The sequence below is a fragment of the Hydrotalea sp. GW822-HT8A01 genome (assembly GCF_058798575.1).
The window spans coordinates 807,400-922,742 of record NZ_CM179506.1; the positions used below are offsets into that span (position 1 = coordinate 807,400).

The following is a 115,343-nucleotide window of genomic DNA, read 5'->3' on the forward strand; positions in this document are numbered from 1 at the left end:
CATAACCTGTAACAACACAGCGTTTATAAAAGTATAGGTAACTTTGCAAAAATTTTTTCAATGACTAAATAATTTTACAAATGAGTACATCCGTTTCTATAACCGCAGCCGATATTAATAAATTGCGCCAGGCAACCGGCGCTGGTATGATGGACTGCCGTAAAGCTTTAACCGAAACCAATGGCGATTTTGAAGCAGCTATTGACTGGTTGCGCAAACAAGGTCAGAAAGTTGCTGCTAAACGTAGCGATCGTGAAGCAAAAGAAGGTGTTATTATTGCAAAAACCACTGCCAATAATACAACCGGCTTCATTGTATGCATTAGTTGCGAAACTGACTTCGTTTCAAAAAATGCCGATTTTGTTGCTTTTGCACAATCTATTGCTGATGCAGCAGTGGCCAACAATGTAAAAAGTGCTGAAGAATTAAACGAAGTAATCGTAAACGGTGCCAAAGTATCCGATTTAATTAATGATAAATTAGCTGCTATCGGCGAAAAAATAGGCATTCAGAAATTTGAAAGAATTGAAGCACCTTATGTTGCCTCATACATTCATGGTGCCAACCGTATGGGTGTGTTGGTTGGTTTAAATAAAGCCGCTGCTGAAGCAGGTAAAGATCTGGCCATGCAAATTGCAGCTATGAACCCTGTAGCAATTGATGCCGACTCTGTTCCTGCAGATGTAGTAGAAAGAGAAAGAGCCATTGTTACTGAACAAATTGCCGCCGATCCTAAAATGGCCGGTAAACCTGCAGAAATGATTGCTAAAATTGCAGATGGCAAATTAAATGCCTTCTTTAAAGAGCAAACATTACTGGCGCAGGCATTTGTAAAAGATGGTAGCAAAAGCGTAGGCGATTACCTGAAATCGGTAGATGCTGATTTAAAAGTAGTTTCTTTTAAGCGTATTGCATTGGGATAATATAATTTATTATGACTATATTTTAAAGGGAACCCACAAGGTTCCCTTTATTCATTTTGAAACTTCTGCAAAAAATCAGGTTATTTGCAGTATAATCAATTCTTTTAATTATGCTGCCTAAATACAAACGCATTTTACTGAAGCTATCCGGAGAAGCCCTTGTTGGTGATGTAAAAAATGGTGATCCCTTCGATCCAAAAATCATTGAACAATATGCACAAGACATTAAATTAGTAACCAACCTTGGTGTTCAGGTAGCCATTGTAATTGGAGGCGGCAATATTTACAGAGGCATGAATGAAGCTGAAAGTGGTATTGAAAGGGCACACGGCGATTATATGGGCATGCTGGCAACTGTAATCAATGCAATGGCCATGCAGGCAATGCTGGAAAAAATTGGCGTATATACCCGTTTACAAAGCGCTATTAATATGGAGCAGGTGGCCGAACCCTATATCCGCAGAAAAGCATTGCGTCATTTAGAAAAAGGTAGGGTAGTTATTTTTGGTGCCGGCACAGGCAACCCTTATTTCACTACAGATACTGCCGGTTCATTAAGAGCCATTGAAATGAAAGCAGATGTTATTTTGAAAGGTACAAGGGTAGATGGTATTTACAACGCCGATCCCGAAAAAGAACCCAATGCCAAAAGATTTGAAAATATCAGCTTTCAGGAATGTATTAACCAAAACCTGAAAGTAATGGACATGACAGCTTTTACACTCTGCATGGAAAATAAATTACCCATTATTGTTTTTGATATGAATAAACCGGGTAACCTGCTTAAAGTAGTAGAAGGAATGAATGTAGGAACACTGGTACAGTAACCCTTCATCCGCTCATAAAATTTATTTGATACAACATAGCTCCATAGCTAATTTCATGGTTTATGAGAAAAGCAATTTTATCAGGTGCTGTTATGCTCTGCTGCATGCTGCAAGCAGCAGCCCAACGCTCAATTTCTGTAAACGAGGCTGTGAACCTTGCACTTCAACATAATTTTAATATTCAAATTGCCAAAAGCAATATTCAAATTGCCAAAATAAACAACAATATAGGTGTGGCTGGGGGCTTACCAACCATAACAGGTACTGCTACCAATCAGGAAAGTATTGTCAACATCAATCAAAAAATCAACAGTGTAACCGGCGATAGAGATTTAACCCGCAATGGCGCCACCAGTAATAATTTAAATGCCGGCATTGCAGGTACTATGGTGTTGTATAATGGTTACAGAGTAATTACTACAAAAAAACAATTAGAAATGATTCAGGCACAAAGCGAATCTTTTTTTAATTCGCAGGTACAAAATACGATTGCGGCAGTAATGACGAAATATTTTGATGTAGTTCGGCAACGCAGCTATATGAAAACTTTGGAACAAAGTATTGAAGTATCCAAAAAACAATTGGAAATTATAGCAGTGAAACGCAAAATTGGCTTTGCCAATGATGCTGATTACTTTCAGGCTGAAATTGATTTACATAGTAAAGAGCAGGACCTTCAATCACAAAAAATTATTCTGGAACAAGGAAAAGCTGATTTGTTTAATCTACTCAGTATGCCCGCAGATTCTTCTGCAATGTTTACTGATTCTATTGCTATTGAAAACAATATAAAATTAGAAGATGTTCTAAATAAATTTAACCAGAATCCGGATATTGTAGCGGCTGATCAGCAAATTACCATTAACACACTCGCCGAAAAACAAACTGCTGCACAACGGTATCCAACCTTGCGTGTTAATAGCGGATTGAATTACGGAAGAAATTCCAGCAATGGCGGGCAAATTTTATTAAACCAGTCGTATGGCCCTTATGTTGGGCTTGGTTTATCCGTACCCATTTATAATGGAAGCATTTTAAAACGGCAACAACAAGCTGCTGCCATCAATACACACATTGCAAGAGTGCAAAAAGATGCCACCATTTTAAATTACCAAACCGATCTCACAAAAACATATCAAATGTATATCCATACATTAGATTTGATCGCCACCCAATACGCCATTAACCGGTTAACCGAACAATTGGTGAATTTAACCCTGCAGCGTTTTAGTTTATCGCAGGCTACTATTTTGGAAGTAAGAGCCGCACAACAAAGTTTTGAAGAAGCAGGTTATAAATTGGTGAATTTAAATTATGCCGCAAAAGCTGCAGAAATTGAATTAAAAAGGGTGGCTGGCATTTTGGCACCTTAAGTTTACTATCTTCCCATTTTATAAAAAAGGGCTATGCACATTGTATCAAAATTACCGCAGGTAGGTACTACCATTTTCACTATAATGAGCCAGTTGGCACAACAGCATCACGCCATTAATCTTGGGCAGGGATTTCCTGATTTTATGATGGATGAGGCCTTAATTGATTTGATACAAAAAGCCATGACAGATGGTTGCAATCAGTATACGCATACCAATGGTTTACCTGCTCTACGGAATGCCCTTGCCGAAAAGGTAAAAAAATTGTACAACACCTCCATCCATCCTGAAACACAAATTACCATTACCCCGGGCGGCACCTACGCCATTTACACCGCACTCACTTCGTTTTTATATTCCGGCGATGAAGTGATTGTTTTTGAACCGGCATACGACAGCTATGTTCCCAATATTGTTTTAAATGGCGCTAAACCGGTTTTTATTGCATTACAATATCCCGATTATTCAATTCCCTGGCATGAAGTAGCGCAGAAAATCAATTCCAAAACAAAAGCCATTATCATCAACTCACCCCATAACCCAACAGGTGCTGTATTAAGCGAGCAGGATATTATGACTTTGAGAACACTGGTAGCCAAGACCAAGATAATGATAGTGAGTGATGAGGTATATGAACATTTAATATTTGATGCTATCCCGCACCAAAGCCTGCTACGCTATCCAGATTTGATAGAAAGAAGTTTTATCATTTTTTCGTTTGGAAAAACCTATCATTGTACAGGCTGGAAGTTGGGTTACTGCATAGCAGCAGCACCATTAATGCAGGAATTTAGAAAAGTACACCAGTTTAATTGCTTTAGTTGCGATACCCCCAAACAATATGCTTTGGCAACTTATTTACAGGAAGAGGATAAATATGTACAATTGGGTGCGCAAATACAAAAAAAACGCGATTTTTTTAGAACATTAATGCAGCAAACGGGTTTTGTTTGTATTCCTTCACACGGAAGCTATTTTGAATGTTACAGTTATGCTGCATTATCTAATAAGTCCGATACAGAATTTGCAGTTGAATTGGTACAAAAAGCCGGTGTAGCCACCATTCCGGTTTCTGCATTTTATCATCATAAAACCGATGAAAAGGTACTTCGCTTTTGCTTTGCCAAAAAGGAAGAAACACTTCTGGAAGCAGCAGAACGATTTAAACACTTATAAATCAAAAAAATTTGTGTGAATTAACAGCAATTGTATGTTTTATTTCCATTCTTTTCATACGTTTGTTTAATGCATACTTCCTCCGAAAAGGAATTAATTTTATCCACCAAACCGTTTGCCAAAGAAATTCGCTGGAAGAGCTGGTATTATACACTTTCTACTACAGTTTTATTAATTGCAAGTTTAACAGGTTCTTTTTTACTACCGGGCATCCTAATTAAATTGGCTTTTAGCATTTTCAGTGCTTTACTGCTTTCCCGCATGTTCATTATTTTTCATGATTTTCAGCATCATACTATTTTAAACAAATCGTTTGCTGCCAATATTTTATTTACCATTTTTGGTGCTTACATGATAACACCGCCAAGTATCTGGAAACGTTCGCATGATCACCACCACAACAACAATGCTAAATTGTACAGCGCCAGTATTGGTTCCTATCCGATTATGACCAAACAAAAGTTTTATGCTGCGAATAAAAAAGAGCAAAGTATTTATCTGGCTATCCGGCATCCACTCAATATGTTCTTTTCTTATTTTACTATGTTTATGTTTGGCATGTGTGTTCGGTCGTTTCTCAGTTCAAAGAAAAGACATTGGGATTCTGCCATCGTTTTGCTGATACACGTTGGCATCGCCATTGTTTTATGGGTTCATTTTGGATGGCAAATTTGGTTTTTTGTATTCTTTCTGCCTTTCTTCTTATCACACATGCTGGGTGCATATTTATTTTATGCGCAACATAATTTTCCCGGTGCTACTTACCGTTGCAATACAGAATGGAGTTATGCTGCTGCTGCATTAGAATCTTCCAGCTATATGAAAATGAGTACCTTATGGCAATGGTTTACTGCAAATATTGGCTACCATCATATTCATCACCTCAATTGCAAAATTCCTTTTTACCGCTTACCCGAAGCAATGGCACATATACCTGCCCTACAGCAAGCAACGGTAACCAGTTTGCGTCCTAAAGATATTATTGCCTGCCTTCGTTTAAAAGTTTGGGACCCCGATCTGAATAAAATGGTTCCTTTAGATAGTTAGTGCAAATTGGCTTTAAAAATTAATGCATTCAATTAATCAGTTAGCTTTTTTTCAAGTATAGTTACCCGTTGTGCCAACTGATCTAAATTACGAAAATGAATATAAGCCTTTCTGTATTTATTGGCATCAAAGGCTGGTGAACCCATATAAACTTCTCCCGGCTTTGTAATGCTTTTGGATATGCCTGATTGTGCTGTAATAATTGTATTATCGGCTATTTGCAAATGACCCACAATACCAACCTGTCCGCTAAACATACAATTTTTACCCACTTTTGTTGATCCCGCAATCACTCCATGTGCTGCGATGTAAGTATTTTCGCCCACTTCTACATTATGGGCAATATGTATTAAATTATCAAACTTTACGCCTTTTCTTAAAATAGTTGAACCCAATGTTGCACGGTCAATAGCACAATTGGCGCCAATTTCAACATCATCTTCTATTACAACATTACCAATCTGTGCAATTTTTTTATTGCCTTCATTTTGCGGATCAAATCTAAAACCATCACTCCCAATAACAGTACCGGAGTGAATAATACAATTTTTTCCAATGTGTGTTTCTGAATAAATTTTAACACCCGCAAACAAGGTGGTATTATCGCCAATTACACAATTATCGCCAATATATACCTGCGGATATATTTTAACACCATTGCCTATTCTCGTATTTTCACCAACATAAGCAAATGCACCGGCATAAATTTGCTCACCAATTATTGCCGATGGCTCAATATGTGCATTGGGTGCAATACCGGTTTTATTCAGCTTTATCTGATTGTATAGTTCTAATAATTTTGCAAAAGCAGTTTGTGCATTTTCTACCCTTATTAATGTTGCCGTTACCGATTCTTTTGCTTCAAAATCTTTATTCACAATTACAATAGAAGCCTTTGTGGTATACAGGTATTGCGTATACAAAGGATTGGCTAAAAAAGATAACGAACCCGTTACGCCTTCTTCTATTCTGGATAAAGTAGATACTGTTACTGTGGCATTACCTTCTATTGTACCCTGAAGCATGTCTGCTATTTGTTGTGCCGAAAATTGCATAATTTATTTTTAATATATTTTAAATGAAATTTGCAGAATAATTTTAAAGGTAACAGAATTTTGTACGCCTGTTGCAATGAAATGCTAAAGTTTGGAACCCATAAAAAAAGGCAACTAAAAACGCTGCCTTTTATTTGTGCAACAGGTTGGAGTTGAATTGCACTTTTGGTTGTTATAGGGGCTGTAATTTATTGCATACTCAATTCATTAATAGCCTGCTTTGGTACCAGCAAATGGGTTACATGCTCTGTAATCATTTGTCGTGGCAATTGAAAAGTGGCTGTTTGTAGAATGTTTTCGGACGAATTGCCTATTTTAATGGTATAAGTACCCGCATCGGCAATCCATGCAGATTGCGTGGTTTGAAAAGATGCAATATCGGCAGGTGAAATGATAAATGTTAAGGTTTGCGATTCGCCGGGTTGTAATAGTTTTGTTTTGACAAAGGCTTTTAACTCTTCAGAAGGCTTATCAATATCACTTTTTGGTGCCGTTATATATACCTGAATTACTTCCTTTCCGGCTCTTTTGCCTTTATTAGTAATTGTTACAGAAGCAGTAATATTTTTTTTCATTTCAGTAGTACTGAGGTGAATAGGCTTTGTTGAGAAATGAGTATACGATAATCCATAACCGAAAGGATAAGCCGGTTGTACATGAAATGTATTAAAATAACGGTAACCAACATAAATGCCTTCTTCATACACCACTTCAGCCGGATTACCCATTAAAGAGAACCCTTTGTGCCGGGCAGGTTGCAACTCTTTTCCCGGGAAATTTTTTGCAGAAGGCTCATCCTGATAATTCATGGGAAAAGTAACTGCTAATTTTCCGGAAGGATTTACTTTACCACTAATGATATCTGCAATAGCATTTCCTGCCTCTAAACCAGGTTGCCAGGCCAATATAATAGCATCCGGCATATTACGCCAACTGGCTGTTTCTATTACACCGCCAATATTTAATACTACAATTACTTTTTTATTTTTTGCATGAAAGGCATCGCAAACCTGGCGAATCATATTTTTTTCGGCATCTGATAAAGTAAAATCATTGTCTACTTTTCTGTCGGCACCTTCTCCTGCATTTCTACCAATGGTAATAATTGCAGCCGCTGCTTTATCGGCTTCAGTTTGCAACAAAGGCAATTCTAAATCCATTTCTTTTACACGAGGTACCAACTCAAAAAAGAAACGGGGCTTGGGTTGTTTGGCTTTTTCGGTTGTAATGTAAGCAGTATAAACATCTATTAAATTTTTATCAATGGTAAAACCGGCATTTAATAATCCCTGTTCTAATGATATAGTGTAGGCTTTATTTACATCACCACTTCCGGTTCCTCCGGCAATAATATCATAGGATGTATTGCCAAACAAAGCCACTTGTTTTTGAGTGGTATTCGTCAATGGTAATGCGTTATTATTGTTTTGTAACAGCACCATACCTTCAGCAGCCGCTTTTCTGGATAGTGCCGCATCTGCTTTTAAATTGGGCTGATCGGTATAAGCATATTTTTTATGAGTAGGCGATTCTAAAATTAAATCAACCACCCTTGCGGCATTTCGGTCAATAATTTTTTCATCTAAAGTCCCGTCTTTTACTGCTTTTAGAATGGCATTGTATTGCAAAATAGTGCCCGGCATCAGTAAGTCATTGCCTGCTTTCATTTGTGCAACAGCATCTTTTCCACCAAACCAATCGGTCATCACCAAACCTTTAAAGCCCCATTCATCGCGTAAAATTCCGGTCAGTAAATCCTTGCTTTCTGAGGCATACGTTCCATTAATTAAATTGTAGGATGACATCACTGCCCATGGTTTGGCTTCTTTCACGGCAATTTCAAAACCTTTTAAATAAATTTCACGTAATGCCCTTTCACTCACAATGGTATTTACGCTGTTTCTATTTGTTTCCTGATTATTGGCAACAAAATGTTTAATAGAGGTGCCTACTCCGTTTTGTTGAATTCCGTTTACAAATGCTGCCGCAATATGTCCTGAAACAAATGGGTCTTCAGAATAATATTCAAAATTTCTACCGCCCAATGGATTGCGTTGTATATTCATGGCAGGTGCCAGTAACACATCAATACCGTATTCTTTCACTTCCTTCCCAAAAGCCCTGCCCACTTGTTGTACCAATGCTGTATCCCAAGATGAGGCCAGCAAAATTCCCACCGGCCATGCGGTGGCATAATAAGTTTTGTTAGGATGATTGGATCTGAATGGATTGATGCGTACGCCGGCCGGACCATCCGACAGGGTTAATGAAGGCAACTCAAGACTTTCAATGGCATGTGTTCTGCCCGCAGCACCCGGAACTTTTTCGGGAATGGAAGCATCTTTTGGTAGCGATGGTGGTAATTGAAATCCGGCAATTTCATGTTTTCCGGTATCGGTTTTTTTATCTGATGCAGCAGTTGGGCCGGGCAATCGCATACCCATTCCTACTACTAATTCAACTTTTTGTTCCAAGGTCATCCGTGCTATTAAATCATTGGCTTTACCCGATTGGGCATATAGCGTGGGTGTGCTGCATAGTATAGCAAGGGCAGGCAATAGTGTAGAAAGTTTCATGATTATATATTAATGAAACATAAAGTTCATACCAATGTGAACACCTTTCATTGATAATTATCAAAAAACTAACGATGCGCCCTAATACGGCTCAGTGTTTCCTGCGTAATACCTAAGAATGAAGCGATATAAGATAATGGTACCCGCTGCAAAATAGTAGGATGCTCATCGGCCAAACGCCGGTAACGATGTAAGGCGGTTTCAAATTGTATGGCATCCATTCTTTGCTGAGAAGAAATCAATGAGCGGGTTAACAATTTACGCAGCCAGCGTTCCACATCATGGTATTCATCGCACAAACGCATCAAATCATCATGATGTATACCCATGATAACAGATGGCTCAATGGTATGGATATTCAGTTTGCTGGGTGTACGTTTAAAAAAACTGGTAATAGAAAGAAAAAAAGTACCATCCATGGCCAGCCATTCGGTAATTTCTTTCCCATGTTTAAAATAATAAATACGGGCCAGGCCGGATGATACGAAATAAATATAATCGGAAACAATACCCTCTTTGAGCAGCATGTAATCTTTCGGTAATTTCCACTGTTGCCAATGTTGTAAAAAAGCCTGCAAACTATCGTTAGAAAAATAACCTGATCCTGCAATTTTTTGGGTAAGTTTATCCATAATGCATAGCAACTTTGCTGTTACGAATTTACTGCTTAGTTAATTAATTCCGGCAACAATTATTTCAACATATGATAAGGTGTTTGCCATAGCGAGATATTGCATAAACAATTATTTTAATGCATCATAAAAACCCAAATCGGTACTGGTTATTTGCTTTGTAATAAAAGCTATTTGCCCGGTATGGTATGATAAATGCTCTGTAACATGAATAAGGATGGCAACCCCGCTCATATGGTAAATTTGCACCGCATAATGCTGAAGCCATTTATCAGTAATACAGGATTTAGTAATTTTTTCTGCTTCCAGTAACACATTGTTTAATTGATGTAACAAGATTGCTTTAGGTACATGTTGTTGTTGCTGAAATTCAGCATCTCTATTTCTTTGATATACCTGCCCACCCAAAGTAGCCAATATGTACTGACTAATGTTGCCACAAAGATGCACTATTAAATTACCAATACTATTGGTAACGGGGTTGGATTGCTGCCAAACTTGTTCTTCGGATAGTAGCGACAAGCAATATGTTATTTTATGTAAATTTTCATGCCAATAATGCAAACATGTTTGCACTAATTGTTCTTGAATTGCCTGCTCCATATTATTTTAATTTTACCATCCATCACCATCTAATAAATTACCTAATCCGCCCAACACACTTCCTTCTTCACGCTTTTTAAAAGTAGCATATTGCAAGATGCGGCTTGCCAAACGACTAATAGGCAGGGTTTGAATCCAAACTGTTCCGGGCCCACGTAAAGTTGCAAAAAACACACCTTCACCACCAAAAATGGTATTTTTTATACCGCCAATAAACTGAATATCATATTGCACCGAAGCGGTAAAACCTACTATACAACCCGTGTCAATTTTAAGTAATTCACCCGGTTGCAATTCTTTTTGTTCTACATGGCCACAAGCATGCACAAACGCCATTCCGTCACCTTCTAATTTTTCCATAATAAAACCTTCACCACCAAATAACCCTGTACCTAATTTGCGTTGAAATTCAATACCAATGCTAACCCCTTTTGCAGCACATAAAAAAGCATCCTTTTGGCAAATTACTTTGTAACCAAGCCTATATAAATCTAATGGAATAATTTTACCGGGATAAGGCGCCGCAAAGCTTACATGCTTTTTACCCACTCCTGTATTGGTAAAAGCTGTCATAAACAAATTTTCCCCTACCAACATGCGTTTTCCGGCTGAAAACAGTTTCCCTAATAATCCATTGTTTTGATTACTACCATCACCGAAAATAGTTTGCATACTAATGCCATCGTCCATCATCATAAATGCACCCGGCTCAGCAACAGCGGTTTCATTGGGATCTAACTCAATTTCAACATATTGCATTTCTTCGCCTATAATTCGGTAATCAATTTCATGGTTTTGCAGCATACTTATTTTTTTAGTGAAAATACAAAAGCTAATTATTTCAAAATAGGAAAAATAAAAAACCGCTACAAAATCATAGCGGTTTTTGTTTTTTGATGGAAGTTTAGAACCAACTTCCTATAAATGCATCATTAACATTTTGCAATTGCATGCGTTTCCTTTTTTGAACATGCCTTCTGTGATTAATTAGTGTTATTATGATTAATAGCAGGAAGATGATTGTAAATGGCGGTATAGCCAAAAAGCTAATCCATTTACCACCAAACATGCGGCGCATAGGTTTGCGTAAACGCTCTGCTATCAAGTACATAGAAGGTACAATAATCAATGTCATGAAGAAGGCAAAAGCCAAACCAAAAATAATGGTCCATGACAAAGGCTTCCAGAACACCACATTATCACCGCCAAAATAAATGTGCGGATTTAATTCTGAGAAAAGCGTTATGAAATTAATATTAAAACCAACTGCAATAGGTATAAATGCTAATATAGCAGCTAAAGCAGTTAATAATACCGGAATAATACGTGTTTTACCTGCAGCAATTACAGCTTCACGAGTTTTCATTCCACGCCCACGTAGTTCATCGGCAAACTCAATTACTAAAATTCCATTTTTAACTACAATACCTGCAAGACCAACAATACCTAAGCCGGTCATTACCACCGATACTTGCAAACCGGAAATAGCAAAACCCAACAACACGCCAATTACACTGAAAATAATTTCTGTTAAGATAATAATAGGCTTACTAACGCTATTGAATTGCAGTACTAAAATAATTAAAATTAAACCCAATGCTATTAGTAAGGCTTTACCTAAAAACGCACCAGTTTCAGCTTGTTGTTCACCCTCACCGGTTTGTTTAATAGTAACACCTGCAGGTACTTTTGGCTTAAACTGATCAATATATTTCTTCAGTACCTGATTTACGCCTGTTGCATCATAACCCTGGTTGGTTAATACATTTGAACGCAGTGTAATTAAGCGTTTTTGGTCTTTTCTTTTTACACTTCCCAAGGTGTTTGTTGGCTCAACTTTTACTAATGCACTAATGGGTATATTTTTAATTGCACCACCGGAAGCTATATCGCGGAAAGAAATACGCATATTCAACAAGTCGTTTAAATTTTGACGCTGATAATCCTGACTGCGTAATTGAATTTTATATTCATCTTTTCCTTCTTTAATTTTTGAAACTTCGCGACCAAATAAAGAAGTTCTAATTTGTTGACCTATTTGTGCAGTAGAAATGCCTTCCGTTAAAGCCCTATCGCGATTAATGGTTAAAGTAAGTTCCGGATTTTTTAAATCAACGTCCATCTTTAATTCTTCAACTCCGGGCACTTGTATAGAATCTAAATAATTTTTCAACGATGTAGCAGTACCAATTAAATTATCAAAATTCTCGCTGGCAATTTCAATATTAATTGGGGGATCGGTTGGTGGCCCGGAGCTTTCCTGATCAACAGTAATTTCTGCACCGGGTATACCCTTCATTACGGCTCTAATTTCATCTAAATATGGCGCCGTAGAAATGCCATGACGCTTTTCATACTCTACAAATGAAACCTGTATTCTACCTAATTCACTACGTGTACTTCTATCACCACTCATGGGATCTGCAGCACCAACAGCAACGTTACTAATTACGCTTTCTACAATAGGATTGGTTTTGCCTTTGGCTTCATCAATACCCAAAACTTTATTTACACGACCTTCCAACACACGTGTAATAGAATCTGTATACAACACGTTGGTACCAACCGGTAACTTCAAATAAACATAAATTTGGTTGGGATCGCCTTTCGGGAAGAAAGTTATACCTACGTGGTTTGTACTAATAGCAACAACAAAGCCAATAAGTGCAACAAAAAACAAGGCAATAGTTGCTAACAATAATTTTACCGGACGCCATCCGTATAATGCCCACCGCAACAGGTTTTCATAGTGATTCATTATCCATGGAAGGCCATGATTTTGGAAATAATGAATAGCATCATCTAACACAAACCGATTAAATACTACCAGAATCATGAAGAACAGTAGCAGGTTGCCAAAGAAAGTTAATCCAATTACATCTAACAAAATACCAATGATAATAGCAACCCAAAAAGAAGCTTTTTTGAATAGTTCTTTTTTGGCAGGCTTCTCTTCCCCTTCAGGATGATTCATAAAATCAACCGCAAAAACAGGGTTCATAATAAATGCTACCACTAATGATGCTGCTAAAGTAAAAATGAGCATGGTTGGCAGATAAATCATGAACTTACCAATAATACCCGGCCAAAATAATAAAGGAAAGAAGGGAGCTAATGTAGTAAGCGTACCGGCCAATACAGGCACAAACACTTCACCTGCAGCCATTCTGGCTGATATTTGTATAGGTATTTTCCCTTTACCTTGAGAAAAAATTCGATGCGTATTTTCAATTACTACAATTGCATCATCCACAATAATTCCTAAACCAAACAGCAATGCAAACAACACTATAAAGTTTAAGGTAACGTGTGAACCTACAATTAAGTCTGCTCCGGGTAAAAATACAAATGCCACAAACATACTTAGCGGAACAGATAAGGCAACGAAGAATGCATTTACGACGCCCATGAAGAACATGAGCACAATTAAAACTAGCACAAAGCCAATTACGATAGAGTTCACTAAATCATTGAATGAACTTCTTGTTTTAATACTTTGATCGCCGGTGATAACAGCCTTTAAATCTTTTGGAAGTGATGATGCTTTCATTTTTTCAACCACTGCTTTCACAGCATCACTTGTTTCAATTAGGTTTTCACCTGAACGCTTAATTATGTTTAAGGTAATTACATTTTTACCATCCAATCGGGCAAAGCTTTCGCTTTCTTTCGTAGTATCTTTAATGTGCGCAATATCTTTTAAGTAAACAGGGGCGCCCATTTGGTTGCGCAAAATTATTTTAGATATGTCTGCAGCAGTTTTTAACTGACCTTTAATTTGCAGGTTGCGCTTCATATTTCCTACATCTAATAAACCACCGGAAATATCAAGGTTTTCACGCTGTACAGCATTCGTAATATCATCAAACGTAATACCGGCTGCCTCCATTCTAAAATTATCAACATTAATTTGAAATTCACGATCGGGTGCACCCACTTCATCTACCCGATTAATTTGCGGAATGTTTTCCAATTCATCTTTTACATCATCTGCATATTTTTTTAGTTGTTGCAAATCATAATCGCCACTAATGTTTACATACATTATGGGTTGATCACTAAAACTAACTTCTAATACTGTTGGCTCTTGTGTTAAGTCAGTAGGCAAATCTTGCTTGGCTTTATCAACTGCATCTTTTACCTTTTGTAAGGCCACTTCAGTCTTCACATCTGTTTCAAATTCAACAGTAATAGCTGAATAATCTTGTTGTGAAGTACTAGTAAACTTTTTAATTTTTGCACCAGTAATACCTTTAATTTGTTTTTCAATTGGCCTGGTAACTAAGTTTTCAATGTCTTTAGGCGAGTTACCTACATAAATAGTTTGTACATAAATAGTGGGAATAACAATATCCGGAAATTGCTCTTTAGGCAATGTAACAAATTGAAAAATTCCACCAATGCTTACAAAGAGCATGATTAAATACATGGCCGTTTTGTTTTTAATACTCCATGTAGTTGGTGCAAACTCTTTGAACTTGCTGTTTATATCTTCTAATAAACTCATAAACTTATTTTAAAGCTGCATGTATAAGGTTAACTATAAAAAATAACGGTACTACAATTGTGTAGTAACCAATTGACCATCATATAAGCTTTGATAGCCATCAGTAATGATTTGATCACCGGGTTGCAAACCGCTTAAAACTTCTACATTATAACTATTCATCATACCAATTTTTACAGGACGTTTTTTGGCTACCAAACGCCCACCCTCTTTTACAGCTACCAAAACATATTTCCCATTTTCATCATTCTGTATAGTATTAATGGGAGCGATGATTGCATTGTTAGCTTTGTAATCTTGAATGGCTACAACAGCTACTTGATTAGGATAATATTCCTTTCCGGAAGGCAGTTTAGCTTCAGCAAAAAAGCTCCTATTATTAGCATCAATTAAATTTCCAATAACGCTAATATTGGCATCAATTGTTTTATTAATATCAGGCAAGGTTATTTTAACAGGCGAACCTACCATTACTTTACCCAAATAATTTTCCGGTACTTGTGTAGTAACTTTTAAATTACTAGTATTAACAATTTTAATTTGTGGAGATGTTCCGGAGAAGCCCGTAAACAATTCACCAATACGAACATTTACATCGTCAGCAACTCCATCAATATCCGCATAAACCTTAGTATACTCTAATTGTTGCTTGGTAATATCTAATTGTTTTTGCAAAGTAGCCAATTGACTTTCTAAATTTGCCACATTGTTTTTTGCAGTAATTAGTTGTACTTCCGTACCAATATTTTGATCCCATAGGTTCTTTTGTTTTTGATACAAGGTTTTGGCAAAATCAAGTTGCGTTTGAACAGTAGCCATATTCTGTTGTGCTGCATTTAAACTTTGTTTAGCTATGGCGTCATCTAATTGCAATAGTAACTGCCCTTTATGAATTTTATCACCTTTCTTCACATATAAAGCTTTTACAACACCACCCGCACCCTTGGGAGCTACATAAGCAATATTAACAGCATCAACGCGTCCTTGTAAATTGATATAATGGATAAATGTTTGTGGCGCAACAGTTGATAAAACAACCAACTTCGCTTTTTCAGTATTGGCAAAACTGGTGTCTTGCTGTGCTAGCTTTTTTTCTAAATCGCTAATTTGTTGATTTATTTTTTGCTGTTGTTTTTTTAAATCTGCCAATTGCTGCTTTTCATTTTGCACTTCAGAAGAAGATGACTTTGCCGAACAGGCAGCCATTGTAATAGCAGTTGTAGCAATTATAGTGTATTGAAATATTTTTTGCATATAATAAATTTATTTTTTTGAATGAATTATAATTTTCCGGTTGCTTTTAAATAATCAACCCTGGCAATTACAGCATCGTACAATGCATTAACATAATTGGTTTGGGCTGTTTTTAGGTCTGTTTCTGCAGAAGTTATTTCTGTGTTACTTCCTGTTCCAACCTCGTATTTCTTTTTTGTTTGGTTGTACACGGTTTCAGCTAACTGCATATTTTTCTTTTGAAAATCGAGTGTTTCTAAAGCAGTTGCAAAGTTTAGTTGAGCAGTTTTTACATCGTTATCAATAGAAAGTTTCAAGGCATCTAAAGAATTATCGGTTTGTTTCACAGCTAAACGTGATTGCTTAATATTCGCATCCTTTGCAAAACCATCAAACAAGGGCACACTAATATTTAAACCAATTGCAGAAGCGGTAAACCAGTCACCCTTTTTATCAAAAAAGTTAAACTGGCTACGAAAAGCCTGTTTCGCAAATGAACCCGATAAGGTTACAGTTGGCAAATAACTCATTTGATAACGCTTTACATTGTATTGATTTAATTTTTTTACCAATTGTAGATATTGAAAATCTTTCCGATTCATGTATTGATAAGCTGTATCATTTAAAATATTATCTTTTATCGCATCTTCATTAATGTTATCGGTAAGAAGTAATGAATCTTTAATGGGCATGCCAAGCAAAATTTTAAGACCCAAATAACCAACAGCAATACTGTTTAATGTTTTTTGTTTTTCTGTTTGCAGGTTGGCTAATTGAACAGAAGTTTTATCTACATCTAATTTTTCTGCAAATCCATTTTTATACATTTCTTGAGTATCATGTAACAACTTTTGAAAGCGTTCAATATTAGCATCCAGCAATGCTACCTGTGTTTTACTTACTACTAACTGATAGTATACTTTATAAATATTAGCCTTAATATTTTCTTCGGTTACTTCAACATTTTTTTGTTGATATTGCATGGATGTAGCACGTGCTTGTAAACCAACAAACACCTGACCATCAAACAAAATTTGTGAAAGGGCTACACTTGCAGTAGCATTATAGGGCGTACCGAATTGTGCCTGCACATACCCAAAATCTGATGGAGCAACGATTGGATTTCCAGCTCCATTTTTTACTCCTTCCTGTACTAATACACCATAAGTAGCTGCAGCAATAAAGTTGGGGAAACTTTGCACAGCAACATTTGGATAATAATTGGTACTAATACCACCATTTAATTGCGGCAATGCGGCTGACGTTACCCCACGGTTTACTTGCTGCTGCATTTGAACATTTAATAACGCATTTTTAATTTGAGCATTGTTTTTATGTGCATATTCAATACATTGTTGCAATGAAAATGCATGTGTTCCCTCACCGGTTTGGGCCCTTAACACAATACTACTGCCAATGGTAACAAATAGCAGTATCATTAATTTTTGTTTCATACCCTTCATTTATTAGTTTACGTTTTAGATATTTTAGTTTATATGCGATTAAATTCCTTTTGGAGATACTTCGTAATTATCTTTTGGCCTTTTGTGGTTGCAATTCCATATAAAAAATGCTGCGTAATGGCTTCAGCCAATTCTGCCAAACTGTATTTACCAATAGATTGATTGAATGCAGGATTAAATATTAAGAAAATTGACTCGATTCGGTAAGCAGCCATAATATCAATTTTTATATCAGAACGATACAACTCTTCCTCAATACCTCGTTTCAAATTGCGAGTAATCTCCTGATATAAAAACTTGTTTTTATGCTCGTAAAATTGTCGAAAAGCTTTGGGATGATATTTTTCCAATTCATACAACAATAGCGGATTCATGTTTTTCAGCATGTCTTCTACCATTTCAATAGCCAAGAAAACCTCGTGTATAGCATTTTCGCTTTGTTGACATTGAAAAGTGCAGCGCTCTGCATTTCTTTTAATTTCATCTTGTATTACCTGTTCTACCAAATTATCCTTATCAGTAAAATATTGGTATAAGGTTTTTTTACTCATGCCTAACTGCGAGGCAATTTCGTCCATACTTATACTACGTACGCCGTAGCGCATAAATAGCTCATGGGCTTTTGTAATAATTCGCATTTCATTTTCCATAACGGGCGCAAAACTATGGAAACTTTTAACGTAGCCAAAGTTTCTATGCTGTTTTTTAATATTATTTTTACATGAATGGTATAGGGGAAGGATGAATGAACAAATAAACGTTCGGTTATCAGTTTTTTGAATTGAGAATAAGTTTGTAAAGGTTGTTGGGTAAAATAAATTTTAAACATGTAAACAGGCCATTTTTTGTTGAATACAATTTTTTTCAATGACTGACCGGCAAAGTGAATATGCCAGCATTAAACAATTTTTTTATATTTGTATGATGCGCATGATACAAATAGCTAAGCAACAGATAATAATAATGGTTGTTTGTAAATATCCATTGTTTAATGCCACATGATTTCTCTTACTTCAACCGTATTGCCTTCTCCCTGTAATACCGGCGCACCTTTTGCAAATTGGGCTGCTTCTTCAGCCGATTCGGCCCTGATGAGAATAAATCCGCCAAGGATTTCTTTAATATCTCCTAATGGCCCGTTGGTAACCATTTTGTTATGGTGTACTACTTTTGCGTCTTCAAACAATAAACCGGTACCACTCATAAACTTGTTTTGGGCAGCAATACTGTTTACCCATTCCATTTGTTACTGCATCCAAATTTGCATTTGTTCGGGAGAAACTTTTCCTGTAGCGTTTTCGTGTCTGAAAATTAGTAAAAACTCTTCCATGGCTTTTTAATTTTAATGAATGATGAATAGTTGCAGTGTATCTATTTATAACAATTGATACGGCTAAAAAGGGACATGCCGCTTCCATCAATTATTTGAATTTACTAAATTGATGCATTGTTATTATCCGTTTTTGGCAATAAAAAAAGTAAAATGGCATCCTGCATTTTTATATGCATATTTATTGTAAACTTGTGGTATGAAAAAGGAACGATTTTCCTTGATATTTCAACTCTTTCTCCGAAATATTTTTAAATATTTCTTACAAGGGCTTGCCGTACTTGCCCCCATTGGTATTACCATTTGGCTGGTTATTAGTTTGTTTAATTTTATTGATGGCATTCTTCCCAATATTATTCACGCCATTTTTCCGAGTTTAATAAAGGTAGATTCCGATGGCAGTCTGAAACGTATACCCGGTGTTGGTTTTATAGTAGTGCTCACTTTGGTTTTATTAGTGGGTCGTATTTCTTCCTCATTTATTTTCTCTAAAATTGTAGAAGCTTTTGATTCTATTTTGGAACATACCCCTGGTGTAAAATTTATTTATTCATCGGTAAAAGATTTTTTTGAAGCATTTTCGGGCAACAAAAAGAAATTTGATAAGCCGGTAATGGTGAATGTAGATGCTACTGATGTTTGGAGAATGGGGTTTATTACCAATAAAGATGCTGCCGGCTTAAACCTGCCCGACCATATTGTAGTATATGTGCCACATTCTTACGCCATTAGCGGCATAACCTATATTGTTCCAAAAGATCGGGTACGTATTATTCGCAATTTAAATGCTGCAGATGCCATGAAATTTATCATTAGCGGCGGCATTACCGAACACGATTAAACCCAATACTCTTTTAATGCATATTTATTAACGGCCTGCTTTGCTGCTATTTGATTAAATTGCAGCACTTTTTTTAGCAACCATGAAAAAACATAATTTTAATTCCGGCCCCTCTATTTTGCCGGCTACGGTAATAGAACAGGCTGCTGCGGCCTTACACGATTTTAATGGCATTGGCTTATCTATCCTTGAAATTGGGCATCGTACCGATTGGTTTGTAGCAGTATTAGAAGAAGCAAAAATGTTGGTAAAACAACTGATGCAGTTGAATGATGATTATGAAGTTTTGTTTTTACACGGCGGAGCCACCACGCAATTCATGCAAATTCCCATGAATTTTTTATCGCCCGGCGAAACTGCCGCTTATTGCGATAACGGCATTTGGGGCAGTAAGGCTATACAGGAGGCGGGTTATTTTGGGAATGTTCATATTGCAGCTTCTTCTAAAGATAAAAATCATACGTATATTCCTAAAAATTTATCGCTGCCTGAAAAAGCCAATTACCTGCATATTACCACCAACAATACGGTTGAAGGAACACAGTGGCATCAAATACCACCCACAAATTTGCCATTAGTAGCCGATATGAGCAGCGATATTTTTAGCCGACCCATGCCCTTTAATCAATTTTCATTCATTTATGCGGGTGCACAAAAAAACATGGGTGCCGCAGGGGTAACATTGGTGGTCATCAAAAAAGAATGGGCAGCTTCGGTACAAAAGCCGGTGCCTCCCATTATGCACTATCAAAAACACATTGAAGCAAAATCGCTCATGAATACTCCGCCGGTTTTTGCTATTTATGTAGCATTATTAACCCTTAGATGGATTGTTGCAGAAGGTGGATTGGCTGCTATGAAAACAAGAAGCCGCCAAAAAGCTGACCTGTTATACCAAACGATTGACAGTTTACCCATTTTTACAACGGCCATTGCAAAAGAAGACAGAAGCTTAATGAATGCAGTATTTTTTATGAAAGAGGAAGCATTATTGCAGCCTTTTTTAAAAACCTGCACCGAAAATGGAATAATTGGTGTAAAAGGATACAGAACTGTAGGTGGCTTAAGGGTAAGCATGTATAATGCCTTACCGTTAGAAAGTGTTCAGGCATTTTGCCAACTGGCGAAGGATTTTGCACAAAAACACGGTTAAATTATTTTAAATCATTTAAACAAGTACGATAGCATGGCGATTATTCAACCTTTTAAAGCTTTAAGACCACAACCACAGTTTGCAAAACAAGTGGCCAGTAAACCTTACGATGTATTAAGCAGTGCCGAAGCAAAAATTGAAGCACAAGGCAATCCCGCTTCCTTTCTGCACATTACTAAAAGTGAAATTGATTTGCCCGAACAAATAGATGTTCATGCACCAGAAGTATATCTGCAAGCCAAACAAAATTTAGATGCATTTTTGAAAAGAGAAATACTGTTTTATGAATCAAAACCCTGTTATTATATTTATCGTTTAATTATGGATGGCAAAAGCCAAACCGGCTTGGTTTGTACCAGTGCAGTAGATGATTATGATAACAACATCATCAAAAAACATGAATTTACGCGGCCCGATAAAGAACAGGACCGTATTAATCACATAACCGTTACAGGTGCCCAAACAGGCAATGTATTTCTTGCTTACCGAAATGTTGATGCCATTGATGCTTTTATTACACAATGGACCACCGCTAAAACACCCGGGTACGATTTTGTGGCCGATGATGCCGTGCAACACAGCATTTGGGTAATTAACGATGGTGATGCTATTGAAACCATTACTAACCTGTTCGCAAAACATGTGCCGGTAACTTATATTGCCGATGGCCACCACCGGGCTGCTTCTGCTGCCAAAGTAAGGCAATCGTTCAATGGTAAAATACCTGAAGCCGCCAATTATTTTCTAACCACTTTATTCCCGGCTAATCAGTTATCGATAATGGATTATAACAGGGTAATATCAGACTTAAATGGGCATACACAGGAAAGTTTATTAGCAGCATTATCAAAAAAATTTACAGTTCATCTCGTCGGAGAAAAAGCATTGAAACCTGCTGCTTCGCACGAAATGGGTATGTACCTTAATGGCAACTGGTATCAATTAACCGCTAAACCCGGCAGCTTCAATACTGACCCCATTGGTATTTTAGATATTAGCATTTTGCAAAAAAATATTTTAGAACCCATATTTAATATTGTAGACCAGCGCACAGATAAAAGAATTGATTTTGTGGGTGGCATTAGAGGTATGGCAGCATTGGAAAGCCGCGTAAACAGCGGTGAAATGAAAGTGGCGTTCAGTTTATTTCCTGTTAGCATGGAACAATTATTCACCATTGCAGATACCAATAATGTAATGCCTCCTAAAAGCACCTGGTTTGAACCTAAATTACGCGATGGTTTATTAACACATTTAATTTATGAATAAGTGTATTTTCGCCAAAGCCTGAAATGTATTTTTATGAAACATGTTGTTTTTCTATGTTTTTTTGGTTTATTGGTAATAATGGCAAAGGCGCAAACCCAGGATGCTGCCCAGTTGTATAAAGATGGCAAACAATTAATGCAACAGGGCGATTACGATAATGCAGTAATGGTGCTGAACAATGCATTACAGCAAGATCCGAACAACTTAGACATACAAAAAGATTTGGCCTTCGCTAATTTTTTGAACAGAGATTATACCAGCGCCATTAATGTCAGCAAAAAAATTATTGCCCAACCTGGCGCCGATGAACAAGCCTATCAAATATTGGGCATGTGCTATAAAGCCATTGCAGAATACAAAGAGGCTGGCGATTTATATGAAAAAGGTTTAAAAAAATTCCCCAATAGTGGTGTATTATACAATGAATATGGCGAAATGTTGGCCATGAATAAAACATTAGACAAAGCCATTCAATATTGGGAAAAAGGCATTGAGGCAGACCCAAATTACAGCAGCAACTATTTCAATGCAGCCATGTATTATGCACAAAACAATGATAACCTGTTGTGGGTAATGTACTATGGCGAAATATTCATTAATTTGGAAAGTTACACTACCCGCACTGCCAGCATGAAAAGCACCATTTTAGATGCTTATAAAAAACTATATACCCAATACAAACCCGAACAATGGGGCAGCGGTTATAAAAAAACACCTTTTGCATTGGCCTTTTTTCAGGTGTTAAAAAATAGTATTTATCAAATTGCCACGGGTGTAACACCCGATAATTTAATGGCTGTAAGAACCCGTTTTATTTTGGATTGGTATAATAGCGGCCTAAACCAGCAATTTCCCTCCCGCCTTTTTGATCAGTGGCAATACTTTTTAAGAGATGGTATGTTTGAGGCCTATAACCAATGGATATTTGGTGCTGCTGCCAGTCCTGTTAATTATCAAAATTGGGTGCAAACACATACTGCACAGGCCGATGCTTTTAAACAATATCAGGCCAGTCGTATTTTTAAAATTCCTTTAGGCCAGTATTATCATCAATAATACACTTACTTAATATTAAAATGCCAGCATTGATTTAAGAAAATAGATTTTCTTATTCACCCCCTATCATTCCTGTTTTTTTAATTAACGATGTTTACTTAATTTGTATCGTGTTCAATATTAAAAACACCGTTACCGCAATATTTTAGTTTATAACGATTGCCAATATGATAACACCCAAAAGATTATTTGAAGTAACAGACCATCAATTGCAACATTTTCCAAAAGAAACCATGCTGGCAGCAAAAGAAAATGGGCAATGGCACAGCTACAGTACGCAGGATGTGCAGCAAACCGCCTTGCAATTAAGTGCCGGTCTTTTATCACTCGGTTTAAGTGGAAATGATTTTACGCCCGAAGGCAGCGATAAAGTAGCCATTATTAGTAATAACCGCCCTGAGTGGATTATTACCGATTTGGCTGTTCAGCAAACAGGAGCCATTTTGGTACCGCTTTATCCCACAACCAATCCGTTAGAAATTGAATTTATTTTAAACGATTCAAAAGTGACTACCCTTTTCATCAGTAGTGTTGATTTATTGGAAAAAATAAAATTTATTCAACCCAATGTTCCTACATTAAAAAATATTTTCACTTTTAACAAAATAGAAGGTGCCAGACATTGGAGTGAGTTATTGATAAAAGATGATGCAGCCCTGCAAAGGGTACAAACAATTCGGGCACAAATACCGGCTACACACTTGGCTACCATCATTTATACTTCCGGAACTACAGGTACCCCAAAGGGTGTAATGCTGAGCCATACCAATATTTACAGCAATGTAATGTTTAGTAAAGAAAGTTTCCCTTTTGAAGATGCACCACACACAAAAGTATTAAGCTTTTTACCACTCAATCACATATTTGAAAAAACGGTTACTTATATTTACCTGTATAGTGGTATATCTATTTATTACGCCGAAAGTTTAGAAACTATTGGCGATAATTTAAAAGAAGTACAACCCGATGGTTTTACAACGGTACCCCGTTTGTTAGAGAAAGTTTTTGAAAAAATTATGCATACCGGTAACCAGTTAACCGGTATAAAACGTTGGTTGTTTTTTTGGGCTGTATCATTGGGTACACAATACGATAATAGAATCAATAAAGGATTTTGGTACAATACACAACTGGCAATAGCCAATCGTCTTATTTTTAATAAGTGGCGTGCTGCTTTGGGAGGCAATGTGCAATATATTGTAACAGGTGGTGCCGCCTGTCAGGTTAAATTATTACGCATTTTTAATGCTGCCAAAATTCCCGTGTATGAGGGCTATGGACCTACCGAAAACAGTCCGGTAATTTGTGTAAACAGGAAAGCTGCAGGTGGAATGAAATTTGGCACAGTAGGCCCACCCATTAATGGTATTGAAGTGAAACTGGCAGATGATGGTGAAATTTTAGTAACCGGCCCTTGTGTAATGGTTGGTTATTATAAACGCCCCGATTTAACTGCCGAAGCTGTAATTGATGGATGGCTACATACCGGAGATATTGGTGTATGGGAAGATGGAACTTTTTTAAAAATTACCGACCGCAAAAAAGAATTGTTTAAAACCAGTGGAGGCAAATATGTAGCACCGCAACCCATTGAAAATAAATTAAAAGAAAATGCTTTCATTGAACAGGTATTGGTGGTAGGCCCCGAAAGAAAATTTGTTGGAGCACTTATTGTTCCCAGTTTCAGTACATTACAATCATGGATGAAAGAAAATAATATACCTTTTACAACAAATCAACAGGCTATTGAAAACCCCAAAGTATTGGAACATTACAATAAAATAATTGATAAATACAACCAGTTATTCAACCACGTGGAACAAATAAAAAAATTTAGATTATTGCCTGTTGAATGGAGCATTGAAACCGGTGAAATGACACCAAAAATGAGCCTGCGCAGAAAAATTATTATGGAAAAATATGCAGCAGATATTGAAAAAATTTATGCTGAAAATAATAACTAACCTAAATTGCAGCAACGCCTTTATTTTTCAATTTAAAACATATATGTATGCTTCGTAACATTGGATTAATAACTATAATGGGTATTTTTTTGGCAGCTTGTTCTACTAATAACACTAAAAAAATAATGATTGTAGCTACCGGTAATATAGATGTTAATATGGATGCCAAAACCATTACCCTTAGTGGGGGAGCCGGCTCAAATGACAAAACAGTTGACTTTAATGTTGCAGGACCATTAACGCTTACTCTTAAGGATGAAGACGGTAAAAGCTCTGCCATTTCGGTAAATGATAATGGCTATTATATTTTGAATGCAAGAAAGGATACCATTGCAGGGGCTTATCAAAATTATAGTGCACCTAAAACTAAAGTAGATACCATTAAACAGGAAACCATTGAAAGAGGAATTGACTCATTGAGCCAACTGATTGAAGGTAAAAATGTAAGTGCAACCAATCGCAATTTTTTTGTTACGCCAAGTAATATTGTAAAAATTACAGCGAATATGGATGCTTTTGTAGTGCCCCCTTTTCACAGAATGACCTCGATTGAAAAAGTAGGCGATAAAGAACCGGAAGTATACCGTTTTTACACATCAAATGAAATAAGGGAAAAGCTTGCAAAATTAAAAGCCTTAACGGCACCACCAACGGTAAAATAAATTTAAGGTACTGGATCATGGCCATGGCCACCCCAGGGATGGCATGAACTGATACGTTTAATAGAAAGCCAACCACCTTTAAAAATGCCATATTTTTTTAATGCCTCAATGGCATATTGTGAGCAGGTGGGCGTATACCGGCATTTAGGGCCAATATTGGGCGATATGACGTATTGATAAAATTTTATCAACCCAATCAAAGGCCAACTAAGTATTTTTAGTATCCATTTCATGCAAAATCTGGTACAATTGAACCAGTAATTTATGTGATGCCGAATGTAGTTTTTGCTGATTGGGCATTTCCTTTCCAACATAAATAATAAACAAATACAGTTGGTGTGGCTTTTCAGTCAATAATTGCTGCAGTTTAACTTTATTTAACCGGTATGCTTCACGCATTAATCTTTTAATCCGATTGCGTTGTACCGCCTTTTTGAAATGTCGGCTGCTAACCGTTACCCCTGCTTTTAACACCGCATCATCACCCGTTCGTGGTGCTATTTGATATAAAATTTTAAAAGGATAACTGTACAGTTGCATACCTTTCACAAACAAAACCTCAATTTGCTTGCGGCTTTTTAATTTTTCGTGTTTGGAATATGAAAAAAGGCCAGACATATTTAAAAAATTATACATGAAAAAAGCCTCATCCCGAAGGTGAGGCTTTTAAAGATATGAATAGAATTGAAATTGACTATTTTAATCCTTTCTCGCTGGATACGGTTAATTTTTTGCGACCCTTCCTTCTGCGACTGGCTAATACCTTTCTTCCATTAGCAGTTTGCATACGTTTGCGAAAACCGTGAACCGATTTACGGCGACGCTTATGTGGTTGGAATGTACGTTTCATAATAATTTTATTTTTCTAACCCAATAATAATTTTTCAACTTCAACAGTGGCCACCATACCACTCTTTTGTGAAAGGATGGCAAAGGTAAGGGCACAGACTGAAAATTTGAACTTTTGCCCTAATTTTTTTTAACTCAGCCTATTTCTGCTCATTCAAATGCAAAAAAACATGAAGCGGAATGCAAATATTATTGAAAAAGAGGTATACAAAAGCAGTTTTAACCTATTTCTACCTGCATGGCCTGAATGGGTAGTTCATAAAATAACCCGGCCTGTTGCTCAAAATTTTTTGAATCATCCGTAGTAAAAAAAGATTTACTGCCATTTTTGGTGCATTTTTCATCCATTTCAGGATGTCGCATTAAGTAGTTCTGCAAACTTTTGGCTACAATTCCACCTTGCACAATTACCTGAATATGTGGCGGTAATGCGGCTTTAATTTTATTGAACAATAGCGGATAATGCGTGCAGGCTAGTAAAACCGTATCAATAGCTGCACTTTGCGCCAATAATTGTTGCGTGTATTTAGTAACAAAATAATCGGCGCCGGCATTAAGGTGTTCGTTATTTTCGATCAGTGGTACCCACATAGGACAGGCCTGTTGCCAAATCTTTACTTCGGGAAAAAACTTTTTAATTTCGAGTGGATAAGATTGTGATGATACCGTTCCCTGGGTACCCATTATACCGATATGCCCAGTTTTGGAAAATGACCCAATAACTTCGGCTGAAGGCCTGATGACACCCAACACACGTTTATGAGCCCCAATAACCGGTAGATTTTTTTGCTGAATGGTACGCAATGCCTTAGCAGATGCTGTATTACATGCTACAATCACCAACGAACAACCCCGGGCAAAAAACCATTCTACACATTGCAGGGTATAATGATAAACCGTTTCAAAACTGCGTGAACCATACGGAGTTCTGGCATTATCACCCAAATAGATATAATCATATTGCGGCAATAAAGCAGTTACTTCTTTTAAAACAGTTAACCCGCCATAACCACTGTCGAATACGCCAATTGGACCCTTCTGTGTTAGCATAGCTCAAAAATAAGAAAGCATCCGACCTTTTCATGCTGCGGATACTTCTTTATTGATGTTTAAAATATTTTTAGTGTTTCACAGGTGCTTTAGAGGGTGTTGTTCCACCTGAAGTACTAATACCCAACGCTTTTATTTGGTCTTCCAGTTCTTTGGGTAAAGGAATTTTCATTTTAGCCAGTACACGTAATGTTAATTCCTCCGATTTTTCAGCATACAACAGTGCATCGGGTTTAAATACATAATTATATTTTTGCTCTGCCATTACAGTCTGAAAAGCCTTTCCAATTATATCATAATATGGCTGCAATAATTGCTGTTGTTTTTGTTGCATCATTTGGTTTTGGTATTGCTGCCAGTTTTGGAGTTTGGCAAACTGATCAGCCAAATCTTTCTGCATAATTGATTTCATACTGGAATTCATACGGGCAGAATCTGCTTTGTAAATACTGTCTTTTCTTTTAAACTCGCTAATGGCATAATCTCTTTGTACATTCAGCGAATCGGTCATGTATTGATTCAAAAGCGTATCTACTTTTTGAATACCGGGCATTAATGCCAAAACATTTTGTTCATCGAAAATACCAATTTTAATGTTTTGGGCCATTGTAGTGCCCACCATTACCATACTCAAACCAAGGGCGGCAAATAATACTATTGCTTTCTTCATTTTTTTTGTTTTATAGATTGTTTTTTGTTTGTGTTATTTTAAGGTTTTATACCCAGTTCGCGCAGTACATCATCACTCTTATCTAATTTTGGGTCGACAAATATAACAGTAATTCCTTCACTTTTATCCAGAACAAAATCATAAGCTTTTTCAACAGCAATTTTTTGAATGGCATTGTATACTTTGTCTTGAATTGGCTTTATCAATCGTTGGCGTTCTTTAAACACATCTCCATCATAACCGAACCTTTTTTTCTGCAAATCACGTACCTCTTTTTCTTTATTAAACAATTCTGCTTCGCGTTTATTTTTTAGTTCATCGCTTAACATTACCTGTTCAGCGGCATAATTTTTATACATCTGATCCAGTGCAGCCTGTTTATCATCTATTTCTTTTTGCCACTGCTCACTAATCAGTTGAATTTGTTTATTTGCCTGAACATATTCGGGCATTTTGTTTAAAATATACTTGGTATCTATTACGGCATAACGTTGCGCCTGCACTGCACCCAGACTGAGCAGGATACAGCCAATCAGTAAAAATGATAATTTTTTCATACCTGTATTTTTCAATTTATGAACATCCTCCTGCTTGGTTGCAGTGGCTGTATTTAACCATACAAATTAAGCAAATTTAATACAATCCTATTCCGGTTCAAATCCTAACATAAAGGTAAATCTGGAAATATCTTTTAAGCTGGCACCGGGAGTATACCTATCTAACCCTATTCCATAATCAAATCCCAGCAATCCGAACATGGGCAAAAAGAAGCGCATACCCACACCCACTGAACGCCTTAATTGGAAAGGGTTGTAATCTTTTAAATCATACCATCCATTGGCTGCTTCAAAAAAGGATTCTGCATAAATAGTACTACTCGGGTTTAAACTTAATGGATATCTTAATTCTGCCGTATACTTATTAAACATGGTGAAGTACTGACTGGCGCCGGTTTGATCAGGGTTGATTCTTGGATTAGAAGTTTCATACACTGGATAACCTCTTTGCGAAATGATATCATATCCAATTAAAGCATACTGGTTACTTAAACCGGCATCACCCAACTGAAAACGCTCGAACGGCGAAATTTGCAATTGCGGATTATACCTTCCCAGAAAACCAAACTTAGCAGCTAATTTCAATACAAACATTTTATTGTGATCTTCACCGGTGCCTTTGCTTAAAGGCACATACCATTCACCATTAAAGCGCCATTTGTGGTATTCAATAAAATTGTACGGATCGTTTTGTGTAACCACACCCGGATTAAATGCTGAGTATGGCGGTGTTACTGCTAAACTGGCCAAAAATGTAGAACCCGAAGTTGGGAATAAAGGCTGGTTAACAGAAGATCGTTGCAATGCAACTTTAAAGTTGAAGTTATTGGAAATACCATTGTTAAATAAGGTTCCATCCCTCAATTTCAACTGTTGGCTGATGGCATAATTCACCAATTGATAACGCGTATAGTTTACAGAGAATGAAAGGGAAAAATAATCATCGGGCCAGGTTAACTGTTTGCTATAAGATACCGAAGCACCGGTTGTTTTTAGGAATGAACGACCTGCTGCTGCTGCAGTATAGGTACCGGTAAGCGGGTCGTAGGCATTGGCAAATTTGGTATCGTAAATAGAAAAAGTTAATGCATTTCTTTTTTTACCCCCTACCCAGGGTTCAGTGAAAGAGAAATTATAGGAACGAAATGCCCGCCCGTTACTTTGTACACGGAAACTCAATTTTTGTCCATCGCCCATTGGTAATGGGTCCCAGGCTTTTTTACTGAATATATTTTTGATGGAGAAGTTATTGAAGGAAACACCCACTGTTCCGGTTAATCCAATAGCACCACCCCAGCCGGCACTCAGCTCCAGCTGATCGCTTGATTTTTCTTCCAATGTATAGTTAATATCTACTGTTCCATCATCAGGGTTAGGAATAGGATTAATGCCAATTTTTTCCTGATTAAAATAATTTAACTGCGCAATTTCACGCTGAGAGCGAATTAGATCGGTTCTACTAAATTTCTCACCCGGAATGGTGCGTAATTCGCGTCGGATAACATATTCTTTTGTTTTATCATTGCCTGAAATCCGTACATTTTTAATAGTAGCTTGTGGACCTTCTACCATCCTGATTTCATAATCGATGGTATCATTGTATACTGCAGTTTCAACCGGATCAGCTCTGAAGAAAAGGTAACCATTATCTAAATACAAGCTGCTGATATCGGCACTACCATCGGGAGCACCGCCACCTTTACCCAGGCGCTTGTTCAATATTTCCATATTGTACGTATCGCCTTTTTTAATGCCGAGTATTACAGTTAAAATAGAATCAGAATAAATGGTATTTCCCCTCCAGCTAATGTTTCCAAAATAATATTTATGGCCTTCACTTATTGCAATATCAATATCTAAATTTCCTTTTGAATTTTTAAATACCTGGTCTTTTACAATTTGAGCATCGCGGTAACCAATGGAGTTATAAAAATCAATAATCGATTCTTTGTCTTCGTTATATTTCTTCTCATTATATTTGGCAGAAACAAAGGGTTTTATGCGGATATATGGAGCTACTACTTTACGTGTATCTGTAAAGTTTAAAAAGCCTTTATCACGCATGTATTGTTGAAAAGTATAGGGTTGTGGTTTAATAAACCCGCTGGAATCAATCGATGGGAATAAGGTTAAATGGCCTTTTTCTTTGGTTCCCTTCATTTGTTTTTTTAGTTTGGCGGCATCTACAGTATTGCCGGCAAAATAAATATCGCTGATTTTAATTTTTCCGCCCCTGTCTACCACAAATACCAAATCCATTGAATTAGAACGGGTAGAATCTTTTATTTCCTGAATGGTTACATGGGCATTTTGATAGCCTTTATCGAAGAAATATTTACGAATGGCTTCTGAAGCAGTACGTTTCATGTTTTCGGTAACTACCCTTCCCGGCACTAGTCCGGTTTTGGAATTTAAATCGTCGGTAGCTCCTTTCCCAATGCCTTTAAAATAAAATTTTGAGAGGCGTGGCCTTTCGGTAACATTTATTTCAATGTCAATATTAGTACCTACTAATTTGGTAATATAAATTTCAACATTCGAGAAGTAATTCTGACTCCATAATTTATTAATGGCTCTTGAAAAATTATCGCCGCCCGGAATCACCACTTCATCACCCACATTTAATCCGGAGATCGAAATCAGCAGGTTTTCATCAAAATATTTGTTGCCGGTTACTTTAATGGATTCAATTTTATATTTTTTAGGTGTTTTTTGATTGAAGATGTTAATCAGATCTGCATCTATAGAGGTAATGGTTGTATCGGCTTTTTGTTGGGCATATACACACAGGTGAAAGGAACTAAGAAATAAAGCAAGAGTCAAAAGCTTAAGCGTTTTCTGCATCCGAATAGGGTTTTTTGGTATGGTTGCCGTTCTATTGTACCATAAAAAAGTAGCATTAGACAGTTGTTTCAGCATATATTAACTGGAGCAAATTAAAGGGAATAATTAAAAGTGTTTGTTAAATCGGCCGTTAAATTCATCACAATAGCATATTAAATTTTTATTTGTGTATTTCCTTCGCTTTAATTTGCCTGCTAATTTTTCCAAAACGCCGCTCCCGCATTTGAAAGTCGATAATGGCTTCATAAAGGTTTTCTTTTCTAAAGTCGGGCCAGCGTGTATTGGTAAAATACAATTCGGCATACGCCAATTGGTATAATAAAAAATTACTGATTCTATACTCTCCACTGGTTCTAATCATCAATTCTGGATCGGGCAGGTTACTGGTGCTCAGGTATTTTTGCAAGGTATCCTGATTAATGCTATCGGGTTCAATTTTACCGGCCTTTACATCTTTTGCAATGTTTTTTACGGCATTTACCAACTCCCATCGGCTACTGTAACTTAATGCCATTACCAGATTTAAACCTGTATTGGCGGCAGTAAGCTCCAGAGCTTCGTTTAAAGCTGTTCTGGCAAAATCGGGTAACATACGCAACTCTCCAATTACGTGTAACCGAATGTTGTTTTTGTTCAACACCGGCACCTCCTTGCGAATGGTTTCAACCAGCAATGCCATTAACCCTTCTACTTCGGGTTGTGGTCTGTCCCAATTTTCGGTGCTAAATGCATATAATGTAAGGTATTCAATGCCCAGCTCTGCACATCCTTCTACAATATTACGTACACTTTCTACCCCATGAAAATGGCCATATAAGCGCTCCTGACCCTTTTCTTCTGCCCAACGGCCATTGCCATCCATAATAATAGCAATATGGCGGGGTAGTCTGGATGTATCAATTTGTTGTAATAAGGCTTGCATGTAAAACCCGTACTATTTTGTAGCGGCAAATGTATGGAAAGCAATGGGTTTGTAGATAAAAATATAGCAGTAGGGAGCAAGGTTTTATTGCTTTTTTATCCGGCAATTCTTTATTGCTCTAAAAAGTATAGGTATCACAGGCTGTTTTTAGTTTTCCTACCTTGTAAATTAGCCCCTTCTTAATGTGATGGGCATTTATAAGATTGTAAATTGAAGGATACTCCTACTTGCAAAGAAACATAAGAATCATTTTTCAAGCTGGTGCCACGTTGGCGTCCTTTAATACCAATTACGGTGCCTGTTTCATAACTACGGTCTTGCAATAAAACCCAGGTGGTTGGATTTCCATTGGCACCTACGGCAGGGTAAGCATCGGGAGCATATGTAGTGCTTACATCATCTATATAATCCGTATTAGTAAACCGGTAAGTTACTTCAGCAAACAGGTTCATTTTTTCATTTAAAGCATATTTCACCCCTAACCCAAACGGAATACACAATGCTGTAGTGCCATATTGTTTACGATTAGGGTATAGCGGGCTGCCCTGGCCTTCTGTACCTAATGGGCGTAAATAAACTTTAGTTCCATTTAAATAAGTGTAAGGATTGTAAGAAAAAATACCAATCCCCAAACTTACATAAGGGGTAAATCGATATTCAGGGAAACCGGGCAAAAATTTAAAGAAATTAAAATCGCCACTAATGGCCATTTCCCAAATATCTGTATTAAAACTCAGATTACGGCGGCGTTGAAAAGGATTATCGCTATACTTATCTGAATAGCCCAAAAACAAATAATTGCCCGATAAACGAATTCCTACGTAATTGTTGATTTGTTTACGATAGAATAAGCCGCCGGAAAATTTGGGTTTATTCAATTTGCCGGTAGGGTTCAAATCACCAAAATAATGACCGAGCCCAAGGGAAGCCCCAAACTCCCCGTCGTGCACAAAGCTATCATACATTTGCGCATGCAAAGGCAGGTTAGATACGAGGCAGAGGGTGAATAACAGCCAATACTTTCTTATCATCAGATAGCAATATAATTTTATGTAAATATAAGTTTAAATTACAACCTCATTAAAAAATAATGATAACATTACTAATTTCTTTTATCGAGCCCCCAGGTTAATTTAGAATGCAGGGTAGAAAGAAAACTATTTTCATTTAACCGTATTAAGTTTACATGAAACTTTTCTTTTCGAATGGCAATTTGTGTATTGATGTCTACAATTTCTTTTCGGGCATCTAAAGCACAAATAAACTGATCGGTTCTGCCTTCTACTTCAAATGAAATAACACTGGTATCTGCTACAACGATGGGCCGTACATTTAAATTGTGCGGTGCCACCGAGGTAATTACAAAACTGGGTGAATCGGGAAATAAAATGGGGCCGTTACAACTCATATTATATCCTGTTGAACCCGTTGGTGTAGCAATAATTAAGCCATCTGCCCAATAAGTATTTAAAAATTCACCATTTAAATAAGTGTGAATTTTTATCATGGGCGAAGTATCTCTTTTATGTATTGAAAATTCATTCAATGCAAAGGGTGCATTGTTAAATAATGGCACATTGGCATCAATATGCAATAAACTTCTTTTATCTACTACAAAAGTGCGGTTCATCAGTGCATCTACGGCACTGGAAAGTTCATCAGGACTAATACTTGCCAGAAAACCAAGCCGACCAAAATTGATACCCAGAATAGGAATATTGCTGTTGCGAATTAAAGTAACCGCATCTAACATGGTTCCATCCCCTCCTAAACTGATTAAACATTCTACTTCTGCATCAAAATCATCTGCACTTTGAAAAGGCGTAATATGTTGCAATAAGGCTGCAGGCAATGGAAATCTTCCTAACAATGACCGGTATAATAATATTCCAATATTTTGCTGTATTAATAATTCTACCAGCAGTTGCAATGGATTGCCCTGTTCTATATCTAAACCACGGCTATAAATAGCTACTTTCATTTGTTTATTATTTATTTTCTACAATAGGAAATATTCCTGACTTGTATAAATTTTGCTTTCAAGAAATGGTTGGATTTTTAAAACCGCTACAATTAATGATGTGATTTTTTAATTCTAAGTTTTAGGGATGACAGTCAACAAAGGCAGGTTGCACCATTTTGTACATCAACGCCATCGGCTAAAAACTATTATTGGCATGTAAATATAAACCTTTGCCTCCGAGTTGATTAAAACTGTATTCAAAACGAAATACAAAATCGTAAATAGATACAATATCCAATCCAAAACCCCATGTATGCAACAGTTTGTTGTTTAATAAATTATTGTTCACATAAGGGTTATAAGCATACCCTACATCCGTATATATTTTGGCATAAAACCGAAAAGGTATTTTATCGTGTGTTTTACTTTTTATAGGATTTTTGAAAATATAGGTAAACAGTTGCCTGTTTAAAGAAAAATGTGCCAATCCACCGGCCATCCCATCTGCCACATAATATTCCAATCCGCTCATTTGATAGCTGCCATAACCCAATAAAGCCTGACTGAAAAAATAGGGATTATAAGGAAATTTAACAGTAGCAGAAGCATCGGCAACAATAAAAGTTTTGGGCATAATGGGTTTTGCAAACAATCCATATAAACCAAACTGCCATAAGTTGGTAGTTTTATCAATACCTCTTTTATATAAACTACCTTGTGCCTGCCAACCATCTGTGGGATAAACATTATAATCGGTTTTAAAATATTGATAGATGTACGAAAAATCAATATACTTTACCTGGTTTAACCCATTGGGGAAGAACTGCGGATTTAAAGCCGCAACGGTATCGGCTATGGCATCATGATCATATGAAACCCTGAAATAATGGCGCTGGTACTGATCGGGACGATAAGAATAGGTGGCATCAAAACGGTAAAAGGTACGGGCATAATTGTTATCATTCTTAAAAAATAATTGCTGATTGGTAAGGCTGGTGGCATAATTCACCTCACGTTGGTTAGAGTATGCAAAGCCCACATTAATGCCCTGCTTTAATTTTTTATCGAAAAAAGGCAAATTGTATCGCAGTGCCACCTGTTGGTTATAACCATTAATCAACCAGATATTTAAATTATCGTTCTGGCCTGTAAAATTGTTATAATTAAATTTAATACCATAATTCACCCGGCTAAAACTGCGGTGTTGCTGCACCCACCATTCATTAAAATTTCTGTCTACCAACCGAAAATAAGGCAGCGGCAAAAAATACAATCGCTCTTTTACGCGTATATGAACAAAGGCAATATTACCCTGTAAACGATCTACATAAACACTATCATCCACAAATAAACCGGTATTATAAATCAATTCTTTTGACTCAATTAGTTTTTGCTGTAACTGTTCAGGGGTAAGCCTGTCACCTTTTTTCAATGTTGCTTCCCGCAAAATGATATAATCTTTTGTTTTTTTATTTCCGAAAATAGAAATGCCCCCAATAATGTATTCAACAGGTTTTTGTAAAGGAAGTCTTTCAATGGGTTGTGCCTGAATATGAATGAAGCAGAATAGTAAAATAACAAGGCACAAATAGCGCATAACAATAATAGATGGTTTTGCCGGATGGTAAAAGTAAGGTTTAGCTGTTATTTGCGTAAAAACACTTAAAAAAATTAACAACAATACATATACGTAATATACAAAGAAATGGTTGTGCAGGGTATGTTACACGTTGAGATAAGCCATAAGGTTATCGTAATTGTCTTTTATTTCGTTGGCATATAATTCCTCGCCAAAGTAATAGAGAATAGCATATTCATAACGCTGAAAAGTAGCAACAACATCACTTATTTCTGTTTTATTAATTTTAATAGCTACCTCTAAAAGACCGGTATCGTTATTAAAATAAGAGTTGAGTTGAGTAATAAATGCATCATTGGTTTCAACCAGCCGGTTAATTTCACCAAAAGAATAATTTTTTCTTTCCATTTGTAAAACAAGGGTAGCACCAGGCATATCTACGCCTATATAATGTGCTAAAATGCCGAGTAAATCTTCCGAACGAAGTATGCCTTCTAAAATGTTCTGCTCATTTACTACAGGAATTAAAGATAAATGGTGGGCAGCGGCCTGTTTTACTGCGGTAAGAATGAAATCGGTACTTTTAACAGCTACTGATTGTAAACCGTTTTGCAAGTTGCCAAGTATGGCATCGTCGGTTACATCTAACAACGCATCTTTATAAATAAGGCCAACATATTTATCATCCGCACAAAGGGGCCAATGGCGCAGATCGTAAGATTCCATTAACTCTAAAGCTTTATAAGCTTTATCTGTTAATTGTAATATTGGATAATCGGTATGTATGAATTGTTGTGCTAACATGCCAGTTGGTAACGTATTAAATATATTGTATTAACGTAATTGTTCGGCAGATTGTTTTATTTTAAACAGAAAGGATTCCAATATTTTATTGAATGCATCCGGCACTTCCATCATGGGCGCATGTCCGCATTTATCTATAAAATGCAATTCACTATTGGGAATCAGCTTGTTAAACTCTTTGCCTACAAAAGGTGGTGTAATGGTATCATTATTTCCCCAAATTAATAGGGTTGGCTGTTGAATCTGACTTAGTTCTTCACCCAAATTACTTCTGATGGCGCTTTTAGCCAGTGCTATTATTTTAATAACTTTTAAACGGTTATTGGTAATTTCAAACACTTCATCTACCAGTTCTTTGGTAGCCATGGCCGGATCATAAAAAGTTAATTCTGCTTTTTTTCGAATATATTCATAATCACCTCTTTTGGGGTAACTATCGCCCATTCCATTTTCAAAAAGCCCCGAACTACCTGTTAAAGTGAGTGTTTTAATTTTTTCAGGATGTTTTAAAATGTGCACCAATGCAACATGCCCGCCAAGCGAGTTGCCCAGCAAATGAATATTATCATAACCACGCATTTCAATAAATTTATGTACATGCTTTTCAAGGCCATGTACGGTGGTATGAAAAATATCTAATTCAAATAAGGGCAAAATGGGTACAATAACTTTGTGTGTTTTTCGAAAATGCTCTACCAAATACGTAAAATTACTCAATGCACCAAAAAGGCCATGCAACAACAATAATGGTTCACCTTCTCCCTCTTCGAGAAATTTAAACTTATCTATTTGTTTTAATTGATACTCCATGTTATGATACTTAAACCAAGTTCTACTGCGTGTTTGTTTACAAATAAAAGCAAAATATACCGAAAAAATAAAAGTCATTCCTCACTTGTGCTGCTACTTAGAACAGCAATCTGTTCGCTAAGTTATCATATTCCTGTTTGAGCTGAACAGATACCTAAATATAAAGAAAAAAAGTTGTTGCGGGCATCTGCCATTTTAAATGTGCTATATAGTTCTTAACTGATGTATGCTTTGTTCTAAAAAAGGAATCACCATCCCTGCTTTGTGCAGTAATATAGGTACATTTTTTTGAATATAAGGATAGCATTTAGAAGTTTGGATGACTGTATTGCTTAATACATGCACTTTAGCGGCATAATACATAATAATGGCACCAATACTTACATATAAAAATACATACAAAACCATACCCAATAACTTGTTCAACAAACCCATCCACAACAGTTCAATGGTTTGTTGCAGCAAATTGGCTAAAAAATGTACCACCACCATTACAATAGCCAATACCATCAAAAAGGCTACAAAACTCATCCACTGGCCACTTAATGTGGTTTGCGTTTGCAGCCAAACAGCTACCCACTCAAAGGTTTTAAATGCAATGACCAAACCCGCAATAATAGCCGCCATTGAAAATACAGCTACAATCAGGCCGCGTTTGTATCCTTTATACAAACCCAACAGTAGCAGCAATATTACCGGCACATCAATCAACATGATACATCCTTTTCAGTAAAAAATATTTTTCTGTAATGGAATGGTATTTATAGTAAAGCATGTTTACCATTAAGGTACCAGCACATTTATGAAAACAATAAACAAGCCATGCTATGATTGCAATAATTCTTTTACACAGGCTGCAATGGACTTTCCATCTGCCTGTCCGGATAGTTGTTTAGAGGCTACACCCATTACCTTTCCCAAATCGGCTGCAGTAGTAGCACCGGTGTCAGCTATAATTTTTTGAACGGCCTCTTTCAATGCTTCAGGCGATAATTGTTGGGGTAAAAACTTTTCTATAACGGCTATTTCTTCTTCTTCTTTTATTGCCAAATCGGGACGGTTTTGTTTTTGATAAATTTCTAAAGAGTCTTTTCTTTGTTTCACCAACTTCTGCAACAGTTTCAATTCTGCTTCGCCTGAAATTTGTCCGTTGGCCCCCGGTTCTGTTTTTGCTTTGATGATTTCTGCTTTTATGGCTCTTAAGCCTCTTAACAGGGCTTCATTTTTAGCTTTCATGGCTTCTTTCATTTCTGCCATTATTTTTTCTTCTAAGTTCATATTGTAAATGTTTTTTAATTTAAAATATCATGCTTACACCAACTTGTTTTGTTGCAGTTGAATTTCTCTGAATTTTTGATAAAAGCTTTTGGCAAATGCTTTCATATCTTCTACTAATTCCTTCTGCTGGGTTGCACGGGCAAAGGTGTCGGCCATTGACATAAGGTTTTGATAATAAAAATCGGCCATTTCATCTACCATCATTTCTTTGGTCCACAAATCAATTCGCAAAGCACTTTTATCAATCCCATCCCAAAAAGCCATCATCATGGCTTTTGCCTGTTGTGGCTCTTCTGCTGTACTATCACTTGCATTCCATTGAATATTGGCCGGAATTTTATCGGCATCTAAGGTAACTTTAATGTGAATATCTGATTGATGCATAATTGCTGATTTATGTAGCATAAAGTGGCAAAAATACAATATTCGGTTAAAGCCAACATGCAATTAACCGTGCATTGGCATAAAATATTAAAATGTATTATTTTTTTGTAAGCTGTTGCATTACCTCCCAGAAGCTTTCTGCGCTTGCCTCCCAACTAAATTTTGCGGCCTGAAGTTTTCCGGCATCAATCAATTGGTTGCGTTTTATTTCATCTTTATATATCAGTTGCATTTGTTGCGCCAACTCCTTTACATCATCGGGTGCAGCCAATAATGCCGCATTTCCTGCAATTTCGGGTAAGCTACCTGTGTTACTGCAAATTACCGGAGTACCGCTTTGCATAGCTTCAATTACAGGTACACCAAATCCTTCAAAAAAAGAAGGATAAATCAGTGCATAAGCTGCGGCCATGACATTTTGTAAAACCGCATCACTTACATAATCCAACAATACCACATCTTCGCGGTGTTTGTAGCTGTCTAATTTTTCAATAATATCATTGTATTGCCAGGCCAAACGGCCCACCACCAGTAATTTCATATTACTTTTCTGCCATTTTTTAAAAATGGTAAATGCTTTTAACAGATTCAGCAAATTTTTACGCGGATGAATACCACCCACAAATAAAAAATATTCACAACCATTGGCATATTGCGTTTTAATAGCCTGCCGCTCCGCAAATACTAAAGGTTGAAAACCCGGTTTGGCAGCATTGTACACTACTGTAGTTTTAGCTGCTGCAAATGGGTAATGTTGGGCAATATCAGCCTTCGAAAATTCAGAAACCGTTACAATGCTTTGTACTTTTTTTAAAAAGCGGGGAGTAAAATAGCGGTAATAATACAAATGATGTTTTGGAATAAAGGAAGGATGGTGTTTAAAAGCCAAATCATGCACCACCAGCAATTGTGGTATTTTTGATGTAAGCGAAGCAAAACCATAGGGCTGCACCAATACATCGGGCGAATATTTTCGCAAAGCCAATGGCACTTTTACATCATACCAATATTTAAATGACAGTGCATGCCTTGCCGCCGGGGTTATTACTAACGGTATTACATTGCTGCCTGTTATAAAAGCTTCATCATAAGGCCGGTCGAAAATAAAAATGAAATTTGTTTCCGGATGTTGCAGTACCAACCGTTTGAATATTTCGTGCACATAATTTCCATATCCTTCCAAAACATCTGCCCTTAAAAACCGGGCATTCAAAGCAACACATTTCATAACTAATTGATTAATGCAAGCGAATATTAAGCACTATGATTATTGATATTGATAAAACCCTGTTCCTGATTTTTTTCCTAACTGTTTTACTTCCACTTTTTGCTGTTGTAAAGCAGAAGGTGTTAACCGGGGAGGCTTTCCTAATGCTTCCCAAACAATACAACTTACACTGTAATTGATATCAATACCAATTAAATCCATTAATTTGAATGGGCCCATTTTAAAACCGGAAGCTTCCATCACGGCATCTACCTGTTCAACAGTAGCCAGTCCCTGCTCAACCAAACGCAAAGCCTCCAGATAGTAAGGCCTTGCCACCCTGTTTACAATAAAGCCGGGCGCATCATTGCAAACAACCGGCGTTTTACCCAATTGTTTACTTAATGCCAGCAATGTTGTTATTACTTCGGGTGCTGTTTGTTCTCCTTTAATTACTTCTACCAATTGCATAATGGTAGCCGGATTAAAAAAATGCAAGCCGGCCAGACATTGCGGGTGCGACACCGCCGCTGCCAACGCATTGATGGAAATAGAAGAGGTATTGCTGGCAAGAATCGTTTGGTATTGATTGATGGTTAGCACCTGATTTAACAAGGTTGCTTTTACCTCTTTTTGCTCAATAATTGCCTCTATCATTACCGGTGCAACACAATCGCTTAATTGATGTGTAAAATGCAATCGTTTTTGTATGGCGGCAAGTTCTGCACCTGCTATTTTACCTTTTTGTTGCAGGCTATCCAGATTCATCCAAATACGCCGCCGGCTGTTTTGCAAAATTGTTTCATTTACATCAAATAATATTGTATCTATCCCTTTTTGTGCACACAACTGTGCAATACCACTACCCATAGTACCGGCGCCACATACTGCAATGGTTGAAATTGTTTCCATATATGCTGCAAGATAATTACAATCTTTTATTGTGCATAGGATGCACAATTATATAATAGTTGCTAATTTTACTGCATGGCTTTACAGCAGTTAGATTTATTTGGTAACCCCGTTCCCGATGCAACCAGCAAAGGCAGGGTAATTTTTGCCAACGATAAAATTCAGGTAAAAATAAAAGCCAAACAAGTTTTTTCGCCCGATACGCCGGAAGCTACCGCCTCTGAATCCAACAACAATGAGATACCGTTAGTAGAGGCTACTACTAAAAATAAACGTGGAAGAAAATCATATAAAGTTTTACTAACAGCAGCCGAAGCCATAGAATTGCCCGACGATGCCACTTTGCAGCAAAAATTGTATCATCCTATAGGCGATGTGGCCAAATGGTTTAATGTAACCACTTCATTAATACGTTATTGGGAAAATGAATTTGATATTTTAAAACCTCGCAAAACCAGAAAGGGCGACAGGCTTTTTCGGTATGAAGACATTAAAAACATTGCCCTGATTTATTATTTGCTGCGCGATAAAAAACTAAGTATTGAAGGGGCCAAACAATACTTAAAAGCCAATAAAAACAAGGCTACAGAACAGTTTGAATTAGTGCAGTTATTAGAAAAAATGCGGCAGTTTTTATTAGAAATACAAACCAACCTAAACAGCTAGTTCTGTGGTGTACTGCTTATGTTTTTAACATGCACCTCTGTGTTGGCTGCCGCCAAATCAATGCCCAATTCCTGCACTTTTTGTATGGCAAATAAATTTACACTTTCGCACAGCAATAAAAAATCGCTGTACTCCTGTGGCATTTTTACATAATACAATGCACTAATAATATGTGCTTTTTTGCCCGCATCTACCAAATTCACCATACTGCTGGCTACCTGATTATTTTGCTGCAGGTAAGTTCTGATGGCATTCAGCAAATCATTCATCTGTGTTGGGGTTGTGGTTAAGCCCAACTCCATGCGCAATTCGGCCATACGCTGCGTGGTTAATGTAACATTATCTACCACACTATCTACCATTTGCTTATTGGGAATGGTGAGCAATGTTTTAGCAGCCGAGCGTATTTTGGTGCTGCGTAACCCTATTTTTTCGACCGTACCGGCAAAACTTTGCACTTTTACAAAATCGCCCACCCTAAAAGGTTTATCGAAAAAAATAATAAAGGAAGCAATTAAATTTTCAATGCTTTCTTTGGTAGCAAAAGCTACAGCTGCACCTACCAGACTTAAGCCGGTAAGTAACCCGCTTACATCGCGTTGAAAGGAAAATTTCAACACCATTAAAACACCCGCCAACACCAACAGTACTTTCAAAAAATCTTTAAAAAACAATAAAACCTGCCGGTCTGCAGATTCTTTTGATGTGGCTGCTTTATCGGCCATTACCAATGTAATAAAATCAATAATACGCAGGCAGAGCCAGATAAACACAATAATAAGTGCAGCATTGGAAAGGCTGTCAATCGCTTCAAAAAAAGTAACTTTATAAATGTGAAAATCAAACTCTTTCGGAAAATTTAATGCATCAAAGGCAGTAAAAGCAATAAACAACAACAAAAACAATTCTAAAGGCGGTAAAATGAGACTGATAAATGCATCGCGATGATTGATTTTGCCCTTTTTAGTAAAAATGCGATAAATAATTTTGGCTAAGTATTTAGAAATAAACCGTTTTACAATAAAAGCCAGTATAATAGTAGCCAGCACTACCATATAACTGCGTATGCTATTACCCAAAAAAACTTGTTTCAGAAATTGCTCCATAGCCTTTTATAATTGCTGTAAATCTACTGAAAAGAGGGAAAGTAAATATAGCAAGTGTAAATATCAATAAACCAAAATTTTAAAATACAGATTCAATCCAAAACAACCACAAGCAAAAATTTTCTATTTATATTTTGTTTATAATACATATTTAAGCTATATTAGCATAACAAAATATTTACTTATGAAAAAATATTTACCCCCCCCCGCACTATTTTTAAAAAACGATGGAATAAATGCGGTGTTGATGCTGAAGTTAATAAAATAAGGCTGTTCATCATTGCTGTCTGCATTTTATTTACAACCTGTACCAAACAAACTAATGATAAGTTATACGAACAAAAGAATACTTTTTTTGAAAGAATCGATTCATTAAAGCAGGTATATAGTTTGATAAATGGAAGCTTAGCTGATGAAGATTTACTGAACAGAACCATTCTCCACTTTAAAGATGATGATAATAGAACCGGTATTATTGCTGTAATTGAAAACAAGTATGGAAAAGCGTTTTGGGATTTGAGCGTAGTATTAAAAGATAAAAACGGAACCTTTACATTGGCTACTCCCATTATTAATTCGAAAAATAAAGTAACGGCATTGTTATTTGGTTCTGAAAGGAACAGGGATTATACATTTTTTAGATTAATTGATAAAGCTACTCCACAAAACTATCTGGCAAAACATGGCGATATCAAAGCCACTGCATTTACACAATCAACTTTATATGGAATTTTCAATGCCATTGAATCTAATTGGAAGCATATTGTAAATAGGGGTGCACCACAAGAAACCCAGAATAGGAATGCTGCTACCATGAGCCTTAGGCATGTAGAAATGTATGTGGCAGTTTTTACCGATTGTTGGACTTATAGTTATACTTATCCAGCAGATTCATACGGAGGTATAGGCATTGCAATAGGCACGCAGTGCCAAACCAATGCTATGTATATTGATAATGGAAGTAATTCTTCCGGCAGTTCAGGTTTAGGGGCTACAACGCCGGTACATAGTGGGGGAGGTGGAAGAGGCAGTATCACTACCCCACCGCCACCCATGTTATTAGCTGATATTAAAAACGAGTTAAAAGACCCATGTTTAAATACTGTTGCAAACAACTTAATAACTAGTACCTTCAAAAATACCGTTACAGATATATTGCAAAATATTTTTAATGTTAACGACAAATTGAATATATACTTTCAAGAAAATACAACTAGAGAAAAAGAGGCCTGGACACAACCAGGAACACTTTCAAATAGGATTTTAGATGAAATTGTATATGTTAATCCTAATTTATTACATGATGCTTCTCAGGAATATATTGCAAGTTTGTTAATTCATGAAATTATTCATACCTATTTAGATGTTAACACAACTTTAAGCGGAAACATGCAACAACACCCTGAAATGTTAAAAAATTATATCGAAAAAATGTCCTTATCATTGCTTGATTTTTATAAAAATATAACATTAGATCAAGCAAGGGCGCTTTGTATTGCCGGTTTTGGTGATCTCCAAAATTTCCAAGATTTTAATAATATTTTGGAGAGCTATGGTTTTAATACAGATCCGGCTAGCACAAGAAATATTGGCTTTTTTATTCAACCATTACAAAGCGGTTCAGCCGGCACTAAATGCAATTAAATAAAATATTTATTTTATGTTAACACAATATACTCAAAATGTAAAAATTTTATTCATTATTGCTATTGTATTTCCAATAGCCGCTATTAGTCAAATAGATTCATCACATAATATTGAAATCGAACGATTTTTAAGTAAAAATTTGCTTCATGGAGAAAAAATAATTCAAAATTTTACTAAGCCAGGTATTATTACCGATTCTAATAGAAAATATATTCGAGATACCTTGTTTAAACCATTTATGTACTTAAATAATATTGCTGCTTTTCCCAGTTTTATTAAAAATGTAGATATGGCCATTGTTATAGATTCAATAAAAAAATTTTTGCATTATAAAGGTGAGGCTTTGCAAACAGATATTAAATCTAAATATGGCAGTTGGTCATCAACCTCTTATTTTGTGCTTAAAAATAAAATTAAAAATGTACATTTTATAAAAGAAAGCGAGTATGTTTTTAATGGTAAAAACTGGTTTTATCCTGGTCTATCCTGGATTTTTTATATACCCATTTTTTTCAATAACAAATATTGTGCCATTCAAATTAGTGCAGTTTACAATGATGAAGAAACCCGAAATACAATAACAAACCTTTACATTCTTGAAAAAAGAAATAAACACTGGGTGTGGATTAAGAACTAAACAAACATTATTATAAAGGATTTAAAAAAATGGAAAGCAGTTAACAAAATTTTGAAGATTACAACTTATATTCAATTGTACCAATTTGACACTGCTGCAAGTCAGAAATTTAAGGCAAGTATCTTAATTCATGCAATTATTCATTATGTGTATTTTCGTATAGATCTGTTGTAAAACCTGAAGGTTCAGAGCAATGGACATATATATATAAAAAAGAAAAGGAAAAATGGAGTAAATTATTCCTGATGTCTAAAAGTGCATATTATTAAAGCCTAAGTTGCACATCTTTAAGTATGTGCTCTTTGGGGAGATATTTCCAATATTTCAAATTTAAGTGCCACAAAACCAGTGCATAATGGAGGTTGGGATGTTAGTATTAGCATGCCTCCACTTCACTACACCCAACCGAATGATTTAAACTGAGTAGTAAAATGATAAAATATTCTACTCTTGAACTGTACTAAAAAGGGGAAGCCTACAGTCAGTCGTACTATACACCACCTACTACAAACCCAATAACAGGTCAAATTAATATTACATAGCAACATAACGCAAAACAACCAATACTACCAAAAGCCTGTTGAATTAGAGCTTAGAGCTGTGTTAAGGAGGTGAGTAAAAAAATAATGACATAATTAATTGGGAGAACAAAAAAAGTATTTTGTTCAACTATTACTCCCATTTTTTCAAAGCAACAGTTGCCCCATCAAAAACAGCATAGGTAGAATATTGTATCCAATCGCCGAGGTTAATGTAACGGCTGTTTTCGTTTAAGGCATAATCAATAGGAAAATGCCGATGGCCAAAAATAAAATAATCGTAATGCCGCTCTGTCAACAGTTCTTTGGCATATACAATGAGCCATTCGCTTTCTTCACCCAAAAAATGATCCTCACTACTGCCTGTTTTGGCGCGGCTTTTTCTGCTTAAATAATTGGCTAAGCCAATACCCCAGGTGGGATGCAACTGCCCAAACAACCACTGACACAAGCGATTACGAAAAATTTTTTTGATGAATTTATAGCCATAATCGCCGGGGCCTAAGCCATCGCCATGACCAATATAAAAGCTTTTGCCATTCCACTCATACACCTTCGGTTCAAAATACACAGGAATGTTCAGTTCTTTTTGAAAATAATCTTTCATCCACATATCATGATTCCCCACAAATACATGTACCGGAATATCGGCATCGGTTAATTCGGCCAGTTTTCCCAATAAACGGGTATAGCCTTTGGGTACTACTGTTTTGTATTCATACCAAAAATCAAAAATATCACCCATAATAAAAATTTGTGCGGCTTGCGCTTGTATGCTGTTTAAAAAAGCAACAATTTTCTTCTCTCTAATTAAGCTGCTGTTATAATCCGGTGCACCTAAATGAAAGTCGGAGAGAAAAAATATTTTTTTATTGGGGAAATCGTTCATGCTGTTTGTGATAATAAAAAATGGATGTTTAACCGGCATCTACCAAAAAACAAAACACTTCTTTGGGACCATGTACGCCTACCACTAATGTTTTTTCAATATCAGCAGTACGGCTGGGGCCGGTTGCAAAACTAACTAACGATGGCCAATTGCCGTTGTATTTGTTGTTCAATAATTGCAATCCATCTTTTACATCAAACACCAATTGGTGCGTGTAGGCAACACAAATATGTACCGGCGTATACACACTTACCGTTCTACCACTTTGCTGTGCACTACTCAGCACAATACTTCCGGTTCGAGCTACTAAAAATTCGCAGCCGGTAATACCAGCCGGGCAGTTCGCTAAATTATTTTGTTGCAAATGGGTAAACCCATGTTGCTGCAATATTTCACTCCATGCATCTTCTCTACAATACAAAGCGGGCCATTGGCGGGCATTAACTAAGGTTTGTAATTGTGTTACCAGTTCCTGAAGGTTGGCACAAAAAGAAAACCTACCTGTTAACTGTGAAAAATTTTCAGCAAACAATAATTCCAGATCTTCATTTGGCGTTGAAAACGAAGGGTCGCTGCCTTCAGTATGCGGAAAGGGAACAGGCACCGGTTGTACCAGTGCCTGCCTTATTTTTTTAAGCATATTTTCTTTTGCGGAAGAAATTGGCATCATTATACTTCTTTTTGTTCTGCTTCCTGATTACCTGCAATACCATCACTGCTTACGGCTGGTATATTGGTAGGAGGCACCCCGCCAATAGGATCAGGTTCAATTGGGTTATCCAATATCTTTTTTTCTTCAAAAGGCCGTTTGCCAATTAGTTCTTCCACATCGCTCTTGTGCAATACTTCTTTATCTAACAATGCTTTGGCTAATTTTTCTACTTCTGCTTTCTTCTCGGTAAGTAACTGAATGGTTTTTTGATAAGCCTCTTCAATAATTTTTCGCACTGCCTCATCAATCATTTTACCGGTTTCCTCACTATAAGGCTTGGTAAATGTATTTTCCTGTGAGGGGTCGTAGAAACTAACATTTCCAATTTTATCGTTCATACCATAAACAGTAACCATGCTATAGGCAATACGGGTTACTTGTTGCAAATCGTTGGAGGCACCGGTAGAAATTTTACCAAAGAAAATTTGCTCAGATGCACGGCCACCCAGTGTCATACAAATTTGATCCATTAGCTGGTCGGTGTTGTACAAATACTGCTCTTTGGGGGTGTATTGTGCATAGCCCAATGCAGCAGTGCCCCTGGGAACAATGGTAACTTTTAATAACGGGTAAGCATATTCTAAAAACCAACCGCAAATAGCATGGCCTGCTTCATGGTAGGCAATGATTTCTTTTTCATGCGGAGCAATGATTTTGTTTTTCTTTTCCAAACCACCAATTACCCTGTCAATAGCATCTTGAAAATCAATCATTTCAACTGCTGTTTTGTTTTTACGGGCAGCAATCAATGCGGCTTCGTTACAAACATTGGCAATATCGGCGCCTGCAAATCCCGGGGTTTGCTCGGCTAATTTATAAATGTCTAATGTTTCAGATACTTTAATGGGTGCTAAGTGTACTTTAAATATGGCTTCACGGCCTTTTAAATCGGGCTTATCGATGGTAATTTGCCTATCGAACCTACCCGGACGCAGTAAAGCGCTGTCTAATACATCGGGCCGGTTGGTAGCTGCCAAAATAATGATACCAGAATCGCCCCCAAAACCATCCATTTCAACCAATAGCTGGTTCAGTGTGTTTTCGCGTTCATCATTACTCATAATTGCATTCCTGCCTCTGGCACGGCCAATGGCATCTATTTCATCAATAAAAATAATACAGGGAGCTTTTTCGCGGGCTTGTTTAAACAAATCGCGAACACGGCTGGCACCAACGCCTACAAACATTTCTACAAAATCGCTACCACTTAGGCTAAAGAAGGGCACCTGTGCTTCACCGGCCATTGCTTTTGCCAATAAGGTTTTACCTGTACCCGGAGGGCCAATCAACAAAGCCCCTTTTGGAATTTTACCGCCCAGCGCTGTATACTTTTTTGGATTTTTAAGGAAATCAACAATTTCCATTACTTCTACTTTGGCCTCATCCAACCCGGCTACATCACCAAAGTTGATATTTACTTTGGCACCTTTATCGAACAAAGTGGCTTTTGATTTTCCAATGCTGAAAATACCGCCGGCGCCACCGCCACCACCAGCGCCGCCACCCATTTTACGCATAAATAAAATCCATACTCCAATTACCAATGCCATTGAAATGAGGGTACTGAAAATAGGACCGCCAAACCAGTCGGCATCATCTGTTGGGTAGGTGGGCACTTGTTGTACTTCCGGATGGGTTTTATAGAATTGGTCCATCTGGTCGTTAAACACTTTCCAGTCGGTTACTTTAAATTCAAATACCGGAACATTTTTGAAGTCGGCGGGATTCAGTTTTCGCTTAAACTTTTCGGTATAAAATGGTTTGCTCAGGCTATCGGGTTTAATGTATACCCTCACCAATTCTTTATTACGTACCAGGTCTAATTTTTCTATATCACCTTTGGCCAGCATATTTTGTTCCATATCCTGCTGGCTGATTTTAGCTGATTCAGGCGTAAACCTGCCCCAAAAAGTAGAGCCGATTAATACAGCGAAAACAATTAAATAAATCCAATAAATATTGAATTTGGGTGTTTTTTTATTCGAACTACCATCACCCCCCCCTTTATCTGTAAATGGGAATTTGGGTTTATTATCTTCTTGTGCCATATAAATTGCGCTTCAATTTTAAGTGTTTCTCTATAAAAATATTAGGGTTAAACTTCGCTGTGAGCCGTTGCTTCCGCATCGCTCCACATTTCTTCCAACTGGTAAAATTTTCTGGCATCAGGTTGCATAATGTGCACCACTATACTCACATAATCCACCAATATCCAATGTGCCTGTTGGGTTCCTTCCTGCCTGTAAGGCAATTCGTTACATACTTCTTTTACCTGAAAAGTAACAAAATCGGCTATTGCATTTACCTGTGTGGTACTGGTAGCTTCACATATTACAAAAAAATCTGCAACTGCTTCGGGTATATTACGCAGGTCTAAACTGGTAATATGTACGCCCTTCTTTTCCTGAATAGCCCCAATAATGGTTTTAAAAATTTTTGAGTTTCTGTTAAGCCGGGAAACTTTGTTTGTTTTGCGGTTATTGATTGCTGAAAGAGGTGCCAATAATCAGGTAAATTTTAGTTATGAAATAAAGGTTTATTTGTTGAATATATACAAAACAGCTGAACAACTAAAACAGTTCAACCTATTTACGAATCCATCGAAAACTGTTGTAAAAAAACTGTTTTAAAAGGCTTCATCTGCCTGTTTATATCTTTGTGTCAAAAGTAACAATCTTTTGTCATCTAACAGCAATATATCCGCCATTGGACAACGCTGGATTGAACTCAGCACGGTTGACAGTACCAATAACTATGCCCTTGGCCTTATTAAGACCAATTTGGCGGAGCATGGTACCGCTGTTTTTGCGCAGGAACAAACTGCAGGCAAAGGCCAGCGGGGCAAAGCCTGGATAACCGAACCCAATAGCAACCTGATTTTATCGGTTATTGTACAAACCGAATTTCTGCCATTGCACCAACAATTTGTTTTTAGTGCGGCAATGGCATTGGCTGTACAAAGTTTTTTTAACAATTATACAGCAAATGAAACTGTCATAAAATGGCCAAATGACATTTACTGGAATGACAGGAAGGCAGGTGGTATTTTAATTGAAAATATCATTTCCGGAAGTGGCAGCTGGCAATGGGCAGTGGTGGGCATTGGTTTAAACATCAATCAAATCCATTTTCCAGATTGGTTGCCCAACCCCGTTTCTTTACAACAGATTACCGGTAAAAGGTTGAATTGTTTGGAATTAGCAAAAGAATTGTGCAAATATCTGAACCATTATTATCGATTATTACAAGCAGGCGCCTTTACTGAAATATTGCAACAATACAACAACTACCTGTATAAAAAAGGAGCGATGGTAAAACTAAAAAAAAACAATGCCGTTTTTACCACCACTATTCAGGGTGTTGATCAATCAGGTAATTTACTCACCGGCAATACCTTTACCAATAGTTTTAGTTTTGGTGAGGTAGAATGGATAATATCAACAAAATAACGCGCATGGCAAGTTTTAATTTGAACGATTGGATTGGCTTTACCGGTGTTTTCATACTGCTGATAGCCTATTTACTACAATTGCGCAATACCATTGGCAAAGACAGCCTTTTGTATTTGTGGATGAATATCATAGGTGCAGGCCTTTCCTGCTTAGCCAGTATATTGATTCATTATCTGCCCTTTATTATTTTAGAAGCTACCTGGATGTTGGTCTCAGTTGCAGCCTTATTTAGAAAAAAGAATTATTCCATATAATGAATGAATGATGCATACAAAACAAGAACCCATTTCATTAGTGTATTTTTTTAATACCCATATTCATTAAAATGAACGCGAAGAATGGGGTATATTTTTTAAAGGAAAAAGAAAAGTAAACTGCGCCCCCGTATTTTTATTGTTCTGTACCTGAAACCGGCCATTTAAAACAGCCGTTCTTCTTTTCATGGAAAGAAAACTACTTTGCCGGGTTAATACTTCTTCAGCAATGCCTTTTCCGTTATCGGAAAAAACAATTTTCATGTGTGTGTCTTCACGGGTTATAGATAGTACGGCTGCAGTTGCCTGTGCATGCTTTAACAGATTGTTGATACACTCCTGTATAATCCGGTAAATATTTAATTGTGCATTAAAATCAAAATAATGTTCTAACGACAAATCAACATGCGTATCAATATGAATAGCGCTGGCCTCGGCCACATTTTGCACAAGTGTTGTTAATCCGGCAAATAATCCTTTATCAATTAACTCCTTTGGCCTTATATTGCTCACAATGTCTTTACAATCACGAATAGATTTTTCTAATAAGTCTACAATATTTTCTGTAATTACATTATTTTCTTTTTCCATGCTTTTTTTCAGGAAAGAAAAATAGACTTTTAATGCAATTAAATTTTGTGTTACTCCGTCGTGTATATCAGCGGCAAAACGTTCCCTTTCCTGTTCTTCTACCGAAACAATATTGGCATAAGCTTCTTCTAAGGAGCGTTTGAGTAAGGTTTGTTCTGTTACATCGTGTGCTACCATTAATGCGCAGTTGATACCATTATATTCAATACCGGAAGTAAGGATATTCACCAGTATGATTTCTCCATTTTTTTTACGGTGACTAATTACCACTGGAGCATCCAATTTATTTTCCAGAGATGCATTCGGTATATTAGCCGAAGCAAATTTTGCAAATTCATTCCCCAAAAAAATATCGGGTATATGCAGTTTCAAAAAATTATCTCTGCTATATCCATAAACAACTTCGGCTGCATTGTTCACTTCTAATATTTCAAGCGTGTTGGGTTGATATACCCACATGGGTTGCGGACTTAACTGAAACAGATTACTGTATTTTTTTTCAGATTCCTGTAAAAGGCTTAATACTTTTTTACGTTCAATAGCATAAACAATGCTTTTGTAAATAACATCGGCTTGTAAGTCATCTTTCAATAAATAATCGGCAATACCAAATGAAAGGGATGTAATACTGAATTCTATATCGGCATATCCGGTTAAAACAATAACTGGTGTATCCCCGGCTATGGCCATGATTTCTTTTACCAATGCTTCACCAGTTTTATCGGGCAATGATAAATCGAGCAACACCACCTGAAATACATGTTGTTGTTGTAATAAAGCCGAAGCTTCTTTACAGGTAATAGCTCTTGTAACCGTTACTTCGTCAAAGCGCTCCCGTAAGTATTCATCCAGCAATAAATAATCGCCGGAATTATCTTCTATCACCAATAATGTAACTGATTTTGTGTGCTTCTGCATAGGTTTCTTCTTATTTATTCCGGGAGCGTTACAATATTCATCCAAAAATTTTCAATTTCACGTACTGCATTCATAAATTCCTGCACTTCGACGGGCTTGGTAATATAGCAATTTACATAGTTTTTGTAGGCCAATTCCACATCTGTATCAGATGAAGAGGTAGTAAGCATAATAACCGGTATTTGTTTTAAGTAATCGGTATTTTTAATGAATTGCAATACCTGGTGCCCGCTTTTTTTTGGCAGGTTGATATCCAGCAATATTAAATCGGGCAAATTATTGTTGAACAGTGCCTCTTCGCGGGTTAAAAAATCAATCGCCGCTTTGCCATCTTTGGCAACACTAATCTGATTGATTACTTTACCCGAACGCAAGGCTTCGGTGGTTAACAATACATCTCCTTCATTATCTTCTACCAACAACAAATGCAAATTTTTCATTGGGCTGAATTTATGTAAGGTAAATATATGGAATATATAACATCAGGATATATCATACTTTATATTTATTTTGTATTGTTAACCAGGATGAATATAGTTTACCGGTTCTTTTATAAAGGATTCATTCCAACAATTCTATCATTGAATTTACTGATTAAGTGTAAGATACGAATGGGCAATTAAAATATTGAATCAGATAAACTTTCCGCTTCCGGCAGCCAGCAATAGAAAGTACTGCCGATACCGGGGGTAGATGTGGCCCATATTTTTCCTCCTAAATGTTCTACTATTTTTTTTACAATGGCCAACCCAATTCCTGTGCCAGAATAATTTTCGTGCGTATGCAGCCTTTGAAAAATAGCAAATATTTGTTCTAAATATTCCTGCTCTATGCCAATTCCATTATCAGTAACAGCAAATAGCCAACCGTTTTTTTCTTGGGTTGCAGTAATATCAATAACTGGAATAATATCTTTTTTTCGATATTTTATTGCATTGTTCAGCAGATTATTAAACACCTGTAACAAACTGTTGCGGTAATTGTTCAATTCCGGCAAAGCATGAATTTTTATTATAGCACTGGTTTCTTCAATTTGTACTCTTTGCATTATACACACTTCTTCCATCAGCGCATTCATATCAATTTTCTCTTTTTTTGCCCTACTTTTTCCTACTCTTGAAAGTTCCAGTACATCTAATATTAATTGCCGCATTCTTTTGGCGCCATTTACTGCAAAGCCAATGTATTGTTTTGCCTGATCATCTAACCGGTCTTTATATTTTTGTTCCAAAAAACCTAAAAAACTGGTAACCATACGTAACGGCTCCTGTAAATCGTGTGAAGCTACATAGGCAAACTGCTCCAGTTCCCGATTACTAATGGCTAATTCATGCACGTGCTGTTGCAGCAATTGTTCTGCCGTTTTTTGGGCATGAATATCCTGAATACTGCCAAAAATTTTAACGCATTTTCCCATAGTCCATTCTGAACGGCCAATACAACGTACCCATCTTGACTTGTTTGTATAAGTAGTAATAAAAAATTCCTCATCAAACTCTGTTGCATGTTGTATGAGTTGCTGCACTACCTGTTCTAATTTCATTCTGCTATCCCCTTTAAAGAATTGAATACATTTTGAAGCAGATGGCTTATAGTTATCCGGCACTTCAAATATTTCCCGGGTAATTTCCGACCAAAACATGCTATCGTTAGTATCGTTTATCAAATCCAACTCCCAACTGCCTATTCGCGCCATTCGTGAGGTTCGCTTTGCAAGTTCCTGCAGATTGTGTTTTTCAGTAATATCCATAATAATTGAATCCCACACAATAGAACCATCGGTTAGTTTTTGTGGATTCCCAAAACCTTCATGATAACGCAGGCTTCCATCATTTAACACATACCGCCAGGTGGCATGCCAGGGGGTTAAATGGGTAGCTGATTGTATAATAGATTGTTTTACTGCCTCAATATCTCCGCCGGCTATAATGCCTTTCCAAATGGTTTGGATATCTGCCATACACTCCTCAGGTGCAACACGCCAGATACGATGTGCACCCTCACTTACATATAACAACTGATCTGTTCCATCGGGTTTTAAATGATATTGAAAAATAACACCGGGTACATTATCAGAAATATTTTTAAGGCGCAATTCAATCATTTTTCTGTCATGAATATCCTGTATACTGCCATACATACGGATACATTGGCCATTGTACATTTCTGCCTGTCCAATAACACGCACCCAACGCTCATTTCCTTTGGCTGTTATAATGGGTGCTTGTATATCAAATGGTACACCGTTAGCCATTGTTTCACTGATTTTTTCCCTGACAACAGCCTGATACGCTGCACGATAAAAACCAATGGCTGTTTCCAGCTCGGGCTGATAATCGGGCGGTACTTCATGAATGGTTTTGGTTATTTCAGACCATTGCAGTTTGTGATGTATGGGATCCAACTCCCATGCCCCCACTTTAGATAATTGTGTTGCCAACTGCAATAATTCTTCCAGATGCTGCATTTCGGTAATATCGCGGCCATACGCAAACACCAGACCATCCTCTCCAAAGGGTTGTGATGAGTTCCAGGAAATCCAACGATAGTTTCCCGATTTGGTTCGGAAGCGGTTGATGAAATTATTAGATTTTTGATTACCCAGAATGGTTTCTGAAAAGTCCTGTTGGGTTGCTTTCAAATCATCTGGGTGTATAAATTCTGAAAATGGCTGGGTAGTTAGTTCTTCTTCTGTATAACCCAATAAAGCACAAAATGCCGGATTTACTTTTGCAAAATAGCCATTAGGTGCCACAATGGCCAAAATATCGGTTGCCGTTTCAAAAAACAATTCCAGTTGTTCTTCCTGTTGCCTGCGCACTATTTCTGCTCCCAAAAAATGGCTTAATGGCTTATATAGTTTTAGCTTAATATCTTGTTGCTTAATATTGACGTTACTGGTAAACAAGAGTACCCCAACCAATTGATCAAAATCAAATAAGGGCAGTGCCAGAGCCGATTTCAGTCCGACTCGTTTGGCTGCTTCTCTGCGAACAAAAGACTCATTTTCATCTATATTATCTAGCAACTGCCATTGTCCTGATTCCCAAACCAAACCCGGAATTCCTTCTCCTCTTTTGAATGCTTTTTTGCCACTTGCATGCGTATAAAATAAAGCTGACTGCTCATCGGCTGGAAAACTTGCTGTTAGTTGCAAAAAAGCCTGATTATAATTGAGCAACCAAATTTCTGCAGTTTTAAAACTGCCAAATTCTGCCAGGTATCGCAATACCTGGCGCATTTGCTCTTGCAAGCTTAAGTGCATTTTAAAGAACTGTGCCACCTGCTGTTGCACCTGTTGTTGTATAACAGTTGTTTTAGATTCAGAAATATCACGTAAAACGCCAATCATTCTAACGGGATGGCCCTGACTATTACGAACCAGATAGCCATTTTCTTCTACAAAAGCATAAGAGCCATCAGCACGCCTAAAGCGAAATTCTTTTTGCCAGCGATCCTGATTTGGATCTTTTAAAAACCCTTCCCAACCGACCTGGTGAATTTCTGCATCATAAGGATGCATCAGGATAGCCCAGTCAATCAGCCGGAAAGATTGTTCTTTTTTCGAATGCCCAAAAATGCGGTAAAAACTATCGCCCCAATAAAACACATCATTTTGAACATCCCAATCGTACATAGCATCGTTGGTGGCTTTATTCATTAACTCATAACGTTCATTCGTTTTTTGAATATGTTCCAGATATTCAAACTTTACCAGCAATACACTGATTAGGCGTTGTGCCCTGCTAATGGCTTGTGCTTCAATATTCGTTACTCCCTTATTACTATCAAAATATACCAATAAGTTTGCAATAGGTTCCCCTTTGGAATTTAATACCGGCTGCGCCCAACAAGAGCCCAAACCGAATTGCTGTGCCAAACCGGTAAAATTTGCCCAGTGCGCCTCAGTAAGCTGGTGAGTAGCAGTTGTTTTGTTTTGAGCAGTAGCGGTATTTGTGTGTACGCCCGATTCATCGCCAATGGCCATGCCATTGATGGTGGCAATATAGGCCTCCGGCAAAGAAGGCGAAGCCATATTGAATAGCTTGCCATCTAATACCCTTAATACAGATGCTTTGAGGTTAGGAAAAACAGATTCCAACTGCAATAAAAACTTTGAAAGCAAATCCGGCACCGTTATATCTTCCCGAAAACTGAGCGTCATTGCTTCTTTTTCAATTCTATCCAATTCACGGTAATAATGCTCCACTGTCATATCCTGAATAGCGCCTACTACTCTGATGGCCACACCGGCTTCATTTCTTTTAATGATTGCCCTGTCGCGAACAAAGGCATATTCTCCATTTGCTTTTTTAAAACGAAATTCTTTGAGCCAGTTGGTTTCGTTGGTATGAAATACTTTCTGCCTGAAATCGCTAAAAATTTCCTCTCGCTCCTCAGGATGATACAATGAATTGAAGTAATCATTATTACTTACTGTTTCCTGATTAGGCAATCCAAAGTTCCTAGCAAAATCTTCGCTTAAATACATTGCATGGGTTAACGGGTTGTAATCCCAAACACTTTCGTAGCCCGCCTGCAAAACCATCTCCAACCGTTCATTGGTTTCCTTCAATATATTTTCTGCCAACACAGTGGCAGTTATATCTTGAAACACACCCACCATTTTTATAGGGGTAGTCTTTTCATCGAATAATATTCTTCCTGTAGAACGTATGTATTTTATATGACCATTTTTAGTAACAAATCGCTTTTCGATTTGATAGGGATTACTGTTTTCAATAGCTTCCTGTATGGCATGTAAGGCATCTTGCCGATCATCGGGATGAATCATTTCTATCCCTTTATCAAATGTTACTTCAAATGCCTGTGGTTCATATTCTAATATTTTAAATACACCATCGCTCCAATACAAAACATTGGTAACCAGATTTAATTCCCAACTTCCGGTTTTGGCCAATTCCTCGGTTTGTGCCAACAATAATTTTTCTCGAGCAGTTAAATCGGTTAAAGGCTTCGTATTTTTTTTATCCATTGTATATTGCTTATGAATGGCCTATAAAAAAATTGGAGTGGTAATAACCAAAACATTTATGCTATTTTAACCACTACAAATTACATCATTCCCTTTTTTTAGAAAAAAACAGTACCCTATTTCCCGTTTGTGCTGTTATGAAACAGCATTGCTTAACCCATCTGCGCAGGCAATTGCACCAAATTAATCCAGAAATCTTTTATTTTCAATACAGCAGCCATAAAATCTGCTATTTCAATGGGTTTTATAATATAACAATTGGCATATTTGCGGTATGTGCTTTTAATATCTGCTTCTAAAGCAGATGTGGTGAGCATAATTACGAGTATTTGTTTGGTACGTTCTGTATTTTTAATGAATTTTAATACCTGATGCCCGTTTTTTTGGGCAGGTTAATATCTAATAAAATTAAATCAGGAAAGTCTTCTAGTAATCCGTATTCAAAAAAATGAATGGCCGGCTCACCATCACGCAACACCGAAATAGTATTACTGATTTTACCTTCCCGAAGAGCTTCCATCGTTAACACATTATCGCCTTCATTGTCTTCTAACAATAAGATGTTGATGGGTTTCATGTGTTCAGGTTTTGTTCATCAATACCCTTGCCATTGGTAAGGTTGTTATTTCATTATTCAAAAACTGTTAACCTACCAAACACATTTTCTAATTATCATTTGACTGCAAAGCCGATTTAGGAATGGTAAAATAAAAAATACTACCTTCTCCAGGTTTTGATGTTAACCAAATAGATCCCCCCATATTTTCAATAATTTTTTTGGTGATGGCCAAACCCATACCACTGCCATCATATTCATCGCGGTTATGCAAACGTTGGAAGATGATGAATATTTGATCAAAATAATTTGCATCAATGCCTATTCCGTTATCCTGTATACTAAATTGCCAGAACCTATCCATATTGGTAGCATGTATACGGATAACCGGCGGAACAGATTCTTTACTGTATTTTAGTGCATTCTGAATGAGGTTTAAAAATACCTGCCTCATGGGTGCTTTTGGCTGAAACAATACCGGTAAATGGCTGTACAGAATCATCGCCTGTTTCTGTTCAATTTGCTCTCGGTACAATAGTTTAATTTCATCTATCAATGATTTTACTGAAATTGATTCTGCTTTTTGTTTCATCCGCCCAACACGTGAGTATTCCAATAAATCTAAAATAATTTGCCGCATACGCCTGGCACCATCTACTGCAAAGTGAATGTATATTTTAGCCTGTTCATCTAATTGTTTGGCATATTTTTTTTCTAAATGGGTTAAAAAGCTGGTAACCATTCTTAAAGGTTCCTGCAAATCGTGTGACGCTACATAGGCAAACTGTTCTAATTCAGCATTGGATGCGGCTAAAGCAACAGCCTGTTTTTTCAAATCTTCATTCAACAATTCTAATTGTATGCCGGCTTTTTTCACTTCTGATATATCTTTGGCATAACAAGCTATGCCAGTTATTTCGCCATTGGCTTTTTTTATAGGGGTTAATGATACCAAAGTATAAATCAGATTACCTGTAATTGGGTGAGTTACTGATTCTTCAAAACTAAATGCTTCACCTTTTAAGGCACGCCGGTACAGTAATTCCCATTTTTGTTTCATGGCATCACTAAAAGATGACCGGATAACGTCATCGCCTTCTTTAGGTGCAAATCCTTCCATGCCTTCAATAAAGCGGCTATAGGTATTATTGGCAGCAATCAATTTTAAGTTTACATCAACCGACCAGATAAAATCATTAGTAGCATTGATGAGTGCATCTAAATTATGTTGTATGCGTTTAATTTCATTGGTATGTTCTTTTTCGCGGGTTATATCGCGAGATGCCCCAATGATACGAATGGCTTTCCCTTCTTTATTTCTGATGATAAAGCCCCTGTCATATATGATAGCATATTGCCCGTCGGGCTTTTTGAAACGGTATTCATCTTCCCAAAAATTTTCATTAGGGTTTTGATACAATGCAGCACGTTCGTCACTTATCCGCTTCCAATCTTCGGGATGCACATGCAATGCCCAAAATGGGTCTACCTCCTCCGGTGAGAGGGGTTCATAGCCCAATAATTGCTCTAATATTTTACTGGGGCGTACCACTATATTTTTTTCCAAATCCCAATCCCATATACAATCGTTGGTAGCTTTGGAAAGTAAATCGTAACGTTCATTGCTTAAAGCAATAGCCTGTTGTGCTATTTTAGATTGGGTAATATCTCTAAAATAAACCGAGAGCCCTTTTGAAGTTGGATAAACACTAATATCAAACCACTTCTGTAATCCGTAATGAAAATCTTCAAAATGAACAGATTGTTGTTCAGCAAATGCTTTATGATAATTGTGCCAGGAAGGTGAATCTTTATAATCGGAAAATAAATCCCATAAATTTTTACCTACTATTTGGGTTTTAGGCACTTTTAGCAACTTTTCGGCCATTTTGTTCCAATAAAGCACTTCCCACTTTGCATTCACAGCAAAGAAACCATCACCAATACTTTCTAAAATAGTGTTTCTTTCTTCATACAATTTCAACAATTCTTGTTCTGTTCGTTTTCGTTTATCAATATCCTGAAAACTGCCATACACCCGAACGCACTTTCCATTCTGAAACTCGCCACGGCCAATGGTTCTTACCCATTTGGGGTTGCCTTTCTGGGTAATAATTTCCAATTCTTCATCCCAGGGTGTTCCTTTTTCAATACAATTGTATACCCGTTGCGCAATAACAGATTGATTTTTTTCGCCGTTAAAATAGCTTATGCCGGTTTGTAAATCGGGTTCGTAATCGGGGGGCACTTCGCGAATTTGTTTGGTTATAGGCGACCAGTAAACTTTATTATTTATTACATCTATTTCAAAACTACCTATTTGGGCCAGTTCATTCGATTCATCTAACAGCGTTTGTAATTTTCTTTGTTCAGTAACATCCCGCTCCACTGCAATCCATTGGGTAAACCAGCCTTGTGCATTGGCAATAGGCTTTATTTGCATATTACACCAAAAAGGTTGTCCGTTTTTTTTATAGTTCAATACCGTTATTTCGCAAGATTGCCAGCTTTTTAGTGCCTTTTTTAACTTTACCAGTTCTGTTTTATCGGTATTGGGGCCTTGCAAAATACGGGGTGATTTACCCAATACCTCATCTGCCGTATAGCCCGTCATTTGGGTAAATGCAGCATTGACATATAAGATTTTCGGTCCGGGAGCATCTATAGGTTCTGCTTCTGTTATAATGACTGCATCGTTGGTGTGTACCACAACCGATTCTAATAATTTTAAGCGTTCCAGTTCTTTTATTTGTTGGGTAATATCCTGAAAAATGCCACATAATTGTAAGTTTTTTCCGGTTGCATCGTATACCAATTTACCGACAGACAGGACAATAATGATTTGATTGTTTTTATGAATGAAGCGCTTTTGCATGGAATAAGGTTGCCCGCTTGCAATAGTAGCCTGGATTTGCTCCAGTGATGCCTGCCTATCGTCAGGATGAATCAAAGACATTACTTTATCAAAATTCAATTCAAATTCATCCGGCTCATAACCTAAAATACGATATATGCCATCTGACCAAACCATGGCTTGCGTAACCAGATTAAATTCCCAGGTTCCAAAATGTAATAACTGTTCTGCCTCGTTTGGAAACATTTTTTTTGCGTTTATTAATATATGTACAACCCTTCCACTCAATAATTAAACCAAAATATCCGGGATGCTTTTCATTGTTCTATCCTACGGATATTTTAGACTACTTCATTTTTTACTGGTAAAGAACATTTTTAAACTCAATATGTGTAAAAATAGCCAATGAAAACTTTGTTTCCCCGGCAGCAGTAAAACATCCCATACGCAAATCAATTACCACCAATGGAAGGTATGTTTTGCTGATTAACATACCAAAATTGGCTATAATACTATAATACATGAATAAAAAAAAGTTGTTGGCATAAAATGAAAATACCGGCCAAATCTTTTGGTTATTGGTCATAATTATATTGGATTAGACTGCTGTTAAAAAAGGTAACCACAACTAAATAAAAATACATATTGGTACCCAAAAAAAGAAATTATCCCATTCCAATCTGGCCATTAAACGATTAAACAAGGCAAAATAGATGAAAATGAAGGTTAAAATAATGTGTTTTATAAGCGCGAACATACACTTGTAAAATGCCTTACCATAAAAAAAGGATAATTATAAAGGAAAAATGTTTTGATAAGTCGGAGATTAGCTGCTCATAAGCCACTAATAAACCTAACTATATTATATTGGCACGAATAATAAGTGGCTAATCATAGTATTTGAAGATTTTTTTCATAGAGATAGATAGGTGAAGCCCAACTTTTGTCAAACTATCCATCCATCAACTATTTTGTAATATTTAAGAAATGGCAGTTTTTATTCCCTACTCAATCATAGTTATTTTATCGGCCATCCAACAAGCCCTATATCAAATTTGTGCTGCAACAAAGAATAGATTGTTGTAACTTGAAGCTTGTTTTTTTAGTTATACGAACTAAAAAAATTGAAAGGCTACTTCATAGGTTTTCATTTCATTTTTATTCAGACATAGAAAGTATCGCACTTTTTGAATATAAAAACATATGCAACCAACCACATCAACCTCAAATACATCCGACCATCTGGCCAATGAAAGAACGTTTCTATCCTGGATACGCACCAGTATTGGCATTATGGCTTTTGGTTTTGTAGTAGTAAAATTTAGCCTGTTTGTCAAACAAATTTCACTCATTTTGGGCAAATCAGCCCCTGCCCCAACAGGTAGCTCTTCAGGCATCATTGGTATAGTGCTGGTAGCAGTTGGCGCAGGGATATTATTGTTGTCGTATGTACGTTACAAGAAAATAGAAAAGCAGTTAATCAATGGGCAGTATCGCCACTCATCGCGCTTAGTGAGTATATTAACCATTGGTATTTTTTTAGTGAGCATTTTATTACTGATTTATCTGATGGGCAGCATTTAATGTTTGATGAACGGCACAATAAACAGTTGAGGCTGTTATAGTAGATGACCCACTGATTGCACAAAAACAATTGAATACACTATTTTTTAAACCTCACAACTTTTTATCATGTTATTCCATTTTAGAAACATGCTACTCAAAAAATTAACGCTATTTTTTCTTGGCATGATGTTAGCCTTAGTAGTTCAGGCACAATGGTTGGTAGCGAATGTGGCCGGAAGGAATACCCAAAGCTTAAACGGAAGCTGGGCGGTTATTGTAGACCCGTTTAATGTAGGAGAAAGCAATTGGAAACCCATTTGGAAAGACCAGCATGCTACCGGTGCGCATGATTTTTTTGAATATGCATTTGACAATACCATTACATTACAGGTGCCTGGCGACTGGAATTCGCAACGCAACGATTTGGTGTATTATGAAGGAACAGTATGGTATAAAAAAACTTTTCAATACCAACCGCAGCCCGGCCAGCGCAGTTTTCTTTGTTTTGGCGGGGCCAATTATATAGCAGATGTGTATTGCAACGGACAAAAAGCCGGTAGCCATGAAGGTGGGTTTACCCCCTTTCAGTTTGATGTAACGCACTTGTTAAAAGCGGGCGAAAACGAGGTAATTGTTCGGGTGAATAATCAACGCAGGGCAGATGCCATTCCTGCATTGAACTACGATTGGTGGAATTATGGCGGCATTACCCGTGATGTAGATTTGGTAACTACACCGGGCAATTATATTCAGGATTATTTTATTCAATTGCAAAAAAATGATACTAGCCATATAGCAGGCTGGGTACAGGTTGCAGGAAGCAATGGCCTGCAAAAAGTAAGCATTCATATTCCTGATTTACACATACATTACACTACCCAAACCAATGCAGCAGGCAGGGCCAATATCAGTATTGCAGCACATCCTGCATTATGGAGCCCCGAACATCCGCATTTATATACTGTTCAAATTGCTACAGCCACAGATACTGTTGTAGAAGCCATTGGCTTTAGAACTATTGCAGTAAAAGGCACCGAAATTGTATTAAATGAACAGCCGATATTTTTACGCGGCATTAATATTCATGAACAAATACCACAACGTGCCGGCAGGGCTTATTCTGAAACAGATGCCGCCATGCTATTGGGTTGGGCAAAGGAACTGGGTTGCAATTTTGTACGGTTAACCCACTATCCGCACAATGAACACATGGTGCGGATGGCCGACAAAATGGGCATATTGTTATGGGAAGAGATTCCGCTTTGGCAGGGCATACAATTTAGTAACCCTGTTATATTAGCCAAAGCCAACCGGTTGTTGGATGAAATGATAGAACGCGATAAAAACCGCAGTGCCATTATACTATGGAGCTTATCTAATGAAACAACCTCCTCTGAAAGCAGAGATACCACTTTAACCGCAATGGCAGCACATGCAAGAGCATTAGACCCTACCCGGCTCATTACTTCAGCCTTCAATCATGTTGCTTACAAAGGCAATACCGTTACCATTGATGACAGCCTTAGTAAAGTATTAGATGTAGTAGGTGTAAATGAATACATTGGCTGGTACACACCATGGCCTGCGCCACCAAATAACATGGTTTGGAAAAACCCATTCAATAAACCTCTGATTATGTCGGAATTTGGAGGTGAAGCATTATATGGCCATCATGGTTCAAAAGATACCGCCAGTAGTTGGAGTGAAGAATATCAGGAGCAATTGTATAAAGATCAGGTAGCTATGTTTAAAAATATACCCTTTTTATGTGGCACCACACCCTGGGTATTGGCCGATTTTCGTTCGCCCAGTCGGCTACAACCCGTGTATCAGCAAGGCTGGAACAGAAAAGGATTATTATCGGATAAGGGATATAAAAAGAAAGCCTGGTATATTATGCGGGTATTTTATGAGGAGAAGGGACAAAATAACTTTAATTGATTAACCAGTATCAAAGTACAAAAAATTTTTCTGATTTTTTAATCAAACCGTTTTTTACAAATACAATACATTATATTCATAAGACAGTTCTGTTTTAATAACTTTAAGTTGTGTATAGCAAAATAATTCCTTCACTATTCAACGCATCAAGATGAGCATAGAACGCAGAAAATTTTTAAAATACTCAGCTGGAAGTGCTGCTTCCGTTTCATTTTTTTCGGGCATTATTGCCTTTACTAAAAAAACTGAATACAATGACCCCGATTGGAGTCAGTTACACAATATGACGGGAAATGTAAAACCCATTACCGTTGCCGAAAGACAACAAAGAATTGCCAAGGCACAACAACTCATGGCAAGCAACCAAATACAGGCATTGATTTTAGATGCAGGTACCTCATTAAATTATTTTACAGGAATACGCTGGTGGCCCAGTGAAAGAACCATGGTAGCCATTATTCCTGTAAAAGGGGAAGTGACTTATGTGAGCCCTGCTTTTGAAGCAGACCGATTGAAAGAATTAATTACCATTGGTCAGGGTGTACATATATGGCAAGAAGATGAAAGCCCTTATGAAAAAATAGTTGCGGTATTGCAACAGAAAGGCATTACCGGTGGTAGTATTGGCATGGAAGAACGTTTGCGGTTTTTTATATTGGATGGTCTACGAAAAGCCGCACCGAATATGAACTTTATTAGTGGTGACCCAATCAGCATTCCATGCCGGCTCATTAAATCACCTGCAGAAATTGCCTTGCTTCAAAAAGCGAATGACATTACCCTTGCAGCCATACAGTTTGCAGCAGCCAATGTTAAAGAAGGCATGTCGAACAATGATATTTCCGCCATTATTGGCCAGGCACAGCGCAAAATGGGTGCATCTTCAGATGGCGCTTTGGTTACAATTGGGCCCGCCTCTGCTTTGCCACATGGCAGCATACAACCGCAGCATTTAAAGAAAGGGGATATTTTATTGATGGACTGTGGTTGCTTAGTTGAAGGTTATACATCTGATATTACCCGTACCATTGTATTTGCTGCACCGCCCACACAAAGACAACGTACTATCTGGGATTTAGAGAAGAAAGCACAGGCGGCAGGTTTTGCGGCTGCACAAATTGGGCAGCCATGCGAAAAGGTAGACCATGCTGCACGTAAAGTTTTAATAGATGCCGGTTTTGGGCCGGGATATCAATTACCCGGTTGTCCGCACAGAACCGGACATGGCATTGGCATGGATGGACACGAATGGGGCAATATGGTAAATGGTAATCAACAACCCATACAGGTGGGCATGTGTTTCAGTGTAGAGCCTACCATTGTTGTACCCGGCGAAATGGGTTTGCGATTAGAAGATTGTGCGTATATAGCGGAAGACGGGCCACACTGGTTTTCTAAACCTGCACATAGTATTGATACACCTTTTGCCTAAATGAAATCATTGAGTTGCTTTGATATACCTTTAAATGCATGTTGGTAAATACGCCCAAGATTCATGCATAGGAAAATTGTTTTTATAAAAAGGGGATAATCATGGGAACACGTTGCTGATAGGAAATATATTCAGCACCAAATTCCTGTACTAATTTTTTTTCTTCAAAATACATTCCAATCCAAATATACAAGCTAATCATGATACAAGTGATTAAGTTAGTTACCAATGGTGAAAACAGAAACCATGCCCAAACAAACAAGAGTGTTCCTAAGTACAAGGGATGGCGTACAAATTGATGAATACCCGTAGTATCTAAATGTGCTTCCTTTTTTTTCTTCCAAAACACATCAATACCACTGAGATAAAAAAAATATTTACGGATGGTGATGCTCATTAACGTCAAGCCTGCAACACCCATTAACATTCCAAAAGTATAACTTATGTATTGATGCAATGCAATAGGTTTAGCAGGTATATGAAACTGATAATACAAAATACCACTCATACTGAATAATGCAAACAGCGCATACAACAGGCGATAATATGGAAACCATTGTCTCATGCACTTTTGCATGATACGCTTAAACTGCAATGACGCAGTAAGACTATGTATGGTGGCAAAGAGCAGCCATGCAATCATTAATATCCAGAGTGATTGGTTCATGTAATTGATGATGAATTAAGCAACATTTATTTCAAAAAAAAGTTATTGCACACTTTTTTAATGCTTCATTAAATACAAATTGTGCAATGTATCATACAAAAGTAAATATTGATTGGAGTGACCTTCCTTATCAAACAAAGCTTCCCAGGTATTCAATGGTTCCCAAATAAAAGTACCTTTCCCTTTTCCATTAGGTAAATGGAACACAATATTGTTCACCGCTTCTTTTCGGGCAGAATATTCTACTACCACAACATCTTTTCCATACCGCTGTACCAAATCGGTTAAATTATTCCTTAAATCATCTAAACTGCCATGCCATTTAGGATAATATGACAATCCAATTACATCAAAATGAACCCCTCGGGCCAACATATTATTGAGAAAGAAAACTGATTCATCATTTTGTCCGCCCAAAGCAATATGTAGCATTATTAACATTTCAGGGTCAATCGACTTTACCGCTGCAATTCCTGCATTGAGCAATTGTGCCAAACTATCCGGGTGTTGTATACTGCCCGCCGGCCAAAGTATACCATGATTAATTTCATTACCTACCTGAACCATATTGGGTAGTGTGCCCTGTTTTTTTAAAGCCAGTAACACTTGCCGGGTATATTGATACACAGCAGCTTTCAATTCCTGAAAATTCAAATGGCGCCAGCCTGCAGGCATAAATTGTTTACCGGGATCGGCCCAGGTATCGCTGTAATGAAAATCGAGTAGCCATTGCATGCCTGCGGCCTTAATGCGTTGAGCCATTTGCAAAGTATAAGCCAAATCGCAAAACCCTTTTCCGGGAGCATAACCACTATCGGTTGCTGGGTCATTAAAAATGCGTAATCGGATATAATTGAAACCATGATCTTTTAAAATTTGTATGGCATCTTTTTCAGTATTACCATCGTAAAATTTTTTACCGGCAGCGTCTAATTGTGGAAGAAAAGAAATATCGGCACCAATCATTTTACCCGAATTACGTGGTTGGCTTTCCGTAGCAGATAAAGTATATTTTGGATCAATGTGGTTATTTTGTAAGCTTGTTGGTGGAACCGTTATTATTTCAGTAGAACCCGGCCATAAACCAGCAGCTGTTGCTTCTACTTTTATCATTCCGGGTACTTTCCCGGCCTGTACAATAAACTGACACTTTCCATTAAAGGCACTACGTTGCCAGGCACCATCCATACATTGATCAGGTTCATGACTGCTGGGATCGCCATTTCCAACACCAATAATCTTGGCATCACCGGTAACAGAAAAACGAATCATATTATCGGTATTGGGCACTTCTCTTCCTTCTTTATCTACTAATGAAACATTCATAACGGCCACGGATTTACCATCGGCCAAAATAGTTGTTGAAGAAGGCGATAGCACTACTTCGGCAGGTACACCTGTAGTTTCAATGGCTGTTTTTAAAACCCTGCCTGCTTTATGAGCAATAGCAGATAAGGTACCCGGGTGATAGGGTACCGACCATTGTAAATGCCCATTGCGCGGCATTGTTTTTTTGCCAAGGCTTTTACCATTTAAAAACAACTCTACATCATCAGCATTTGAATATACCCACACATCAATAGGCGTTCCTGTTTTGCCCATCCAGTTCCAATGTGGTGCAATATGCAATACATCTTTATCAGTCCACCAGCTTTGATAATAGTAATAAATGTTTTTAGGAAAGCCGCACACATCCATTACCCCAAAATGCGAATTAATATTGGGCCAACGGAAAGGAGTAGGCTCTCCCCGATAATCGAATCCGGTCCAAACAAATCCGCCCATCCAATAAGGTGCTTCGGCTGCCAGCTTCCACCAGGTTTCTGCTGTACTTGCCCACCAAGGTGCTGTGATATCTTCATCGGGTAAATAACCCCTAATACTATCAACAGCATATTCACCTCTTGTGGTAACGGTACTACCCATTTCAGTACCAATAACAGGTTGTGTAGGATGGTCTTTATGATAATCGGCCACAGCAAATTGGCGATAATTAAATCCCCGGATAGGAATTACTTCATCTACACCATGAAATACATTGCCCAAATCGGCGGCATAAGTACTGGTTCTGGAAGGATCAAGTGCTTTTTGTTTTGCCAATAATGTAGATGCCATGCGTTTACCAACATCGGTAGTTTGAATCCAGCCTTCTTCATTCCCGATTGACCATAGGAAAACCGAAGGATGGTTACGGTCTCTTTTTATCAACGTTTCAAACTGATGCATATATTCCGGGCTGCTATTGAGTAAACGTTGTTCATCCAATACCAACATTCCCAAGCTATCACAAGCATCTAACAATTCGGGGGTTGGTGCATTGTGACTGGTTCTGTATGCATTAGCGCCCATATCTTTCAATAAACGGATACGATAATATTGCATGGCATCGGGCAGTGCACTGCCTAAGCCGGCATGATCTTGATGGTTATTGGTTCCATGAATTTTAATATTAACACCATTGAGAAAAAATCCTTTTTCCGCATCAAAACGAATCGTTCTTATACCAACACGATATGTAACAGAATCGATCATTACATTGCCGGATTGAATGATTGTGGTTACCCGGTATAAATACGGATCATCAATAGACCACAAATGCGGATGTATAACGGGAATGGATTGCTGTATTACAGAAGTGCCACCCGCCGTAATAGAAATGGTTTGTTTAGCCGACAGTGCCACCAGTTTTCCATTTCGTTCTGATAAATAGGTATATACTACGGCATTTTTTTGCGCCATAGTTTCATTGCTGATGGTGGCATTTACAAAAACGATTGCTTTATTTGCTGCTACTGCCGAATGTATGTAAACACCATTGGCAGCAAAATGAAGCGGATTCATTTTATTGAGCCAAACATGCCTGTAAATACCGGCACCTTCATAAAACCAGCCTTCATATTGTGTTGCATCAACCCGTACTACAATAACATTGTCAGCATTAAATTTTAAGAAATCAGAGATATCATAATCAACACCAACATACCCACTCATATTGGTGCCCACGAAAATGCCATTCACCCAAATACTGGCCTTGCGAAAAATACCATCCAATTGCAATTGAAAACGCATGCCTGAGTCGGCAGCCAATACCGTAAAATGTTTGCGATACCAGCCAATACTGGTGGCCGGAAATAATCCACCTACTGGTTTATACCCGTGCGATTCTACATCAAAATTATCAACCTGTGCAAAAGGCAACTCCACAGCCCAATCGTGGGGAAGGTTGAGAGAACGCCAGGCACTATCTTTAAACTTAGGATCAATAGCAGTACCATAAGCGCCACCTGTTTTAGCAAAAATATTGGCTACGCCATAATTAAAATCTTTAGATGGGTCTGCTGCATTACCAAAGTGGAATTTCCAACCCTCATCAATATTTAGATGTTGTTGCGATTTTGATGGCACAGGAAGTATAGCAAGCAATACAAGCAAAATAATACAAATACCAAAAGAACGGAAGTACGAAAACATGATTTTACCAATTTGCTGAACAAATGAAATGATTCAAACAGCAAATTAGAACAAAATAGACTGATAATGCAGATGCAACAAAAAAACAGAAGAATTTTTGACATTCAACAATTAGCCATTACCAGATCACTGCTTACCCTGTTTTTTAAGCATCTACTATTTTTTTCCCAAAAGGCATTAATGATAATTCCACTAATTTAAAATGCTGCCTACCCCAGGGAATTCCAACAATGGTTACAAACAATAAAGCGCCTATTACAACATGCATGATACAAGTTACCAGACCACCTGAAAGCAACCATATTATATTACAGAAAACCGAAAAGCAGCCCTGATGGGCGGAATTGCTAACCACCTTTTTCCCAAATGGGGCCAATACTATACCTGCAATTTTAAAACATTGCAAACCCCAAGGAATACCGATGATGGTAACACATAATACAATGCCGCCCAAAAAATAGCCTAAAGCAGCCAAAAAGCCACCAAAAATGAGCCAGATAATATTGCCGATTAAATTCATGTAGGAAAGTTACCATTGTCTAATTTTTAATGATACGCCATTGTTATCAATGGTTAAAATAAAAGGCGGTATGGTATTTTTATCGCTTTATAACAATAGCGTATGATTTTTATTCTGTTTTTATTTGAGTTGAAATAAAATAGCGAGAATACGGGGAACAGTATTCGCATCTCCTTCATCAAAATATTCATACGCTTGTTTCACTTCAAAACCACATGAAATACCTGCATTGATAAAATCAGCAACATGATGCACATAACAAGTTAACACTTGCAAACCATCCTCATTGATATATCTTGCTTTTGAACCTGTATATTGTTTAAAGGGATGTAATTCGCCCACATACACATATCCACCGGGTTGTAAAGTATTGGCAGCTTTTTTAAAAATAGCAGCTATATCTTCAATATGTTCTAATATCAGGCTGAACACAACTATATCAACCGTCTGCTGTACAAAATACCAAGGTTCTAAAATATTCGCTTGTACAAACTGTACATTGGGATCTTGTATTTTATTTCGGGCTTGTTGTAACATAGCTTCTGAAAAATCAACACCCATTAACGTAGATGCTTTTGTGTACAACCATTGCGTATTTTTACCTGTACCGCAACCAATTTCTAAACAGGCATTAAATGTAATTGGGCTTAACAATTTACGCAGAACCTCTGCTTCGGCATCGCGGGTTTTATTATCGTTGAAATCATATTGTTCTGCCCATTGATTATAGGCATGTTGTATACTCATAAAAAATACGTTTGGCAGTTCATTACAATCATTATTTAAACCAATGCTTCCAATAAAATTTCAACGGTATGTTTGGCTTTTTTACCGGTTCCATCTTTTATCTGGTGTCTGCAACTGGTACCGGGAGCAGCAATTTCAGTAATCGTATCTGCTTTTTCAACTGCAGGAAATAAAACCAAACTACCAATTTGCATGGATAAATCATAATGTTCTTTTTCATATCCAAACGAGCCGGCCATACCGCAGCAACCGGATGGAATCGTATTCACCGTATAATTTTCAGGAAGAGAAAGCACCTGAACAGAATCATTCAAATTAGTTAATGCTTTTTGCTGGCAGTGGCCGTGCAATTGAATATTTTTTTGTTCCTTCGTAAAAGATGCGGAAGAGATGTTGCCATTTCTAATTTCTCGAGCTAAAAATTCATCGATATACCAAACATTTTTAGCCAATTGTTTAGCGGCTTCCCAATGGGCATCATCCACCAAGTCAATATATTCATCTCTAAACGTTAATATGGCAGAAGGCTCAACACCAATTAAAGGTGTATCATTTGTTACAACAGCACTTAATAAATCAATATTTTGATGTGCAATTTTTTTTGCTTCAAGCAACAAGCCTTTTGATAACATTGCCCTTCCACTTTCCACATGCTTGGGTATTAAAACTGTATAGCCCAACTTTTCTAATAATTGAATTGCAGCAATACCAATTTTAGCATCATTATAATTGGTAAATTCATCGCAAAACAAATACACTTTTTTTTTACTATTTTCAATAGTTAATTGTTTTTTTCGTTTATTCATCCATTGCTGCACGGTAATTGAAGAAAGTTTAGGCATGGAGCGTTTTGTTGCAAAACCTGCCATTTTCTTAATAAGGCTTCCGGTAAATGCATTTGTAACTAATGCATTATACAAACCAGGCCAAACAGAACCTAATTTTGCTATAGTATTAAAATGGGCAATTAATTTAGATCTTAACGGAACCCCATTTGCATTATAATATTGCTGTAAAAACTCTGCTTTAAGTTTAGCCACATCAACATTCGATGGGCACTCAGATTTGCACCCTTTGCAGCTTAAACACAAATCCATTACTTCATAGATTTCTTTGTGGTTAAACTTATTTATTGCAGTTGAGTGGGTTAAAAACTCACGTAATATATTAGCTCTGGCACGGGTAGTATCTTTTTCATTACGGGTAGCCATAAAAGAAGGGCACATGGTTCCGCCAGATAAGTGTGTTTTTCTACAATCTCCTGAACCATTGCATTGTTCGGCATGTTGTAAAATGGTTTGGTTATTCCAACGAAATACCGTTGCAACATTCGGATCTTTTTGCCCCGGCGTGTACCGCAACATACTGTTCATAGGGGGAGTATCTACAATTTTTCCCGGGTTGAAAATATGGTGCGGATCCCAACTATTTTTTATTTGCTGCAGTAACGTATAATTTTTTGCACCAATCATTTGCGGAATAAATTCGCCGCGTAATCTACCATCGCCATGTTCGCCACTTAAAGAGCCATTGTATTTTTTTACCAATGCAGCTACTTCTGTTGCAATGATTCTAAACAAAGCATTCCCTTCTTCCGTTTTTAAATTAATAATGGGCCGCAGGTGCAATTCGCCAGAGCCTGCATGGGCATAGTGCACGGCATATAAATCGTACTTCTTCAATATGGCATTAAACTCCTCAATATATACAGGTAAATCATTTACATCAACCGCAGTATCTTCAATAACGGGAACGGCTTTATTATCGCCAGGCATATTACCTAATAACCCCAATCCGGCTTTTCGCAGGTTCCATATTTTTTTAGTGTCATTTCCAAACAACAAAGGAAAATGATAGCCCAAACCCTTTTCACGCATAGCCAGTTCTACTTCTTTTGCAATGGCCATTATTGCTTCGCGAGTATCTTTTTTAAATTCAACTACCAATATAGCACCAGGATCGCCCTGCACAAAAAAGCGGTTTTTTTGCTGCTCAATATTGCCTTTGGTGCACTCTAAAATATAATGGTCAATCAGTTCACTGGCAGTAGGGCCAAATTGCAAAGCAATTAAATTCGCTAATAATGATTCATGAATGGTATTAAAGTGCACACACAACAAACCTGTTTCTTTAGGAGGTAATGGTACCAGATTTAATTTAATTTCGGTTATAAATGCCAGCGTGCCTTCTGAGCCGGCAATGAGGGTACAAAAATTAAAATCTGGACCGCCTGCCATAAATGGCGCAGTTTGCATCAACAAATCAATGGCATAACCGGTATTTCGCCGTTCAACAGATTTTTTAGGAAATTCTTTTTCTATCTCTATCCTATTATCAACATTACTCAATAAATGCCGAATATTTTTATAAATGGCTCCTTCTAAAGTATTTAATTCGCATTTTGCGTGAAAATTATCGATATCTGTTTCACCAAACACAGCCTCGGTTCCATCGCTTAAAATAGCTTTTATTTCAATAACATGTTCTCTTGTACTTCTGTACACCACAGAATTAGAGCCACAAGAGTTGTTGCCCACCATTCCTCCAATCATGGCACGATTTGCGGTAGATGTTTCAGGACCAAACAACAATCCATAAGGCTTCAAAAACACATTTAAATCATCTCTAATAACACCTGGCTGAACACGTACCCATTTTTCAGTAGCATTTACTTCAATTATTTTTGTAAAGTATTTAGATACATCTACAACAATACCATTGCCAACTACCTGGCCCGCCAACGATGTGCCTGCGGTACGAGGTATTAATGAAGTGTTGTGTTGCAAAGAAAATGCAATTAGTTTTTTGATATCCGCTACATTTTTGGGAATAGCGACAGCCAAAGGCATTTCACGATAGGCCGATGCATCGGTAGCATACAAAGTACGCATAGTGGTATCATAGTACAATTCGCCGGTTAGTTGCCCTGATAAAGCTGCTAAGTGCTGGTTCATTTTAGTTTCAATTGGTGACTCAATAATACTGTAAAATTAAAGTTTTCTGATTGTCGCTTTATCTCTTGTTTTAGAATGAGGGGGCTTTAAACTGAAATGCCTACTCGGCTACTGTTCGGGCTGTTCGCTTGTTGTCCTCACTGCGTTGCGGGCTACCGCTTCCATCCCGTATCCCATCAACATTTCATCATAAATCATCACAAAAAACCACACATCCCTTAATAAAAGTAAGGCATGTGTGGCAACTATTCATGCACCATCTGCTACTGCAGATATGAATCATTTTCTTTAATTCCTATTACCGGCAACTGTTCTTTATTAATCAACGCATTTAATGCAGGTATATCTTTTTTCAAAATATCATCTAATAATAGTAACTGTTGATCGGCCTGTACTCTTAAATCGGCATACACTTCTTTCGATTGTTGGCTCGGCGCAGTGTATCCGCTGGCAACCACATTAAACAAACCGGCCAGTTTATCATTAATGCGAATAGGGTAATTTAACACATCCTGACTGCTTTTCGCTTTGGTTTGATACAATGCTTCTTCAATTTTTGTTAGCCTTTTATTGATGCTGTCAGTAACCGTTTTTAAAGATTTTGATTTTGCGGTATCTAATCTTTCAACAAACCCATTTATTTGTTCACGTAATTCACGAACATGTACTATTGCCATTTGCACTTCATTAAACTTATCTTTTATCTGCAATAAAAAGTTTACCTGTGCATCATAATCTTCCTGACTCATGTGCTGATCGGGTATCCCCTTAATAGTAAAAGGCACTTCCACTGAATCTTTCAGGAATTTAAATTTCGCGGTATATCTTCCCGGCGCAGCTTTTACATTACCAATGGTACCATTCCATAAAATCATGTTATCAATTTTTTTACCGCCGGGATAATTCATATCCCATACAAATTCATTCATACCCTCATTTACTTCAACCGGTAATTTTTTGGTACCATAGGTTTCAATGGGTTTGCCCTGTTTATCAAAAATGGTAATAGTTACCTTTGAAGTATCAGAGGCATTTTTAAGATAATACCTAAATACCACGCCGTTAGGTGGATTTGCTCCTATATTGCTGTTGTGGGTAGTAAAACTTCTTCTAAACCGGCCGCCACTTGCATAACGATAAGCGTCTGAAACAGAAAATACATGTATCGGTTGTTGTAATGCAGCTGCATCTTTTTGTTGCAACAAACCCAAATCATCTAATACCCAAAAACCACGGCCTTGTGTAGCCACAATTAAATCATTGTCTTTAATCGTTAAATCAGTAACCGGAACTTTGGGTAAATTTAGTTGAAAAGGTTGCCAGCTTTCACCATCGTTATAACTAATAAACAAACCATATTCAGTACCTGCATATAATAAACCCGGCCTTTGTTTATCGGTGCGAATGCAACGAGTAAAATAATTTAACGGTATGCCATTGGTGATGCGTTTCCAGGTTTTACCATAATCTTCCGTTTTATACAAATAAGGCGTATAATCATCCATTTTATATTTGGTTCCTGCAAAATAGGCTTTCCCTTTTTGTTTAGCATCGGTTTCTACACAGTTCCACATCATCCATTTACCGGCATCGGGTGGGGTAACATTTTGCCAGTTTTTACCACCATCCTTACTTACATGTATTAATCCGTCATCGCTTCCTGCCCATAACACATCAGGTTCTAAAGCCGACTCTGCAGCAGTAAAAATGGTACAATAATATTCAACCGAGGTATTATCCTGGGTAATGGGGCCGCCGCTTGAAGCCTGCTTCGATTTATCATTAGTAGTTAAATCGGGGCTAATCATTTGCCAACTCCGGCCTTCATTCTCGGTTACAAATAAATGGTTACCTGCGGCATATAATTTTTTAGGATTGGTAGGAGAAAAGAAAATAGGAAAATTCCATTGAAAGCGATATTTCAACACATCGGCTCCGGAACCCATGGGATTATCGGGCCATACATTAATGGCCCTGTTTTCGCCGGTACGATGATCTAAACGGGAAAGATAGCCGCCATAGTTACCTCCGTAAACAATATCGGGATTAAGCGGGTCGGCTACCACATAACCGCTTTCAGCACCTGCCGTGGGTTGCCAATCTGCTTCTCCAATGCCCGGGCCGTTGGTTCGGCTTTTAATTCTCAATGTAGTATTATCTTGTTGCGCTCCTAATATTCTGTAGGGGAAAGAATTATCGGTAGATACCCGATAAATTTGTGCAGTAGGCTGGTTCATAAGTGAACTCCAGGTTTGTCCACCATTGAATGAAACCTGCGCCCCACCATCATCTGCAACAATCATACGATTGCCATCTTCGGGATCTATCCATAAATCGTGGTGATCGCTGTGTGGCGTATTCACTGCCTGAAAAGTTTTACCACCATCACGGCTACGCATCATTTCCACATTCAATACATAAACTAAATTTTCATTTTTAGGATCAATAAACACTTTGGAATAATACCATGCCCGTTGGCGAATATTATTATCGCCACTTTGTAAGCTCCAGGTTTCCCCACCATCATTACTTACAAAAAGACCGCCTTTTGCATTTTCAATAATGGCATAAATTTTATCAGTATTAGATGGTGCTACTGCAACGCCAACAATACCCCAAACACCTTTCGGTAATCCTTTTTTGCTGGTTAAATTCACCCAGGTTTCTCCACCATCTTTACTTTTGTACAAGCCACTGCCCTCGCCGCCACTTATCATGCTATACGGTGTTCTTTCAACGTGCCACATACCTGCATACAATACATTGGGGTTACCCGGCTCCATCACTAAATCAGAACAGGCAGTCAAATTATTGACATACAATACGCGTTTCCAGGTTTTACCTCCATTGGTAGTTTTATATACGCCCCGTTCTTCATTAGGACCAAATGTATGGCCCATTACAGCAGCCCATACAGTATTCGGATCTTTTGGATCAATAATAATCCGGATGATATGACGACCATCTTTCAGGCCAATATTTTTCCAGCTTCGTCCGCCATCATCGCTGCGCCACATACCACCCATCCCTTCTGATACATTGCCACGTAATGAATTTTCGCCTTCACCCACATATAAAATGGATTCATCGCTTGGCGCCACAGCCACTGCGCCAATACTTCCACCAAAATATTTATCGGTAATATTTTTCCAGTTACTGCCACCGTCGGTTGTTTTCCATACACCGCCACCGGTAGCACCAAAATAGAAAGTAGTTTTATGGGCAAAACTACCTGTTACTGCTGCGCTCCTGCCCCCTCTGAAAGGCCCTATTTCTCTGAATTTCAACGCAGAAAAATAAACAGAATCGGTATTATCCTGTTGCACTACATTTTTCTTAACGTTTTTTTGTGCACTTAACTGCGTGGCAAAAAACATACCTGCCAGCAATGGTAAAAAGCCATACAATTTTCTCATGCTATTTGGTTTTAAAAGTTAGGTAATCATTTTTAATATAACTATTCAGATATAATTATTTGCCATTGATTTTCCAGTGACTTAAAATTAGTGGCTAATTGCTGAACAGCCAAGCCAATGGTATGAGTGGGCGGCATATCTGCTTCTTCCAACATGCTCATTAAATTTCTGCTTTGTTGTAATATATCATGATAGCTATTCTTATTACTAATAACCCTTCTGCCATTTGAAGCATTACCTGCTATTGTATTTAATGAATTTATTTTTGAAGCAGATTCTGTATTTTGAATCATTTGCTGAATGATTTGTAGCCGCTCTAAACATGTTTTGCTTATTTCATAACACTGATTGGCTAAATTAAACTGGCGTTGCAAATCGGCAGAAGTAGTAGCAACCCTTGGATCCATAACAACATTAAACTGCTGTTGCATTGTTTTTCCGTTTACTTCTAATAAAGCGGTATATTTTCCGGGCATTACCCAAGGCGAAGTAGCTAACGGTGCTGTATTGCCGTAAATTGCTGCAATAGGATAAACAGGAGGAAGTGGTAAGGGGGTATAATGCACATCCCATAAAAAACGGTGCATACCCGGTTTTGCCGATAATATTTGTTGAGGTAGTATCCAATATTTTGGAATGTTTACTTTAGGTATATGATAGGGGGTATCAGTACTGGCATATTGCCGTACTATGTTGCCGTTAACATCTTTAATGGTTAATTTAACTATACCGGTATCATTATCGGGTAAATAATAATCAATGATTGCCCCATCTGGTGGATTTTGTCCGGCAGGTTCTTCCTGTGGTAATGGGGTATCTGTATTCATATCCCAACGAATACGGAGTGCATTTTGTGGTTTGAACAAGTAGGCATTATTAACGGAAATGCGTTGCTGTGCAATTTGCCGCAATGGCGTAATATTATCTAAAATCCAAAACGAGCGGCCATGTGTACCAACTACTATATCATCATCTTTTATTACTAAATCGCGAATTGAGGTAGCAGGCATATTCAACCGAAGGCTTTGCCAATGGTTACCATCATCAAACGAAACATAGACCGCATTTTCCGAACCGGCAAATAACAGGCCTTTCACCTTGGGGTCTTCCCGCACTACATTAATAGGTTCATTATCGGGAAGGCCATTTACTTTTTCTTGCCAGATATTTCCTCCATCGTGTGTAACAAAAATATGTGGGTGTAAATCATCACAACGGATACGGTTTACCGCAGCATACACCGTATTATTATCAAAATGTCCGCAATCCATTAATGAAATTTTACTCCAAGATGTAATTGCTGCAGGGGTAATATTTATCCAACTTTTTCCCCCATCATGGGTTATTTGAATATAACCATCATCGGTACCACACCAAATGGTATTGCTGTCTTTATAAGAAGGCGCAATTGTATAAATAACACCCCTTCGTGGCATTGTTTTTAAAGCAGGCGTAGTATAGATACCAACACTGGCCGGAATATCCCATTCACTGCGTGTTAAATCAGGACTGATTACCTGCCAGTTCATGCCCCCATTATTGGTTTTAAACAACACATTACCGGCAAAGTATAACGTATGTGGATTGACGGGCGAAAATAAAACCGGAGCGGTTCTGATAAAACGATATTTTCCGCTACGAATGGCTTCCGGTGCAACGTTTTGTACCTGACCGGTACGCTTATCATATTTGGTTATTTTACCCCCATAAATAATATTCGGGTTTAAGGGATCGGCCGCTACATAACCATATTCTTCTACACCAACGGGATGCCATTCCCGAAAAGTAATTTGCCCGTCATTCCCTCTGGATGCAATACCAACGGAGCCGCTTTCCTGTTGACCGCCATACACATTGTAAGGGAAGGCATTATCAGTGCTAACATGATAAAATTGTGCAGTGGGCTGGTTGTACCAGGATGAAAAAGTTTCTCCGCCATTTACGGTAATAATTGCACCCTGATCGGCTGCAATTAAAATAATGTTTGAATGATCAGGATTAATCCAAATACGGTGATAATCATCTCCACCAGGTGCCCCTCTAAAATCTTTCCAGCTATGCCCACCATCTTCCGAACGCCATACCACCACATTCGCTGTGTATACAATGTCTTCATTTTGAGGATCGGCTTTTACTTCTGCAAAATCGCTGCCCCGGCCCCAATAACGGCCATCGTTGCTAATGCTATACCAACTTTCTCCTGCATTATCACTTCTGTACATACCACCATATTCACCTGCATCAACAGTGGCATACATTCTTTTGGGGTTACTGGGGGCAATGCAAAATCCAATTCTTCCCAAACCCTGTTCAACCGTTGGTAAACCACGGGTAATTTTTGTCCAGGTTTTACCTCCATCCACCGATTTATATAACCCGCTTTGTGGGCCATTCCATTCTCCATTTTCCCAAGGGCCTTGCCGGCCTGCCCATAAATCGGCGAAAATAATATTGGGATTTTTAGGATCAATAGCTACTTGAACCGCTCCTGTATTTTCATCTTTATACAAAACCCTTTCCCAGGTTTTACCCCCATCTAAAGTTCTGAATACGCCACGCTCTGTATTGGGGCCATACGGATGCCCCATTGCCGCTACGAATACCCGATTGGGATTTGTGGGATCAATGGCTACCGCACCAATTTGCTGCACATCTGTTAAACCAAGATGCTGCCATGTTTTACCGGCATCGGTTGATTTGTACATGCCATTACCTACCGACAAATCGGGCCGTTGCAAACCCTCACCAGAGCCTACATATATAATATCTGGATTGGAAGGCGCTACTGCTAAATCACCTATTGATCCTGTTGGCTGGTCATCAAAAATTGGAAACCAGGTTCTGCCATAATCGGTTGTTTTCCAAACACCACCATTGTTTACACCTATGTAAAACACATTGGGTTGTTGTGGCACACCCACTGCGCCTACTGTTCTACCGCCTCTGTGCGGGCCAATCATCCGCCACTGCATTTCTTGAAACAAAGCAGCAGAAACCTGTGCCTGAAGGGTTTGGAAGATTGTACAAAGTAATACCACCATCAAAAAACGAAAGCGCCATTTCATAAAATTTTTTATTTAGAATTGAAAAAAAACCGTTTGATATTTCAACATAATCATCTCTATTTTATGTGCATTCCCTGAATTTCAATGCTTCATTCAACTACAAACAGTGCAATTAATTTGCTTAATATGGAGGTAAAAGGTACGGATGAAGGCTTATTCACTCAAAATAAATTCCATCGGTGGTGTACCTATACATATTCATCCATAAATTCATCCGCTGTTTAAAAAATTTATTACCTTACAATCTGCAACTAAAAATTCAGGCAACATGAGAAAATTTTACTTCAGCATTCTGCTTTTTGCAGGCTGTTATTTTACGGCACAGGCACAAGAAATCAATCTGGCCACACAGTTTAAAAATTTACAACCCCGCACAATTGGTCCGGCAGGTATGAGCGGTCGTATTACTGCAATTGATGCGCTTTGGAGCGATCCCAATATTATTTATGCAGGTAGTGCCAGCGGCGGTGTTTGGAAAACCGAAAACGGCGGCGCTTCATGGAAGCCGATATTTGACAAGGAACCTATTTTAAATATTGGTGCTATTGCCATTACGCAAAGCAATCCTTCTGTTATTTGGGCAGGCACCGGCGAAGGCAATCCGAGAAATTCTGTTAGCCTGGGAGATGGCATTTATAAAAGTTTAGATGGCGGACAAACCTGGAAATGCATGGGTTTGCAAAAAACAAAAAATATTCATCGAATTATTATTGACCCCAATAATCCAGATGTTGTATATGCAGGCGCCATTGGCAACCCTTATGGTGTGCATGGAGAAAGAGGATTGTATAAAACAACCGATGGCGGACAAACCTGGAAATTAATTTTACATACCAACGATTCCAGCGGTGTGGCAGATATGATGATAGACCCAAGTAACCCAAACAAACTACTTGTTGCCATGTGGCAACACCACCGAACACCCTGGAGCTTTACCAGCGGCGGCTCCGGCAGTGGATTATACGTAACCTACGATGCAGGTAAAACTTTTAAAAAATTAGGTAAGGCAGATGGCCTGCCAGATGGCAATTACGGACGTATTGGTTTAACCATTTGCCGAAGCTTACCCAGCCGTGTATATGCATTAGTAGAAGCTACCAAAAATGGTTTATACAAATCGGATGATGGTGGCATGAAATGGGAATTGGTAAACAGCGACCCTGCTGTAGTTACCAATCGTGCCTTTTATTTTCAGGATATACGCGTTGACCCGGAGAATGAAAACCGGTTATACAACATTAACCAAATGGTGAGTGTTAGTGAAGATGGCGGCAAAACTTTTCGCATATTGATCCCGTACAGTGGCATTCATCCCGATCACCATGCCTGGTGGATTCATCCTTTCAATCCTTCATTGATTATTGATGGCGATGATGGTGGGCTGGCCATAACAAAAGATAAGGGAAAAACATGGCAGTTTGAAAGCAAATTGCCTGTTGGGCAGTTTTACCACATTAATGTAGATAATGCATTACCCTATCATGTTATGGGAGGATTACAAGACAATGGCAGTTGGTATGGCCCTGCTTATGTTTGGATAAAATCAGGTATTCGCAACAGTTATTGGACCGAAGTGGGCGGTGGTGATGGTTTTGATGTACTACCCGATCCGGATAATTACAACTGGGTTTATTCCATGAGTCAGGAAGGCGAACTGGGCCGTTATAATGTAGCTACCGGCGAACAATGGCGCATTAAACCACCTGATGTAGGCAGCACTCTACGGCATCGGTTTAATTGGAATGCAGCCATAGCGCAAGACCCATTTGATAATAATACCATTTACTTTGGTAGCCAGTTTGTTAATAAAAGCACCAATAAAGGTATTTCATGGAGCATTATATCGCCCGACTTAACTACGAATGATACCGCCAAAGAAGATCAAAGCAACAATGGCGGCTTATCGATTGATATTACCGGAGCAGAAAATTATTGTACCATTTTATGCATTGAACCTTCACATGTACAACGGGGGGTAATTTGGGTAGGAACCGATGATGGTAATGTACAATTAACACAAGATGGCGGTAAAACCTGGACCAATTTCAGAGGAAAAATTCCGGGAATGCCAGAAGGAAGTTGGATACCGCAAATCAGAGCCTCAAGATACAAAGCAGGCGAAGCTTTTGTAGTATGTAACAACTACCGCCTGGGCGATTTTAAACCTTATATTTTCCGAACCACAGATTTTGGAAAAACATGGACCAGAATAGTAGATGAAAAGAAAGTAACGGGATATGCCTTGTGTATGATTCAGGATCCGGTAGAACCCAATTTAATTTTTGTAGGAACGGAACAGGGGCTTTGGATAAGCTTTGATAATGGCAATCATTTTCAACAATTCAAAAACAATTACCCTTCCGTTTCAACTTACGATTTAGCCATTCAGGAAAGAGAAGCCGATTTAGCCATTGCTACTTTCGGCAGAGCTATCTGGATTTTAGACGATATAAGGCCATTGCGTAAATTAGCCGCAAATAACGGTAAGGCATTTCCGCAAAAATTAATAACTTTCCCCATACCCACCGCATATCAGGCTAAAATAAAAAATCCATCCGGAATTGAGTACAGCATTTGGGGTACTTATGAAGGAGAAAACAGAAAGCCTGGCGCCTCTATTAGTTTCTTTACCGAAAAAACCGCCGGCGATACCGGCAAATCAAAAACGCCCGACTCTGTGCATGTGCACATATACGATGCGGTGCACAACAATGTACGCAATTTAGTAGTAAAAGCCGATACGGGTTTTAACCGGTTTTTCTGGGGCTTAGAAGGAAAAGGCATCCGTAGTGCAGGTGGCAGAAGAGGAAGAAATTTTGGAGGTGGCAGTGCTGAACCCGGTGGCTTACTGGTAGATCCCGGAACCTATACCGTCGTATTGCAATGGGGCAAATTAAAAGATTCTGCAACCGTTGTGGTGAATGATGATCCCAATGCACCTACTTCGCCGGAAGTAAGAAAAGCACAACGTGCTTTCAATGCAAGATTAGATTCACTAACCGTAAAAGTAAACCAGTTAACAGAACGATTAACAGATGCAGATTCCATTATGGCCAATATAAAAGCAAACCTGCCCAACATAGATAGTAGCAGAAGAGACAGCATACGGCATAGTATGAAAGCATTGGAGCAATCGATTAAAGACATTAGAGAAACTTTAAATGGCAAACCACAGGAAAAGCAGGGTTATGGTACTGTACCTCAGGTAACTGTAAATGGCAATATTGCAAATGCCCGCTTTACGGCATTATATAAAAATGCAGCTCCCGGAGAACAGGAGGAAACCCTGTATAAGGTTGCAGAAGAAAGTGTAGACCAGGTATTGCAAAAAGCAGATAACTTCTTCAACAGTAAATGGAAAGCCTTCCGTAATTTGGTAGAGTCCTCAAAATTAGATTTGTTTAAAAAGGAAGAAGACAAAGAATAAAACTTTACCATTTCAGCATTGTTTTCGTATAAAATAGCGAAACCTGATTACAGAAGCTGCTATCAGAACCAACCCACAAATTTCTGATAGCAGCTTTTCTGCATCTAAGAAATCGACAGGCCGGTCTTTTAATTCCGGATCCATCCAAATGCCATGTATTATAAACAGCAAGGCAGTACCGTATGAAATTAAATGTACATTCTTCCAAAAGCGAAATCTCATTTTATTTTTAATAATTTTTTGGGTGGTAATAATTACCAGAATAAGTGCATAGAATGACAAACTGCCCAACAAAGCCATATATGGCTGGTGTTGAGCATTCAATGACCATAGCAATTGCAACCACGAAAATTTAGAAGCAGAATCAATAGGTATTAATACAATATGCACCAACACCAATAACAAAGCCAAATAGGCGGTATAATTATGTATATCAGTAATATTCAGCTTTTGAATAAAGGCAGGAACGCACTTCCAATAAACAGATTTTTTATATGCTGAACTAAGCAGCATACCCAGCAAAATATTCAAAGTTAAAACAGCGGTAGCTATAAGGCCAATGGTTCCAGATATATCAATGGTTTGCACGAATAGGGTTGTTTTATAAATAGAAAATTTATTCGGGTTGAAAATAAATGAAAGGATGATCTAAATTTTGTTGTTCCAATTTTATGGCATGCACATCAAAAATATTTTTTATTAATGCAGCATCAATATCAACAGGCTGCTGTAATGAGTATAGCAACTGACCACTTTTCATAAAATGCAGGGTATCTGCAAATTGTAAAGCCAAATTCATATCGTGCAATACTGCCACAACGGTTACATGTTGCCGTGTTAACGATTTTGCTGTTTGCATTAGCTGGTACTGATATTTAATATCTAATTGAGAAACCGGTTCATCTAAAAACAAATATTTTTCCTGAGTTTCAGAGGCTTCTAAAATTTGAGCCAACACCCGGCTCATTTGTACTTTTTGTGCCTCACCTCCTGATAAGTTTTGATAGAGTGTATCGGCTAAATGTGTAACATGCATTTGTTGCATGGCATGATTTACCATTGCAACGTCAACAGCATGAGGCTGGTTTCTAAAAAAAGGATAACGACCCATCATTACCACTTCACGAACAGTTAATGTAAACGGCAAATGATATCGTTGTGATAAAACGGCTCTTTTTTTTGCAAGCATCTCTGGCGATAAGGAAGCTATATTACTACCATCTATGGCAATTGTTCCCGAAGATGGCATTAAACTTCCGGCCATTAACTGCAAGAGTGTTGTTTTGCCGGCTCCGTTTGCGCCCATAATAACGGTAAAACTGTTTTTTTGAATGGTTAGATTTACATCTTGTAACAATTGCTTATTGTGGATGGCATAACTTAAGTTTTTTACCTCAATCATAGCTCCCTCCTTTTTGCAGCAATTGCGTTTGTTTCAATAAAATAATGAATACGGGTGCCCCCACCAATGAAGTAATGATACCAATAGGAATTTCTCCCGGAGCAATCAATAACCGGGCAGCAATATCAGCTACCGTCAATAAAATTGCGCCAGATAAAAAAGCAGCCGGTAATAAAGTTCTGTTATTTCCACCTATCAATAAACGCATCATGTGCGGTACAATTAATCCCACAAAAGCAATTACACCAACAAATGCGGTTGCAATAGCAACCATGGCAGTATTGAGCAATAAAATCTGCCATTTTAAACGCTCTGTATGTACGCCCAAATAGCCGGCTTCTTTATCGCCCAACATCAATGCATTCAACTGATTGGCATAGCGCAATAAAAGAATCATTACCGGAAGTGTAACAATAGCAGTAATCAATATCTGCAGCCAGGATGCGCCGGCAAAACTGCCGAGGTTCCAAAAGGTAATGCTTCTTGCCTGCGGATCTCTGGAAATAAAACTTAAAAATCCGGTTCCGCTTAAAGCAATAGCATTCACAGCAATACCAATTAATAACAAATTGGTTACCGAAACCCGATTAACCGATTTAGCCAATGTATATACCAGTACCGTTGCAAGAACACTACCCACAAACGCAAATACCGGAACCAGCAGTATGCCGGAAAAACGCTGCAACCAAAAGGGCAAAATATCTGATAAAACAAATATAAAAGAAGCACCAAAAGCAGCACCGGCACTGGTTCCTATTAAGCCCGGCTCTACAATTGGGTTTCTAAATAAGCCCTGCATCATTACTCCGGATGCTGCTAAAATACCGCCTGTAATGGCGCAGAGCAATACACGTGGCAACCTAATTTCAAGAAATACAGCTTCATGAATATTTAAAGGAGCATCGTTCTTTATTGCATGTAGTAATGCGCTGTACATTTCATGTATATGAATAGGCACAGCGCCAAAATCAATGGCCATGATGATGGTACCAACCAATAACAATATTAAAATACTAAAGTACAGTTTAGGGTAGCGTTGCATGAATATTGGGATGAAATATTTTCATGAGTGATAAAATGTTATTAGCGCTTCGCGGACCAAAATATACAATATCATGTTCATTAAACCGATATATTTTATTGTTTTTGGCTGCATTGGTTAAGGCAACACCCGGTAATTTTTTCACACTTTCCATGCCACCCAATTTATCAAATCCAAAATCAGTAACAATAATAATATCGGGATTGGCCGCAGCAATGGCTTCAGCACTTAACTGCGTGGCTCCTTTTGCCTGGTATACTGCGGATTTTCCAACTGCCATACGTATCATGGCATCTGCCGGACCATTCCTCCCACTCATCACAAAGAAAACATTGTTGGCCTGGCCAAATTGAATTACCATTACTTTTGGTGTATCTACGCATTGCTTTTGTGCAGCATATACTACCTGCATTTGTTGTTGTAGTTGATGACTGAGTGAATCGGCCACAGCAGATACCCCAAAATAAGTACCCAATGCTTTTAATAAAAGCTGTGCACTATCCAAAGTATTCGATTCAAAAAATTCTTTACAACGTACCCCCACTTGTTGTAATTGTGGAATGACTGTGGCAGGCCCAATATTCTGACTATAAATTACAATATCGGGCCGCATGGATACAATTCCTTCTGTACTCAACAAACGATGGTAACCCACTTTAGGCAATAATTTTGCGCTATCGGGATAACTACTGGTTAAATCGCAGGCCACTATATCTTTTCCTTTTCCCAACGCAAACATCATTTCTGTTAATTGTTTTGAAACAGAAACAATTCGTTTGGCATTGGCAGGATTCATCTCTTCCTGTTTACCTTGTTTACATGACATGGCCAGCCATACTATTACAGGCAGCCATCGAATTATATTTTTTCTAATCATACATCAATTGTTTAAAAATGATAAGCCAGTTTTAATCCGCCATACCACATGGCAGTATATGGCCCGGGTATAAAGTGCGGATCGGTTTGTGAAGCTAATGTAGGCGATAAAAATAAAAAAGTATAATAAGTATTGTTCAACAGATTATCTGCACCTATAAACGCATCCACATCAAAATGTTGATGCAGCGTTTGGCGATAACCGAACTTAGCACCCAATAAACGATAAGCTGCTGCATTATTCAAGTTATCGAAAGTATAAGGCACTTTATCAACATATTGAAACGTACTGTTGAAATAAATACCAGGCGCTGTTACCACATCCAACCCAATATTTAAAAAATTAGGTGCTACACCGGCAACTTTATTACCTGAAAAATTAAGGGTGTTGGCATTGTTATTATTATCACTCTTAAAATCTACATATTTAAAATTAGAGTACGTGTAGGTTACAAATGGTTTTACAGAACGGAAAAAACCCTGGTTACTTTGTAGGGCAAGATAGTTTAACGATAATTCTACCCCGTTATTTCGTTGTTTGCCAACGTTTACTGCAAAAGTATAAAAAGGCGTGGTTTGTGTAGCAGCTACCGACTGATTCACAATTTTATTGCTTACATCTAACTGAAACAATGCCATTTGATAAGATAATTTATTATTGAAAAAGCTACCCTTGGTACCCAATTCATATTGAATACCCAATTCAGGTTGCAGGCCTGTGTTTACTTTTCCAATAGCCGGTATCACTACATTACTGGTGGTAGGCGGTGTATAGCCGGTACTTACATCCACATATACCGAACTGTTTTTATTCAACATTTTTAAAACTGCAATGCGTGGTTTTAGTACGGGGGTGAACCGTTTGTAACCCGACTGGTCGGCATGTGTTGGGTTGGCATTGTTCGTAAGCATATCGCGAATACTGTATTCAATAAAGTTAACACTACTTCCTGCTGTGAGCATAATTTGAGCAGGCAAATTCAACTTCCATTCGGTAAATAGATTGTAGGTAGATGCCTGTATTTGCAAATCGCCTCTAATGCCACCCATTATACCATTGGTTAAATTATAGGTTTTATTAAAAGAAAGCGTTTTCTCAAATTGTCCGCCAATAATACCATGAATGCCCACTGCACCCGACTTTCCATTATAAATAAATCCCGTTCTGCCGCCAAACGTTAATACTGCGTTTGAGTTAAGGCCTGCGGCAAATGGCTGATCCAATGTATATCCTGAAGTAAATACGGTGGTTTGATTATTGAAGTGCTGATTGATTTTAATATCATCTGTAATACCTGCTCTAAAACTTTCAATTAATACATGGGCATTGTTATTAACATATTTCGGATCGCTCCAGGTGATACGGCGGTATAATGTATCACCTGGAATTTCGCCGGCCAGTTCTTCATAAGAACGGCTATATGACAAATAGGTTGAAATGGTTTGTTGATCGCCTACATAAAAATCGCCTTTAAAGGAAGCGTAATCTTTTGCTGATGCACTATGGCTACGGTAACCATTTGACGTTTGATGGCCGTAATTAAAAAACAAAACAGAATTACTGCCTGCCGATTCAATACGTGTATTATTTCTATACAAACCGTAACTACCTACTGTATTTTCTTCCAAAATTTTTGTGGTATTGGGTTTGGGTTGAATAGAATACAATTTAACCACACCGGCAATACCCGAACCATACAAACTGGATTCTGGCCCTTTAAACACCTCCACTCTACCAATGGTAGAAAAATCAATATCATCTAATATGGTTACACCGGTGGCATCGGTTAATGGAATATTATTTAAAAAAACCTGATAGCCTAAGCCATTAAAATTAGTGGTATTGCCATATCCTCTGATGATGATACGCTGGCCACCGGAAATACCTCTGGTTTGCATAAATACACCCGGAATAGTGTTCATTTGGGTTTCAGGAAATAAACCATTGCCACGTTGTAAATCATGATATGTTAATACACCTACCGATTGTGCTTCGGTTAATTGGTTATCGCGTTTACCCGTTGCCCAACCCGTAACCTGCACCTTATTTAAATTATCGGTAGTAGGGGTTAATAAAATCAACAACTCTTTATTGGCAGGTTTTATGGTAACCTGTTGGGTTTCATAGCCCAAGCTGCTAACGGTAACAACAAGATTATTTGTTATCTGATGTAATTGAAATTTACCATTATCATCCGTAATTAGTTTTTGGCCGTTTGGTAATGTAATTACTGCACCTACTAATGGCTGATTGGTGATATTATCGGCAACACGGCCCTGAATATTTTGTGCCTGCAGTTGTTGCAATGAAAACAGAAAAAGGAATATAACTATAGTTTTTTTCATAATGTAATATATAATGATGAATGGAATGAACAATTCATTTACCTAAATAAATAGAATTCAATAGCACTCCAACAACGAATGCCATTTTAATGAAGAAGGACTAACAGATTGTAAATCGGGGAGGAGGTAACACTACAGAAAGTGCGATGTAATGCAAATAATATGAATGAAAAGTAGACCAGCAAATATTGACGGGTTCAGGAAATAAGATTTGAAAAAGTTCTGGTTGATAAAAGAATGAGAATATCTGAGAAAAACTTAGCCGGTTTTGTTTGCCTGCATCCTGTTTGTTTTTTTGAAGGGCAAAGTGTTGCAAATCTGTGCTGTTTTCAGCATTATCGGGCAAACCGCAAATGGTTACCGTTGTTTGGTTATATTGAATATGAACCACATCATACAATAAGCCATTCAATTTAAATTCATGATTTTTTTCTTCCCAGGAGAATGAGGGGTCAGTAATGTTTCCGTTTGCATCTATACTCCATTGAAAATGACAGGCAGCTTTTGTATCGGGATGAGAAGCAATAAACAACTTCATCTCCGTTTTTAAATGCACTTTATACAGCACATACCACAAATGGTAACCACCCATATAAGTGAGGAGCACAGTTAGGAGTAATATGGATAAGCATTTTCTCATGTTGCAGGCATGAAAATTAGTGAAACCATTTATGCCGTGCAAATATTTTAGATAAACGCTTTATCGAATACTACTCCTACTGCTCATTTTTTTATTCAGAAGGCTTTGGTGCATCCAATTGGGTAACCTTTACCCAGTCAACTACCATTTTTGCCTTATTTTGCTTAATTTGTTGTAATGTTTTTTCAGGCAGGCCAAAATAGGGCTCTTTTGCGCCATTCACTCCTGCGGGATAATTACCGCCCAAAGCAAAATTTAAAATCAAAAACTTTTTATTGCTAAAAGCCCATTGTCCATATTTATCTGTCATGGCTTTTGTAACGCGGTACATGGGTTTACCGTCATATTCAAAAACCATTGCATCAGGCGTCCAGTTTACAGCATATACATGCCACTGCGAAGCATCATTGTTTTTTGGAAAATAGTAACGTTCTACAAATGGCGTTTCACCGCTGTATCCGGGGCCGTGCACCGCAGCACTTGCCCATGCAGCATCGCCAATATTTTCCATAATGTCAATTTCGCCGGTAGCCGGCCAAGGCCCATTACCCAATATCCACCAGGCAGGCCATAATCCGGCACCGTTGGTTAATTTAATTCTGGCTTCTGCACGGCCATATTCAAATTCAAATTTATTGCGGGTATTTATTCGGGCCGAAATAAAATCAAAATGTTGCCCATCTTTTGTTACAAAACCCGGGGCATACAATGGCTGCAATATCAGCTTGTTTTTTTCTATGTACAATGTTTTAAAAGAGTCTACATAGGCCTGTAATTCATTGTTTACATGAAATCCGGTAATTTCAATATTCCACTTAGCCGTATCTAAATGTTTGGTATTAAAATTATCAAAAAAAATTACTTTTCCTTTCTGGGCTTTTTGTGTTTGTGCTATTCCTGAATGCAGTATACAAAACACAAAAACGATACATTTAAATAAGGATTGCATAAGTTGGTGAAAGGGGTTTTGAATGGGAGAATGTAGGTTTGGTATAGAGCAATGTTTATGAATGGAAGTTAATGCATTTCAATAATTATTGGTATACCCTCACATAATCAATTTCCATTTGGTTGGTGGTAAATGCCGGGTCTATGGTTCCACCCAATGTACCACCCATTGCTACATTTAAAATAATGAAGAAATTTTGATTAAAAGGGAAACTGCTTTTGTTGGGTAAGGTATAATAAACCACATCATCTACCAGCAACTGAATCGTTGCAGGCGACCAAATAGCAGAATATTTATGAAAAGTAGTTGCTGCATTGGTGATAGAGGTAGTAGCACCATCACCATATTGATTTACCTGTGCGGGATAATGCAATGTGCCATAAATAATATTTTTATTTTTCCCATTCTGTTCCATAATATCTATTTCTCCACAAGCAGGCCAGCCTGCAGTTGAAATATTATTACCCAGCATCCAAATGGCCGGCCAGGTACCAGTTGAAGCAGGCAGTTTGGCGCTTACATCTATCCGGCCATATTTAAAACTATATAAACCTTTGGTGAGTAAGCGAGCCGAAGTATAATTGCTACCTGAATAACTTTCCTTCTTAGCAATAATCTTTAATGTTCCGTTTGATACCACAGCATTATCAATACGTGAAGTATAATATTCCAATTCATTATTACCCCAACCACCGGCTCCTAAATCGTATGTCCATTTTGTAGGATCCGGACTTCCGGGTATATTGAATTCATCTGACCAAACCAAATTCAATTTTACAGCTACGGTAATTTGTATGTTGGCAGACGAAGTAAGGCCCGATGCGCTTTTTGCAATTACATTCACGGTATAGGTTCCTGAAGCAGTATACTTGTAAGTTGTTATTCCGGAAGGGATGGTTTGAATAATGCCATTTCCAAAGTCAAAATCATAAGATACAGCATTGCTTGCTGAAGCAGTAAAATTTACATTGCCACTACTATCGGTAGAAACAACAGCATTAATTACCACATTGCCAGGTGCAATAGCAGGAGTAGAATTTGAAGCTTTGTGGCAACTTGTGATTGTAATCACTACTAAAAGCAAGCTTAATCGATTCATGCTTGTAATATACAAATTAATTACAAATAGAATTATTATCTGAAAATAATACATTCATTTAACTGCAAAACCAAGGATACAAATCAATAAAATTAAACTATAACAAATAAGGCTCTAATATTTTCTGCCAGATATGATAACCCGTTGCATTCATGTGCAGGCCATCATGTATAAAAATGGTTTCGTTAATGGTGCCATTGGGGTTTAACATAGCATGATACACATCAATAAAACGAGCATTGGGTTGCTTTTGTAAATATTTTTGAATCAATATATTAGATGCCAGCATTTTTTGTTGCCATTGTATGCGGCTTGGGCTGGGCTTAATAGAAATATAATCAACAGGTATATTTTTATATTTTTTCCGGATAATATGTAACAATGTTTTTACCCTGCTTAATACCTGCTGTGGGGTTATGGAAGTATCTTCCGCAATATCATTTTCACCACAATAAATTACAATTTGTTTGGGATGATAGGGCAAAATAATATCGGGTGCATACCGAATTACATCCGGCAATGTAGAACCACCAAAACCCCGATTAATAATAGTGTGTTCAGGAAAATAATCCTGAACATCCTTCCATTTTTGAAAAGAAGAACTACCAACAAACAATATGGCATTGGCCGGAGGAAAATGCAAGCTATCCTGGTGTTTAAATACCTGAATTTCCTGATAAAAGCGTGGTGCTTGCGCCATGGCACCGCTAAAACACCATAAACAAAAAACAAGCGTTTGAAACAATATTTTTTTCATATACATATTTTGTAAGTTCGATTATCATTACCAAACATAAGTTGCAACACTGCCTGATGCTAATATTGATGAAGCATATACATTTTTAAACTGAATACTAAATGCCTGTGTTGTTGCAGTGGTATTTAAAACGATTAAAACTTTTTTCCCTGCCGGTGTAAGAAAAGCCACATTGGGTAAGCCATTTACCATATTTGAAGCAATTCTATACGAACCGTAAGGTACAAATTTAGCAGCATGTGCAATAATGTAATAAGCCACATTTCGCGTAATGCTATTATCCTGAATCGTTAATGCACCCAAACATTGGGTACAACCACCGGGAGTATGTGGTTCATATTGTGCATCAGCAGCCAGGTTCCATTCCAATACGGTTTTACTCCAATTGCGTGGCGCACCAATAATTAAATTCTCTACATGCCATGTTAAATTAGATGGGAAATCACCGGGAGCACCTACCCATTGTTCCGTAAAATATACATTTTTATTAGGGAAGGCATCATGCACCTGAGATAGTACATTAATATTTCCGGCATATAAATGAAAAGCTGAGCCATCTACATATTGTGCTGCTGCAGGATTATTTAATATGGCGATAGGATAATCGGGCCTGTCGCAATTATGATCATACAACAATATTTTGGTTGTAATATTTTCTTTTTTAAAAACGGGGCCCAATGCATTTTGAATAAAATTAGCCTGATCGGCAGACTGCATAACCATGCTGGGATTGTTATTGGGATTGAGTGGTTCATTTTGAATGGTAATAGCATGCATGGTAATGCCTTGCTGTTGCATGGCCTGGATATATTTTGCCAGGTATTTTGCATATACCATATAATAAGCGGGAAGCAAACTGCCACCAACGGTACCGGCATTGTCTTTCATCCAGGCAGGTGCCGACCATGGCGATCCTAAAATTTGAATGTTGGGATTGATTTGCAATATGGCTTTTAATACCGGAATTAAATCAACCGTATCAACACCTAAGCTAAAAGCAGATAAAGTGGTATCGGTTTTCCCCACAGGCATATCATCATAAGAAAAAACATGGCTATTTAAATCAGAAGCACCAATACTAATGCGTAAATAATTGATGCCGATACTATTGTTATCGTTGCCAAACAACTCTTTTAATAAAGCAGTTTTTTGTGTACTGGGTAATTGATTGATTAAAGTTGCACTACCTCCGGTTAAAGTATACCCAAACCCATCCATGGTTTGATAACGCTGCAGGCTATCAACCACAATAATAAAATTGGTTTTATTGACAGTATCGAAATATAATGGCGTTTGTTGTTGTAAACGCACAGAACCATTGGCATTGGTGAGCCATACAGATATTGAATCTTTTAAATTAACAACCGTATTTGGAGGCCTATTAGGCATTTCAGGCGACTTTTGAGCCGAGGAACAACTCATGGCCAATATCATACAATTGATAAGCAGAAAATATTTACAAAGTTTTTTCATTGTATAATTTCATATAAAATTTAAAAATTGCATCAACCTACTGAAAAATGCTTTATCTAAAAATAGAGTAATGTACTGAAAAAAGCACCCACAAAAATCTGCAGGTGCTTTTGTATGTAACCTAAACGACTAGTAACCCGAATTTTGTTTCAACAAAACATTGTTATCAATTTGATTTTGCGGTATGGGAAATACCAGTTGATAAGGTTTAACATTGTAATTTAAATTATTACCTGCACCATCTTTTTGTGCATTCATCACTGTTATGGCTCTTCCGGTTCTCACTAAATCGAACCAGCGATGGCCTTCAAATGCCAGCTCCAATCTTCTTTCTTTTTCAATTGCCAATGCCATATCACCTTGCGAAACTGCTGTTGTAGGAGGCAGATTAACTCTGGCACGAATTAAATTCACCAATGCACCTGCGTTGGTCGTTAATCCTTTGGCATTGTAAGCTTCAGCTCTCAGTAAAATAATATCTGCCAAACGAATCATATAAAAATCATTGGTACCATTGTTTGGATCATTATATTTTGACAGGATAGGATAATTGTTGACATCTTTCCAATATGGATCAGACCATCCATAATTTACAAAAGTAATAGAAGCGTGTAAACGAATAGAATCACCCTCTGTTCTAAAGGTATTCACCAAATCATTGGTGGGTGTTTCAAATTTTTTCCAGCCGCTGCCGATAAATTGAGATGGTATCCAATTGCCAATCACACTCCAGCCTACATAATTAAATTCCCAGATAGATTCACTATTGTTTTTATGATTATTATCCCATAAAAAAGTATAGTTGGGCATTAATGTATAATTGGGTATCACCTGGTCGCAATAATAAGCAACAGAATCCCAATTAGGAGTAGGCATGCTGGCATATACTTTTGCCAAAATTGCATTCACAGCACCTTTTGTTACCACCATTTTATTGGGAGGTGTATTGTCGTTTTGTACATTATCTTTTGCAAACCATAAATCCTGTAAAATAGCCTGGTATGCAGTATCAGCAGAAGATTGTGGCACCAATGTAGATTTAATTAGTGTTTCAGAATTGGTTTGATCCACCGGCTTTAACATTAAAGGTATCCTTCCAAACAAACGAACCAAATCAAAATAAGTAAATGCCCGCATAAATCTGGCTTCACCCAAAATTTGATTTTTTCTGGTTGCAGACAAAGCAGGATCTGTACATGCCTGCATCTGTGCAATAGCAATATTAGCAGTTGCTATAATACCATATGCATCTTTCCAGTCACGATTGATATTGCCATTGGCTGCATTGGCTGTAAACAAATCGATGGCAATATTGTCAGGATTATCACCACCTGCATAGCAATTATCAGACTGAACATCAGCATTGGTAATTCTGTCTAACACATTGAACTCTAATCCATAACTATAACCAATTTCAGCATTATAAACACCAGACAGTGCATTTTCTGCTTGAGAAGCAGTAATAGAACTAGTACCTGTATTTGTTACCACTTGTGTAATGGGCTGTTTATCTAACAATTTGGTGCAGCCTGGCAAAATCATGAAACAACCAAGCGAACCAGTAATTAATGTTATTATTATTTTATTTTTCATATTCCTGATTTTTAAATTTTCAAAATGGCATATAAGCAACGAAAATCATTTTTATTTCAACGCAACATTCAAACCAAATAAGAACATTTTTGCCTGTGGATAAGCACCATTATCTAACCCTAATGAAATATTTCTATTGTCGTTTGAATTTCCGGGATTGCCATAAGAATTTACTTCCGGATCAAAACCTTTGTATTTGGTTAATGTTAGCAAATTATTACCTGAAACATAAACAGAAGCCCTGCTTAAACCAATATGGTTTAATACTTTCGCTGGAATATCGTAAGAGAGTGTAATTGTTTTCACTCTTAAATAAGAACCATCTTCTAAAAACCGTGTAGATATCAACGAATTATTAATGGTTGCATTGGTACTTACGCCTGGAATATCAGTAATATCGCCGGGTTTTTGCCATCTTCTTAATACAGCCGAACTTTGATTAGCGGAGTTTACCATAGCCTCGGCTTCTAACCTTCCTGCATTAAATATTTTGTTGCCCTGTGAACCCTGAATAAATACAGTTAATGTAAAATTTTTAAATGAAACGGTATTATTCAACCCATAAATAAAAGTGGGCAATGCACTACCTAAAATTCTTCTATCGGTAGGTGCGGGATTATCGGTTGCTTTACCATCTTTTGTTAAATACAATTCATGCCCGGTATTTGGATCCACGCCTTGTGCTACATACCCATAAAATTCACCGAGTCCGTAACCTTGCGCCAATGCTATAGCGTTACCACGTGCATAAACACCGCCAAATGCATTCAGGAAGGTTACTCCTTCACCAATATTTAATATTTTATTTTGATTGAATGAAATATTGAAATCTGAATTCCACCTCCAATTGCCTTTTACAACATTTTTAGTAGAAATAAGAAACTCTTCTCCAATATTCTGCATGGTTGCCGCATTGAGTGGAGCAGTTGCAAATCCTGCTTGTGAGGGCAAAGGATAATTCACCAATACATTCTTGGTTTTCTTCACATAAAAATCTCCTGTAAATGAAATTCTTCCATTTAAAAAGCTCGCATCAACACCTATATCTGTTTGTGATGTAGTTTCCCATGTTAAACTGGCCGGCGCAATGGATACAGGAGTTACTGCACCCGTAACCGGATTGATACTGGACAAAGGCAGGTAACTATAGCTGCCAATTCCTTCCTGATTACCATTTTGGCCCCAGGCTACTCTTAATTTTAAATCGTTAACCGCACGTACATTTTCCATAAATGCTTCTCTCGACAAACGCCATCCTGCAGAGAAAGAAGGGAATACGGCTGTTCTGTTTCCTGGTGCAAACTTGGAAGAATTATCAGAACGGATATTGGCCTGAAACAGATATTTACCATCAAAATCATAATTAATTCTTCCTAAATATGAAATCAAAGCCCATTCATCAATTCCGGTGGTTCCGGGTTGCTTAATAGAATCTCTTAAATACGCCTGATCCCAGGGCAGTAACCGGTATTCCGGTTTTAAGAATGACCCGGAAATAGTTGTTTGCTCTGTATGTGAGTTTTGGGCTGTCCAGCCGGCCAGAGCAGAAAAATGATGTTTACCCCAATTTTTGTTATAGTGCAAAGTTTGCTCACTTAACCAGGTTAAATTATAGGTTCTGGTTCTGGATTGCTGACCTCCGGTTTGTCTTCCATAAATGGTAAGAAAAGGATCCAAAAAATAAGTGCTGGTATAGTTCCCATAATCAATACCAAATCTCGATTCAAATACCAATCCTTTTAATAATTTAACATCGGCACCTAAGTTCGTTAATAATCGGTCGGCAGTTGATTTATTATATCTGCCCAAAATTGCGCCATATGGATTTTCCCACCCTGTTAGGGGATTAAATCCAATGGTTCCATTTGCATTAAATTTTGGTATAATAAATGGAGTTTCCAAAGCAGATAAAACAACCCCGCCTCTTGCTACACTTTGGTTATCGGTAACATCATTACTTTTTGAACGTGAAAGAACTGTACTGGATATGATGGTAAGCCAACTACTAGCTTTGGTTGTTAAATTCACCCTGCCGGTTAAACGGTTATAAGTTGCGGGTTTAATCATCCCTTTCTGATCAGTATAATTTAAAGAAATATAATGGGTTGATTTATCGTTACCGCCAGAAATAGACAATTGATAATTTTGCTGTGTGCCATCCTGAAAAATTTCTTTAGGCCAGTTTACGTTATTTGCATTCACCATTGAATCGGTTACAACGGTAGCCCCTTTCTGTTCATTTGCGTAAGCCTGATATTGCTTGGCATTTAAAACTGACAACATTTTAGTTGGAGAGGTAGTACCATAATAAGTACTAAATTCAATTTTAGATTTGCCGGCTACTCCTTTTTTAGTAGTAATGACTACTACACCATTTGCTGCCCGGGTACCATAAATAGAAGCCGATGCGGCATCTTTTAAAACAGAAATAGATTCAATATCGCTCGGACTGAAAGAAGAAATATCCGTCATTGGAATACCATCCACAACATATAATGGGTCATTCCCTGCACTGATGGAAGAAGAACCTCTTATCCTGATAGATAAACCAGCACCGGGTTTTCCTGAATTGGAAACCACCTGTACTCCGGCGGCCTTTCCCTGTAATGCCTCTCCTGCATCAACAATTGGTCTGTCGGCAATATCGGCTGCTGTAACTACGGAAACAGCTCCGGTTAAGTCTTTTTTACGCTGTGAACCATAACCTACTACTACAACCTGATCTAATTGAGCATCAACGGGCGTTAGCTGTACTTGTATAGTGTTTGTTGCGCCAACTACAATTTCTTTTGATGCATAACCAACATAAGAAAATACAATGGTAGCACCTTTTTCGGCTGTAATAGTAAACTGCCCTGTATTGTTGGTAGAAGTACCCTTATTTGTACCTTTTACAACCACACTAACCCCTATTAAAGGTTGTTGTGTAATTGCATCGGTAACGGTACCGGTTATTACATTGGCCTGTACCGAAGCATTTGTAAAATTTGGATCCTGATAAAGGGCTTGTAAAATTTGTGGATTATTAATCAAATCTTTGAGCGTTTCAATTTTAGTGTTTTTACTAAATAAAACATAGGTTTGATCCAGAACTTTTTTATAATGAATACCCAATGGTATTAAAATGCTGTTCAACGCCTGTTCTACATTTTTAAATTTAGTAATTGAAAAAGCTACTTTGGTGTCGGGCAATGTATTACTTTCATACACAAAATCAACCTGATAAACCTTTCGCAGTTCCGAAAGAACATCCACCAACATTTTAGTATTATTGGTATCATCTTTCCTGATTGTATGGTAAAGTGTACCATTTTTAAAAGGAACTGGCGTTTCTGAAAAGGCAATGCCAATAGACATGGAAAATAGTAATAGCTGCAATAGCAGTAGTTTTCCTACATTTTTTCTCATAATACAATCGTTTTAAAAATTAAAATGCTTATTGTTTGGGATATATATAAATGGTGTTTCCTTTCATTTCAATATTTACATTCATGGCAACAGATATTACCTTAATAAAATCCTGAATGCTTTTTGCTGTAAGATCTCCGGTTAAAAATTTTGTTGTAATAAGTTTTGCATCAATCACAGTGTGGTATCCATAATTATCCTGTATCATCTCGGCAATATCAGTAATGCTGGTATGCTCAAAATGATATTCATTAAATTGCCAGCTACTTCTAAAGCGCACATTATTATCAGACGCTACACTCATTTTTTTATCTTTTGTTACAATAGCAACCTGTCCCGGAGTAATTTTCGTGAGTACTTTATTTTTGTCGGTAATTAATTGTATAGACCCTTCCTCTAATGAAATCACTGATTTATCTCTGCGGTCTTTTATATTAAAAATAGTTCCCAAAACCTCAACATTGGTTTGTGGCGTATGCACAATAAAATTCTGTTTTGTTACTGTTTTTTTTCGAACATGAAACCAAGCTTCCCCTTTTATCCATACCTCTCGTTGCGCATCATCAGCCCAAACTGCCGGAATTTTTAAAGTTGAATTTGCATTCATCATTACTTCAGTACTATCGGGCAAAACAATTCTTTTCATTTCACCAAAACCGGTTTGAACAATAGCATACTGTTCAGTACTATGCAAATTTTGATTCACAAAAAAATAAGTAAGGGTAACTAAAAGAAAAAAACTTGCAGCGATAAGAATGTGCTTCAGCATAGGATAAATGGATCGAAGCTGCTGACCGGTTATTCTATTTTCGATAGATGACCAGTTGGCATTTCGCTGAGCTTCAGTTGAAGGCTTGTGTCTGAATTGAAAAGGAAAATTTTCGCCACTATTTTCTTCCCAAAAATTATCGGGCATAGCAATCTTTTAGTGTAAGACACTCGATTTTATTTTTTATACCCTTTTTTTAGGATTAATTTTTCACAAACTGAAAAAGAAAAGATAATGAAATGAGGGTAGATAACATTTTAGCATCTCGAAGCTTATGCAGTGCTTTTTGCGTGAGATTTGAAACGGACTGATAATTAATTCCCATAATTTCAGCAATTTGCTGATTGTCCATATTTTCGAAATAACGAAGGTAAATTACCTCTTTTTGCCTTTTTGGCAGCTGATTTAAAAGAATTGAAATTTTTTGTTGCAGTATAAAATCACTTTCTTTTTTTACAATAATTTCTTCCGGAGAAAATTCAATATTGGGTTGTTGAAAGAATTGTATTTTAATATTTTTTAATTTTAAATCGCGAAAATAATTTAAAATCTGCTTTCGCAAAGCAGCATAAAAATATGGCTTTACCTGCTGTATGGAATGAAGTGACTTTTTTTTGACCCATAATTTCACAAACAAATCCTGCACTGCTTCGTTTGAAAGGGTCTCATCATCCAGCAACTTCAAGGCATACGCATACAACCCTTCGAACAAATGATGATGCAGTGCTTTAAATGCATGCACATCACCTTCTCTGGCTGCCCTCCACCATTGCAATAATTGTTCGTTATTATGACTATCCTGCAGCATTACAGGATAAAAGTAACTATTCTCTATTTATAAAACCGATACGTGGGTATAATCAATATTAAATGCCATTGTATTATTCAAGCCCATCCATTTCAATTTCAAAAAATTTTAACTCTACTTAAATTTTACAAATAAATACCGGCTTTCATTACCTAAATGCAAATGCCACCCCTGCACCAATACCATTGTATTTGGCAAAAGTATAGTCGGCATAAATTTTTAGAATAAATAAATTGAAACGAACCCCCCATGTATTTGAAATACCGGATGCTGTATACGACATTGCCAATGGATCGGTAGCATTAATGGTAACAGTGTTATTCGGCGGTGGAAAATTGGTATTTAGTGTAGCCTGATACGTACCATTTACATTGATATTAGATTTACCCGAATTATAACCTATAGCTGTGTAAATTTCTAAAAATGAAAATTTTACAGATGCAATGGCCTGAACAGTATAGGCAGAGATATCATACTTCAAATCTGCATTATTGCTTCGAACAGAACCGGAATTGGTTAAATTAGGATAATAATCGGCTGAAAGGTGGTTATAGGCAGCCAAAGCCGACAAATGCAGAAATGGCACTTTTTTAAGAAATGGCAGGTAATTAGAAAATTCATGCTGCAAGCCTATGCCAAAAATGCCCATTGAAACATTACTTAAATCTGTTTTTGGGAAGTAACGCACTTTTAAATCGGTATGCTTAAAAATACCAATGCCCACCTGTGCTACCGGCAGTGGAACAGATACCGGCAAAAATGAAATATTCTTTTTAAAATCGTTTCCTATACCGGTTGGGGTTGTAAAATCGGTGTACGCCTGCTGTCCGTTTTCGGTAACATTTACATGAATGCTTTGTGATGAGCTGCCTCCCATAAACGTGGGCAGACTGGCGCTCGTTGCACCGCCATTTAATTTAAAGGTTGAATAATCAGCATTATTAAATGTAAAATTTTGTTTATCGGTTGGCACTACAGCAGCCTGTAAACTAACGGAAAGATCAAAACCCAATAGTTTATGAGCCCTTGCCGTACTATACCAGCCGCGATTCATATTGTAAATTTCTCCTTCGCCAAAAGGTTGTAAATAATTGCCAACAAATTTATTGGCATCGGCAATGGCCGCAGCAACACCTTGTGCATGAGATGGCAACATAGCAATAACGGTAATAAATAGCAGGGCTATCTTTTTCATATCAACACATTTAAAATTTAAAAATAGTGTTTATTTGATACAGCAAATGAAAGCGCTAAAATAGTTCAACAGCAATAAATATCATGATAAACATACTACAAATTGATGATTATTGATATTTTTTATGCAAATAACATGAAAAAGAGAAATTCAAGCTGTATTATGCTGCTTGAAAGAGAAAAATATTTTATAAAACAATAAAAATTTCTTAAGGCTATACAATTTCGTTTATTTTCTCTTCAGCCAAACCAAACGAAAGGGTCATTCCTGCTCCGCCCAATCCATTTAAAACATATACACCCGGCAAGGCCTTAAAAAATACTTCGGTATCACCATTGGTCATTTTAGGATAAATGCCATTCCAGCTTTGCAATAATGTCCAGTTGGTACAATGAGCAAACTGTTGTAAATATTGTATTACCAGATTGTTTAAATGTGCAGCATCAAACGGATCGAGTGTTAAGCCATACTCATGTGTATCACCAACAGTAAGCTCGCCTTCATCATTTTGTGAAACCATTACATGAATACCCCATTTTAAATATTCGGGCATATCGTTTTCATATCTTGCCTTTAATTGTGGCAAAGAGGCGGCGGCTTTAAAGCTTTGGTAATGAATTAAAGATAATCCGCCACATAATGAAGTACCAATATGCATACCATCATTACCTGCACTATAACGAAGCATTTGTAACTTACACTTTGTAATAGCCAACGCCGCAAATGCCTCTGGAAACAAAGTTTCAAAATCGGCACCACTGCATACCATCACCAAATCGGCCTGCAGGGTTTCATTCCCCATCCATACTTTACCCGATTCTACCCGGTTCACGGCCTTGCTCCAAATAAACTGAACATCTAAATATTCTGATAAATAAACAGGTATGGTTGCAATAGCTTTACGTGGATCAACCACCATTTCAGTGGCACTGTATAAACCACCTAATAAACCCAATTCAACTACGCCTTCAAATTCCTCAATAATATCTTTTTTACGCATTAACTCTACCGGCCTCCCATTTTGATGAAAGGTATCAAATAATTCTTCCAGCACCTGCATTTCATCTTCATAATAAGCAACATGTAAACTGCCGGATTCTCTATACCATATATTGGTACTATCTGCCACTTCTTTCCAAATTTCCTTACTCCGCATGGCTCTGTTATACAATACACCATCGGGTTGCCCTACAGGCCAAACCATTCCAAAATTACGAATGGATGCACCAACTGCTTTTTCGCTACGTTCTATTACAGTAACGGAATATCCTTTTAAACTCAAAGCCCTTGCCGTTGCCAACCCAACAATACCGGCGCCAATTACAATTGCAGACTGATTAGGCATACACAATATTTATTTTATTATATTTCGATTTAAAATAGTACAAAGCAATGGCGGTAACTGCAACACCTATTACAGAAAAAATAATAACGCCGTTTCCGTACAGAACAGACCATTCCATATGTCCACTAAAAAATGTTTTGAGTATAATTACACCTACACTTCCTAAATATCCGAACGAATCGGCCACATACATTAAAAAACCTACATTACCCATATACCGATAAGTGGCAATCATTCTATCAAATAATATACAGTTAAAGGGAATATAGCCCACATACAAACCTAAACCCACCAGCGTCATCCAATACAATGGCGGTAAATGTTGATATAAGAAAAGCCAGGAACTGACACCGACTATCATAAAACCGGCAATAATTAAATAATGCGTTATAAAAAAAGCACGTGCATTGTTTTTAATAAATATCATACTGCTAATCAAAATCAGGACAATAATTGAAATGGGCGTTTCTGTTTCAGTAAATACGGCAGCATTTTTACCAAAACCCATTTCGCGGAACATATCTGCCGCAAAATTGTCACGGATATCACGAAACACCGTTAATATTACATATACTAATACCAATAGCACCAATCCGGTACTAAAATTTTTAAAAAAGATTTTTCTTTCTGCTTTGTTTAATGAAGCCCTGATAACGCGTTGTGCTTTATCTGCCTCTGTTGGCGGCGGAATTTTTTCTAATAACCATAACAGTATTATCATGGGTATAGCAAAAACCAATCCGGTTACAAAAGGCATCCATAATTCTTTAATGTGAAATTGCACCATCAAAGTTTTACCTACCGATTTTACAAAACCGGAGGAGAAAATAAAACTAACTGCTAATGCTGCTCCAATAAAGTCGGTTGCCTTTCTTCCTTCAACAAAGGAAAAAACAATTCCCCAGATAATTCCTAACGGGAAGCCATTGATGAATAAGAAAAGAATATTGTATGGTGCCGGCACAATGGCAAATAGCAAAAGTGCCAACCACGAAACACCTACTAACATTAATATTAACTTGCCTCTTCCAAAATGTTTAAGCTCGGCAATAAATTTAATACCATAAAACTTACTGAACATATAACCTAATACCTGACTAATTACTAATGCATCTTTATACGCCAATCCAAAAATTGCAGGCATATCATGATATGTACCGGCTGTAAAAGGCTTACGGAAGGCGTATACCGTTGCATAGGTAAGAAAAGTAATTACGGCAGCATATAAGGCTACAAAAAACTCCCGATGCTTTTTAATATAATTTACTACCATTGCGGTTGTATAATTCCCTTAAGTTCATTAAGTGAATGAATGATATAATCGGGAGCATAGGTACGCAGTTGCAACTCGGTATATGTGCCTGTTGTAGTGGCTATTACAATACCACATTCTGCATTTCGCCCTTCTAATACATCTACCTTCGTATCACCTACTTTTGCTATATTTTTAGCATCCTGCACACGGGTTTTTTCCATAATAGATTGTATCATATAGGGTGCCGGCCTGCCTTCGGGCACTTCATCGCTGCAAACTACACAAGCAATATCGGGATGATGATTCCAATGTAATCTGTTTAAAATTGCATCCGTAATAGGCCTGGTAAATCCGGTATCTAATGCAACCTGAATACCCAAACTATTTAACCAGGAAAAAATTTGTTCTGCGAAAGGCAATGGTTGTAAGGATGGTGTTGTTTCATAATAATGCACCATACGATTGGTAAAATCGGTATGAATAGATTCGATGCTATGGCCGGGCAATAAAGGTTGTTTATATTGGCGCAGAATAATTTCAATGGCTTCTATTTTCTTATACCCCATTACTTTATCTACATCATCCGGTTGCACGTTTAATCCTGCTGCCTGAAAAGCATCTCTAAAAGTTTGATTGATGTTGCCATGATCGGCTACAGTTGTTCCTGCAATATCGAAAACTACTAATTGAATGGGCATATTAATTTTGTTGTTTTAAGTGTTCTATGATGCGCTGCTGATAAGTTTCTAAATCGGGTAATGATTTGTTGGTTACTTTGGCCTGTTCATCCCAACGGCGTAGTGCTATATATAATGGAAACAAGGGATCTGCTTCAAAAGCTGCAGCTTCTTCAGGTAACATTACCCCTCCCTGAAATTGAAGGGTTTGTTTACTGGCTTCAGATAATTGTGCATAATATTCGGGATCTTTATAAGTTAGGTATCTTTTTGCATTTACATGCGATTCAATCAGTTTTGCAATTTTCAAAGAAAAACCCATTTCCAAAACATAGGCTGCACCTAATTTTTCGTGATCCACCAATCCAAAATTATCCATATGGCCGGCAGCACTCCCTTCGGGCATTATGTGTTCATATAAATGCCCAATATCATGAAAGAAAGCAGCCAATATTACCTCATCATCATACCCGCCTTCTTCAGCCAGTTGAGCGCATTGGCACATGTGCTCTAATTGTGAAACCGGCTCACCTATATAATCTTCATGCCCATATTTTTTATATAACTCAATTATTTCATGGGCCATTTGTTCAATTTGTTCTTTGTTCATGCCGTTTATTTTTGTAACAGTTGCTCAATTGGTTTTGCAACGGGATGATTGGCTGTAAAATGAAATCCCAACATAGCCGCAATAGTAGCAGCAATTTGTTCCTGATACAATTGCATGTGTGTTTTTACTTCTCCTTCCGGTGTAATATCCGGCCCCATTACCGCCATCCAAATTTGTGAAGATTCCGGAATACGTGAACCATGACTGCGCCAGTTATCTTTATTTACATCACCTCTTCCATGATCGCAGGTAACAATTAAAGTGGTTTTGTTACGATATACAGGATTGGATTGCAGATAGTTCCACAAATCGTGTATCATGGCATCTTCGGCATGTGCACTTTTTAAATACTGATCATACATTCCGCCATGTGCAAAATCATCGGTTTCATCGAAAGCAATATACAATACCTTTGGCTGATAAGCTTTCAGATATTCGCGGGCTGCCATATAAGTTAAAATATCCGGGCGCACACTCAAGGGCTGTGCCGTTAAAAACTGCATATCATTAATTAATGCTAAGTTACTGTTTTTAAAATGCAAGGTATCTGTATCTGAATTTACATAAATGCCACTCCGCCATTTATTTAAAATATAAGGAAACACATCCCAGGTAGAAAAGGCAGCCACTTTTCCGTTGAATCCCTTCTGCTTATTCAAAAACTCTAAAACATTTTCGTTTTTATTTTTGATTTTATCGTTTGAATTAACCGTTGTGTCTGGATAACCGGTCATTATTTCATTGTATCCCGGATATGAAAAATGGTAGCGGTTGGCTACGTTCATATCATTCTCATATAAACGGTTGCCATAAAGCCGTCCCCGTTGTTCAACAGTAGACCAAAGAAAAGGAAATAATTTAGCCCTGCTTTCAGCGGGTGTTACCGCTGTAAACTTTTCAGCTATATAGTCGCTGTCGTGCATATAGTTTTTGTCGGCCAATAAATAAGAATCTACCCCTTTAAATACTTCCTGCCAACGTAATCCGTCTAAGGTTACAATAACCACATTTTCAGTTTTACGTTGTGCCAATAACGGATTTGTACAAAAAACCGCTAATAAAATTGCCAAACAAATCATACTTCTTTTCATAAATGCGTTTTAAAGTTATTAAATATTAGCTATTCGTTCATTGAATTTATTCAAGCTCCATTTGCCTTTGAGTTATGTATTTCAATAGTTGTTGCGGGTGGTCGGTTTGTAAACCATCCACTCCCATTTTCAAAAATTTATCCCAAATTGCTGTTGATTCTTGTGGGCTTTCTACATCTAACCAAACCTTTACATGATTTACATGGGCTATTTTAATTAAGTTTTCATCATACAAATTATCTACAACAGCTACATGCATGGTTATAAAAAATTTATTTAATTTTTTTTCTGTTGAACTTGTTTTGGGTACGCTGGTAATGATAGGTACTTGTGGTGCTAACTTTTGCCATTCATGGTATTGTTGTAAGGTATTGGGATATACAATAATTTGATTTTGCATGCCTGCCTGTTGTATCATGTTCCATGCTTTTGCAACATTGGCATTTTTAAAATCAAGGTAAATATTGATTTTGTTTTTACAAAGTTGTAATACTTCTGAAAATAACGGGATAGTATATAATTGCCCATCTTTAGCCGTTGTATGTAAAGCTTTAATTTGTGCATAACCCAAACTGCTCACCGCACCTTTACCATTTGTTGTCCTGTCAACTGTTGCATCGTGCATGAGTATCATTACACTATCAATGGTTTCTCGTAAATCTATTTCAACATATTGCGCACCTGCCTCTATAGCTGCTTGAATTGCGGAAATGGTATTTTCAGGATAAAACACATGGTTACCTCTATGCGCTATTACAACAAAAGCAGTTGAGGAATGAGGTAGTGCCCCATTCCTCTTCTGCGCTTGAACAGAAAAACTACTACTAAAACCAACTACCAAAATCAGTACAATATATTGATACACATTTTTCACTTTTATCATTAATGCATCAAAAAAGTTATTTCAACAACCACATTTTTTGGTTCAAATCATCGGCTGAAAATTGCTGGCTTTGTAGTGCAGTTTTCCAGTTGGCGGCATTTTGTGCCTGTTCAGAAACCGGGTAAGCCCATCTGATTGGAATAATGCCATTGTTACCCACACCACTGCCCCCTTCAAAAGCTGGAACGCCTGTTCTGCGCCAATTGTAATATGCCTCATAGCCTGAATTTTGGAACATGGCAATATATTTTTGCAATACAATTTGTTGTATAGCAGTTGCCGGATTTGAAGAAAGTTGTACTGCAGGCTGTGCATAATAATTGGCAAAGTTGAACGAAACATTATAAGGTGTTACCTGTGTGGTTGATGTTTTACCCGGAGGAAGAAAGTAAGCATTAAAGCCGGGCTGTGTTACATCTATGCCATAAAATTTCATCGACTCAATGATGCCTGTTTTATAATAGCTTTCTGCATTTCCTGAAACCCAACCTCTTTCAATACCTTCGGCAATATTGAAGTTTTGTTCTTTAAAACCAACCAATACATCAGGTTCACCGGTAAAAGTTGAATAATATCTTTTACGGTTTGGAAAGGAGTATAAATTGGCAGAAGCATTACCATACATAATTGAAAGTGGTAAACCTGTGCTGGCACCCACAAAATATTGAAATTTAGCAGGCTGTAAGGTATCGCTTCCAACCAATGCCCATGCCGGTTCGCAGGTAACAAACACACGGGGATCGTTGATAGTGGTTAAAGCTTTTACATAAGTATCGGCCATGTTGTTACGCTGTGCAATAGAACCGAAATTGCTGGGATTGAAAGGATATTGCAAATAAGTAGCATCATATTTTGCTGCCATATCATCTGCCTGACTGGTGAAGATGGGGTACTTGGAAGGATTATTGACAATATTTGCAAACTGTGCAGCAACATTTAAAGTTGCATCTGATGTTTTTGAACTTAACTGAATCAACACCCTTAACTTAAAAGCATTGACCAATTTTTGCCATTTTGATAAATTGCCCTGATAAAACAAATCTTGTGAGGCAGATAATGTTTGATCGTTATTGGCAATTAATGTTGCAAAATGTGTATTGGCAGTATCTAACTGATTCAATATATAAGCAAACACCTGTTGTTGCTGGGTATATGACGGGGTAGGATTTGCGGAACCTTGTAAAGCCTGTGTTAATGGAACATCACCAAACAAAGAAGTAAGATTGTAAAAGTAATAAGCACGAATAAATCTGCCTACTGCTTCATAAGGGTTAACAGATGAAGCGCCTTTTACAACAGCCTCACGCTCCATTTGTACCACATTTTTCAGAACTAAGTAGGGGTCAAACGAACCATTGGTCCAAGAGTAAATATTATTTCCATAATAGTCGTAGTTATTACAGAAATACTGGTTCCAGTTGTGCACATTATTCCAGGAATTGAGGCCACCTAAAGAACCGGCACTGCCATTTCCGGCCATATCTGTTAATACCGTTCCTAAAATTAAGCCCGCAGGAACGCTGGTAGGTTTATTGGGGTCGGCCTGAAGTTCCTGAATTTTTTTAGTACAGGAAGCCAGCAGCAAAACACCCAATAAAAAAAGAGAAATATTTTTTATCTGTTTCATACAATTTGCTTTATGAATTAAAAGGATAGGTTTACATTAAAACCATAACTTCTGGTGGTAGGTGTTTGAAGACCGGAACCACTGTCTTGTGTATACTGGTCTACATCTAAATCTTTATACCGATTGGGGAAGAAGTACAGTAAATTTCTACCCACCAGTGAAACACTCGCTCCGCGTATAAATGAAGTAGGTTTCAGTTTGTTTGCCGGAATGTTATAAGTTAAAGTAACCTCTCTTAATTTAGCATACGTTTTCTTAATAATATCTAAATCGGGGATAGAAGCCATACGGGTAACAAAGGGCTGAACCTGGCTTTTGGTAGTATTTTGTGTTTCGGTTAAACTTTTCATATTATTAATTTGCCCGGTAATGGGGTCTAAACTAATTGGTGCTCCGGTTAAATTAACGCCTTGTCCGGTATAGGCTGCTATGTTGGCCTCATCAAAAGGTCTGGCTACACCAAATGCACCTGTTGCACTTTCAATATGTCTTCCACCCTGCAGTGTTTTTTTACGAACATAATCTTCCATTACACCTCCCACCATTCCATCAAACTGAAAGCGGAGGACAAAGTTTTTATAGCTGAAGGTATTGATGGCTGCCCATTGAAAATTGGGATCAGAGTGGCCATAAATTTTTTGTGCAGAAGAACCTAAATCTGAAAAACGCAAATAAAGGCCTGATGCAGGATCAATCACCATTTTACCATCGGGTGTACGCACAAAGGCATTACCGTAAACTAAATCAACCCGGGTACCATTTTTTGAATAGTTGTTTGGATTAGAATTGTTTACCCATTTTTTTACATAAGTAGATACATTGGCAACTACATTCCAACTAAAACCATTGGCATTGCTAATGGGGTTGGCATTCATGGTAAATTCCCATCCATCATTGGTATAAGCATTACCATTGGTTAAGAAACTAGAATAACCGGATGCTGCTGAAGTTCCCTGATTTACAATACCTGTATTCAGATAGTGATAATGGGTTACATCCAATCCTAATTTGTTATCTAAGAAGCGAATGTCTACACCAAATTCTGTAGCTTTTCGTTCAGCTGTTTGTATATTGGCACTTACTGTTTGGTTGGTATAGCTGGCACTATTGCTTAACTGATTGGTAAATGTTGGGCTTAAAGTATAAGGCTGTGAGAACTGATAACTAGGGCCGCCATAGGGAGAATACCAGTTGTAACCATAACCTGCTGCCGGTGTTGCACTAATATCGGGAGTAAAGAATGCATTAGTGCCTCCACTTTTACTTTCAGCATAAGAACCTCTTACTTTTAAGAAGGAAATGGCTCTTGGTAATTTAATGTAATCAGATAACACTGATGCCAGGTTAAATGATGGATAAAAATAGCTGTTGTTATTGGCAGGTAAAGCAGATGATTTATCAACCCTTCCTGTTACGTTGGCTATGAGGTAAGATTTATAACCCAGATCAACGGAATAATAAGCACTCAACACTTTCATTTGCGAATGGAATGTACTTCCTGTTAAAGGATACAATGAGTTTGAAAATGAGTAAATACCCGGAACATTCAAATAGTTGGTAGAAGTGAAGTTGGAGTTGAAATTAAAGCTACGCACTGTTCCTCCACCCAAAGCTTCCACATCTAAAAATCCGAATAAATTCTTTTTATAACGTACCTGACCATCCACATATGAATCGTATTGTCCTCTTCGGTCTTCTCTGTAATCGCCCATACGCAACTCTCTGCCATAAGCACCGGCAGAATAAGGCATTTTTTCAGAATTGAACATATCATAAGTTGAAACACTGGGCCTTAATTGAAATTCAAGATTTTTGGTGGGTTTATAGTTCAATGAAACATAACCATACATGTTGTTTTGATAGTGGCCTCTTAACCACTCATACGACATAAAGTAAGGGTTATTATATCGATAAAACTCTTCGTATTTTTGTTGAATACCTGCTAAACCCGGTTGCCAGTAATTTCGCATATCACTCATCGCCCAGTCTGCACCACCCCAAAGAATAATATTATAAATAATGCTGTTTGGACCATACTGTACATCCGGAATATTTGGAGTAGATTGTCGGCTGTAGTTAATGTAACTACTCAATGTTAATTTTGGATTGAAGTGTTGTGTAACACTTGCAGTTACATTAAAATTGTTTAACTGCGTGTTGGGTACAATCCCTTTTTGATAAGTATTACCTACAGAGAAACGTACATCTGTTTTTTCGGTAGAAGAAGAAATAGAAACGCTGTTACTGGAAAGCAATCCTGCCTGTATAAATTTTCGAAGGTTATCTTTACCACGGGCAATCCATGGTGTAGGCTGTACATGGCCAATATAAGTTGAGCCATCTGCAAAAGTTGTGGTATAATTTTGTGTAGGATCGTATGTACCATCGTACTGCGGCAATAACTGCCCTCTGAATTGAGGACCCCAAACATCATAATCATAATCGTTAACACCTACGCCAATGGCACCGCCGCCACGATAGTTAGCCGGACCGGAACCACCACCACCAAATGCATATTTACCATTATCACCGGGGCCATATAAATCCTGGTATTTCGGCAAAGCAATAAATCCTTTGTTAATCTGTGTGCTTGAATTAAAATCTACATGCAGGCCCTTGTTTTTAGAACCCTTTTTTGTAGTAATAATAATGGCGCCATTCTTTCCCTGAAAACCATATAAAGAGGCGGCATTAGGACCCTTTAAAATTGTAATCGTTTCAATATCATCGGGATTGATATTATAAGTATCCGACGTAAATGGTACCCCGTCAACAACATACATAGGCTGATCGTTGGCCCCATTCTCACCACGTATAATAATACCGGGTGAATGGCCAATTTCTGAATTGATATTAATGGCAAGACCTGCAGCGTTGCCTTTTAAAGCATTAATAGGATCGGCCTCTCTTGCTTTGGTAAGTTTGGTAGCATCAATAGTTTGTACTGCATAACCCAAACGCTTGGCTTCTTTTTTAATACCTGTAGCAGTAACAACTACCGCACTTAAATCGGCATTTTGCGGATTCAGTGCAATGGCAACGGCATCGCCATTGTGTACTACCAATCTTTTACTTTCAAACCCTACATAAGAAAACTCAATGACATCATTTTTTTCAACTGAAATGCTAAAATCACCATCCGCATTGGTAGTAGTGCCTCGATTGGTTTTTTTAACAGCAATGGAAACACCTTCAATAGGTGTTTGTGAAACCGCATCTACAACACGTCCTTTTAGCACCATACTCTGCGCCTGAACGGTAGAAGCAGTGAGCAGACCAACTGTTACAAACAACAGTAGCCTGAAAAATTTGGGGACAATTTGCTTCATAAACAATATGTTTAGTTATAAGGCAAAACTATCCGGCCAATGTTATGGAATTATTGCGGGAATATTAACAAATAGTAAAGTAATATTTAACAAAAGAAGCAAAATGAAGCATACAGTTAACCAATATTAAACTTTTATGAATTAATTGTTAACAACATCGGCAGGTATTATCCCTTTTGAAGAAAAAAATACACTACCAGCAACAATGCATCTTCCTTTCCGGTATTTACAGGATTATGTAGTTCTGTGGCATCAAAAAACAACGAATCGCCGGCTTCCATATCATAATTATCTTCACCAATGGTATAACACAAATTGCCTTGTAGTAAATATTTAAATTCAAATGCCTGCGTACTCACCGGCTGGCGCTGAGCACCGGGTTCTATACGCAACAAAACAAAATCTAAATGATACTCTTCAAAAGTAGCTGTGAATATGCGCTGGTAGTAAAAACCTACAGCGTTTTCTTTTTCAAAATATTGATATGCTGATTTCTTTTTAAAAATTACTTTACTGCCGGATTGAAGATTGATATTCTTAAAAAATTCGTTCAGGTCAACTTCAAGCCCTTTAATTAAATTCAGCAATACACTTAACGAAGGAATACTTCTGCTGTTTTCAACCTGACTTAACATACTTTTAGTGATACCCGCTTTTTCGGCCAATTCCTGCAGTGTAACATTTCTGTCTTTTCTAATTTCTTTTAATCGGTTACTGATTTGGATAATAATATCTTCCTGCATGACAATTATTTTAACCTGTGTTTGAATTTAAGGCTGTAATATATTTAATCCATTTTAAACAGTATTCCGCAAGTTGTACCACACATTATTTTATTGCATTACTTATTAAATTATGCTTAGCATCATAATTTTAGGTAGGTTTAATCATAATTTTGCCACTGATGTTGAAACCCCTGATCATAGTTTTCATGATAATTGGTATTGGAGCAGAAAGCTTTCAAACCAACTTAATTGAACTGTATTACAGACTAAATACTGCTGCCATTACACAGGAATACTGTGTTAATAAAAATAAACCACAAATGCATTGTAATGGCCAGTGCCATTTGGCCAAAGAGCTTAAAAAAGCGGCACAACCTGCCACTAATAGCAATAAAAGTTTTAAAACAATTGATTTATTTGCTTATCAGCATTACCCGCTTCATATAAATCACGCCTTTTATACTGCAACTTCATATTTTCTGTATGCAGCAACACTCAATAAAGGCGTTACTGTGCCTTTATTTCATCCACCTGCAATGCGGGCATAATTTTTCTGTTTTTTCTTTCAGCAATATTTGTAATGGTTTGTTTTACATGCAATGATGTACAACACAGTTACAACACTGCCTGTATTTCAATTTCTAAAAAAAGATTTATGTACAAAAAATACATTACAACAATTTTGTTTTTATGTATTACTGCATCATCATTTGCATGCGCTATTTGCGGGTGCGGCGGCAGTAATTTTTATTTGGGGTTAATGCCCCATTTCAGAACCAAATTTATTGGCATCCGATACCAGTATATGAACTACAATACGGTATTGGTAAACGATCCTACACAGTACAGTCATAACTATTACAATACTATACAGGTTTGGGGTGGGTTTAATGTAGCAAAGC

Annotated in this window: 94 protein-coding genes (1 of these 94 running past the window's edge); 22 read left to right on the forward strand and 72 right to left on the reverse strand. The window is 37.5% G+C overall.

The window, feature by feature from the left end:
- Window positions 1-80: 80 nt before the first annotated feature.
- The 5 genes from tsf (at window position 81) to AC3QLY_RS03625 (ending at window position 5,346) form a co-directional block, all read left to right on the forward strand.
- Window positions 81-923: a translation elongation factor Ts gene (gene tsf / locus AC3QLY_RS03605; protein ID WP_074418627.1), complete on the forward strand. Its 843-nt coding sequence runs from the start codon at window positions 81-83 to the stop codon at window positions 921-923.
- Window positions 924-1,033: 110 nt separating this feature from the next.
- The gene (gene pyrH, locus AC3QLY_RS03610; RefSeq protein WP_068243449.1) at window positions 1,034-1,750 is read left to right on the forward strand and encodes a UMP kinase; all 717 of its coding nucleotides are present in this window, start codon (window positions 1,034-1,036) and stop codon (window positions 1,748-1,750) included.
- Between the two features lie 62 nt (window positions 1,751-1,812).
- Window positions 1,813-3,123 carry a TolC family protein gene (locus AC3QLY_RS03615; protein ID WP_074420935.1) on the forward strand — a complete coding sequence of 437 codons (1,311 nt, stop codon included), beginning with the start codon at window positions 1,813-1,815 and terminating at the stop codon, window positions 3,121-3,123.
- Between the two features lie 33 nt (window positions 3,124-3,156).
- Window positions 3,157-4,299: a methionine aminotransferase gene (locus tag AC3QLY_RS03620; RefSeq protein WP_074420936.1), complete on the forward strand. Its 1,143-nt coding sequence runs from the start codon at window positions 3,157-3,159 to the stop codon at window positions 4,297-4,299.
- Between the two features lie 69 nt (window positions 4,300-4,368).
- Complete coding sequence (locus AC3QLY_RS03625; protein ID WP_074420937.1) at window positions 4,369-5,346, forward strand: fatty acid desaturase family protein; 978 nt, start codon at window positions 4,369-4,371, stop codon at window positions 5,344-5,346.
- A 32-nt stretch (window positions 5,347-5,378) separates the two neighbouring features.
- Here AC3QLY_RS03625 and lpxD read toward each other — a convergent pair whose 3' ends face one another.
- The 11 genes from lpxD to AC3QLY_RS03680 all read right to left on the reverse strand — a co-directional run bounded on the left by lpxD (window position 5,379) and on the right by AC3QLY_RS03680 (window position 18,658).
- A complete protein-coding gene (lpxD, locus tag AC3QLY_RS03630) occupies window positions 5,379-6,401 on the reverse strand; it encodes a UDP-3-O-(3-hydroxymyristoyl)glucosamine N-acyltransferase (protein WP_074420938.1) in 1,023 nt (340 codons plus the stop codon).
- A gap of 188 nt (window positions 6,402-6,589) precedes the next feature.
- Window positions 6,590-8,977: a beta-glucosidase gene (locus AC3QLY_RS03635; RefSeq protein ID WP_492990641.1), complete on the reverse strand. Its 2,388-nt coding sequence runs from the start codon at window positions 8,975-8,977 to the stop codon at window positions 6,590-6,592.
- A 68-nt stretch (window positions 8,978-9,045) separates the two neighbouring features.
- Window positions 9,046-9,609, reverse strand: a complete 564-nt coding sequence (locus AC3QLY_RS03640) for a Crp/Fnr family transcriptional regulator (RefSeq protein WP_492990643.1) — start codon at window positions 9,607-9,609, stop codon at window positions 9,046-9,048.
- Window positions 9,610-9,720: 111 nt separating this feature from the next.
- Window positions 9,721-10,212: a DinB family protein gene (locus AC3QLY_RS03645; protein WP_492990645.1), complete on the reverse strand. Its 492-nt coding sequence runs from the start codon at window positions 10,210-10,212 to the stop codon at window positions 9,721-9,723.
- Window positions 10,213-10,224: 12 nt separating this feature from the next.
- Window positions 10,225-11,016 (reverse strand): TIGR00266 family protein, encoded by a 792-nt coding sequence (locus tag AC3QLY_RS03650; protein ID WP_492990647.1) that lies wholly within the window; start codon window positions 11,014-11,016, stop codon window positions 10,225-10,227.
- A gap of 100 nt (window positions 11,017-11,116) precedes the next feature.
- Window positions 11,117-14,719: an efflux RND transporter permease subunit gene (locus AC3QLY_RS03655; RefSeq protein WP_492990649.1), complete on the reverse strand. Its 3,603-nt coding sequence runs from the start codon at window positions 14,717-14,719 to the stop codon at window positions 11,117-11,119.
- Between the two features lie 51 nt (window positions 14,720-14,770).
- Window positions 14,771-15,973 carry an efflux RND transporter periplasmic adaptor subunit gene (locus AC3QLY_RS03660; protein WP_492990651.1) on the reverse strand — a complete coding sequence of 401 codons (1,203 nt, stop codon included), beginning with the start codon at window positions 15,971-15,973 and terminating at the stop codon, window positions 14,771-14,773.
- A gap of 26 nt (window positions 15,974-15,999) precedes the next feature.
- Window positions 16,000-17,406: a TolC family protein gene (locus AC3QLY_RS03665; RefSeq protein ID WP_492990653.1), complete on the reverse strand. Its 1,407-nt coding sequence runs from the start codon at window positions 17,404-17,406 to the stop codon at window positions 16,000-16,002.
- A 38-nt stretch (window positions 17,407-17,444) separates the two neighbouring features.
- On the reverse strand, window positions 17,445-17,993 hold the full coding sequence (locus AC3QLY_RS03670; RefSeq protein ID WP_492990655.1) for a TetR/AcrR family transcriptional regulator: 549 nt from the start codon (window positions 17,991-17,993) through the stop codon (window positions 17,445-17,447).
- Between the two features lie 2 nt (window positions 17,994-17,995).
- Entirely contained in the window at window positions 17,996-18,244 is a 249-nt protein-coding gene (locus AC3QLY_RS03675) for a hypothetical protein (RefSeq protein WP_492990657.1), read from the reverse strand.
- Window positions 18,245-18,403: 159 nt separating this feature from the next.
- On the reverse strand, window positions 18,404-18,658 hold the full coding sequence (locus AC3QLY_RS03680) for a YciI family protein (RefSeq protein WP_288096293.1): 255 nt from the start codon (window positions 18,656-18,658) through the stop codon (window positions 18,404-18,406).
- A 286-nt stretch (window positions 18,659-18,944) separates the two neighbouring features.
- Here AC3QLY_RS03680 and AC3QLY_RS03685 point away from each other — a divergent pair, with 286 nt between their 5' ends.
- The 6 genes from AC3QLY_RS03685 to AC3QLY_RS03710 all read left to right on the forward strand — a co-directional run bounded on the left by AC3QLY_RS03685 (window position 18,945) and on the right by AC3QLY_RS03710 (window position 25,690).
- Window positions 18,945-19,586: a DUF502 domain-containing protein gene (locus AC3QLY_RS03685; protein ID WP_074420801.1), complete on the forward strand. Its 642-nt coding sequence runs from the start codon at window positions 18,945-18,947 to the stop codon at window positions 19,584-19,586.
- A gap of 82 nt (window positions 19,587-19,668) precedes the next feature.
- On the forward strand, window positions 19,669-20,739 hold the full coding sequence (gene serC / locus AC3QLY_RS03690) for a 3-phosphoserine/phosphohydroxythreonine transaminase (RefSeq protein ID WP_075051803.1): 1,071 nt from the start codon (window positions 19,669-19,671) through the stop codon (window positions 20,737-20,739).
- Window positions 20,740-20,772: 33 nt separating this feature from the next.
- Window positions 20,773-22,008 (forward strand): DUF1015 domain-containing protein, encoded by a 1,236-nt coding sequence (locus AC3QLY_RS03695; protein ID WP_218331227.1) that lies wholly within the window; start codon window positions 20,773-20,775, stop codon window positions 22,006-22,008.
- A 33-nt stretch (window positions 22,009-22,041) separates the two neighbouring features.
- Window positions 22,042-23,064 carry a tetratricopeptide repeat protein gene (locus AC3QLY_RS03700; RefSeq protein ID WP_288071302.1) on the forward strand — a complete coding sequence of 341 codons (1,023 nt, stop codon included), beginning with the start codon at window positions 22,042-22,044 and terminating at the stop codon, window positions 23,062-23,064.
- Between the two features lie 167 nt (window positions 23,065-23,231).
- Window positions 23,232-25,028 carry an AMP-dependent synthetase/ligase gene (locus AC3QLY_RS03705; protein ID WP_218331225.1) on the forward strand — a complete coding sequence of 599 codons (1,797 nt, stop codon included), beginning with the start codon at window positions 23,232-23,234 and terminating at the stop codon, window positions 25,026-25,028.
- 47 nt (window positions 25,029-25,075) lie between these two features.
- A complete protein-coding gene (locus AC3QLY_RS03710) occupies window positions 25,076-25,690 on the forward strand; it encodes a hypothetical protein (RefSeq protein ID WP_218331224.1) in 615 nt (204 codons plus the stop codon).
- Window positions 25,691-25,692: 2 nt separating this feature from the next.
- Here the strand turns inward: AC3QLY_RS03710 and yidD are convergent, their stop codons facing one another.
- From yidD to AC3QLY_RS03800, 18 genes are all read right to left on the reverse strand, one after another.
- Window positions 25,693-25,923 carry a membrane protein insertion efficiency factor YidD gene (gene yidD, locus AC3QLY_RS03715; RefSeq protein ID WP_074419623.1) on the reverse strand — a complete coding sequence of 77 codons (231 nt, stop codon included), beginning with the start codon at window positions 25,921-25,923 and terminating at the stop codon, window positions 25,693-25,695.
- Complete coding sequence (gene rnpA / locus AC3QLY_RS03720; RefSeq protein ID WP_074419627.1) at window positions 25,898-26,308, reverse strand: ribonuclease P protein component; 411 nt, start codon at window positions 26,306-26,308, stop codon at window positions 25,898-25,900. Before rnpA ends, yidD begins: the two co-directional genes overlap by 26 nt.
- Window positions 26,309-26,384: 76 nt before the next feature.
- Window positions 26,385-26,540: a 50S ribosomal protein L34 gene (gene rpmH, locus AC3QLY_RS03725; protein ID WP_074419624.1), complete on the reverse strand. Its 156-nt coding sequence runs from the start codon at window positions 26,538-26,540 to the stop codon at window positions 26,385-26,387.
- Window positions 26,541-26,758: 218 nt separating this feature from the next.
- A complete protein-coding gene (gene murI / locus AC3QLY_RS03730; RefSeq protein WP_218331223.1) occupies window positions 26,759-27,589 on the reverse strand; it encodes a glutamate racemase in 831 nt (276 codons plus the stop codon).
- Between the two features lie 70 nt (window positions 27,590-27,659).
- Entirely contained in the window at window positions 27,660-28,259 is a 600-nt protein-coding gene (locus AC3QLY_RS03735; protein ID WP_218331222.1) for an OmpH/Skp family outer membrane protein, read from the reverse strand.
- Between the two features lie 38 nt (window positions 28,260-28,297).
- On the reverse strand, window positions 28,298-28,816 hold the full coding sequence (locus tag AC3QLY_RS03740; protein WP_068243730.1) for an OmpH/Skp family outer membrane protein: 519 nt from the start codon (window positions 28,814-28,816) through the stop codon (window positions 28,298-28,300).
- Window positions 28,817-28,903: 87 nt separating this feature from the next.
- The gene (locus tag AC3QLY_RS03745) at window positions 28,904-31,735 is read right to left on the reverse strand and encodes a BamA/OMP85 family outer membrane protein (protein ID WP_228733201.1); all 2,832 of its coding nucleotides are present in this window, start codon (window positions 31,733-31,735) and stop codon (window positions 28,904-28,906) included.
- 85 nt (window positions 31,736-31,820) lie between these two features.
- Window positions 31,821-32,582, reverse strand: coding sequence for an undecaprenyl pyrophosphate synthase (gene uppS / locus AC3QLY_RS03750; protein WP_218331221.1), 762 nt, complete (start codon window positions 32,580-32,582; stop codon window positions 31,821-31,823).
- A 179-nt stretch (window positions 32,583-32,761) separates the two neighbouring features.
- Window positions 32,762-33,613: a type IX secretion system protein PorG gene (gene porG / locus AC3QLY_RS03755; protein ID WP_492990664.1), complete on the reverse strand. Its 852-nt coding sequence runs from the start codon at window positions 33,611-33,613 to the stop codon at window positions 32,762-32,764.
- 71 nt (window positions 33,614-33,684) lie between these two features.
- A complete protein-coding gene (locus AC3QLY_RS03760; protein WP_068243529.1) occupies window positions 33,685-34,563 on the reverse strand; it encodes an NAD kinase in 879 nt (292 codons plus the stop codon).
- 178 nt (window positions 34,564-34,741) lie between these two features.
- The gene (locus AC3QLY_RS03765) at window positions 34,742-36,226 is read right to left on the reverse strand and encodes a POTRA domain-containing protein (protein ID WP_492990666.1); all 1,485 of its coding nucleotides are present in this window, start codon (window positions 36,224-36,226) and stop codon (window positions 34,742-34,744) included.
- Window positions 36,227-36,268: 42 nt separating this feature from the next.
- Entirely contained in the window at window positions 36,269-36,928 is a 660-nt protein-coding gene (locus tag AC3QLY_RS03770) for a CBS domain-containing protein (protein WP_218331107.1), read from the reverse strand.
- Window positions 36,929-36,958: 30 nt separating this feature from the next.
- Window positions 36,959-37,738 carry an alpha/beta fold hydrolase gene (locus tag AC3QLY_RS03775; protein ID WP_218331106.1) on the reverse strand — a complete coding sequence of 260 codons (780 nt, stop codon included), beginning with the start codon at window positions 37,736-37,738 and terminating at the stop codon, window positions 36,959-36,961.
- A 204-nt stretch (window positions 37,739-37,942) separates the two neighbouring features.
- Window positions 37,943-38,452, reverse strand: coding sequence for a CvpA family protein (locus AC3QLY_RS03780; RefSeq protein WP_074420132.1), 510 nt, complete (start codon window positions 38,450-38,452; stop codon window positions 37,943-37,945).
- Window positions 38,453-38,563: 111 nt separating this feature from the next.
- Window positions 38,564-39,016, reverse strand: coding sequence for a GatB/YqeY domain-containing protein (locus AC3QLY_RS03785; RefSeq protein WP_218331104.1), 453 nt, complete (start codon window positions 39,014-39,016; stop codon window positions 38,564-38,566).
- Window positions 39,017-39,049: 33 nt separating this feature from the next.
- Window positions 39,050-39,400 carry a gliding motility protein GldC gene (gene gldC / locus AC3QLY_RS03790; RefSeq protein WP_218331103.1) on the reverse strand — a complete coding sequence of 117 codons (351 nt, stop codon included), beginning with the start codon at window positions 39,398-39,400 and terminating at the stop codon, window positions 39,050-39,052.
- A gap of 97 nt (window positions 39,401-39,497) precedes the next feature.
- Window positions 39,498-40,628, reverse strand: a complete 1,131-nt coding sequence (locus AC3QLY_RS03795; protein WP_074419077.1) for a glycosyltransferase family 4 protein — start codon at window positions 40,626-40,628, stop codon at window positions 39,498-39,500.
- Window positions 40,629-40,667: 39 nt separating this feature from the next.
- Window positions 40,668-41,519 carry a 3-hydroxyacyl-CoA dehydrogenase family protein gene (locus AC3QLY_RS03800; RefSeq protein WP_074419078.1) on the reverse strand — a complete coding sequence of 284 codons (852 nt, stop codon included), beginning with the start codon at window positions 41,517-41,519 and terminating at the stop codon, window positions 40,668-40,670.
- A gap of 75 nt (window positions 41,520-41,594) precedes the next feature.
- On the opposite strand from AC3QLY_RS03800, the gene AC3QLY_RS03805 reads away from it, so the two are divergent.
- Window positions 41,595-42,185: a MerR family transcriptional regulator gene (locus AC3QLY_RS03805; RefSeq protein WP_081298630.1), complete on the forward strand. Its 591-nt coding sequence runs from the start codon at window positions 41,595-41,597 to the stop codon at window positions 42,183-42,185.
- On the opposite strand, the gene AC3QLY_RS03810 is transcribed toward AC3QLY_RS03805, so the two are convergent.
- On the reverse strand, window positions 42,182-43,291 hold the full coding sequence (locus tag AC3QLY_RS03810) for a mechanosensitive ion channel family protein (protein WP_218331101.1): 1,110 nt from the start codon (window positions 43,289-43,291) through the stop codon (window positions 42,182-42,184). The genes AC3QLY_RS03805 and AC3QLY_RS03810 overlap by 4 nt on opposite strands.
- Before the next feature lie 390 nt (window positions 43,292-43,681).
- Between AC3QLY_RS03810 and AC3QLY_RS03815 the strand changes: the two genes are divergently transcribed.
- Window positions 43,682-44,935, forward strand: a complete 1,254-nt coding sequence (locus tag AC3QLY_RS03815; protein ID WP_218331100.1) for a hypothetical protein — start codon at window positions 43,682-43,684, stop codon at window positions 44,933-44,935.
- Window positions 44,936-44,951: 16 nt separating this feature from the next.
- Window positions 44,952-45,575, forward strand: a complete 624-nt coding sequence (locus AC3QLY_RS03820; RefSeq protein ID WP_288071171.1) for a hypothetical protein — start codon at window positions 44,952-44,954, stop codon at window positions 45,573-45,575.
- Between the two features lie 672 nt (window positions 45,576-46,247).
- Here AC3QLY_RS03820 and AC3QLY_RS03825 read toward each other — a convergent pair.
- Genes AC3QLY_RS03825 through rsfS form a run of 4 tightly spaced genes read right to left on the reverse strand, consistent with a single transcriptional unit; the run spans window position 46,248 to window position 50,218 of the window.
- Window positions 46,248-47,003: a UDP-2,3-diacylglucosamine diphosphatase gene (locus AC3QLY_RS03825; RefSeq protein ID WP_074419090.1), complete on the reverse strand. Its 756-nt coding sequence runs from the start codon at window positions 47,001-47,003 to the stop codon at window positions 46,248-46,250.
- 28 nt (window positions 47,004-47,031) lie between these two features.
- Entirely contained in the window at window positions 47,032-47,673 is a 642-nt protein-coding gene (locus AC3QLY_RS03830; RefSeq protein WP_228733180.1) for a LutC/YkgG family protein, read from the reverse strand.
- Entirely contained in the window at window positions 47,673-49,763 is a 2,091-nt protein-coding gene (gene ftsH, locus AC3QLY_RS03835; RefSeq protein ID WP_492990672.1) for an ATP-dependent zinc metalloprotease FtsH, read from the reverse strand. Before ftsH ends, AC3QLY_RS03830 begins: the two co-directional genes overlap by 1 nt.
- Before the next feature lie 47 nt (window positions 49,764-49,810).
- On the reverse strand, window positions 49,811-50,218 hold the full coding sequence (gene rsfS / locus AC3QLY_RS03840; protein WP_218331098.1) for a ribosome silencing factor: 408 nt from the start codon (window positions 50,216-50,218) through the stop codon (window positions 49,811-49,813).
- A gap of 175 nt (window positions 50,219-50,393) precedes the next feature.
- Between rsfS and AC3QLY_RS03845 the strand changes: the two genes are divergently transcribed.
- Both AC3QLY_RS03845 and AC3QLY_RS03850 read left to right on the forward strand, forming a co-directional pair.
- On the forward strand, window positions 50,394-51,164 hold the full coding sequence (locus AC3QLY_RS03845) for a biotin--[acetyl-CoA-carboxylase] ligase (protein ID WP_228733179.1): 771 nt from the start codon (window positions 50,394-50,396) through the stop codon (window positions 51,162-51,164).
- A gap of 5 nt (window positions 51,165-51,169) precedes the next feature.
- On the forward strand, window positions 51,170-51,421 hold the full coding sequence (locus AC3QLY_RS03850; RefSeq protein WP_218331097.1) for a CBU_0592 family membrane protein: 252 nt from the start codon (window positions 51,170-51,172) through the stop codon (window positions 51,419-51,421).
- A 66-nt stretch (window positions 51,422-51,487) separates the two neighbouring features.
- Here the strand turns inward: AC3QLY_RS03850 and AC3QLY_RS03855 are convergent, their stop codons facing one another.
- The 7 genes from AC3QLY_RS03855 to AC3QLY_RS03885 form a co-directional block, all read right to left on the reverse strand.
- Entirely contained in the window at window positions 51,488-52,930 is a 1,443-nt protein-coding gene (locus AC3QLY_RS03855) for a hybrid sensor histidine kinase/response regulator (RefSeq protein ID WP_288071167.1), read from the reverse strand.
- A gap of 14 nt (window positions 52,931-52,944) precedes the next feature.
- Window positions 52,945-53,370 carry a response regulator gene (locus AC3QLY_RS03860; RefSeq protein ID WP_074419084.1) on the reverse strand — a complete coding sequence of 142 codons (426 nt, stop codon included), beginning with the start codon at window positions 53,368-53,370 and terminating at the stop codon, window positions 52,945-52,947.
- Window positions 53,371-53,549: 179 nt separating this feature from the next.
- Window positions 53,550-57,926, reverse strand: coding sequence for a PAS domain-containing protein (locus AC3QLY_RS03865; RefSeq protein WP_075051744.1), 4,377 nt, complete (start codon window positions 57,924-57,926; stop codon window positions 53,550-53,552).
- A gap of 152 nt (window positions 57,927-58,078) precedes the next feature.
- A complete protein-coding gene (locus tag AC3QLY_RS03870; protein WP_218331094.1) occupies window positions 58,079-58,243 on the reverse strand; it encodes a response regulator in 165 nt (54 codons plus the stop codon).
- A 44-nt stretch (window positions 58,244-58,287) separates the two neighbouring features.
- Window positions 58,288-58,503: a response regulator gene (locus tag AC3QLY_RS03875; protein WP_218331093.1), complete on the reverse strand. Its 216-nt coding sequence runs from the start codon at window positions 58,501-58,503 to the stop codon at window positions 58,288-58,290.
- Window positions 58,504-58,591: 88 nt separating this feature from the next.
- The gene (locus tag AC3QLY_RS03880; RefSeq protein WP_492990676.1) at window positions 58,592-61,582 is read right to left on the reverse strand and encodes a PAS domain S-box protein; all 2,991 of its coding nucleotides are present in this window, start codon (window positions 61,580-61,582) and stop codon (window positions 58,592-58,594) included.
- Between the two features lie 112 nt (window positions 61,583-61,694).
- The gene (locus AC3QLY_RS03885) at window positions 61,695-61,922 is read right to left on the reverse strand and encodes a hypothetical protein (RefSeq protein ID WP_074418561.1); all 228 of its coding nucleotides are present in this window, start codon (window positions 61,920-61,922) and stop codon (window positions 61,695-61,697) included.
- 617 nt (window positions 61,923-62,539) lie between these two features.
- On the opposite strand from AC3QLY_RS03885, the gene AC3QLY_RS03890 reads away from it, so the two are divergent.
- The 3 genes from AC3QLY_RS03890 to AC3QLY_RS03900 all read left to right on the forward strand — a co-directional run bounded on the left by AC3QLY_RS03890 (window position 62,540) and on the right by AC3QLY_RS03900 (window position 66,275).
- On the forward strand, window positions 62,540-62,920 hold the full coding sequence (locus tag AC3QLY_RS03890) for a YidH family protein (protein WP_074420806.1): 381 nt from the start codon (window positions 62,540-62,542) through the stop codon (window positions 62,918-62,920).
- Window positions 62,921-63,085: 165 nt separating this feature from the next.
- Complete coding sequence (locus AC3QLY_RS03895; protein WP_287100839.1) at window positions 63,086-64,843, forward strand: glycoside hydrolase family 2 protein; 1,758 nt, start codon at window positions 63,086-63,088, stop codon at window positions 64,841-64,843.
- Between the two features lie 151 nt (window positions 64,844-64,994).
- Window positions 64,995-66,275: a M24 family metallopeptidase gene (locus AC3QLY_RS03900; RefSeq protein WP_081298687.1), complete on the forward strand. Its 1,281-nt coding sequence runs from the start codon at window positions 64,995-64,997 to the stop codon at window positions 66,273-66,275.
- 82 nt (window positions 66,276-66,357) lie between these two features.
- Here the strand turns inward: AC3QLY_RS03900 and AC3QLY_RS03905 are convergent, their stop codons facing one another.
- From AC3QLY_RS03905 to AC3QLY_RS03935, 7 genes are all read right to left on the reverse strand, one after another.
- A complete protein-coding gene (locus tag AC3QLY_RS03905; RefSeq protein ID WP_074419512.1) occupies window positions 66,358-66,942 on the reverse strand; it encodes a methyltransferase family protein in 585 nt (194 codons plus the stop codon).
- A 57-nt stretch (window positions 66,943-66,999) separates the two neighbouring features.
- Window positions 67,000-70,413, reverse strand: a complete 3,414-nt coding sequence (galA, locus tag AC3QLY_RS03910) for a beta-galactosidase GalA (RefSeq protein ID WP_074419511.1) — start codon at window positions 70,411-70,413, stop codon at window positions 67,000-67,002.
- Window positions 70,414-70,558: 145 nt separating this feature from the next.
- Entirely contained in the window at window positions 70,559-70,933 is a 375-nt protein-coding gene (locus AC3QLY_RS03915) for a YccF domain-containing protein (RefSeq protein ID WP_074419510.1), read from the reverse strand.
- Between the two features lie 120 nt (window positions 70,934-71,053).
- Window positions 71,054-71,680 carry a class I SAM-dependent methyltransferase gene (locus AC3QLY_RS03920; protein ID WP_074419509.1) on the reverse strand — a complete coding sequence of 209 codons (627 nt, stop codon included), beginning with the start codon at window positions 71,678-71,680 and terminating at the stop codon, window positions 71,054-71,056.
- A gap of 35 nt (window positions 71,681-71,715) precedes the next feature.
- Entirely contained in the window at window positions 71,716-74,634 is a 2,919-nt protein-coding gene (locus tag AC3QLY_RS03925) for an FAD-binding and (Fe-S)-binding domain-containing protein (RefSeq protein ID WP_492990679.1), read from the reverse strand.
- A 263-nt stretch (window positions 74,635-74,897) separates the two neighbouring features.
- Window positions 74,898-78,050 carry a WD40/YVTN/BNR-like repeat-containing protein gene (locus AC3QLY_RS03930; RefSeq protein WP_492990681.1) on the reverse strand — a complete coding sequence of 1,051 codons (3,153 nt, stop codon included), beginning with the start codon at window positions 78,048-78,050 and terminating at the stop codon, window positions 74,898-74,900.
- A 41-nt stretch (window positions 78,051-78,091) separates the two neighbouring features.
- The gene (locus AC3QLY_RS03935; RefSeq protein WP_074419346.1) at window positions 78,092-81,115 is read right to left on the reverse strand and encodes a VPS10 domain-containing protein; all 3,024 of its coding nucleotides are present in this window, start codon (window positions 81,113-81,115) and stop codon (window positions 78,092-78,094) included.
- A gap of 268 nt (window positions 81,116-81,383) precedes the next feature.
- Between AC3QLY_RS03935 and AC3QLY_RS03940 the strand changes: the two genes are divergently transcribed.
- Window positions 81,384-84,542, forward strand: a complete 3,159-nt coding sequence (locus AC3QLY_RS03940) for a WD40/YVTN/BNR-like repeat-containing protein (RefSeq protein ID WP_074419345.1) — start codon at window positions 81,384-81,386, stop codon at window positions 84,540-84,542.
- Between the two features lie 12 nt (window positions 84,543-84,554).
- Here the strand turns inward: AC3QLY_RS03940 and AC3QLY_RS03945 are convergent, their stop codons facing one another.
- The 24 genes from AC3QLY_RS03945 to AC3QLY_RS04060 form a co-directional block, all read right to left on the reverse strand.
- Window positions 84,555-85,130: a ferric reductase-like transmembrane domain-containing protein gene (locus AC3QLY_RS03945; RefSeq protein ID WP_074419344.1), complete on the reverse strand. Its 576-nt coding sequence runs from the start codon at window positions 85,128-85,130 to the stop codon at window positions 84,555-84,557.
- 28 nt (window positions 85,131-85,158) lie between these two features.
- Window positions 85,159-85,944, reverse strand: coding sequence for an ATP-binding cassette domain-containing protein (locus AC3QLY_RS03950; RefSeq protein WP_074419343.1), 786 nt, complete (start codon window positions 85,942-85,944; stop codon window positions 85,159-85,161).
- Window positions 85,937-86,986: a FecCD family ABC transporter permease gene (locus tag AC3QLY_RS03955; RefSeq protein ID WP_081298662.1), complete on the reverse strand. Its 1,050-nt coding sequence runs from the start codon at window positions 86,984-86,986 to the stop codon at window positions 85,937-85,939. The genes AC3QLY_RS03950 and AC3QLY_RS03955 overlap by 8 nt, the downstream gene beginning before the upstream one ends.
- A complete protein-coding gene (locus tag AC3QLY_RS03960; RefSeq protein ID WP_074419341.1) occupies window positions 86,970-87,863 on the reverse strand; it encodes a heme/hemin ABC transporter substrate-binding protein in 894 nt (297 codons plus the stop codon). The genes AC3QLY_RS03955 and AC3QLY_RS03960 overlap by 17 nt, the downstream gene beginning before the upstream one ends.
- An 11-nt stretch (window positions 87,864-87,874) precedes the next feature.
- Window positions 87,875-90,208: a TonB-dependent receptor gene (locus AC3QLY_RS03965; RefSeq protein WP_492990685.1), complete on the reverse strand. Its 2,334-nt coding sequence runs from the start codon at window positions 90,206-90,208 to the stop codon at window positions 87,875-87,877.
- A 100-nt stretch (window positions 90,209-90,308) separates the two neighbouring features.
- Window positions 90,309-90,848, reverse strand: coding sequence for a hypothetical protein (locus AC3QLY_RS03970; RefSeq protein WP_218331084.1), 540 nt, complete (start codon window positions 90,846-90,848; stop codon window positions 90,309-90,311).
- Window positions 90,849-90,939: 91 nt separating this feature from the next.
- Entirely contained in the window at window positions 90,940-91,767 is an 828-nt protein-coding gene (locus AC3QLY_RS03975) for a glycoside hydrolase family 16 protein (RefSeq protein ID WP_492990687.1), read from the reverse strand.
- A 115-nt stretch (window positions 91,768-91,882) separates the two neighbouring features.
- Window positions 91,883-92,896 (reverse strand): family 16 glycosylhydrolase, encoded by a 1,014-nt coding sequence (locus tag AC3QLY_RS03980; protein WP_492990689.1) that lies wholly within the window; start codon window positions 92,894-92,896, stop codon window positions 91,883-91,885.
- A 97-nt stretch (window positions 92,897-92,993) separates the two neighbouring features.
- On the reverse strand, window positions 92,994-93,653 hold the full coding sequence (locus AC3QLY_RS03985) for a GDSL-type esterase/lipase family protein (protein WP_218331081.1): 660 nt from the start codon (window positions 93,651-93,653) through the stop codon (window positions 92,994-92,996).
- A 27-nt stretch (window positions 93,654-93,680) separates the two neighbouring features.
- Window positions 93,681-95,126 (reverse strand): glycoside hydrolase family 30 protein, encoded by a 1,446-nt coding sequence (locus AC3QLY_RS03990; protein ID WP_218331080.1) that lies wholly within the window; start codon window positions 95,124-95,126, stop codon window positions 93,681-93,683.
- Between the two features lie 129 nt (window positions 95,127-95,255).
- Window positions 95,256-96,719: a RagB/SusD family nutrient uptake outer membrane protein gene (locus tag AC3QLY_RS03995; RefSeq protein ID WP_492990691.1), complete on the reverse strand. Its 1,464-nt coding sequence runs from the start codon at window positions 96,717-96,719 to the stop codon at window positions 95,256-95,258.
- Window positions 96,720-96,770: 51 nt separating this feature from the next.
- The gene (locus tag AC3QLY_RS04000; protein WP_492990692.1) at window positions 96,771-100,127 is read right to left on the reverse strand and encodes a SusC/RagA family TonB-linked outer membrane protein; all 3,357 of its coding nucleotides are present in this window, start codon (window positions 100,125-100,127) and stop codon (window positions 96,771-96,773) included.
- A 28-nt stretch (window positions 100,128-100,155) separates the two neighbouring features.
- Window positions 100,156-101,043, reverse strand: coding sequence for a FecR family protein (locus AC3QLY_RS04005; RefSeq protein ID WP_218331078.1), 888 nt, complete (start codon window positions 101,041-101,043; stop codon window positions 100,156-100,158).
- A 55-nt stretch (window positions 101,044-101,098) separates the two neighbouring features.
- A complete protein-coding gene (locus tag AC3QLY_RS04010) occupies window positions 101,099-101,704 on the reverse strand; it encodes an RNA polymerase sigma factor (protein WP_074419613.1) in 606 nt (201 codons plus the stop codon).
- A 148-nt stretch (window positions 101,705-101,852) separates the two neighbouring features.
- Window positions 101,853-102,899 (reverse strand): DUF6588 family protein, encoded by a 1,047-nt coding sequence (locus AC3QLY_RS04015; protein ID WP_074419614.1) that lies wholly within the window; start codon window positions 102,897-102,899, stop codon window positions 101,853-101,855.
- Window positions 102,900-103,113: 214 nt separating this feature from the next.
- On the reverse strand, window positions 103,114-104,244 hold the full coding sequence (locus AC3QLY_RS04020) for a TIGR03364 family FAD-dependent oxidoreductase (RefSeq protein ID WP_074419615.1): 1,131 nt from the start codon (window positions 104,242-104,244) through the stop codon (window positions 103,114-103,116).
- Window positions 104,237-105,517, reverse strand: a complete 1,281-nt coding sequence (locus AC3QLY_RS04025) for a DUF5690 family protein (protein WP_218331077.1) — start codon at window positions 105,515-105,517, stop codon at window positions 104,237-104,239. The genes AC3QLY_RS04020 and AC3QLY_RS04025 overlap by 8 nt, the downstream gene beginning before the upstream one ends.
- Window positions 105,511-106,197 carry an HAD hydrolase-like protein gene (locus tag AC3QLY_RS04030; RefSeq protein WP_218331076.1) on the reverse strand — a complete coding sequence of 229 codons (687 nt, stop codon included), beginning with the start codon at window positions 106,195-106,197 and terminating at the stop codon, window positions 105,511-105,513. Before AC3QLY_RS04030 ends, AC3QLY_RS04025 begins: the two co-directional genes overlap by 7 nt.
- A 1-nt stretch (window position 106,198) precedes the next feature.
- Window positions 106,199-106,786 (reverse strand): HD domain-containing protein, encoded by a 588-nt coding sequence (locus tag AC3QLY_RS04035; protein ID WP_074419667.1) that lies wholly within the window; start codon window positions 106,784-106,786, stop codon window positions 106,199-106,201.
- 5 nt (window positions 106,787-106,791) lie between these two features.
- Complete coding sequence (locus AC3QLY_RS04040) at window positions 106,792-107,877, reverse strand: alkaline phosphatase family protein (protein ID WP_074419668.1); 1,086 nt, start codon at window positions 107,875-107,877, stop codon at window positions 106,792-106,794.
- 46 nt (window positions 107,878-107,923) lie between these two features.
- The gene (locus AC3QLY_RS04045; RefSeq protein ID WP_074419669.1) at window positions 107,924-108,742 is read right to left on the reverse strand and encodes a glycerophosphodiester phosphodiesterase family protein; all 819 of its coding nucleotides are present in this window, start codon (window positions 108,740-108,742) and stop codon (window positions 107,924-107,926) included.
- Window positions 108,743-108,776: 34 nt separating this feature from the next.
- Window positions 108,777-110,387, reverse strand: a complete 1,611-nt coding sequence (locus AC3QLY_RS04050; protein WP_218331075.1) for a SusD/RagB family nutrient-binding outer membrane lipoprotein — start codon at window positions 110,385-110,387, stop codon at window positions 108,777-108,779.
- 17 nt (window positions 110,388-110,404) lie between these two features.
- Window positions 110,405-113,716 (reverse strand): SusC/RagA family TonB-linked outer membrane protein, encoded by a 3,312-nt coding sequence (locus AC3QLY_RS04055; protein ID WP_074420516.1) that lies wholly within the window; start codon window positions 113,714-113,716, stop codon window positions 110,405-110,407.
- 167 nt (window positions 113,717-113,883) lie between these two features.
- Window positions 113,884-114,459, reverse strand: coding sequence for a helix-turn-helix domain-containing protein (locus tag AC3QLY_RS04060; RefSeq protein WP_074418608.1), 576 nt, complete (start codon window positions 114,457-114,459; stop codon window positions 113,884-113,886).
- Between the two features lie 188 nt (window positions 114,460-114,647).
- Between AC3QLY_RS04060 and AC3QLY_RS04065 the strand changes: the two genes are divergently transcribed.
- Together AC3QLY_RS04065 and AC3QLY_RS04070 are read left to right on the forward strand one after the other, a co-directional pair.
- Window positions 114,648-114,989, forward strand: a complete 342-nt coding sequence (locus AC3QLY_RS04065) for a hypothetical protein (RefSeq protein WP_492990698.1) — start codon at window positions 114,648-114,650, stop codon at window positions 114,987-114,989.
- A 107-nt stretch (window positions 114,990-115,096) separates the two neighbouring features.
- Window positions 115,097-115,343, forward strand: partial view of a hypothetical protein gene (locus AC3QLY_RS04070; RefSeq protein ID WP_218331073.1) — the 5' portion only. The gene runs 665 nt beyond the window's last position; the window shows 247 of its 912 coding nt (coding positions 1-247); its start codon is at window positions 115,097-115,099; the stop codon falls past the right edge of the window.

Bases quoted from the DNA above. Each gene is read 5' to 3' on its own strand.
- AC3QLY_RS03680 (WP_288096293.1), bottom strand. From the start codon at position 18,658: ATGGAATGGGTAAACAGTATTGCTGCCCAAAACAAGTTTATGAGTGGT.
- AC3QLY_RS03710 (WP_218331224.1), top strand. From the start codon at position 25,076: ATGCTTCGTAACATTGGATTAATAACTATAATGGGTATTTTTTTGGCA.
- AC3QLY_RS03615 (WP_074420935.1), top strand. From the start codon at position 1,813: ATGAGAAAAGCAATTTTATCAGGTGCTGTTATGCTCTGCTGCATGCTG.
- AC3QLY_RS03705 (WP_218331225.1), top strand. From the start codon at position 23,232: ATGATAACACCCAAAAGATTATTTGAAGTAACAGACCATCAATTGCAA.
- AC3QLY_RS03885 (WP_074418561.1), bottom strand. From the start codon at position 61,922: ATGACCAATAACCAAAAGATTTGGCCGGTATTTTCATTTTATGCCAAC.
- AC3QLY_RS03685 (WP_074420801.1), top strand. From the start codon at position 18,945: ATGAAAAAGGAACGATTTTCCTTGATATTTCAACTCTTTCTCCGAAAT.
- AC3QLY_RS03965 (WP_492990685.1), bottom strand. From the start codon at position 90,208: ATGAAAAAAACTATAGTTATATTCCTTTTTCTGTTTTCATTGCAACAA.
- AC3QLY_RS03810 (WP_218331101.1), bottom strand. From the start codon at position 43,291: ATGGAGCAATTTCTGAAACAAGTTTTTTTGGGTAATAGCATACGCAGT.
- tsf (WP_074418627.1), top strand. From the start codon at position 81: ATGAGTACATCCGTTTCTATAACCGCAGCCGATATTAATAAATTGCGC.
- AC3QLY_RS03990 (WP_218331080.1), bottom strand. From the start codon at position 95,126: ATGAAAAAACTTTGTAAATATTTTCTGCTTATCAATTGTATGATATTG.
- AC3QLY_RS03625 (WP_074420937.1), top strand. From the start codon at position 4,369: ATGCATACTTCCTCCGAAAAGGAATTAATTTTATCCACCAAACCGTTT.
- AC3QLY_RS03660 (WP_492990651.1), bottom strand. From the start codon at position 15,973: ATGCAAAAAATATTTCAATACACTATAATTGCTACAACTGCTATTACA.
- AC3QLY_RS03780 (WP_074420132.1), bottom strand. From the start codon at position 38,452: ATGTTGATTGATGTGCCGGTAATATTGCTGCTACTGTTGGGTTTGTAT.
- AC3QLY_RS03770 (WP_218331107.1), bottom strand. From the start codon at position 36,928: ATGTTAGCACAACAATTCATACATACCGATTATCCAATATTACAATTA.
- AC3QLY_RS03740 (WP_068243730.1), bottom strand. From the start codon at position 28,816: ATGAAAAAATTATCATTTTTACTGATTGGCTGTATCCTGCTCAGTCTG.
- AC3QLY_RS03995 (WP_492990691.1), bottom strand. From the start codon at position 96,719: ATGAAAAATAAAATAATAATAACATTAATTACTGGTTCGCTTGGTTGT.
- AC3QLY_RS03650 (WP_492990647.1), bottom strand. From the start codon at position 11,016: ATGCTGCAAAACCATGAAATTGATTACCGAATTATAGGCGAAGAAATG.
- AC3QLY_RS03735 (WP_218331222.1), bottom strand. From the start codon at position 28,259: ATGAAGAAAGCAATAGTATTATTTGCCGCCCTTGGTTTGAGTATGGTA.
- AC3QLY_RS04020 (WP_074419615.1), bottom strand. From the start codon at position 104,244: ATGCCTAATCAGTCTGCAATTGTAATTGGCGCCGGTATTGTTGGGTTG.
- AC3QLY_RS04030 (WP_218331076.1), bottom strand. From the start codon at position 106,197: ATGCCCATTCAATTAGTAGTTTTCGATATTGCAGGAACAACTGTAGCC.
- rnpA (WP_074419627.1), bottom strand. From the start codon at position 26,308: ATGTCTGGCCTTTTTTCATATTCCAAACACGAAAAATTAAAAAGCCGC.
- AC3QLY_RS04065 (WP_492990698.1), top strand. From the start codon at position 114,648: ATGATAATTGGTATTGGAGCAGAAAGCTTTCAAACCAACTTAATTGAA.
- serC (WP_075051803.1), top strand. From the start codon at position 19,669: ATGAAAAAACATAATTTTAATTCCGGCCCCTCTATTTTGCCGGCTACG.
- AC3QLY_RS03665 (WP_492990653.1), bottom strand. From the start codon at position 17,406: ATGAAACAAAAATTAATGATACTGCTATTTGTTACCATTGGCAGTAGT.
- AC3QLY_RS03785 (WP_218331104.1), bottom strand. From the start codon at position 39,016: ATGAACTTAGAAGAAAAAATAATGGCAGAAATGAAAGAAGCCATGAAA.
- AC3QLY_RS03970 (WP_218331084.1), bottom strand. From the start codon at position 90,848: ATGAGAAAATGCTTATCCATATTACTCCTAACTGTGCTCCTCACTTAT.
- galA (WP_074419511.1), bottom strand. From the start codon at position 70,413: ATGTTTTCGTACTTCCGTTCTTTTGGTATTTGTATTATTTTGCTTGTA.
- AC3QLY_RS04010 (WP_074419613.1), bottom strand. From the start codon at position 101,704: ATGCTGCAGGATAGTCATAATAACGAACAATTATTGCAATGGTGGAGG.
- AC3QLY_RS03930 (WP_492990681.1), bottom strand. From the start codon at position 78,050: ATGAGAAAATTGTATGGCTTTTTACCATTGCTGGCAGGTATGTTTTTT.
- AC3QLY_RS03820 (WP_288071171.1), top strand. From the start codon at position 44,952: ATGTTAACACAATATACTCAAAATGTAAAAATTTTATTCATTATTGCT.
- AC3QLY_RS03860 (WP_074419084.1), bottom strand. From the start codon at position 53,370: ATGAAAAATTTGCATTTGTTGTTGGTAGAAGATAATGAAGGAGATGTA.
- lpxD (WP_074420938.1), bottom strand. From the start codon at position 6,401: ATGCAATTTTCGGCACAACAAATAGCAGACATGCTTCAGGGTACAATA.
- AC3QLY_RS03940 (WP_074419345.1), top strand. From the start codon at position 81,384: ATGAGAAAATTTTACTTCAGCATTCTGCTTTTTGCAGGCTGTTATTTT.
- AC3QLY_RS03800 (WP_074419078.1), bottom strand. From the start codon at position 41,519: ATGGAAACAATTTCAACCATTGCAGTATGTGGCGCCGGTACTATGGGT.
- uppS (WP_218331221.1), bottom strand. From the start codon at position 32,582: ATGCAAGCCTTATTACAACAAATTGATACATCCAGACTACCCCGCCAT.
- AC3QLY_RS03675 (WP_492990657.1), bottom strand. From the start codon at position 18,244: ATGTTTAAAATTTATTTTACCCAACAACCTTTACAAACTTATTCTCAA.
- AC3QLY_RS03695 (WP_218331227.1), top strand. From the start codon at position 20,773: ATGGCGATTATTCAACCTTTTAAAGCTTTAAGACCACAACCACAGTTT.
- pyrH (WP_068243449.1), top strand. From the start codon at position 1,034: ATGCTGCCTAAATACAAACGCATTTTACTGAAGCTATCCGGAGAAGCC.
- AC3QLY_RS03865 (WP_075051744.1), bottom strand. From the start codon at position 57,926: ATGGATAAAAAAAATACGAAGCCTTTAACCGATTTAACTGCTCGAGAA.
- AC3QLY_RS03875 (WP_218331093.1), bottom strand. From the start codon at position 58,503: ATGAAACCCATCAACATCTTATTGTTAGAAGACAATGAAGGCGATAAT.
- AC3QLY_RS03775 (WP_218331106.1), bottom strand. From the start codon at position 37,738: ATGGAGTATCAATTAAAACAAATAGATAAGTTTAAATTTCTCGAAGAG.
- AC3QLY_RS04035 (WP_074419667.1), bottom strand. From the start codon at position 106,786: ATGAACAAAGAACAAATTGAACAAATGGCCCATGAAATAATTGAGTTA.
- AC3QLY_RS03920 (WP_074419509.1), bottom strand. From the start codon at position 71,680: ATGAGTATACAACATGCCTATAATCAATGGGCAGAACAATATGATTTC.
- AC3QLY_RS04015 (WP_074419614.1), bottom strand. From the start codon at position 102,899: ATGAAAAAGATAGCCCTGCTATTTATTACCGTTATTGCTATGTTGCCA.
- AC3QLY_RS03960 (WP_074419341.1), bottom strand. From the start codon at position 87,863: ATGATTAGAAAAAATATAATTCGATGGCTGCCTGTAATAGTATGGCTG.
- AC3QLY_RS03745 (WP_228733201.1), bottom strand. From the start codon at position 31,735: ATGCTGAAACAACTGTCTAATGCTACTTTTTTATGGTACAATAGAACG.
- porG (WP_492990664.1), bottom strand. From the start codon at position 33,613: ATGATAAGAAAGTATTGGCTGTTATTCACCCTCTGCCTCGTATCTAAC.
- AC3QLY_RS04055 (WP_074420516.1), bottom strand. From the start codon at position 113,716: ATGAAGCAAATTGTCCCCAAATTTTTCAGGCTACTGTTGTTTGTAACA.
- AC3QLY_RS03905 (WP_074419512.1), bottom strand. From the start codon at position 66,942: ATGAACCAATCACTCTGGATATTAATGATTGCATGGCTGCTCTTTGCC.
- AC3QLY_RS03640 (WP_492990643.1), bottom strand. From the start codon at position 9,609: ATGGATAAACTTACCCAAAAAATTGCAGGATCAGGTTATTTTTCTAAC.
- AC3QLY_RS04000 (WP_492990692.1), bottom strand. From the start codon at position 100,127: ATGAGAAAAAATGTAGGAAAACTACTGCTATTGCAGCTATTACTATTT.
- AC3QLY_RS03870 (WP_218331094.1), bottom strand. From the start codon at position 58,243: ATGCTCACCACATCTGCTTTAGAAGCAGATATTAAAAGCACATACCGC.
- AC3QLY_RS03955 (WP_081298662.1), bottom strand. From the start codon at position 86,986: ATGCAACGCTACCCTAAACTGTACTTTAGTATTTTAATATTGTTATTG.
- AC3QLY_RS03890 (WP_074420806.1), top strand. From the start codon at position 62,540: ATGCAACCAACCACATCAACCTCAAATACATCCGACCATCTGGCCAAT.
- AC3QLY_RS03670 (WP_492990655.1), bottom strand. From the start codon at position 17,993: ATGGACGAAATTGCCTCGCAGTTAGGCATGAGTAAAAAAACCTTATAC.
- AC3QLY_RS03850 (WP_218331097.1), top strand. From the start codon at position 51,170: ATGGCAAGTTTTAATTTGAACGATTGGATTGGCTTTACCGGTGTTTTC.
- AC3QLY_RS03855 (WP_288071167.1), bottom strand. From the start codon at position 52,930: ATGCAGAAGCACACAAAATCAGTTACATTATTGGTGATAGAAGATAAT.
- AC3QLY_RS03880 (WP_492990676.1), bottom strand. From the start codon at position 61,582: ATGTTTCCAAACGAGGCAGAACAGTTATTACATTTTGGAACCTGGGAA.
- AC3QLY_RS03925 (WP_492990679.1), bottom strand. From the start codon at position 74,634: ATGAACCAGCACTTAGCAGCTTTATCAGGGCAACTAACCGGCGAATTG.
- AC3QLY_RS03700 (WP_288071302.1), top strand. From the start codon at position 22,042: ATGAAACATGTTGTTTTTCTATGTTTTTTTGGTTTATTGGTAATAATG.
- AC3QLY_RS03825 (WP_074419090.1), bottom strand. From the start codon at position 47,003: ATGAACGATTTCCCCAATAAAAAAATATTTTTTCTCTCCGACTTTCAT.
- AC3QLY_RS03760 (WP_068243529.1), bottom strand. From the start codon at position 34,563: ATGAAAGTAGCTATTTATAGCCGTGGTTTAGATATAGAACAGGGCAAT.
- AC3QLY_RS04040 (WP_074419668.1), bottom strand. From the start codon at position 107,877: ATGAAAAGAAGTATGATTTGTTTGGCAATTTTATTAGCGGTTTTTTGT.
- yidD (WP_074419623.1), bottom strand. From the start codon at position 25,923: ATGAAATGGATACTAAAAATACTTAGTTGGCCTTTGATTGGGTTGATA.
- AC3QLY_RS03950 (WP_074419343.1), bottom strand. From the start codon at position 85,944: ATGATTGAGGTAAAAAACTTAAGTTATGCCATCCACAATAAGCAATTG.
- ftsH (WP_492990672.1), bottom strand. From the start codon at position 49,763: ATGGCACAAGAAGATAATAAACCCAAATTCCCATTTACAGATAAAGGG.
- AC3QLY_RS03900 (WP_081298687.1), top strand. From the start codon at position 64,995: ATGAGCATAGAACGCAGAAAATTTTTAAAATACTCAGCTGGAAGTGCT.
- AC3QLY_RS03645 (WP_492990645.1), bottom strand. From the start codon at position 10,212: ATGGAGCAGGCAATTCAAGAACAATTAGTGCAAACATGTTTGCATTAT.
- AC3QLY_RS03985 (WP_218331081.1), bottom strand. From the start codon at position 93,653: ATGAAAAAAATATTGTTTCAAACGCTTGTTTTTTGTTTATGGTGTTTT.
- AC3QLY_RS04025 (WP_218331077.1), bottom strand. From the start codon at position 105,517: ATGGTAGTAAATTATATTAAAAAGCATCGGGAGTTTTTTGTAGCCTTA.
- AC3QLY_RS04060 (WP_074418608.1), bottom strand. From the start codon at position 114,459: ATGCAGGAAGATATTATTATCCAAATCAGTAACCGATTAAAAGAAATT.
- AC3QLY_RS03935 (WP_074419346.1), bottom strand. From the start codon at position 81,115: ATGAAATGGCGCTTTCGTTTTTTGATGGTGGTATTACTTTGTACAATC.
- AC3QLY_RS03635 (WP_492990641.1), bottom strand. From the start codon at position 8,977: ATGAAACTTTCTACACTATTGCCTGCCCTTGCTATACTATGCAGCACA.
- AC3QLY_RS03895 (WP_287100839.1), top strand. From the start codon at position 63,086: ATGATGTTAGCCTTAGTAGTTCAGGCACAATGGTTGGTAGCGAATGTG.
- AC3QLY_RS03795 (WP_074419077.1), bottom strand. From the start codon at position 40,628: ATGAAATGTGTTGCTTTGAATGCCCGGTTTTTAAGGGCAGATGTTTTG.
- AC3QLY_RS03980 (WP_492990689.1), bottom strand. From the start codon at position 92,896: ATGAATCGATTAAGCTTGCTTTTAGTAGTGATTACAATCACAAGTTGC.
- AC3QLY_RS03915 (WP_074419510.1), bottom strand. From the start codon at position 70,933: ATGAATTTAATCGGCAATATTATCTGGCTCATTTTTGGTGGCTTTTTG.
- AC3QLY_RS03805 (WP_081298630.1), top strand. From the start codon at position 41,595: ATGGCTTTACAGCAGTTAGATTTATTTGGTAACCCCGTTCCCGATGCA.
- rpmH (WP_074419624.1), bottom strand. From the start codon at position 26,540: ATGAAACGTACATTCCAACCACATAAGCGTCGCCGTAAATCGGTTCAC.
- AC3QLY_RS03620 (WP_074420936.1), top strand. From the start codon at position 3,157: ATGCACATTGTATCAAAATTACCGCAGGTAGGTACTACCATTTTCACT.
- AC3QLY_RS04005 (WP_218331078.1), bottom strand. From the start codon at position 101,043: ATGCCCGATAATTTTTGGGAAGAAAATAGTGGCGAAAATTTTCCTTTT.
- AC3QLY_RS04050 (WP_218331075.1), bottom strand. From the start codon at position 110,387: ATGAAACAGATAAAAAATATTTCTCTTTTTTTATTGGGTGTTTTGCTG.
- AC3QLY_RS03830 (WP_228733180.1), bottom strand. From the start codon at position 47,673: ATGATGCCAATTTCTTCCGCAAAAGAAAATATGCTTAAAAAAATAAGG.
- gldC (WP_218331103.1), bottom strand. From the start codon at position 39,400: ATGCATCAATCAGATATTCACATTAAAGTTACCTTAGATGCCGATAAA.
- murI (WP_218331223.1), bottom strand. From the start codon at position 27,589: ATGCTAACACAGAAGGGTCCAATTGGCGTATTCGACAGTGGTTATGGC.
- AC3QLY_RS03655 (WP_492990649.1), bottom strand. From the start codon at position 14,719: ATGAGTTTATTAGAAGATATAAACAGCAAGTTCAAAGAGTTTGCACCA.